Source organism: Achromobacter mucicolens, assembly GCF_029866465.1.
Classification (GTDB): Bacteria; Pseudomonadota; Gammaproteobacteria; order Burkholderiales; family Burkholderiaceae_B; genus Achromobacter; species Achromobacter mucicolens.
The window spans coordinates 4132639-4245626 of record NZ_CP123364.1 but is presented as its reverse complement, the minus strand read 5'-3'; the positions used below and the strand labels follow the sequence as shown (position 1 = coordinate 4245626).

General features: G+C 67.0%; 103 protein-coding genes, 1 tRNA gene, 1 other RNA gene and 2 pseudogenes (2 of these 107 only partly in view). 60 read left to right on the top strand and 47 right to left on the bottom strand.

The features are described 5' to 3' along the window. The 6 genes and pseudogenes from QEP15_RS19460 to QEP15_RS19435 all read left to right on the top strand — a co-directional run. Positions 1-1201 (top strand): annotated as a pseudogene (locus tag QEP15_RS19460) (NAD(P)/FAD-dependent oxidoreductase); its annotated part reaches 2 nt to the left of the window's first position; the annotation flags it as partial. A 21-nt stretch (positions 1202-1222) separates the two neighbouring features. Next, positions 1223-3940, top strand: coding sequence for a nitrate reductase (locus QEP15_RS19455; RefSeq protein ID WP_425285963.1), 2718 nt, complete (start codon positions 1223-1225; stop codon positions 3938-3940). A 108-nt stretch (positions 3941-4048) separates the two neighbouring features. Continuing rightward, on the top strand, positions 4049-4774 hold the full coding sequence (locus QEP15_RS19450; protein ID WP_226849506.1) for a hypothetical protein: 726 nt from the start codon (positions 4049-4051) through the stop codon (positions 4772-4774). An 83-nt stretch (positions 4775-4857) separates the two neighbouring features. Beyond that, complete coding sequence (locus tag QEP15_RS19445; protein WP_056326638.1) at positions 4858-5175, top strand: ElaB/YgaM/YqjD family protein; 318 nt, start codon at positions 4858-4860, stop codon at positions 5173-5175. A 68-nt stretch (positions 5176-5243) separates the two neighbouring features. Next, a complete protein-coding gene (locus QEP15_RS19440) occupies positions 5244-5660 on the top strand; it encodes a phage holin family protein (protein ID WP_056326639.1) in 417 nt (138 codons plus the stop codon). A gap of 3 nt (positions 5661-5663) precedes the next feature. Next, positions 5664-6026 carry a hypothetical protein gene (locus QEP15_RS19435; RefSeq protein WP_056326640.1) on the top strand — a complete coding sequence of 121 codons (363 nt, stop codon included), beginning with the start codon at positions 5664-5666 and terminating at the stop codon, positions 6024-6026. A gap of 67 nt (positions 6027-6093) precedes the next feature. On the opposite strand, the gene ubiD is transcribed toward QEP15_RS19435, so the two are convergent. Beyond that, on the bottom strand, positions 6094-7638 hold the full coding sequence (gene ubiD / locus QEP15_RS19430) for a 4-hydroxy-3-polyprenylbenzoate decarboxylase (RefSeq protein ID WP_056326642.1): 1545 nt from the start codon (positions 7636-7638) through the stop codon (positions 6094-6096). A gap of 81 nt (positions 7639-7719) precedes the next feature. Between ubiD and QEP15_RS19425 the strand changes: the two genes are divergently transcribed. Further along, complete coding sequence (locus QEP15_RS19425; protein ID WP_152382299.1) at positions 7720-8538, top strand: lytic transglycosylase domain-containing protein; 819 nt, start codon at positions 7720-7722, stop codon at positions 8536-8538. Positions 8539-8597: 59 nt separating this feature from the next. Here QEP15_RS19425 and QEP15_RS19420 read toward each other — a convergent pair whose 3' ends face one another. Continuing rightward, positions 8598-9758: a pyridoxal phosphate-dependent aminotransferase gene (locus QEP15_RS19420; RefSeq protein WP_279991194.1), complete on the bottom strand. Its 1161-nt coding sequence runs from the start codon at positions 9756-9758 to the stop codon at positions 8598-8600. A gap of 43 nt (positions 9759-9801) precedes the next feature. Here QEP15_RS19420 and QEP15_RS19415 point away from each other — a divergent pair, with 43 nt between their 5' ends. From QEP15_RS19415 to QEP15_RS19400, 4 genes are all read left to right on the top strand, one after another. Then, entirely contained in the window at positions 9802-10713 is a 912-nt protein-coding gene (locus QEP15_RS19415; protein ID WP_217618324.1) for an FAD-binding protein, read from the top strand. 132 nt (positions 10714-10845) lie between these two features. Next, complete coding sequence (locus QEP15_RS19410; protein WP_280147885.1) at positions 10846-13134, top strand: NADP-dependent malic enzyme; 2289 nt, start codon at positions 10846-10848, stop codon at positions 13132-13134. Then, entirely contained in the window at positions 13115-14344 is a 1230-nt protein-coding gene (locus QEP15_RS19405; protein WP_425285962.1) for a patatin-like phospholipase family protein, read from the top strand. The genes QEP15_RS19410 and QEP15_RS19405 overlap by 20 nt, the downstream gene beginning before the upstream one ends. After that, a complete protein-coding gene (locus QEP15_RS19400; RefSeq protein ID WP_056326651.1) occupies positions 14341-14808 on the top strand; it encodes a barstar family protein in 468 nt (155 codons plus the stop codon). The genes QEP15_RS19405 and QEP15_RS19400 overlap by 4 nt, the downstream gene beginning before the upstream one ends. Before the next feature lies 1 nt (position 14809). Here the strand turns inward: QEP15_RS19400 and QEP15_RS19395 are convergent, their stop codons facing one another. Next, the gene (locus tag QEP15_RS19395; RefSeq protein ID WP_152382295.1) at positions 14810-15541 is read right to left on the bottom strand and encodes a 16S rRNA (uracil(1498)-N(3))-methyltransferase; all 732 of its coding nucleotides are present in this window, start codon (positions 15539-15541) and stop codon (positions 14810-14812) included. A gap of 205 nt (positions 15542-15746) precedes the next feature. On the opposite strand from QEP15_RS19395, the gene tkt reads away from it, so the two are divergent. From tkt to QEP15_RS19375, 4 genes are all read left to right on the top strand, one after another. Next, positions 15747-17783 (top strand): transketolase, encoded by a 2037-nt coding sequence (gene tkt, locus QEP15_RS19390; RefSeq protein WP_280147884.1) that lies wholly within the window; start codon positions 15747-15749, stop codon positions 17781-17783. A gap of 15 nt (positions 17784-17798) precedes the next feature. Beyond that, on the top strand, positions 17799-18809 hold the full coding sequence (gene gap, locus QEP15_RS19385; protein WP_056326654.1) for a type I glyceraldehyde-3-phosphate dehydrogenase: 1011 nt from the start codon (positions 17799-17801) through the stop codon (positions 18807-18809). 93 nt (positions 18810-18902) lie between these two features. Further along, the gene (locus QEP15_RS19380; RefSeq protein WP_280147883.1) at positions 18903-20099 is read left to right on the top strand and encodes a phosphoglycerate kinase; all 1197 of its coding nucleotides are present in this window, start codon (positions 18903-18905) and stop codon (positions 20097-20099) included. A gap of 147 nt (positions 20100-20246) precedes the next feature. Then, a complete protein-coding gene (locus QEP15_RS19375) occupies positions 20247-21935 on the top strand; it encodes a SulP family inorganic anion transporter (RefSeq protein ID WP_280147882.1) in 1689 nt (562 codons plus the stop codon). Positions 21936-22034: 99 nt separating this feature from the next. Here QEP15_RS19375 and fabI read toward each other — a convergent pair whose 3' ends face one another. From fabI to QEP15_RS19340, 7 genes are all read right to left on the bottom strand, one after another. Next, on the bottom strand, positions 22035-22808 hold the full coding sequence (gene fabI, locus QEP15_RS19370) for an enoyl-ACP reductase FabI (RefSeq protein WP_056326656.1): 774 nt from the start codon (positions 22806-22808) through the stop codon (positions 22035-22037). After that, on the bottom strand, positions 22805-23989 hold the full coding sequence (locus QEP15_RS19365) for an acetate/propionate family kinase (protein ID WP_180098087.1): 1185 nt from the start codon (positions 23987-23989) through the stop codon (positions 22805-22807). Before QEP15_RS19365 ends, fabI begins: the two co-directional genes overlap by 4 nt. A gap of 72 nt (positions 23990-24061) precedes the next feature. Further along, the gene (locus QEP15_RS19360; protein WP_142053806.1) at positions 24062-25006 is read right to left on the bottom strand and encodes a phosphate acetyltransferase; all 945 of its coding nucleotides are present in this window, start codon (positions 25004-25006) and stop codon (positions 24062-24064) included. A 5-nt stretch (positions 25007-25011) separates the two neighbouring features. After that, the gene (locus QEP15_RS19355; protein ID WP_280147881.1) at positions 25012-27555 is read right to left on the bottom strand and encodes a DUF3141 domain-containing protein; all 2544 of its coding nucleotides are present in this window, start codon (positions 27553-27555) and stop codon (positions 25012-25014) included. A gap of 177 nt (positions 27556-27732) precedes the next feature. After that, complete coding sequence (gene yfcF / locus QEP15_RS19350; protein ID WP_062838772.1) at positions 27733-28365, bottom strand: glutathione transferase; 633 nt, start codon at positions 28363-28365, stop codon at positions 27733-27735. A gap of 103 nt (positions 28366-28468) precedes the next feature. Then, positions 28469-28798, bottom strand: coding sequence for a DHCW motif cupin fold protein (locus tag QEP15_RS19345; RefSeq protein ID WP_056326667.1), 330 nt, complete (start codon positions 28796-28798; stop codon positions 28469-28471). A gap of 61 nt (positions 28799-28859) precedes the next feature. Next, positions 28860-29345, bottom strand: a complete 486-nt coding sequence (locus QEP15_RS19340; protein ID WP_062838773.1) for a GNAT family N-acetyltransferase — start codon at positions 29343-29345, stop codon at positions 28860-28862. Between the two features lie 162 nt (positions 29346-29507). On the opposite strand from QEP15_RS19340, the gene QEP15_RS19335 reads away from it, so the two are divergent. From QEP15_RS19335 to QEP15_RS19320, 4 genes are all read left to right on the top strand, one after another. Beyond that, complete coding sequence (locus QEP15_RS19335; RefSeq protein ID WP_056326672.1) at positions 29508-30449, top strand: DnaJ C-terminal domain-containing protein; 942 nt, start codon at positions 29508-29510, stop codon at positions 30447-30449. Positions 30450-30451: 2 nt separating this feature from the next. After that, the gene (locus tag QEP15_RS19330; RefSeq protein ID WP_056326673.1) at positions 30452-30766 is read left to right on the top strand and encodes a chaperone modulator CbpM; all 315 of its coding nucleotides are present in this window, start codon (positions 30452-30454) and stop codon (positions 30764-30766) included. A gap of 80 nt (positions 30767-30846) precedes the next feature. Further along, positions 30847-31569, top strand: coding sequence for an AzlC family ABC transporter permease (locus tag QEP15_RS19325; RefSeq protein WP_425285961.1), 723 nt, complete (start codon positions 30847-30849; stop codon positions 31567-31569). After that, a complete protein-coding gene (locus QEP15_RS19320; protein ID WP_280147880.1) occupies positions 31566-31913 on the top strand; it encodes an AzlD domain-containing protein in 348 nt (115 codons plus the stop codon). The genes QEP15_RS19325 and QEP15_RS19320 overlap by 4 nt, the downstream gene beginning before the upstream one ends. Positions 31914-31928: 15 nt before the next feature. Here the strand turns inward: QEP15_RS19320 and QEP15_RS19315 are convergent, their stop codons facing one another. From QEP15_RS19315 to QEP15_RS19300, 4 genes are all read right to left on the bottom strand, one after another. Continuing rightward, the gene (locus tag QEP15_RS19315; protein WP_280147879.1) at positions 31929-32585 is read right to left on the bottom strand and encodes a DsbA family protein; all 657 of its coding nucleotides are present in this window, start codon (positions 32583-32585) and stop codon (positions 31929-31931) included. A gap of 98 nt (positions 32586-32683) precedes the next feature. Then, a complete protein-coding gene (locus QEP15_RS19310) occupies positions 32684-34159 on the bottom strand; it encodes an inorganic phosphate transporter (RefSeq protein ID WP_056326677.1) in 1476 nt (491 codons plus the stop codon). Positions 34160-34242: 83 nt separating this feature from the next. Continuing rightward, a complete protein-coding gene (locus QEP15_RS19305; protein ID WP_255357224.1) occupies positions 34243-34368 on the bottom strand; it encodes a hypothetical protein in 126 nt (41 codons plus the stop codon). Then, on the bottom strand, positions 34365-35489 hold the full coding sequence (locus QEP15_RS19300) for a D-alanyl-lipoteichoic acid biosynthesis protein DltD (RefSeq protein ID WP_280147878.1): 1125 nt from the start codon (positions 35487-35489) through the stop codon (positions 34365-34367). The genes QEP15_RS19305 and QEP15_RS19300 overlap by 4 nt, the downstream gene beginning before the upstream one ends. A 263-nt stretch (positions 35490-35752) precedes the next feature. Between QEP15_RS19300 and mog the strand changes: the two genes are divergently transcribed. The 3 genes from mog to QEP15_RS19285 all read left to right on the top strand — a co-directional run bounded on the left by mog (position 35753) and on the right by QEP15_RS19285 (position 37696). After that, positions 35753-36385 (top strand): molybdopterin adenylyltransferase, encoded by a 633-nt coding sequence (gene mog, locus QEP15_RS19295; RefSeq protein WP_280147877.1) that lies wholly within the window; start codon positions 35753-35755, stop codon positions 36383-36385. Positions 36386-36485: 100 nt separating this feature from the next. Continuing rightward, positions 36486-36824 (top strand): hypothetical protein, encoded by a 339-nt coding sequence (locus QEP15_RS19290; RefSeq protein ID WP_062838779.1) that lies wholly within the window; start codon positions 36486-36488, stop codon positions 36822-36824. Between the two features lie 5 nt (positions 36825-36829). Next, a complete protein-coding gene (locus QEP15_RS19285) occupies positions 36830-37696 on the top strand; it encodes a peptidoglycan DD-metalloendopeptidase family protein (protein ID WP_142053819.1) in 867 nt (288 codons plus the stop codon). A gap of 30 nt (positions 37697-37726) precedes the next feature. Here QEP15_RS19285 and QEP15_RS19280 read toward each other — a convergent pair whose 3' ends face one another. The 7 genes from QEP15_RS19280 to QEP15_RS19250 form a co-directional block, all read right to left on the bottom strand. Beyond that, the gene (locus QEP15_RS19280) at positions 37727-38014 is read right to left on the bottom strand and encodes a hypothetical protein (protein WP_056326690.1); all 288 of its coding nucleotides are present in this window, start codon (positions 38012-38014) and stop codon (positions 37727-37729) included. A gap of 160 nt (positions 38015-38174) precedes the next feature. Continuing rightward, positions 38175-38438, bottom strand: coding sequence for a translation initiation factor IF-1 (gene infA, locus QEP15_RS19275; RefSeq protein ID WP_006221179.1), 264 nt, complete (start codon positions 38436-38438; stop codon positions 38175-38177). A 519-nt stretch (positions 38439-38957) separates the two neighbouring features. After that, positions 38958-39497, bottom strand: coding sequence for an SRPBCC family protein (locus QEP15_RS19270; RefSeq protein ID WP_056326692.1), 540 nt, complete (start codon positions 39495-39497; stop codon positions 38958-38960). 36 nt (positions 39498-39533) lie between these two features. Next, a complete protein-coding gene (locus tag QEP15_RS19265) occupies positions 39534-39986 on the bottom strand; it encodes a GFA family protein (protein ID WP_056326694.1) in 453 nt (150 codons plus the stop codon). Positions 39987-40139: 153 nt separating this feature from the next. Then, complete coding sequence (locus tag QEP15_RS19260; protein WP_152382281.1) at positions 40140-40655, bottom strand: GAF domain-containing protein; 516 nt, start codon at positions 40653-40655, stop codon at positions 40140-40142. Continuing rightward, positions 40652-41626, bottom strand: coding sequence for a Bug family tripartite tricarboxylate transporter substrate binding protein (locus tag QEP15_RS19255; RefSeq protein WP_152382280.1), 975 nt, complete (start codon positions 41624-41626; stop codon positions 40652-40654). The genes QEP15_RS19260 and QEP15_RS19255 overlap by 4 nt, the downstream gene beginning before the upstream one ends. Positions 41627-41684: 58 nt before the next feature. Continuing rightward, on the bottom strand, positions 41685-43520 hold the full coding sequence (locus tag QEP15_RS19250; RefSeq protein ID WP_280147876.1) for a gamma-glutamyltransferase family protein: 1836 nt from the start codon (positions 43518-43520) through the stop codon (positions 41685-41687). Between the two features lie 111 nt (positions 43521-43631). Here QEP15_RS19250 and QEP15_RS19245 point away from each other — a divergent pair, with 111 nt between their 5' ends. Both QEP15_RS19245 and QEP15_RS19240 read left to right on the top strand, forming a co-directional pair. Then, the gene (locus tag QEP15_RS19245) at positions 43632-44591 is read left to right on the top strand and encodes a LysR family transcriptional regulator (protein ID WP_175155103.1); all 960 of its coding nucleotides are present in this window, start codon (positions 43632-43634) and stop codon (positions 44589-44591) included. 175 nt (positions 44592-44766) lie between these two features. Further along, positions 44767-45201, top strand: a complete 435-nt coding sequence (locus QEP15_RS19240) for a hypothetical protein (RefSeq protein ID WP_056326704.1) — start codon at positions 44767-44769, stop codon at positions 45199-45201. Between the two features lie 37 nt (positions 45202-45238). On the opposite strand, the gene QEP15_RS19235 is transcribed toward QEP15_RS19240, so the two are convergent. Beyond that, entirely contained in the window at positions 45239-45622 is a 384-nt protein-coding gene (locus QEP15_RS19235) for a hypothetical protein (RefSeq protein WP_056326706.1), read from the bottom strand. A 135-nt stretch (positions 45623-45757) separates the two neighbouring features. After that, a complete protein-coding gene (locus QEP15_RS19230; RefSeq protein WP_180098098.1) occupies positions 45758-47086 on the bottom strand; it encodes a dicarboxylate/amino acid:cation symporter in 1329 nt (442 codons plus the stop codon). 274 nt (positions 47087-47360) lie between these two features. Here QEP15_RS19230 and QEP15_RS19225 point away from each other — a divergent pair, with 274 nt between their 5' ends. Then, positions 47361-48260, top strand: a complete 900-nt coding sequence (locus QEP15_RS19225; RefSeq protein ID WP_280147875.1) for an SMP-30/gluconolactonase/LRE family protein — start codon at positions 47361-47363, stop codon at positions 48258-48260. Between the two features lie 230 nt (positions 48261-48490). Next, a complete protein-coding gene (gene fba, locus QEP15_RS19220; RefSeq protein WP_056326713.1) occupies positions 48491-49555 on the top strand; it encodes a class II fructose-bisphosphate aldolase in 1065 nt (354 codons plus the stop codon). A gap of 101 nt (positions 49556-49656) precedes the next feature. On the opposite strand, the gene QEP15_RS19215 is transcribed toward fba, so the two are convergent. Next, positions 49657-50109 carry a GFA family protein gene (locus QEP15_RS19215; protein ID WP_062841696.1) on the bottom strand — a complete coding sequence of 151 codons (453 nt, stop codon included), beginning with the start codon at positions 50107-50109 and terminating at the stop codon, positions 49657-49659. Between the two features lie 243 nt (positions 50110-50352). Between QEP15_RS19215 and QEP15_RS19210 the strand changes: the two genes are divergently transcribed. The 6 genes from QEP15_RS19210 (at position 50353) to QEP15_RS19185 (ending at position 55048) form a co-directional block, all read left to right on the top strand. Beyond that, positions 50353-51234 carry a phosphoribosylaminoimidazolesuccinocarboxamide synthase gene (locus tag QEP15_RS19210; RefSeq protein WP_175155100.1) on the top strand — a complete coding sequence of 294 codons (882 nt, stop codon included), beginning with the start codon at positions 50353-50355 and terminating at the stop codon, positions 51232-51234. A 188-nt stretch (positions 51235-51422) separates the two neighbouring features. Continuing rightward, positions 51423-51581, top strand: a complete 159-nt coding sequence (locus tag QEP15_RS19205) for a DUF5993 family protein (RefSeq protein ID WP_167427990.1) — start codon at positions 51423-51425, stop codon at positions 51579-51581. A gap of 10 nt (positions 51582-51591) precedes the next feature. Then, complete coding sequence (locus tag QEP15_RS19200) at positions 51592-52164, top strand: disulfide bond formation protein B (RefSeq protein WP_128827329.1); 573 nt, start codon at positions 51592-51594, stop codon at positions 52162-52164. Positions 52165-52268: 104 nt separating this feature from the next. Then, complete coding sequence (gene purE / locus QEP15_RS19195; RefSeq protein ID WP_062841698.1) at positions 52269-52790, top strand: 5-(carboxyamino)imidazole ribonucleotide mutase; 522 nt, start codon at positions 52269-52271, stop codon at positions 52788-52790. 5 nt (positions 52791-52795) lie between these two features. Next, positions 52796-53986, top strand: a complete 1191-nt coding sequence (locus QEP15_RS19190) for a 5-(carboxyamino)imidazole ribonucleotide synthase (RefSeq protein ID WP_280147874.1) — start codon at positions 52796-52798, stop codon at positions 53984-53986. A 12-nt stretch (positions 53987-53998) separates the two neighbouring features. Continuing rightward, complete coding sequence (locus QEP15_RS19185; RefSeq protein WP_152385314.1) at positions 53999-55048, top strand: L-threonylcarbamoyladenylate synthase; 1050 nt, start codon at positions 53999-54001, stop codon at positions 55046-55048. A gap of 9 nt (positions 55049-55057) precedes the next feature. On the opposite strand, the pseudogene QEP15_RS19180 reads toward QEP15_RS19185, so the two are convergent. The 4 genes and pseudogenes from QEP15_RS19180 to QEP15_RS19160 form a co-directional block, all read right to left on the bottom strand. Further along, positions 55058-55884: pseudogene (locus tag QEP15_RS19180) on the bottom strand (IclR family transcriptional regulator domain-containing protein). Further along, positions 55884-56525, bottom strand: coding sequence for a 3-oxoacid CoA-transferase subunit B (locus QEP15_RS19170; RefSeq protein ID WP_152385313.1), 642 nt, complete (start codon positions 56523-56525; stop codon positions 55884-55886). The pseudogene QEP15_RS19180 and the gene QEP15_RS19170 overlap by 1 nt, the downstream one beginning before the upstream one ends. A gap of 25 nt (positions 56526-56550) precedes the next feature. Continuing rightward, entirely contained in the window at positions 56551-57231 is a 681-nt protein-coding gene (locus tag QEP15_RS19165; RefSeq protein ID WP_062841702.1) for a 3-oxoacid CoA-transferase subunit A, read from the bottom strand. 41 nt (positions 57232-57272) lie between these two features. Beyond that, positions 57273-58292: a Bug family tripartite tricarboxylate transporter substrate binding protein gene (locus QEP15_RS19160; RefSeq protein WP_152385312.1), complete on the bottom strand. Its 1020-nt coding sequence runs from the start codon at positions 58290-58292 to the stop codon at positions 57273-57275. 355 nt (positions 58293-58647) lie between these two features. Here QEP15_RS19160 and QEP15_RS19155 point away from each other — a divergent pair, with 355 nt between their 5' ends. The 5 genes from QEP15_RS19155 (at position 58648) to QEP15_RS19135 (ending at position 65598) form a co-directional block, all read left to right on the top strand. Then, positions 58648-59670 carry an amino acid ABC transporter substrate-binding protein gene (locus QEP15_RS19155; protein WP_056326734.1) on the top strand — a complete coding sequence of 341 codons (1023 nt, stop codon included), beginning with the start codon at positions 58648-58650 and terminating at the stop codon, positions 59668-59670. Positions 59671-59856: 186 nt separating this feature from the next. Then, complete coding sequence (locus QEP15_RS19150; protein ID WP_175155097.1) at positions 59857-60375, top strand: sigma-70 family RNA polymerase sigma factor; 519 nt, start codon at positions 59857-59859, stop codon at positions 60373-60375. Then, on the top strand, positions 60372-61334 hold the full coding sequence (locus QEP15_RS19145; protein ID WP_280147871.1) for a FecR domain-containing protein: 963 nt from the start codon (positions 60372-60374) through the stop codon (positions 61332-61334). The genes QEP15_RS19150 and QEP15_RS19145 overlap by 4 nt, the downstream gene beginning before the upstream one ends. Positions 61335-61430: 96 nt before the next feature. Then, positions 61431-63839 carry a TonB-dependent siderophore receptor gene (locus tag QEP15_RS19140; protein WP_280147870.1) on the top strand — a complete coding sequence of 803 codons (2409 nt, stop codon included), beginning with the start codon at positions 61431-61433 and terminating at the stop codon, positions 63837-63839. Positions 63840-64038: 199 nt separating this feature from the next. After that, a complete protein-coding gene (locus QEP15_RS19135) occupies positions 64039-65598 on the top strand; it encodes an acetolactate synthase large subunit (RefSeq protein WP_062841703.1) in 1560 nt (519 codons plus the stop codon). A 44-nt stretch (positions 65599-65642) separates the two neighbouring features. Here the strand turns inward: QEP15_RS19135 and QEP15_RS19130 are convergent, their stop codons facing one another. The 8 genes from QEP15_RS19130 to QEP15_RS19095 form a co-directional block, all read right to left on the bottom strand. Further along, on the bottom strand, positions 65643-66353 hold the full coding sequence (locus tag QEP15_RS19130) for an ABC transporter ATP-binding protein (RefSeq protein ID WP_152385311.1): 711 nt from the start codon (positions 66351-66353) through the stop codon (positions 65643-65645). After that, a complete protein-coding gene (locus QEP15_RS19125) occupies positions 66353-67114 on the bottom strand; it encodes an ABC transporter ATP-binding protein (RefSeq protein ID WP_152385310.1) in 762 nt (253 codons plus the stop codon). Before QEP15_RS19125 ends, QEP15_RS19130 begins: the two co-directional genes overlap by 1 nt. After that, complete coding sequence (locus QEP15_RS19120; RefSeq protein ID WP_280147869.1) at positions 67107-68177, bottom strand: branched-chain amino acid ABC transporter permease; 1071 nt, start codon at positions 68175-68177, stop codon at positions 67107-67109. Before QEP15_RS19120 ends, QEP15_RS19125 begins: the two co-directional genes overlap by 8 nt. Positions 68178-68205: 28 nt before the next feature. Continuing rightward, positions 68206-69087 (bottom strand): branched-chain amino acid ABC transporter permease, encoded by an 882-nt coding sequence (locus QEP15_RS19115; RefSeq protein ID WP_180098108.1) that lies wholly within the window; start codon positions 69085-69087, stop codon positions 68206-68208. Between the two features lie 31 nt (positions 69088-69118). Continuing rightward, positions 69119-70279, bottom strand: coding sequence for an ABC transporter substrate-binding protein (locus tag QEP15_RS19110; RefSeq protein ID WP_152385307.1), 1161 nt, complete (start codon positions 70277-70279; stop codon positions 69119-69121). Between the two features lie 55 nt (positions 70280-70334). Next, entirely contained in the window at positions 70335-71159 is an 825-nt protein-coding gene (locus QEP15_RS19105) for an alpha/beta fold hydrolase (protein ID WP_280147868.1), read from the bottom strand. Then, entirely contained in the window at positions 71156-72715 is a 1560-nt protein-coding gene (locus tag QEP15_RS19100; RefSeq protein ID WP_279991221.1) for a benzoate-CoA ligase family protein, read from the bottom strand. Before QEP15_RS19100 ends, QEP15_RS19105 begins: the two co-directional genes overlap by 4 nt. An 82-nt stretch (positions 72716-72797) precedes the next feature. Next, positions 72798-73271 (bottom strand): DUF4863 family protein, encoded by a 474-nt coding sequence (locus tag QEP15_RS19095; RefSeq protein WP_280147867.1) that lies wholly within the window; start codon positions 73269-73271, stop codon positions 72798-72800. 176 nt (positions 73272-73447) lie between these two features. Between QEP15_RS19095 and QEP15_RS19090 the strand changes: the two genes are divergently transcribed. The 5 genes from QEP15_RS19090 to QEP15_RS19070 all read left to right on the top strand — a co-directional run bounded on the left by QEP15_RS19090 (position 73448) and on the right by QEP15_RS19070 (position 79516). Next, positions 73448-74356 (top strand): helix-turn-helix transcriptional regulator, encoded by a 909-nt coding sequence (locus tag QEP15_RS19090; RefSeq protein WP_062841711.1) that lies wholly within the window; start codon positions 73448-73450, stop codon positions 74354-74356. A 199-nt stretch (positions 74357-74555) separates the two neighbouring features. Then, positions 74556-76226 carry a 2,3-epoxybenzoyl-CoA dihydrolase gene (boxC, locus tag QEP15_RS19085; protein ID WP_280147866.1) on the top strand — a complete coding sequence of 557 codons (1671 nt, stop codon included), beginning with the start codon at positions 74556-74558 and terminating at the stop codon, positions 76224-76226. 46 nt (positions 76227-76272) lie between these two features. After that, positions 76273-77700, top strand: coding sequence for a benzoyl-CoA 2,3-epoxidase subunit BoxB (gene boxB / locus QEP15_RS19080; protein WP_280147865.1), 1428 nt, complete (start codon positions 76273-76275; stop codon positions 77698-77700). Positions 77701-77741: 41 nt separating this feature from the next. Beyond that, positions 77742-79001 carry a benzoyl-CoA 2,3-epoxidase subunit BoxA gene (gene boxA, locus QEP15_RS19075; protein ID WP_280147864.1) on the top strand — a complete coding sequence of 420 codons (1260 nt, stop codon included), beginning with the start codon at positions 77742-77744 and terminating at the stop codon, positions 78999-79001. A gap of 71 nt (positions 79002-79072) precedes the next feature. Then, positions 79073-79516, top strand: coding sequence for a MaoC family dehydratase (locus tag QEP15_RS19070; protein ID WP_056326762.1), 444 nt, complete (start codon positions 79073-79075; stop codon positions 79514-79516). Between the two features lie 9 nt (positions 79517-79525). On the opposite strand, the gene QEP15_RS19065 is transcribed toward QEP15_RS19070, so the two are convergent. Then, positions 79526-80512 carry a TRAP transporter substrate-binding protein gene (locus QEP15_RS19065; RefSeq protein WP_217618301.1) on the bottom strand — a complete coding sequence of 329 codons (987 nt, stop codon included), beginning with the start codon at positions 80510-80512 and terminating at the stop codon, positions 79526-79528. A 403-nt stretch (positions 80513-80915) separates the two neighbouring features. Between QEP15_RS19065 and QEP15_RS19060 the strand changes: the two genes are divergently transcribed. Further along, positions 80916-81890: an IS110 family RNA-guided transposase gene (locus tag QEP15_RS19060; RefSeq protein ID WP_142051405.1), complete on the top strand. Its 975-nt coding sequence runs from the start codon at positions 80916-80918 to the stop codon at positions 81888-81890. 95 nt (positions 81891-81985) lie between these two features. On the opposite strand, the gene QEP15_RS19055 is transcribed toward QEP15_RS19060, so the two are convergent. Continuing rightward, positions 81986-83179, bottom strand: a complete 1194-nt coding sequence (locus QEP15_RS19055; RefSeq protein ID WP_056326766.1) for an acyl-CoA dehydrogenase — start codon at positions 83177-83179, stop codon at positions 81986-81988. Between the two features lie 131 nt (positions 83180-83310). Then, positions 83311-84993: a thiamine pyrophosphate-binding protein gene (locus tag QEP15_RS19050; RefSeq protein WP_152385302.1), complete on the bottom strand. Its 1683-nt coding sequence runs from the start codon at positions 84991-84993 to the stop codon at positions 83311-83313. Between the two features lie 168 nt (positions 84994-85161). Here QEP15_RS19050 and QEP15_RS19045 point away from each other — a divergent pair, with 168 nt between their 5' ends. The 4 genes from QEP15_RS19045 to QEP15_RS19030 all read left to right on the top strand — a co-directional run bounded on the left by QEP15_RS19045 (position 85162) and on the right by QEP15_RS19030 (position 88310). Then, positions 85162-86088, top strand: a complete 927-nt coding sequence (locus QEP15_RS19045) for a LysR substrate-binding domain-containing protein (RefSeq protein WP_152385301.1) — start codon at positions 85162-85164, stop codon at positions 86086-86088. A 9-nt stretch (positions 86089-86097) separates the two neighbouring features. Then, a complete protein-coding gene (gene xerD, locus QEP15_RS19040) occupies positions 86098-87081 on the top strand; it encodes a site-specific tyrosine recombinase XerD (RefSeq protein ID WP_056326771.1) in 984 nt (327 codons plus the stop codon). 36 nt (positions 87082-87117) lie between these two features. Continuing rightward, positions 87118-87606, top strand: coding sequence for a Cys-tRNA(Pro) deacylase (gene ybaK, locus QEP15_RS19035; RefSeq protein WP_056326773.1), 489 nt, complete (start codon positions 87118-87120; stop codon positions 87604-87606). Positions 87607-87731: 125 nt separating this feature from the next. Beyond that, the gene (locus QEP15_RS19030) at positions 87732-88310 is read left to right on the top strand and encodes a DJ-1/PfpI family protein (RefSeq protein WP_056326776.1); all 579 of its coding nucleotides are present in this window, start codon (positions 87732-87734) and stop codon (positions 88308-88310) included. A gap of 28 nt (positions 88311-88338) precedes the next feature. On the opposite strand, the gene QEP15_RS19025 is transcribed toward QEP15_RS19030, so the two are convergent. The 5 genes from QEP15_RS19025 to adhP all read right to left on the bottom strand — a co-directional run bounded on the left by QEP15_RS19025 (position 88339) and on the right by adhP (position 94116). Beyond that, positions 88339-89766, bottom strand: coding sequence for an FAD-binding oxidoreductase (locus QEP15_RS19025; protein WP_280147863.1), 1428 nt, complete (start codon positions 89764-89766; stop codon positions 88339-88341). A 30-nt stretch (positions 89767-89796) separates the two neighbouring features. Beyond that, positions 89797-90780 (bottom strand): Bug family tripartite tricarboxylate transporter substrate binding protein, encoded by a 984-nt coding sequence (locus QEP15_RS19020; protein WP_175155088.1) that lies wholly within the window; start codon positions 90778-90780, stop codon positions 89797-89799. Positions 90781-90869: 89 nt separating this feature from the next. Further along, the gene (locus QEP15_RS19015) at positions 90870-91775 is read right to left on the bottom strand and encodes a dihydrodipicolinate synthase family protein (RefSeq protein WP_180098117.1); all 906 of its coding nucleotides are present in this window, start codon (positions 91773-91775) and stop codon (positions 90870-90872) included. A 138-nt stretch (positions 91776-91913) separates the two neighbouring features. Beyond that, on the bottom strand, positions 91914-92978 hold the full coding sequence (locus tag QEP15_RS19010; RefSeq protein WP_180098118.1) for a LacI family DNA-binding transcriptional regulator: 1065 nt from the start codon (positions 92976-92978) through the stop codon (positions 91914-91916). 112 nt (positions 92979-93090) lie between these two features. Further along, positions 93091-94116, bottom strand: coding sequence for an alcohol dehydrogenase AdhP (gene adhP / locus QEP15_RS19005; RefSeq protein ID WP_063953185.1), 1026 nt, complete (start codon positions 94114-94116; stop codon positions 93091-93093). Positions 94117-94313: 197 nt separating this feature from the next. On the opposite strand from adhP, the gene QEP15_RS19000 reads away from it, so the two are divergent. Continuing rightward, on the top strand, positions 94314-94700 hold the full coding sequence (locus QEP15_RS19000) for a ribbon-helix-helix domain-containing protein (protein ID WP_128827346.1): 387 nt from the start codon (positions 94314-94316) through the stop codon (positions 94698-94700). Positions 94701-94778: 78 nt separating this feature from the next. Here QEP15_RS19000 and pbpG read toward each other — a convergent pair whose 3' ends face one another. Beyond that, the gene (pbpG, locus tag QEP15_RS18995) at positions 94779-95972 is read right to left on the bottom strand and encodes a D-alanyl-D-alanine endopeptidase (RefSeq protein WP_280147862.1); all 1194 of its coding nucleotides are present in this window, start codon (positions 95970-95972) and stop codon (positions 94779-94781) included. Between the two features lie 309 nt (positions 95973-96281). Further along, positions 96282-96356, bottom strand: a tRNA-Arg gene (locus QEP15_RS18990). A 349-nt stretch (positions 96357-96705) separates the two neighbouring features. On the opposite strand from QEP15_RS18990, the gene QEP15_RS18985 reads away from it, so the two are divergent. From QEP15_RS18985 to QEP15_RS18930, 12 genes are all read left to right on the top strand, one after another. Then, complete coding sequence (locus tag QEP15_RS18985; protein ID WP_056326784.1) at positions 96706-97911, top strand: MFS transporter; 1206 nt, start codon at positions 96706-96708, stop codon at positions 97909-97911. Positions 97912-97934: 23 nt separating this feature from the next. After that, the gene (locus QEP15_RS18980; protein WP_175155085.1) at positions 97935-98093 is read left to right on the top strand and encodes a hypothetical protein; all 159 of its coding nucleotides are present in this window, start codon (positions 97935-97937) and stop codon (positions 98091-98093) included. A 129-nt stretch (positions 98094-98222) separates the two neighbouring features. Further along, a complete protein-coding gene (locus QEP15_RS18975; RefSeq protein ID WP_175155084.1) occupies positions 98223-100886 on the top strand; it encodes a PD-(D/E)XK nuclease family protein in 2664 nt (887 codons plus the stop codon). A 2-nt stretch (positions 100887-100888) separates the two neighbouring features. Further along, a complete protein-coding gene (locus QEP15_RS18970; protein WP_175155083.1) occupies positions 100889-104344 on the top strand; it encodes a UvrD-helicase domain-containing protein in 3456 nt (1151 codons plus the stop codon). 382 nt (positions 104345-104726) lie between these two features. Then, an RNA gene (gene ffs / locus QEP15_RS18965) (signal recognition particle sRNA small type) lies at positions 104727-104824 on the top strand. A 151-nt stretch (positions 104825-104975) separates the two neighbouring features. Continuing rightward, positions 104976-107498, top strand: a complete 2523-nt coding sequence (gene dnaX / locus QEP15_RS18960) for a DNA polymerase III subunit gamma/tau (protein WP_280147861.1) — start codon at positions 104976-104978, stop codon at positions 107496-107498. 42 nt (positions 107499-107540) lie between these two features. Further along, positions 107541-107867 (top strand): YbaB/EbfC family nucleoid-associated protein, encoded by a 327-nt coding sequence (locus tag QEP15_RS18955; RefSeq protein WP_056326789.1) that lies wholly within the window; start codon positions 107541-107543, stop codon positions 107865-107867. A gap of 21 nt (positions 107868-107888) precedes the next feature. After that, a complete protein-coding gene (gene recR, locus QEP15_RS18950) occupies positions 107889-108497 on the top strand; it encodes a recombination mediator RecR (protein WP_056326792.1) in 609 nt (202 codons plus the stop codon). Between the two features lie 67 nt (positions 108498-108564). Further along, positions 108565-109839 carry a CaiB/BaiF CoA transferase family protein gene (locus QEP15_RS18945; protein WP_180098123.1) on the top strand — a complete coding sequence of 425 codons (1275 nt, stop codon included), beginning with the start codon at positions 108565-108567 and terminating at the stop codon, positions 109837-109839. Then, positions 109836-110876, top strand: a complete 1041-nt coding sequence (locus QEP15_RS18940; RefSeq protein ID WP_280147860.1) for an ABC transporter substrate-binding protein — start codon at positions 109836-109838, stop codon at positions 110874-110876. Before QEP15_RS18945 ends, QEP15_RS18940 begins: the two co-directional genes overlap by 4 nt. Next, positions 110869-111678: an ABC transporter ATP-binding protein gene (locus QEP15_RS18935; protein ID WP_152385294.1), complete on the top strand. Its 810-nt coding sequence runs from the start codon at positions 110869-110871 to the stop codon at positions 111676-111678. Before QEP15_RS18940 ends, QEP15_RS18935 begins: the two co-directional genes overlap by 8 nt. 3 nt (positions 111679-111681) lie before the next feature. Next, complete coding sequence (locus QEP15_RS18930) at positions 111682-112476, top strand: ABC transporter permease (RefSeq protein ID WP_056326801.1); 795 nt, start codon at positions 111682-111684, stop codon at positions 112474-112476. Between the two features lie 25 nt (positions 112477-112501). Here QEP15_RS18930 and QEP15_RS18925 read toward each other — a convergent pair whose 3' ends face one another. Continuing rightward, positions 112502-112988 carry the 3' portion of a biliverdin-producing heme oxygenase gene (locus QEP15_RS18925; RefSeq protein ID WP_280147859.1) on the bottom strand. Its footprint extends 89 nt past the window's final position, so only the last 487 of its 576 coding nucleotides appear in the window; its start codon lies off the right edge, out of view; the stop codon is at positions 112502-112504.

Sequence of the window (112988 nt, the reverse complement as noted above, 5' to 3'; positions counted from 1 at the left end):
GCAAGCCAGGCAGAAGCTGGTCGTGGTCGGCAACGGCATGGCCGGCATCCGGACCGTGGAGGAGCTGCTCAAGCTCGCGCCCGATCTTTACGACATCACGGTGTTCGGCGCCGAGCCGCACACCAACTACAACCGCATCCTGCTGTCGCCGGTGCTGACCGGCGAGCGCACGCTGCAGGACATCGTGCTGAACGACGAGGCTTGGTATGCCAGCCACGGCATCCGCCTGCGGCGCCAGTGCACGGTGACCGGCATCGACCGCGCGCGGCGGATGGTCGTGGCCGACGACGGCACCCGCACGCCGTACGATCGGCTGTTGCTGGCCACCGGGTCCAAGCCTTTCATCCTGCCGGTGCCGGGTCACGACCTGGAGGGCGTGGTGGCGTTTCGCGACATTGGCGACGTCAACCTGATGATCGACGCCGCCTCGCGATACCGCCACGCCGTGGTGATCGGGGGCGGCTTGCTGGGGCTTGAGGCCGCCAACGGCCTGGCGGCGCGTGGGATGGCCGTGTCGGTGGTGCATCTGGGCGCGGCGTTGCTGGACCGCCAACTGGACGGCGAAGCCGCCGCGCTGCTGCGCGAAAGCCTGGAGGCCCGCGGCCTGACGTTCCTGCTTCAGCACCAGACCGAGGCGATCCTCGGCGGGCCGGACGGGCGCGTGCGCGCGGTGCGCTTCGCGGATGGCTCCGAAGTCCCCGCCGACCTGGTGGTGATGGCCGCGGGCGTGCGGCCCAACACCGAGCTGGCGCAACGCTGCGGCCTGCATGTGGATCGCGGCGTCGTGGTCAGCGACACCTTGCAGACGTTTGACCCTCGCATCTATGCGGTGGGCGAATGCGTCAGCCATCGCGGCACGGCATACGGCCTGGTGGCGCCGCTTTTCGAGCAGGCCAAGGTCGCGGCCAATCACCTTGCGCAACATGGCATCGGCCGATACGAAGGCAGCGTCACGTCGACCAAGCTCAAGGTCACCGGCATCGACCTGTTTTCCGCGGGCGATTTCGCGGGCGGCGCGCAGACCGAGACCATCACGCTGGCCGACATGCCGGGCGGCGTCTACAAGAAGCTGGTGATACAGAACGACCGGCTGGTGGGCGCCTGCCTGTACGGCGATACGGCGGACAGCGCGTGGTACATGCGGCTCATCCGTGAAGGAGCCGGCATCGGCGTGCTGCGCGAGCAGCTCATGCTTGGCGAAGGCGCGGCAAGGGAGTAGGACATGGACATGCCGATGGCGCGACGGATTGAAATCGTCAGTGAGGCGGCGCATGAGGTCGCGTCCATCTGCTGCTATTGCGGCACGGGCTGCGGGGTGCGCGTGCAGGTGCGCGGCGGCGCGGTGGCGGGCGTGCGCGGCGACGACTCGCATCCGGCGAATCGCGGGCGCCTGTGCAGCAAGGGCCTGGCGCTTGGCGACACCGTGCGGCTTGATGGCGCGCGCGTGCTGTCGGCACAGTGGCGCGAGGCCCGTGGCGAGCCGCTGCGGGAAATCGGGCTGACGCACGCGCTGGACATGGCCGCGGACCGGCTGGCCGAAGCGATCGCCAAGCATGGGCCCGATTCGGTGGGTTTTTATCTGTCGGGCCAATTGCTGACGGAAGACTACGCGGTCTTCAACAAGGTGGCGCGCGCGCTGGCGGGCACCAACAACATCGACACCAATTCCCGGCTCTGCATGTCGAGCGCGGTGTCGGGCTACAAGCGCACGCTGGGCGCGGATGCGCCGCCCGCCTGCTATGAAGACCTGGAGCTGGCCGACACGGTGCTGATCGCCGGGTCCAACATGGCCTACGCGCATCCGGTGCTGTTCCGGCGGCTGGAAGCCGCACGCGCGCAGCGTCCGGACATGAAGGTGATCGTGGCCGATCCGCGCCGCACGGACACAGCCGCGTTTGCCGACCTGCATCTGCCGATTGCGCCGGGGTCGGACGTGGCGCTCTTCAATGCCATGCTGCACGTGATGCTGCGCGAAGGCTTGGCCGACGAGGACTACATCGCGCGCCATACCGAGGGCTTCGAGGCGCTGCGGGCGCGCGTGCAGACCGTCACGCCCGAGGCGGCGCAACGCCTCTGCGGCGTGCCGGCAGACGACATCGTCCAGGCGGCGCGCTGGTTCGGCCAGGCGGGCGCGGCGTTGTCGCTGTACACGATGGGCTTGAACCAGTCGGTCGCGGGCACCGACAAGAACGCGGCGCTGATTCACCTGCATCTGGCCACGGGGCAGATCGGGCGTCCCGGCGCGGGGCCGTTTTCGCTGACCGGACAGCCCAATGCCATGGGCGGCCGAGAGGCCGGCGGCATGGCGACGCTGCTGCCGGGCCATCGCGATCCGGCGTCCGCCGCGCACCGCGCCGAGGTCGCGCGGCTGTGGGGGGTGGACAGCCTGCCCGACGTGCCGGGCGCCACGGCGCTCGATATGTTCGACGCGGTGGCGGACGGGCGCATCAAGGTCCTGTGGATCGCCGCCACCAACCCGGCGCAGTCGCTGCCCGACCAAGCGCGCGTGCGGGCCGCGTTGGCGCGCGCCGAGTTCGTGATCGTGCAGGAGGCGTACGCCGGCACCGAGACGCTGGCCCATGCCGATCTGGTGTTGCCGGCGGCGACCTGGCCCGAGAAATCCGGCACCGTGACCAATTCCGAGCGGCGCATCAGCCGCGTCCGCGCCGCGGTCGCGCCGCCCGGCGACGCGCAACCGGATTGGCGGCTGGCGCAGGCGGTCGCCCTACGGCTGGCCGCGCGCATCGCGCCGCACAAGACGGTCCTCTTCGATTATCGCGATGAAAGCGAGGTCTTTGCCGAGCACGCGCGCATGACGGCCGGCCGGGACTTGGACTACAGCGCGCTGGACTACGCCGCGCTGGAAGCGGGCGGACCGCAGCAGTGGCCGTATCGCGCCGGGCAGGGCACGCCGCGGCTCTATGCCGACGGCGTCTTTCCCACGGCGAGCGGCCGGGCCCGATTCTGCGACGTGTCGTGGCGGCCGACGGCCGAAACGGTCTCGGAAGACTATCCGCTGCAGCTTACCACCGGCCGGTTGCGCGATCACTGGCATACCATGGCGCGCACCTCGCTTGCCCGGGCGCTGATCCAGCACGTCGAGGAGCCCTGGGTGTCGCTGCATCCGGACGACATGCGCCGCCTTGGCCTTGCGGCCGGCGACCTGGCCCGGCTGGACTCGCGGCGCGGCGGTCTGGTGCTGCCGGTGCAGGCGGACGACACGCTGCGGCCGGGGCACGCTTTTGTGCCGATGCACTGGGGCAGCGCCTTCATGGCCGGGTTGGGCGTGAACGCCCTGACCAACCCGGCGTCCGATCCCGTCTCGCGCCAGCCTGAGCTCAAGTTCACCGCATTGCGCGCGGCGCCGGCCGGGCTTGCGTGGCAGGCCGCGGCCTGGCGGCAGGGCGACGCCGTGGCGTTGCGGGCCCGGCTTGCGCCCTGGCTGCGCCGTTTCGACTACGCCGTCGTGCTGCCGGCGGGCGCCGGGGGCGTGCGGCTGCGGCTGGCGAGCCACGTCGCGCCGGATGCCGCCGTGCTGCACGAACTGGCCGACGCGCTTGACCTGCGGCGCCCGGAGGTCGCGTACGACGATCCCGCGCGCGGCTGCCTGCGCCGGGTCGCGGCCGGGCAGGGCGTGTTGCGCGCCTTTTTGCTGACGGGCGACCTGCGCGCGCAGGAGGCGTTGCTGGCCTGGGCGGCAGGCGGTGAGGCGCCGGCAAGCGCCGCGGCGCTGCTGATGGGACGCGTCGCGGGCGCGGCGCGCTCCCGGACGGTTTGCGTCTGCAACGGCGTGAGCGAAACGGCCATCTTGAAGGGCATCGAGCAGGGTTGCGATCTGGCGGCGCTGAAGGACACGCTGGGCTGCGGCACCGGTTGCGGCTCGTGTGTGCCGGAGATCAGGTCGCTGATGACGCGCGCCCCGGCGGCGGCGCTTGCGTGACGACACGTTCGGACATACGCCGCGCGCGGCAACCGGTGTAGTATCAAGCCAGCCGTCCCTCAAGGCGGGGACGGCATTTTCCGTTTTCTGGAGTGGCTTGTGACGACGATGCGAAAAATGGCATCCCTGGTTCTAGCGGCCGGCGCGTTGGGCGCGGCCGCCTCGGTGCAGGCCGGCGTGTGCGACGCGCAATTCATGCACGACGGCGGCGCGGTCCAACTGACCGGCACGGGCAATCTGGCGCTGGGCGCCGACCTGACTTTTGCCGAGGTTACAAAAAGCAATGGCGACAACTGCCGCGCGCGCGTGCAGGGCCTGGCCACGTTCAGCTACGCAGGCCTGCCGCCCGGCAAATCCAAGCTCGATTACCTGATGACGGTCAAGGGCGGCCAGGCCACCTTCCTGCGCTACGCCACCGCCGGCGAAGCGCCCAAACCCTCGGAAGGCCAGTTCGACCTGCGCATGCTCGGCCTCTTTGCCTACGACGGCAAACTGGCTTCGGGTCAGAAGCTGCCCGGCTCGTCGTTTCGCCTGAAGATCGGCAAGGAAGCGCCCGTTGGCGGCCAGCCCAGCACCACGGTGCGCATCGGCGAAAAAACCGTCGGCCAAAAGACTGCGCTGACCACGGCGCTGGGCAAGCAGTCCTGCCACCCGATCACCTATACCCGCAATTCGGATCCCACGATGGCCACGTTCCAGGGCCTGACCATTCCCATTCCCGGCATGAACACGACGGTCACGGACTGGTATTGCCCGGCCGTGAATCTGGTGATGAAGCAGGACATCGACCAGGGCGGCGTGAAGTCCGCCGTTGAGATTACGCAGATCAAGTAGCACCCGGTAGCAAGCGGGCGTTTGCGCCCGCTTGGCCGCTGGTATCATCGTCTCGTCATGGACACACAACAGGAGCTCAGAAAATGGCAACGAGAAAATCCGAAGACGTCGCAAAAGAAAAACTGATCGACAGTGTCAAGACCAGCCTGAACGACGCCGAAAGCCTGCTGCGCGAAGCCGCCAGCAGCACCGGCGACAAGGCCAACGAACTGCGCGACCGCGCCCTGACGTCGCTGCGGCGCACGCGTGAGGCGCTGTACGAAGCGCAGGATGCCGTTCTCGAACGCGGCCGCAAGGCTGCCCGCGCGACGGATGACTACGTGCACGACAATCCCTGGCAAGCCATCGGGGTGGCAGGCGTGACCGGCCTGCTGCTCGGCTTGCTGATCAGCCGCCGCTGACAGGGCAGGATGTCCGGGCGGCAGGCACGGCGACATGCCGCTGCCTGCCGCCCGGCGTTCTTTCAGCCATGGGTCTAAGAAAAACTGTATTCGGTGTTGCCTCCAGCCTGGTCGGGCTGATGCGCACGCGGTTGGAGCTGCTGGCTCTTGAAGCCGCGGACGAAAAGGCGCGCCTGCTCAAGCTGCTGGGCCTGGCGTTTGCGGCCCTGCTATTTCTGACGCTGGCGGTGCTGGTGGCCACCATCACCATCGCCGTGGCGTTCTGGCCCACGGAAGACCGCTATCTGGCCCTTGGCCTGCTGGCGGGGTTCTATGGTGTTGCTGGCGTGGTGCTGCTGCTGGTGGTGCGCCACGGACTCGTCTACGGACCGGCGCCGTTCTCGGCCACGCTCGAAGAGCTGGGCCGCGATGCGGAGTTGCTGGACAGGGTGCGCGAAGCCCAAGCCGACGACGAGACGGCGGTGCGCCGTCGCGAGGGGTTCTGAGTCATGCACAAACGATCTCCCACCGTCGACCGCGCCGTGCGCATCGAACTCTTGCGCGCCCGCGCGGCAATCGAGCGCGAGTCGCTGGCGCAGAACATCGTGTCGGCCGGGCGCAGGCTGGAACCCAGCGCGCTCATCCGCGGCATGCTGCCGGGCCTGGCATCGGGCGGCGCGTCCCGCTGGGCCTTGCAGGCCATCACGCTGGCGCGGCGCTATCCCATCATCAGTTCGTCGCTGTCCGCCATGTTCATGCGTGGCGGCAAGCGCGGCAAACTGCTCAAACTTGCCGGCGGCGCGTTCGTGGGCTGGCAGATCCTGAAGGCCGTGCGCGGCATGCGCCAGGATGATGATCCGGAACGCGATTGAACTGACGCCAGCTGAAAAGACAAAGCCCCGTTGACGGGGCTTTGTTATTTGCGCGCGGTGCAGTTGGCTACAGCCCCAACTGCCCCCACATGTCGTCCACGCGTTTCTTGACGTCGGCGTCCATCGTGATGGGCGTGCCCCATTCCCGGTTGGTTTCGCCCGGCCACTTGTTGGTGGCGTCCAGACCCATCTTGCCGCCCAGGCCGGACACCGGCGAGGCGAAATCCAGATAGTCGATCGGCGTGTTCTCCACCAGCAGCGTGTCGCGCACCGGGTCCATGCGGGTGGTCATCGCCCAGACCACTTCCTTCCAGTCGCGCGGGTTGATGTCTTCGTCCACGACCACGATGAACTTGGTGTACATGAACTGGCGCAGGATGCTCCACAGGCCGAACATGACGCGCTTGGCGTGGCCCGCGTATTGTTTACGGATCGACACCACGGCCAGGCGGTAGCTGCAGCCTTCGGGCGGCAGATAGAAGTCCACGATTTCCGGCAGCTGGCGGCGCAGCAGCGGCACGAAGACCTCGTTCAACGCCACGCCCAGCACGGCGGGCTCGTCGGGCGGCTTGCCGGTGTAGGTGGAGTGATAGATGGGATTGCGGCGCATCGTGATGCGCTCGACCGTGAAGACCGGGAACCAATCCTGCTCGTTGTAGTAACCGGTATGGTCACCGTACGGGCCTTCCAGCGCCATTTCGTAGCCGGTGTCGGGCGGCGGATTGACGCCTTCGGGGACGACGGGCTTGTTGGCGCGCGGGTCCGAGGAGGGCAGCAGATGGCCTTCCAGCACGATCTCGGCCCAGGCCGGCACGGACAGGTTGCTGCCCAGCGCCTGCGCGACTTCGGTGCGCGAGCCGCGCAGCAGGCCCGCGAACTGGTATTCGGACAGGCTGTCCGGCACCGGCGTGACGGCGCCCAGCGTGGTGGCCGGATCGGCGCCCAACGCCACGGCGATGGGAAAGGGCGTGCCGGGGTTGGCGATCGCGTGGTCGCGGAAATCCAGCGCGCCGCCGCGATGCGACAGCCAGCGCATGATGAGCTTGTTCGGCCCCAGCAGCTGCTGGCGGTAGATGCCCAGGTTCTGGCGCTTGGCGTTGGGGCCGCGCGTGATCACCAGGCCCCAGGTCAAGAGCGGCGCCACGTCGCCCGGCCAGCAGGTCTGGATGGGCAGGCGCGTCAAGTCCACGTCCTTGCCTTCCCAGACGATTTCCTGGCAGGCGGGGCTCTTGACGTTCTTGGGGCTCATGTCCCACAGCGCGGACTTCAGCATCGACACCTTGGCCAGCGCATCGCGCAGGCCCTTGGGCGCTTCGGGCTCGCGCAGCGAGGCCAGCAGCTCTCCGATGTCGCGCAGCGCGCTGACGTCGTCGGCGCCCATACCGCGCGCCACGCGCGCGGGGGTGCCGAACAGATTGGCCAGCACCGGCATCTGCGCGGGCTGGCCGTTGTGGCGGGCGTTTTCGAACAGCAGGGCGGGGCCTTCGGCCCGCAGCACGCGGTCGGAAATCTCCGTCATTTCAAGCTGCGTCGACACCGGCGCGGCAATGCGTTTGAGCTCGCCCATGCGTTCAAGTTGGGCGATGAAGTCTCTAAGGTCGCGGTATTTCACTACAGATCCCAGCGATTTGGTTACATTTCAGGTTCAAAGAGAGGTTAACATTGACTCCCTCTTTTTTACGCAGGAGGTTTTATGCCCGATGCGTCAGTGGCCAGCCTGTTCAGGAACATGGCCCAAGGAGTGCACCAATATCTTGCCGAATCCCTGCGCATTTGCTCTGTCTATCTGGGCATTGCGGTCATTGTGACGGTAAGCATGGGATTCGCCCTGCCTGGTTTGCGCGACCAGGCATTGCAAGTGCACAAAGCCTTGTTGACCGCCCTCGCGCCTTCATCCATGCAGGCCAGCTCCGAATCCGAAGCCGGCTCCGAACTGGGTGCCGACACGTCGTCGGCAATTGCCATGGCCGTACCCGCCGCCCCTATCAGCAACGCCACCGGCATGCTGGGGCCGGCCCGACTCGCGCCGCCCGCGCCCAAGAAGACCGCTTCGGCGGCCACGGGGCCACAGGCGGAAGCACTGCGCAACTATATCTCGCGCAAATACAAGGTCGCGTATGACGCGACCGGCCCGCTGTTGAACACCGTGTACAAGGTCAGCCGCGACAAGCAGCTTGACCCCTTGCTGGTCCTGGCCGTGATCGCCATCGAATCGCGCTACAACCCCCTGGCCGAAAGCCACGTGGGCGCGCAGGGCCTGATGCAGGTCATGACCAGCGTGCACCAGGACAAGTTTGACGCGGTCGGCAAGAACCCGCTGGACCCGGCCGCCAACATCGGCGTGGGCGCCACGATCCTGCGCGACTGCATCAACCGCCGCGGTTCCGTGGACGGCGGCTTGGCGTGTTACGTGGGGTCCACCGGTCCGGACGACAACGGCTACGGGGCAAAGGTGCAAGCGGAACGCCGCCGCCTGGCGCTCGCCTCGGGCATCGCGCTGGCGCGCGACTGATCCTGCGTCCTGCTCCGGCAACAGGCGCGCCCCATTGGGGCGCGCTTTTTTTCGTCAGGTCAGCGTTGCAGCAGCACGCCCATCCGGGCCACCGCCTCTTCCAGGCGATCCAGGCCGGTGGCGTAGGAAAAACGCATGGTGTGGGCGGCGTGCGCCGGTCCGAAGTCCAGGCCCGGCACCGCGGCCACGCCGGCTTCCAGCAACAGGCGTTGCGAGAACGCGGCGCTGTCCATGCCCAGGCTGCTGATATCCGCATAGATATAGAAGGCGCCGTCCGGCTTGACCGGCACGTTAATGCCCAGGCGTTCGAATTGCGGCAGCAGGTAGTCGCGGCGCTGCTTGAAGGCCTCGCGCCGGTGCTCGAAGATCTTTAGCGCGGCGGGGGTAAAGCAGGCGAGCGCGGCGTGCTGGGCCAACGTGGGCGCGCAGATCGCCAGGCTGGAGGCAATCTTTTCCACCGGCGCGACCATGTCGTCCGGCACGATCATCCAGCCCAGGCGCCAGCCCGTCATGTGGAAGTACTTGGAAAAGCTGTTGATGACGATGACGTCGTCGTCCAGCGTCAGGGCCGAGCGCGGCTGGCCGTCGTAGGACAGACCCAGATAGATTTCGTCGACGATGGCAAAGCCGTCTCGGGCGCGCACCTGCGCCAGCAGCTCGGCCAGTTCGCCGTGGGCGATCGAGGTGCCGGTGGGATTGCTGGGCGAGGCCACCATCACGCCCTGTGTGGCGGGCGTCCAGTGGCGCGCGACGTCGTCGGCGGACAACTGGAAGCGCTTGTCGGCCGTGCTGGGAATCAGGCGGGGCACGCCGCCCGCGGCCAGCACGAAATTGCTGTTGGCGGGATAGGACGGATCGGGCATCAGCACTTCGCCGCCCGTGTTGACCAGCGCCGCGCAAGCCAGCGTCAGGGCGCCGGAGGCGCCCGCGGTGACGATGACGCGGCGTGGATCGATGGCGGCGCCGAACTGGTCGCGGTAGAACTGCGCGATGGCTTCGCGCAGCGGGGCGATCCCCGCGCCCGGGCTGTAGCCGCTCAGGCCTGCGCGCGCGGCACGGTCCAGCGCTTCCACGACCTGAGGGGGCGCGGTAAAGTCCGGTTCGCCGATGCCCAGGCTGATAATGTCTCTTCCGGCCGCCTGCAGCGCCTGCGCCTGCTTGAACAGTTCCATCACCTGGAACGTCAGGAAATCGTGAGTGCGGGTGGCAAGGCGGGGCATCGGAATCTCGAAAGCGTCATCTAGCAAAAAAGGAATTGTAGTCATGCAGCCATCCCGGCGCGCCTTCCTCCTGGGACGTCGGCCCGTCCAGACGCCATGGGCGGCCTTCGTGCAACGCCTGGCGCTGGTGTGCCAGGGCAAGGTCCGCGACCTGGGCGAGGGCGGCGCAGACGGCACGTGCGCCGTCTTGACGCCCGTCCGCGGCGCCGACGTCGTGCAGGCCCGCAAATTGTGCGCCGAATACCGGGTGGTCCTGGAACTGGAGGGCGCGGCGGGACCGTTCGCGCCCTCGGCCCGGCCTCGCCTGCGGGTCGATCCCGTGCTGCTGACCGGGTTGACGCGGCTGGCGGGCGGCACGCCCCGCTGGCACGCGCAGCCGGGCGTGACCTTGGCCGAGCTGGCCAGCGCCGGCCTGCGGCAATTTGCCGGGTTGCCGGGCGACATGACGCTGGCTCAATGGGTGGCGGCGCCGGCTGCCTGGCCGGCGGGCCATTGCGCGGCCTCGGGCCTTGCGGCGGCGGACGTGCTGCTGGCCGATGGCGTCGAGGAAACGCTGGGGGCGTTTGGCGAGGCCGATGTCCAGCCCCTGCGCTCGGCCACCGTCCAGCGCCTGGTGCCCGCGCTGTTCCAGCTGGCCTCCGGCGGCGACGCGTTCGCCACCAACGACGGCTATCACTGGCTGGGCCGCTACCGGCTGGATGCGCTCAAGCCCGAGGCGCCGGCCACCGTCAACCTGGCGCAATTGCTGTTGGGCCACGGCGGCACGCTCGCCTGGTTGCAGGCTGCGGAGTTGACCGACGTGCCGCCTGGCAACGACGTTCAGGCCGTGGACGAGCCGGCTTCCCGCCCCGGGCCAGCGGCCCCCGGGCTGGCCACCGTGCGGCTGGACGGACGGGTCAAGACGTTGTTCGACCCGGACGGCTGCTTCCCGGAATTCCAGTGGCCGGAAGTCTGAAAAAAATTCAGCTTACTGTAAGATTTCGGCGCTCGACCTCAAGAAAGCGCGAGGCCCGCGTATCGCGCCGCCCGGCATGGGAATAGAATTCCTCCCTCTTTCGTGTCACACACTCTAGCCAGTAGCCGCCCTATGGATGCCAACCTTCGCAAAGCCGCCCTTGAATATCACGAGCACGGGCGCCCCGGCAAAATCTCGGTCACGCCGACCAAGCAACTGACGAACCAGCGCGATCTGGCGCTGGCGTATTCGCCCGGCGTCGCGGCGGCCTGTGAGGAAATCGTGGCCGACCCGGCCAACGTGTACCGCTACACCGCCCGCGGCAATCTGGTGGGCGTCATCACCAACGGCACCGCCGTGCTGGGCCTGGGCAACATCGGCGCGCTGGCGTCCAAGCCGGTCATGGAAGGCAAGGCCGTGCTGTTCAAGAAGTTCGCCGGCCTGGATGTCTTTGACATCGAAATCAACGAAACCGACCCGGACAAGCTGGTCGAGATCATCGCCGGCCTGGAAGCCACCTTTGGCGGCATCAACCTTGAAGACATCAAGGCGCCGGAATGTTTTACCGTCGAACGCAAGCTGCGCGAGCGCATGAACATTCCGGTCTTTCACGACGACCAGCACGGCACGGCGATCTGCGTGTCGGCGGCCTTCATCAACGGCCTGAAGGTCGTGGGCAAGGACATCAAGCAGGTCAAGGTGGTCACGTCCGGCGCGGGCGCCGCGGCGCTGGCGTGCCTGGACCTGATGGTGGACCTGGGCCTGCCCCTGGAAAACATCTGGGTCACCGACATCGAAGGCGTGGTCTATGAAGGCCGCACCACGCTGATGGACCCGGACAAGGCGCGTTTTGCGCAAAAGACCGACGCCCGCAAGCTGGCCGAAGTGATCCAGGACGCCGACGTGTTCCTGGGCCTGTCGGCCGGCGGCGTACTCAAGCCGGAAATGGTGGCCGCCATGGGCCCGCGTCCGCTGATCCTGGCGCTGGCCAACCCCACGCCGGAAATCCTGCCGGAAGTGGCGCACGGCGTGCGCGACGACGTGGTGATGGCCACGGGTCGGTCGGACTACCCGAACCAGGTCAACAACGTGCTGTGCTTTCCGTACATCTTCCGCGGCGCGCTGGACGTGGGCGCCACGACCATCACGCGTGAGATGGAAATGGCGGCGGTGCATGCCATTGCCGACCTGGCCGAAGAAGAGCAGAACGAAGTCGTGGCCGCGGCCTACGGCACGTTCGACATTTCGTTCGGCCCTGAATACCTGATCCCCAAGCCGTTCGATCCGCGTCTCATCGTGCGCATCGCGCCCGCCGTGGCCAAGGCCGCGATGGATGGCGGCGTGGCCACGCGTCCGCTGGCCGACCTGGAAGCCTACGAGGAACAGCTGCAGCAGTTCGTGTACCACTCGGGCGCGTTCATGAAGCCGCTGTTCTCGGCGGCCAAGCGCATCGTGCGCGAAGGCGGCCCCGCCCGCATCGTGTTCGCCGAAGGCGAAGACGAGCGCGTGCTGCGCGCCGTGCAGGTGGTGGTGGATGAGGGCCTGGCCCGTCCGATCCTGGTGGGCCGCCCTTCGGTGCTCTTGACCCGCATCGAAAAGCTGGGCCTTCGCCTGCGCCTGGGCGAGGACGTCGAAGTCACCAACCCCGAATACGACGAGCGCTTCCACCAATACTGGACGACGTATTGGGAACGCATGTGCCGCCGCGGCATCACCAAGGAAATGGCGCGCGTGGAAATGCGCCGCCGCATGACACTGATCGGCGCGATGATGGTGCACCTGGGCGATGCCGACGGCATGGTCTGCGGGTCCGTCGGCGCGTATCACGACCATCTGCGTTTCGTGGACGAAGTGATCGGCCGCCGTCCCGGCCACAACGTGTACGCCGCCATGAACATCCTGCTGCTCAACGAGCGCACGGTGGTGCTGGTGGACACGCACGTGAACGACGAACCGACGGCCGAGCAGATCGCCGAGTTCACCGTGGCGGCTGCGCGCGAGATGCGCCGCATGTACCTGGCGCCCAAGGCCGCGCTGCTGTCGCGCAGTAATTTCGGGTCGGGCAGTTCGGCATCGGGCGCCAAGATGCGCCGCGCACTGGAGCTGGTGCGCCAGATGGATCCCGACCTGGAAATCGACGGCGAAATGCACGGCGACTGCGCGCTGGACGAGGCGCTGCGCATGCGCATCCTGCCGTCCTCCACGCTCAAGGGCGAAGCCAACCTGCTGGTGTGCCCGAACGTGGACTCGGGCAACATCGCGTACAACCTGCTCAAGACGGCTGCGGGCGGCAACGTGGCGGTGGGGCCCTTCCTGCTGGGCGCCAACGCGCCCGTGCACATTCTGACCTCCAGCTCCACCGTGCGCCGCATCGTCAACATGACCGCGATGACGGTGGTCGATGTCAATACACCGCGTTGAAGTCAAGCCGGCCGGTCGGTCGTGCCCGCGCACGCCCACCGGCCTGGTCCTGACGGGCGGCGGCGCACGCGCCGCGTACCAGGTGGGGGTGCTCAGCGCCATCATGGAGCTGCTGGACCCCGACTGGCACTCCCGTTTTCAGAACCCCTTCGACATCATTTGCGGCACCTCGGCCGGCGCGATCAACGCCGCCGCGCTGGCCTGCCGCGCCGACCGGCCGCATCTGGGTGTTCGGCGCATTCGCCGCCTGTGGTCGTCGCTGAACACCGACATGATCTACCGGGCCGACGCGCCGGGCCTCATCCGCACCGGCGTGCGATGGCTGGGCCTCTTGTCGCTGGGCTGGATGTATTCGGGCCTGACGCGCAAGCGTCCGCATTCGCTGCTGGACAATGCCCCCATGCAAGGGCTGCTGGAGCGGGTGCTCGACTTTCACAACCTGCGCGCCAACCTGGAAGGCGGGTCGCTGTCCGCGCTGGCCATCACCGCGTCGGGCTACACCAGCGGCGAGCACCTGACGTTCTATCAGGCGCACACCCCCATCGACCCCTGGCACCGCTACCTGCGGCTGGCGATCCCCACGCCCATCGGCATCGAGCACCTGATGGCGTCGTCGGCCATTCCCTTCGTCTTTCCGGCGCGTCAGGTGCAGGTGCATGGCAAGGGCGAATGGTGCGGCGACGGCTCGATGCGCCAGTTGGCGCCGATCAGTCCGGCGATCCACCTGGGCGCGCACCGTGTGCTGGTGATCGGCACCGGCTACCGCGACGACACCCATCCCGAAAATCGCGAGGATTCGCCCCCGTATCCGTCGCTGGCGCAGGTGGGCGGACATGCGTTGTCCAGCATCTTCCTTGACGGCCTGTCGGCGGATGTCGAGCGCCTGGAACGCATCAACTACCTGATGGACCACGCGGACCCGAAGGGCGTGCCGCCCGCCGTGCGCCGCATCGAGGTGCTGACCATCACTCCCAGCCAGTCGCTGGATCTGATGGCGCTTGAGCATTTGCACGACATGCCGGCACAGGCGCGTGCGCTTTTCCGCGTACTCGGTGTATCGTCCGATCCACACCGTCCGGGGGGAGGGGCGCTGATGTCCTACCTGCTGTTCGAAGCCGGCTACACCAAGCGATTGATCGAACTGGGTTATGCCGATACGATGCGACGTAACGACGAAGTGATCGCCTTTTTCAGGGAGGCTCAGGCATGACGCGCAATGGCCAATCGAGTTTGCAGCGGCAGCTGATGCGCGGCGGAGCGCTGGCTCACGACGGGCTGGACAAGAAGGCCGTGGTGGACGCCGCGCATGAGCTTGGCCTGTCCTTGTTTGTTGCCAATTGCGACCCCTGCCGCAGCCGCTCGGCGGTCTTGCGCGCCATCGTCAAGGCGGTGGATTTCCCAGAGTACTTCGGCGGCAACCTGGACGCCCTGTACGACTGCCTGTGCGACACGGTGCTGGACCACAAATCCGGCGTGGTGCTGTGGCTGTATCGGCTGCATTCCGGCGACCCGGCGTTGGCGGAAGACGCCGGCCGCATCGAAACCGTCTGCTCCGACGCGGCGGATTTCGCGCACGAAAACGGCCGCGTGTTTGCGTATGTGATCGAGCACGCCGGCAAGCATCCCGATCCCGAGCCCGGCGTGGCCGCGGCGCCCTACGGCGAAAACGACTGATCTACCAACCGCGCAGGGCGCTGACCGCCGACAGCAGCGCCAGGCCGGCCGTCTCGGTGCGCAGCACCCGGGGGCCGAAGCGCACGGCGCGCACGCCGGCCTTGCGGGCCGCTTCCAGTTCCTTGTCCGACCAGCCGCCTTCCGGGCCGACCAGCAGGGTGATGGACGTCTGATCCGATACGCCTTGCAGCGCCGTGGCCAGGTCGTCGGTGGCTTCCGGGTGGCACAGCACGCGCAATCCGTCAGCGGGTTGGCCCAGCCAATCGTCCAGCGACTGCGGCGCATCCACGGCCATCAGGCGGTTGCGGCCGCATTGTTCGGCGGCCGATTGCGCGATGCGCTGCCAGTGCCCGACACGCTTTTCCAGCCTCGCGCCCGACAACTGCAGCACGCTGCGCTGCGCCGCGATCGGGCTGACCCGGGCCGCGCCCAGTTCCACGGCCTTTTCCACCACCCAATCCATCTTGTCGCCCGAGGGCAGGCCCTGGGCCAGCGTGATGCGTCCGCCCAGTTCGGCTTCGCGAGGGTTGAAGTCGCCCAGTTGGGCAAAGCCGGCCTTGCCCTCGACCTCCAGCACCGCGGGGTATTCGCCGCCCTGGCCATTGAACAGCGTGACGGTTTCGCCGGCGCGCAGGCGCAGCACGCGCAGCGCGTGATGGGCAAGCGCTTCCGGCAGGGCGATGCGGGCGCCGGCGGCCAGCGGGGCGTCGCAGTAGAAACGGGGGGCGGGCATGGGGAAGGGGACTCGAAATGACAGGGGACTGACGGAGTACGCGTAGCCTACCATTGCTTGCCGATCGCCCTGAAACCCGCGATTACATAGGGCATCCGGCCGATGGCCTCCGGGAAATCCCCTGATGCTAAAATCACCTGCTTCGCAACCTACTCAACTGGCCCTATTTCTTCCTTAGGCGCGCCAGTTTCAAAGAGCCTTCCGAATGAGCAATCCGACCGCCCCTAAACTTGCCTTGGCGGATGCCATCCGCGCCCTCGCGATGGATGCCGTGCAACAAGCGAACTCCGGGCATCCGGGTGCTCCCATGGGCATGGCGGAAATCGCCCAAGCCTTGTGGGCCGGCAACCTGCGCCACAATCCCAAGGATCCCGCCTGGGCCAACCGCGACCGCTTCGTGCTGTCCAACGGCCACGGTTCGATGCTGATCTACGCCCTGCTGCACCTGACGGGCTACGACCTGCCGATCGAAGAACTCAAGAATTTCCGCCAGTTGCATTCCAAGACGCCGGGTCACCCCGAAGTGGGCATCACCCCGGGCGTGGAAACGACCACCGGTCCGCTGGGCCAGGGTCTGGGCAACGCCGTGGGCATGGCGCTCGCCGAAGCGCTGCTCGCCGCCGAATTCAACAAGCCGGGCCACACGCTCGTCGATCACCACACCTACGCGTTCACCGGCGACGGCTGCCTGATGGAAGGCATCTCGCATGAAGTGTGCTCGCTGGCCGGCACGCTCAAGCTGGGCAAGCTGGTCGTGCTGTACGACGACAACGGCATTTCCATCGACGGCCACGTCGAACACTGGTTCGCCGACGACACCGCCAAGCGTTTCGAAGGCTACGGCTGGAACGTCATCCGCGGCGTGGACGGCCATGACGTCGCTGCCGTGGACGCCGCCATCAAGGCCGCACGTGCGCAGTCGGACAAGCCTACGCTGATCGTCTGCCGCACCGTGATCGGCAAGGGTTCGCCCAACATGGCCGGCACGCACAACGTGCACGGCGCGCCGCTCGGCAAGGACGAAATCGCCGCCACGCGCGCCGCGCTGGGCTGGTCGTCCGAACCCTTCCAGATTCCGCAAGACGTCTACGACGGCTGGGACGGCCGCAAGCAGGGCGCCGAAGCCCAGGGCGAATGGCAGAAGCGCTTTGATGCCTACGCCGCCGAATTCCCCGCCGAAGCCGCCGAATTCACGCGCCGCATGAAGGGCGAGATGCCCGAAGGCTACGCGGACCAGTTCAAGGCCTTCCTGTCGGCCACGCTGGAAAAGGGCGAGACCGTCGCCACCCGCAAGGCCTCGCAATTCGCCATCGCCGCGTTGGCGCCGATGCTGCCGGAAATGCTGGGCGGCTCGGCCGACCTGACCGGCTCGAACTTCACCGACTGGAAGGGCGTTGGCGCCGTCCGCGCTGGCGACAAGGGCATCCAGTTCGGCCGCCACATCAACTACGGCGTGCGCGAATTCGGCATGGCCGCCATCATGAACGGCATCGCGCTGCATGGCGGCTACCTGCCGTTCGGCGGCACGTTCCTCACGTTCTCGGACTACTCGCGCAACGCCATCCGCATGGCCGCGCTGATGAAGCAGCGCGTCGTCCACGTGTTCACGCACGACTCCATCGGCCTGGGCGAAGACGGCCCGACCCACCAGTCGATCGAGCACGCGGCCAGCCTGCGCCTCATCCCCAACCTGTCGCTGTGGCGTCCGTGCGATACGGCCGAGACCGCCGTGGCCTGGAACGCCGCCGTGACGCGTCCGGCCAGCATCGGCATGGACGTGCATGACGGCGGCCCGACGGCCCTCTTGCTGTCGCGCCAGAACCTGCCCTTCGTGCAGCGCGACGCGGCCACCGTCGACGCCATCGCCCGCGGCGGCTACGTGCTGCGGGACGCCGAAGGCGCCCGCGCCGTCATCATCGCCACCGGCTCTGAAGTCGCCATCGCGCTGGACGCGCAGGCGCAGCTGGCCAAGGAAGGCATCGCCGTGCGCGTGGTCTCCATGCCCAGCACCGACGTCTTCGACAAGCAGGACGCCGCCTGGAAGCAATCCGTGCTGCCCAAGGGCCTGCCGCGCGTGGCCGTCGAGGCCGGCGTCACCGCCTTCTGGCACAAGTACGTGGGCCTGGAAGGCGCCGTGGTCGGCATCGACCGCTACGGCGAGTCCGCGCCGGCCGGCGCCCTGTTCAACTTCTTCGGGCTGACCGCCGACAAGGTGGCCGAGACCGTCAAGCAAGTTTTGTAAAAAAGGAGCTTAGTCATGACCATTCGCGTCGCCATCAACGGTTACGGTCGCATCGGCCGCAACATCCTGCGTGCCCACTACGAAGGTGGCAAGAAGCACGATATCGAAATCGTCGCCATCAACGATCTGGGCGATCCCAAGACGAACGCGCACCTGACGCGCTACGACACCGCCCACGGCAAGTTCCCGGGCACCGTCGAAGTCGACGGCGAGTTCATGGTCGTCAACGGCGACAAGATCCGCGTGCTGGCCAACCGCAACCCGGCCGAACTGCCGTGGGGCGACCTGAAGGTCGACGTCGTCCTGGAATGCACGGGCTTTTTCACCACCAAGGAAAAGGCCGGCGCGCACATCAAGGGCGGCGCCAAGAAAGTCATCATCTCGGCCCCCGGCGGCAAGGATGTCGACGCCACCATCGTCTACGGCGTCAACCACGGCGTGCTGAAGTCGACCGACACCGTCATCTCCAACGCGTCGTGCACCACCAACTGCCTGGCCCCCCTGGTCAAGCCGCTGAACGACAAGCTGGGTCTGGAAAACGGCCTGATGACCACCGTTCACGCCTACACGAACGACCAGGTCCTGACCGACGTCTACCACGAAGACCTGCGCCGCGCCCGTTCGGCCACGATGAGCATGATCCCCACCAAGACCGGCGCCGCCGCCGCCGTGGGCCTGGTCCTGCCGGAACTGAACGGCAAGCTGGACGGCTACGCCATCCGCGTCCCGACCATCAACGTGTCGCTGGTCGACCTGTCGTTCGTGGCCAGCCGCGACACGACCGCCGAAGAAGTGAACGGCATCCTGAAGGCCGCCTCGGAAGGCGAGCTCAAGGGCATCCTGGACTACAACACCGAACCCCTGGTCTCGGTCGACTACAACCACAACCCGGCCTCCAGCACCGTTGATGCGTCGCTGACCAAGGTCTCGGGCCGTCTGGTCAAGGTGTCGTCCTGGTACGACAACGAGTGGGGCTTCTCGAACCGCATGCTCGACACCACCGTCGCGCTGATGTCGGCCAAGTAAGCACGCCGCCAGTCCAAAAGGGGACGGATTTGTTTTCCGCCATTGCGGAAAATGGGTTCGTCCCCTTTGTTCGCCTACCGAAGGAATCCAACTATGTCCAAGGTCCAAACCCTGTCCGCGCTGGCCAAGGCCGGCGCCCTGTCCGGCAAGCGTGTGTTCATCCGCGCCGACCTGAACGTCCCGTTCGATGACGCCGGCCGCATCAGCGAAGACACCCGCATCCGCGCCTCGGTGCCCGGCATCCGCCTGGCGCTGGACGCCGGCGCCGCCGTGATGGTCACGTCCCACCTGGGCCGCCCCAAAGAAGGCGTCTTGACCGACGCCGATTCGCTTGCCAAGGTCGGCCAGCGCCTGTCCGAACTGCTGGGCATGCCCGTGCCGCTGGTGCGCGACTGGGTCGACGGCGTGAAGGTCGATCACGGCCAGGTCGTGCTGCTGGAAAACTGCCGCGTGAACGTCGGCGAAAAGAAGGACGACGAGGCGCTTGCCAAGCAGATGGCCGCGCTGTGCGACGTGTACGTCAACGACGCCTTCGGCACGGCGCATCGCGCCGAAGCCACCACGCACGGCATCGCGCGCTTTGCCCCCGTGGCCTGCGCCGGCCCGCTGCTGGAAGCCGAACTGGATGCCCTGGGCCGTGCGCTGCACGAACCGAAGCGTCCGCTGGTCGCGATCGTGGGCGGCTCCAAGGTGTCGACCAAGTTGTCGATCCTGCAATCGCTGGCCGACAAGGTTGACCAGTTGGTCGTGGGCGGTGGCATCGCCAACACGTTCATGCTGGCCGCCGGCCTGTCCATCGGCAAGTCGCTGGCCGAGCCCGACCAGGTGGAGCAGGCCCGCGCCGTCATCGACATCATGAAAAAGCGCGGCGCGGCCGTGCCGATTCCCGTTGACGTGGTGTGCGCCAAGTCGTTCGGCGCCGACGCCGAGGCCACCGTGAAGGCGGCCACCGACGTGGCCGACGACGACATGATCCTGGACATCGGCCCGCAGACCGCGGCGCAACTGGCCGAGATCCTCAAGAAGGCCGGCACCATCGTCTGGAACGGCCCGGTGGGCGTGTTCGAATTCGACCAGTTCGCCCATGGCACGGAAATGGTCGCCCGCGCGATCGCCGACTCCGAAGGCTTCTCGATCGCTGGCGGCGGCGACACCCTGGCCGCCATCGCCAAGTACAAGATCGGCGAGCAGGTCGGCTACATCTCCACCGGCGGCGGCGCCTTCCTGGAATTCCTGGAAGGCAAGACCCTGCCCGCCGTGGCGGTGCTGCAAGCGCGCGCCGCGGGTTGATCCGGCGGTGTGACGGGTGTCTGACGGCAGGCAGGTGTCAGACACCCGGATTGATTTACCTTGCACCGCCCTGGAGTGAGTTGGTTTAGGCTTGGTGGTCGTCCCGCGTCGTGCGGGAGTCCTTTTTTCAGGTCGTCCTGCTGCACCATGAACCTTCGCGTCATTCCTGGCCTGGCCAACTTCCAGGGCATCACCCGCGACTCGGCCCGGCGCGACATCGCGGCGGGCTTTAGCGTGGCCGCGGTGGCGCTGCCGGTGGGGCTGGCCTATTCCGCCATGATGGGAGTGCCGCCCGTTGCCGGGCTGTGGGCCGCCATTGCGGGCATGCTTGCCTACGCGTTCTTCGGCTCGTCGCGCACCCTCATCGTCGGTCCCGACACCGCTACCTGCACCCTCATTGCCGCCACCTTGACCGGCATGGCGCTGACCACACCCGAGGCCCGGCTGCAGGCCGCCACCAGCATCGCGCTCACCGTTGGCGTGGGTTGCCTCATCGCCCGGGTCCTGCGGCTGGGCGTGCTTGCGAACCTGCTGTCGCGGCCGGTGCTGATCGGGTACATGGCCGGCGTGGCGGTCACGCTGGCGACGTCGCAACTGAGCGGCCTGACGGGCGTGGGCCTGCGCAACAGCGGCCTGATCCACCCGTTCATGGAACTGTCCCACCGGCTGTCCGAAATCCGGCTGCCGACGCTGTTCCTGGGGCTGGCCTCGTGCATCTTCCTGGTGGCGATCAAACGCTGGCGGCCTTCGTGGCCAGGCCCCATTTTGCTGGTGGTCGCGACCTGCCTGCTTTCCTGGCTCTTCAATTTCCCCGCGATGGGCATTGCGGTGGTGGGCGACGTGCCGGCCGGGCTGCCGGCCTTCCATCTGCCCGTCAGTCTGGAAGGCGTGGACGGCATCCTGCTGGGCGCGGCGGGGGTGCTGGTCGTCAGTTTTTCCAGTGGCATCGTGACGGCGCGCAGCTTTGCGGCGCGCACGGGCGACCACGTCGACCCGAACCGCGAACTGGTGGGGTTTGGCGCGGCCAATGTGGCCGCGGGCTTGTTCCAGGGCTACGTCGTGACGGGCGCCGATTCGCGCACGGCGGTCGGGCTGGTGGCTGGCGGGTCGTCGCCGCTCGTCAGCATCAGTGCAGCGGCCGCGCTGGCCGTCGTGGTGGGCCTGTTGAGCGAGCCGCTGTTTTGGCTGCCGCAGTTTGCGCTGTCGGCCATCCTGCTGCTCGCCGCGGCCAGCCTGTTCGACTGGCAGGCCTTCAAGCGGCTGGCGCGGATCTCCCGGATCGAACTCGCGTTCGGCATCCTGGCGGCCGTGGGCGTGGTGGGATTCGGCGTGCTGCAGGGCGTCGCGGTTTCCGTGGGCGCGACGCTGCTCTATGCCATGTACGTGTCCGGCAATCCCCGCGATGCGCTGCTGGGCCGCTTGCCGGGCGAAACCGTGCTGGGCAAGATGCACCTGAATCCGCAGGCCCAGCCCGTGCCGGGCGCCGTGATCTGGCTGTTCGAGTCCTCGGTCTGGTTCTTCAATGCGGACGCGTTCCGCCGCCGCGCGCGCGAAGTCATCGAACAGGCGGGCGACGTGCGCTGGTTCGTGCTGGACGCCGAAGCCATGACCCAGGCCGACGCCGACGCCGTCGAGGCGTTGTATGAACTCAAACGCATCCTGGACGAACGCGGCATCTTATTGCTGGTCGCGGGCGGCCACGGCAAGTTCCGCGAGGCGCTGCAGCGCTCGGGGCTGGTCAAGAAGATCGGGCCGGACAGGATCTTCGTCAGTCCTGAACAGGCGGTGGAAGCCATCGAGCGCTGGCGCCAGGGCGGGCCGGCGACGCTGGGCTGACCTGCGAATGGCCAGGGTGGCTGACACCCTGGAGAAATGACCTGCGCGCCTGAATGTCGCACGCAGGGTGTCTGACACCTTGCAAGCCAGCGACCCGCCTCAATCGATGATGTGATACCCGCCGTCGATGTACAGCGTCTGCCCCGTCATCAGCCGCGCCGCATCGGTGGCCAGCCAGGCCGTCGCTTCGCCAACGTCGTCAATCGACACCAGGCTGCGCGCGGGCGCCTTGGCCTGGGCACGGTCCAGCATGGTGTCGAATTCCGCAATGCCCGACGCGGCGCGCGTTTTCAGCGGTCCCGGCGAAATCGCGTGCACGCGGATGCCTTGCGGGCCCAGTTCGGCGGCTAGGTAGCGCGTGGCCGATTCCAGCGCGGCCTTGACCGGACCCATCATGTTGTAGTGTTCGACCACCATCTGCGAGCCGTAATAGCTCATGCAGAAGAGGGCGCCGCCATTGCGCATCAGCGGCTCGGCCAGCTTGGCCATGCGGATGAAGGACCAGCATGACACGTCCATCGCCTGCAGAAAGCCCGCCCGCGAGCAGTCCGTGACACGGCCGTGCAGGTCCTCGCGCGGCGCGTAGGCCACCGAGTGCAGCACGAAATCCAGCGCGCCCCATTCGTCCGTGATGCGGGCAAAGACGGCCTCCAGCTCGCCGTCGTTCAAGAGGTTCAGCGGCATCAGCAAGGGCGCGTCCACCTGTTGCGCCAGCGGCGCCACGTGCGGCAGGGCCTTGTCGTTCAGGTAGGTCACCGCCAGTTCGGCGCCCATCGCGCGAAACGCCTTGGCGCAGCCCCACGCGATGGAGTCGGCGTTCGCGATGCCGGTCACGAGCCCGCGCTTGCCGGCCAGCGGCAGGTGCGCGCTCATTGCTGCCTCACCAGGGCAAGCGTGTGTTGGGCAATGATGAGCTCTTCGTTCGTGCGCACCACGTAGACGCCGATGCGGCTGTCGTCAGTCGAGATGCGCGGCCCGTGGCGGGCGTTGCGCTCGGGGTCCAGCTTGATGCCCAGCCAGCCCCAGTGTTCGCTGATCGCCTGGCGGATTTCGGCGGAGTTTTCGCCCACGCCGGCGGTGAAGACGATGCCGTCGATGCCGTTCATCGCGCAGCCCAGGCCGATCATGCCTTCGGCCACGCGCCAGGCGAAGTACTTCAACGCCAGCTTGGCCGCCGGCGCATTGCTGGCCAGGAGTTCGCGCATGTCGTTGCTGATGCCCGACAGGCCCTTCATGCCGCAGTCGTGATACAGCATGTGCTCGATCTCGTCGTGGCTCATGCCCTGTTCCATCATCCACAGCACCACGCCGGGGTCCAGGCGGCCAGGACGTGTGCCCATCGGCAGGCCTTCCAGCGCCGTGAAACCCATGGTGCTGTCCACGCTCTTGCCCTGGTGGATCGCGCAGGCCGACACGCCGGACCCCAAGTGGGCGGCGACGATCTTGCCCATGGCGATGTCCGGCAGCGCCTGTTTCAGGCGCTGCGCGATGTATTCGTAGGACAGTCCATGAAAACCGTAACGGCGCACGCCCTCCAGGTACAGGCGCTCGGGCAGCGCGTAGCGGTCGGCCACGTCGCTATGGCTGCGATGAAACGCCGTATCGAAGCAGGCCACCTGCGGAATCCAGGGCCGGCGTTCGCGGATGACGCGGATCGGCGCCAGGTTGTTGGGCTGATGCAGCGGCGCAAGCGGCGTGAACGTGTCCAGCTTGGCCAGGATGTCGTCATCGATCAGCACCGGCTCGGACAGGTCCGGCCCGCCGTGCACCACGCGGTGGCCGACGGCCAGTGGCGCGCCGCCCAGGTGGCCGCTCAACCACGTGCCCACCACCTCCTGCGCGTTGGGCACGTCGGGCGCGTGGCTGGGCGCAATGTCGCGCTCGACCAGCGTCTCGCCCGCCGCGTCGCGCACCCGCAGGCGCGGATGCGTGGTGCCGATGCCTTCGAGCTGGCCGCCCAGCCGGGGCGCGAGCTGGTGGCTGGCATCGATGTCATACAGGTAGAACTTGATGCTGGAACTGCCGGCGTTGATGACGAGGATGGTGTCGCTCATGGCGGTGTGCTTCCATGTTGGGACAAATCGCGCGAAAGCCCGCGGCGGCGGGCCGGGGGCAGGGAGCTGGCGTCAGGCCAGCGGTTTGGCCTGCTGCTGGGCAAGATGGTGGGCGTAGATTGCCGCCACCGCGCACGAGGCAAGACGCGAGCGCGGGCTGTCGGCGCGGCTGGTCAGGATGATCGGCACGCGCGCCCCGAGCACGATGCCGGCGGCTTCGGCATTGGCGAGAAACGTCAGGTTCTTGGCCAGCATGTTGCCGGCTTCCAGGTCGGGCACCATCAGCACCTGCGCCACGCCCGCCACGGGCGAACGGATGCCCTTGATGCGTGCGGCTTCCGGGCTGATGGCGTTGTCCAGCGCCAGCGGGCCGTCCAGCACGCCGCCGGTGATCTGCCCGCGGTCGGCCATCTTGCACAGCGCGGCCGCCTCGATCGTGCTGGGGATGCTGGGCGTGACCTGTTCCACCGCCGACAGGATCGCCACGCGCGGTTCGCCCAGTCCCAATCCCAGATGCAGGTCGATCACGTTGCGGATGATGTCGGCCTTGGTTTCCAGGTCCGGAAAGATGTTGATGGCCGCGTCCGTGATGAAGAGCGGCTCGGGATAGGTCGGCACCTCCATGATGAACACATGGCTGATGCGCCGGCCGCTGCGCAGGCCCGTCGTGCGCGCCACGACCTCATGCATCAGTTCGTCGGTGTGCAGGCTGCCCTTCATCAGCAGCGACGCCTCGCCGCTGCGCACCAGCGCGACCGCCTTTTCCGCGGCGGCATGGCTGTGCGGCGCGTCCACGATGCGGGCATCGCCCAGGTGCAGGTTGAACTGTGCGGCCGTGTCGCGGATCTTGCCTTCCGGCCCGACCAGGATGGGCCGCAAGAGGCCCAGGTCGCGCGCTTCCAGCGCCGCGGACAACGAGGGCTCGTCGCACGGGTGGGCGATGGCGCACGCGGCCGGTTCAAGCGTCTGCGCGCGTGCGATGAGTTTGTCGTAGTGCGTGGACGTCGGGAGGCTCATGGTTGTCAGGCCTTGGCGGGTTGACGGGCGGCAGCCGCGCGCTTGGCGGGCGACTTGGCGGCGTTGGACGCGGCTTTCGTGGCGGGAGCGGCCGGCTTGGTAGCCTGCTTGGCGGGCGTCCTGGCGGTTTGAGTGGCGGCCTTAGGGGCGGTTTTAGGGGCGGCTTTTGCGGCGGTCTTTGCGACGGTCTTGCCCGCTGCCTTGGGCGCGGACGCCGCATTCACGGCCTTGCGCGCGGCGTCGGGATGCGGCCGGGCGGTCTTGCCGGGCACCTGCGCGGCCTTGTCGACCAGGTCGGTGACCGGATCATCCAGCTTCGCGTCTTCGGCGCCGCGCGAGGGCTCGGCCTTCTGGCCCTGTTCGCGGCGCTGTGCGCGGCGCTCGGCCGCTTCGAAGATGCGCTCCATTTCGTTCAGGCTTTCGCGCGCCGCGTCGCTCATCGGTTCGGCCGCTTCCAGCACGCCCTTCATGGCGTCCAGACCGGCGCGGATTTCGGCAGCCGACGAGCCGTCAAGCAAGTGCGGCATGGCCTGGATGGCAGCGGTCGAATCCAGCGTCATCATCAGCGCCTGCTCGCGGATGACGTCCTTGAATTCCTCCAGCGACAGGGCGTTGTCGGCCTCGGCGCGCATCTTGCGGATCAGCGCGAAGCTGCGCTCGTCCAGGCCGCCCTCGGCGCCCGACACGTACAGCAGCATCCGGATCGCCGCCACGCGCAGTCCGCCTTCCTGCAGCATCGAGCGCAGTTCCGCGGCGCGTTCTTCCATGAAGCGGCGATGCTCCGGCGAGACGCCCGGATGCCTGCGCGGCGGGCCGGACTTGGCGCCCAGGCCGGCCAGGTCCTGTACCACGGGCGAACCGTAGACGCTCATGAAGGTGCGTTCGTCGGCCGAATCGCGCAGCTCCTGCCAGATGTTCAGGCTGGTCTCGATCATGTTCGAGAACATCTCCTGCGCGACCAGGAACGGATTCGTGGGCGAGGCCTGCTTGCGGTTCTCGCGCACCTGTTCGGCTACCTTGGCGATGGGCGCGATGACCGGGTTGCGGTCGGAAATCAGTTCGTAGGGCAGGCGCAGCGGGTGCATGCGCTGCATCCATTCGGCAGACTGCGGCGTGACCAGGGCGCGCAGCCAGGGCTGCACGAAGCTGCGGTACATGCCCAGGTTGATGTCGGAGATTCGGGCCACCGCGGCAAAGCGCTGGTCGTCCTCTTCCTTGCGGTCGACGATGGCGCGCACGTCGTCCAGCTTGCGCTGTTCGAACGACAGCACGTAGTTGCCGTAAGCCAGGTCGGCGTTGGGCGTGTCCGGCGTCTTGTCGGCGATTTCGGCCTGGTAGATGCCGGGCGGCAGCACATCGATCATGTCGATGTTGGAGGTGAACTCCTGGTGCTCCTTGCGGGCCACGCTGCCGGACACGAAGATGCCCAGGTGGCCGATGCTTTCGTGGATGGCGTAGACGATGGTCTGGCCGTGGGCCAGGACTTCGGCCTCGTTCTGGTACAGGTCGGGAATCCAGCCCAGCGCCTGCGGCGGCGGGGTGATGTTGTCGCCCTTCGAGCAGAACACCACGATGGGCGAGCGGATGTTGCGCAGGTCGATGCGGATGCCGTCGGAGGTCACCAGACCCGCGGTCGCCAGGCGGTTGCCCACGAAGAGGTTGTCGACGATGTACTGGATCTCGGGGCCATTCAGGAACACGTGGCCGCCCCACCATTTTTCGAAGCTCAGGTAGCGGCTGGCCTCGGTGTCGACGTTGGCGTAGAGGTTGTACTGCTTGGACCACAGGGTGTTGGCCGGATTCAGGTTCTCGAAGTTCTGCACCAGCCAGGCGCCGTCGAACTTGCCGTTGCCCAGATCGCTGGTCATGGCCGTGAGCCAACTGCCGCCCAACAGGCCGCCGGCATAACGCATGGGATTCATGCCGCGCCAGCCCGCCCAGTACGACAGGGGCGCGCCCGCGACGATGATGGGGCCGAAGAGCTCAGGGCGCACCGCCGCGGTCATCATGATCTGCCAGCCCGCCTGGCAATTGGCCACGACGACGGGCTTGCCCTCGGCATCCGGGTGCAGCGCGATGATCTCTTCCAGGAAGCGGGCCTCGGCCATCATCACGTCTTCGACGGTCTGCGTGGGCATGGGTTGCGGCAGGAAGGTCGCGAAGTAGCACGGGTGCCCGGCACGCACGGCCACGCCGATCTCGCTTTCCGGCTTGAAACCGCCAATGCCCGGCCCGTGGCCGGCGCGCGGATCCACCACCAGGAAGGGGCGTTTGATCGGGTCCGTTTCGACGCCGGCCGGCGGCTTGATCCGCAAGAGGCCGTAATTGACCGGCCGGGGCAGCTCGCGGCCATCGAGCACCAGTTCGAATTCCATGCTGAGCACGTTGGGCGCGCGCTTGGCCATGTGATCGTGGTACTGGTTGCCGCGCTGGCGCATCACATCGGCGTAAAGCACGCCGCGCTGCCAGGCATCGACGGCGTATTCATAGGCGGCCGTCCAGGGGTTCAAGGACGGGGCAAGCGTGTGATCGGTGCCGGATCCGGCCATGGCGATCTCCTGTAAATAGCTGCCGGCGGCAAATGGCCGCCAAGCCGGTCCCCAGTGGAACCGGCGGCGTTGACCTCCTCATTACACCGCAATGGATGGTGCGGTGCAACATCGGAGCGTTTGCGGCAGGTCAACCGGGGCAGCAGGACGAAGCGCCGCCCTGGGGCAGGGATCAGTTCAACGCGCGGCGGCGTTGTGTTCCAGCCATTTCTGGACGGCGGGCCGCTGCCACTGCGCATCGGCGTAGGCGCGCAGCGTGTCGGGCAGATCGTCGTGCGCAAGGCGCTTGAGCATGACCGCCAGATCGGTATCGGCGATGCACCACGCATCGAACAGCGTCGTCTGGTCAACGCCGATCAGGTGATTGGCCACCTGGATCAGCTTGGCGGCGGCGGCATGGGCGGCGTCGGAAAGCGGCTGGCCCGTTTCGCCGTAGAACACGGTTTCGGTGGGGCGTTCCTGGCGCAGGGCGGCCAGGTCGCTGCGTAGCCAGGCCTGCAATTGGCGGGCGCGCGCGCGCTCATGGATGCCGGACGGAAACAGGGCTGCGTGGCCGGGCGCGGGGAAGGCTTCGTCCAGGTATTCGGCGATGACGCTGGATTCGGTCAGGTTGAAGTCCGCATGCGTCAAGGCCGGCACCCGGGCCGTGAGCGCGCGGCACTGGAAGGGCTGCATGCGCTGTTCGCCGGCGCTCAGGTCGATGGGGCGCACTTCGAAAGGCAACTGCTTTTCGGTCAGCGCCACGTAGACCGACATGGCGTACGGGCTGAGAAACAGGGAATCGACGTATAGCGTAATCGGGGCGCCCAAAGCTTGTCTCCGGTCAGGCGGGGTAACGAATGGTCAGGCTGCGCGCGGCTTCTGGTTTGCAAAGCGTAACGCAAGTGCAATACAGGCGTGTCGCGCGGGCGCGTCAGTCGACGATGAAGAGCTTGGCGCCGGTTGCGGTGGACGAGCGGTGCGGTTCGGCCTGATCGGCGACCTGATAGCTCATGCCGGGCGTCAGGACGAACTGGCGGCCGTCTTCCAGTTCGGTGTGCAGTTCGCCTTCCAGGCAGAACAGAATGTGGCCCTTGGTGCACCAGTGGTCAGCCAGGTATCCGGGGGTGTATTCCACCATGCGCACGCGCAGGTCGCCGAAATGGCGGGTCCGCCAGTAAGCCATGCCGGTATCGCCGGCGTGTTCGGTGCGTTCCACTTCGGACCAGTCGGTGGTACCGAAGGGGATGTTGCTCATCTTCATCGTGATTCCTGCAGGGTCGGTCCGCCCCCGAATCCGGGGCGAAAAACACATACTACGCCATTCAGGCGGCCAGCTTTTTCTGCCAGAACATGGCGCGGCCGGTCGCATCGTCCAGCGCATAGCCCTCGAAGCCCAGCTTGCGGTAAAGGCCCTGGGCGACGGTGTTGCCCTCCAGCACTTCCAGCGTGATCTTGCAGCAATCCATCTGGCGGGCGCGATCCTCCAGCGCCGCAAGCAGCGCCTTGCCCACGCCCTGGCCCTGAAACCGCGGCGACACCGCCAGGTCGTGCAGGTTCAGCAGCGGGCGGCAGGCAAAGGTGGAGAAGCCTTCCACGTAGATTGCGACGCCGGCGGCCTGGCCGTCGATGCGCGCCAGCAACGCGCGCACGGTCGGGCGGCGGGCAAGCTCGGGGATCAGGTTGGCCTGCGCATGGGCCGGCAAGGGCGTATTGCCGCCCATGGGGCCGCTGGCGTATTCGTTCAGCATGGCCAGCACCTGGCGGCCGTGGTCAGGGTCGTTGAAGTCGGCGTCGATGATTTCCAGCACGATCGGTCCTTTGGGGTAAGCCGCGCAAACCGACCATTATGCGCCTGGCCGCCAACTGCGCAATCGCATTGAAAAATCGGTCCATAACCCCTATCTTCTGGCTATTCAAGGCCGGATCCGGCTGTGCCGGACGCGGCCTCAACCCTCTACGTGAGCTGGACTATGGAGTTCAAGGACTACTACAGCATTCTCGGGGTGGAACAGGGCGCGTCCGACGACGACATCCGCAAGGCGTACCGCAAGCTCGCCCGCAAATATCACCCCGACGTCAGCAAGGAAAGCGACGCCGAAACCCGCATGCGCGACGTGAACGAAGCGTACGACGTGCTGCGCGACGCCGAAAAGCGCCAGGCCTACGACAATCTCGCGGCAGGCGTGTCGCCCGGCGGCGGCTTCCAGCCTCCGCCCGGCTGGGACGAAGGCTTCGAGTTCCACCGCGGCGCGGCGCCCGGCGACGAGGCGCAATTCAGCGAGTTCTTTTCGTCGCTCTTTGGCGGGCGGGGCGGCCGGCATGGCGCGCGGCAACAGGAATTCCGCGCGCGCGGCGAGGACCACCACGCCGCGATCGAGGTCGATCTGGAAGACGCGATCAAGGGCGCCACGCGCGACATCAGCCTGCGTTCCATGCAGATGGACGACCAGGGCCGCCCGCACATGCAAAGCCGCACGCTCAGCGTCAAGATTCCGGCAGGCGTGCGCGAAGGCCAGTACATCCGGCTGGCGGGGCAGGGCATGCCGGGCTACGGCGGCGGCGACAACGGCGACCTGTATCTGGAGGTGCGCTTCAAGCCGCATCCGCGCTACCGCGCCGAAGGACGCGATCTTTACATGACGCTGCCGGTTGCGCCCTGGGAAGCCGCCCTGGGCGCCAGTGTCAAGGCGCCCACGCCGGGCGGCACGGTCGAAGTGTCCGTGCCGCCCGGTTCCGGCAACGGCCGCAAGCTGCGGCTGCGCGGACGCGGCATCCCGGGCGACCCGCCGGGCGACCTGTACCTGGTCCTTGACCTGGTGCTGCCGCCCGCCGACAGCGACGCCGCCAAGGCCGCCTACCGCAAGCTGCAGCAGGACCTGCCCTTCAACCCGCGCCGCAACCTGGGGGTCTGAGCATGAAAAAGATAGTGATCACCAGCGCCACCGTCGTGGGCAAGTCGCAGCCGCTCAGCGCCGACGACCTGGCCCGCGCCTGCGGCGCCGAAGTGGAATGGGTGGCCCAGCTGGTCGAGGTCGGCATCGTCAACGCCAGCGGCAGCGGCCCCTCGGAATGGCGCTTCTACAGCGTGGACCTGCAGCGTGCTCTGCACGCGCGCCGGCTGGAGCACGACTTTGGCGCGGGCCTGGACGCCGTGGCCCTCATCCTGGACCTGAGCCAGGAGGTGCGCCGGCTGAAGTCGCAACTGCGGGCGTTGGGGGCGATGCCCTGAGCTCGCGGGCCACGCGGGCCACGCGATAGCGCGCGTGCGGCGATAGGTAAAATGGGCGCCCGCCGCACTACGTAGAAGCAATGAGCGCCTTGGAGACTCCCCCCAACGCCGCGCGCGCCCGGTCCGGCAGCGCGCGCATCGATGGACTGAAATCGTGTCTGCCGGTCATGATCGGCTACTTTCCGGTGGCCGTGACCTTCGGTATTGCCGGCGTCGCGGCCGGCCTGACGCCGCTGCAGGTCGTCCTGATTTCCGTGCTGGTCTACGCCGGCGCCAGCCAATTCCTGTTGCTGGCCTCCATCAAGGCGGGAACGCCCTGGCTCTGGGTGGTGGCGCTGTGCTCGCTGCTGAACGCGCGGCACCTGCTCTACGGCCCGCTGCTGTCCCGCTTCCTGCCCGCGGCGCTGCGCGATCGCCTGAAGGTCGCCTTCCTGCTGACCGACGAAGTCTTTGCCACCGCCTTCAACCGCCTGCAGGCCGTCGAACCCGGCCGCCGCCAGGGGTGGATGATTGCGCTGGGACTGGGCGCATGGCTGACCTGGATCGCCGGCACGGCCGTGGGTGTGTACGCCGGCGATGGCCTGGAGAAACACTATCCGATGCTGTCGCAGGTCATGCGTTTTGCGCTGCCGGCGCTGTTCATGGCGCTGGTGTGCCAGAGCGCGCGGCGCGGCATGGGATGGCCCATCCTGGCCGCCGTGGGCGGGGCCGGGCTGATTGCCGCGCTGGGATATACCAGCCTTGCCATCCTGGCCGGCGCGGTCATCGGCTGCGCCGCCTATCGCATGAAGAGGCCCGCATGAACACCCATGGCTTGGAATTCTGGGGCGCCGTCATCGCGATGGCGGTCATCACATACCTCACGCGCGCGCTGCCCTTCATGCTGTCCGAACGCAGCCGGCTGCTGCGGCGGCTGTCCCGCGAGGGCTCGGCTCTGTCTGCGCTGGGGCCGTCGCTGCTCGCGGGCATCGCGGCTGCCGTCATCGTGCCCGATCTGCTGGGCGCGGCGGACGACGCGGCCCGCATCGCGCCGTACGTGGGCGGGCTGGTCGTCACCGGCGTTGCCGCGCGCCTGGTCAGCAATACGGGGGTCGCGGTACTGCTTGGCATGGGCGGGTACGGGGTATTGCTGGCCTTGGCGGCCTAGCAAGCGCGCGAGGCGTCAGGCGGCGCCCTGGATGCGCGTTTGCAGATAATCGCGCCATGCGTCGGGGCGGCCCAGATAGCGGCTGGGTTCGAGCAACGTGAAAACGCCATCGCGCTCCAGCGCCAGCGTCGGAAAACCCGTGCCGCCCACCTGCGCCAGCAATCGGCGGCTGGCGGCAATATGTGCGGCCGTCTCGTCGCCCTCGGCCTTGCCGTAGGCGGCGTCGAAGGCGCCGGCGTCCAGTCCGATATCGGCAGCCAACTCGCGCAGCACGGCGGGGTCGGCGATGCGCAGGCCTTGAACGTAATGCGCGCGTTGGAGGCGGCGCAGCAGGTCCAGGCCGCGGCCCGCCAAGGTTTGCGCGGCCAGGATGGCGGTGGTGGGCGGTTCCGAATCGAACACGGCGCCGGTGTCGCGTAGCAGACCGTCGACGTAGTCCTTGCCGAACGGCTGGCCCGTCAGGCCGGCGATGCGTTCGTCGTGCGGCATGACATAGCGGCGCAAGGCGTCGGTGACCGGCTGGCGGTTGCTGCCCGTCATCATGCCGCCGCCATGGGGCTCGATGTGAAGGCCCGCAATGCCGCGGGCGGCCTCCACCAGCGGCGCGGCGCCATAGCACCAGCCACAAAGCGGATCGAAGATGTAATGCAGGGTGGGGGAAGCGGTAGTCATGGCGCCATCGTAGACGGCGCGGGGCGCGGGCGCATAGGCCTGCGCAGTACCCAGAGTGTTGCAGCGGCCGTGCAGATTGCCTGCACGGCCGGATTTCATCAGCCGGTGAACTGCACGCCGATCCAGAAAAGGCCGGCGGCCAGCAGCATCGAGGCGGGCAGGGTCAGCACCCACGCCAGCAGAATGTTGCGCACGGTGTTGCCCTGCAGTCCGGACTTGTTGGCGATCATGGTGCCCGCCACGCCGGAGGACAGCACGTGGGTCGTCGACACCGGCAGGCTGAAGACGTTGGCCAGCCCGATGGCGCCCACGGCGGTCAGCTGCGCCGACATGCCTTGCGCGTACGTCATGCCTTGCTTGCCGATCTTTTCTCCCACGGTCAGCACCACGCGGCGCCAGCCGACCATGGTGCCCGCGCCGAGCGCCAGCGCCACGGCCACGATTACCCACAGGGGCGCGTATTCGGTGGTGGCGGTCAGGTCCGCGCGCAGCCGTTGCAGGTCGGCGGCCTCGCGGGCGGGCAGCCCTTCCAGGCGGGCCACCTTCTTGGCGGTGTCGTCCAGGCACAGCAGGTAACGGCGCACGTCGATGCGCTTCTGCGCGGACAGGTCGGCGTAGTTGGACACGCCGTGCAGGTCTTTTTGCAGCGCCATGATGGTCGGCACCGTCAGCGTGGGATCGCAGCGGAAATTGGCCGGCAGTTGTTCCTGCATGTCGACGCGGCGCAGCGACAGGTAGTCGCCCAGCAGGGCCTCGTTGCGCTGGTAGAACACCAGCAGGTGGTTGGCCGCGTCGCGCGTGCGTTCGATCTGGTAGGTGGTGCTGTGGGTGTCCAGCACGAAATTGGCGGGCACGATGCCGATCAGCACCAGCATGATGAGGCCGATGCCCTTCTGCCCGTCGTTCGAGCCGTGCACGAAGCTCACGCCCATGGCCGACAGGACCAGCACCAGGCGGTTCCAGAATGGCGGGTGCTTCTTGTTGTCGATGGCGCGGCGCTGTTCGGGCGTCTTGTGCATCTTGGACAGCGGCAGCCAGCGCTTGAGCGCCAGCAGCAGCAACCCGGCCACGGCAAAGCCGGCGATGGGCGAGGCGACCAGCGACATGCCGATGTCGATGGCCTTGCCCCAGTTCACCCCTTCGCCCAGCGGCAGGTCGGTGATGAGCGCATTGGCCAGGCCCACGCCCAGGATCGAGCCGATCAGCGTATGCGAACTGGAGGCGGGAATGCCGAAGTACCAGGTGCCCAGGTTCCAGGCGATGGCCGCCGCCAGCATGGCGAACACCATCGCAAGCCCGCGGCCGGTATCGACATTGATCAGCAGTTCGACGGGCAGCAGATGGACGATGGCGTAGGCGACACCCACGCCGCCCAGCAACACGCCCAGAAAGTTGAAGATGCCGGACAGGACCACCGCCAGGTGGGGCGGCATGGCCTTGGTGTAGATGACGGTTGCCACGGCGTTCGCCGTGTCATGAAAGCCGTTGATGAATTCGAAGGCCAGGACGAATGTCAGGGCCAGCACAAGACTGAGGCCAACCCAAAGGTCTAGGCCGTGGAAGAGGTCGAACATGGGGGAGGGGGCGAGGTTCCGGCGAGAATGCCCCGATTATTGCAGATTTATGACCTGTCCCTGAATGAAGCGGCCCCCAAATCTTAGAACTTCGAATATTGGAATTCGATCTCCATGGGTTTGCCCAGATTGGCGGAGGTATCCGCCTGGATGACCATCACGGCCAGGATCCCGAGATACAGCAGGCAGAGCCAGAGTGTCCGTTTCATGGGCGGAATACCTCGGCGATCTTCTGATTGACGCGCAGCCACCCCAGCTCGCCCAGATGCTGCACGTCGCGCAGCGTGCCCACCTCGAAGGGCGCGTCATACATATCCATGCAGGTCATCGCGTAAGTCTGGCACAGGCCCGCGACCTGACGCTGGATCGGGTCGAACCGGTCCAGGTCCTTGAAGACCATGGGGTGCAGGGGCTGCATGACGAACAGCGCATTGACCTCGTGCTGGCGCAGCAGCGCCATCAGGGCGGCCAGTTCGCGCAGTTCGTCGCGCCCGGTCAGGGCTTGCGGCTGGTAGGCGGTCTTGCCGCCGGCGGGGATGGTGCGCAAATATTTGTTGAAAAATTCGTCGCGCACGGCATAGCGGTTGTCCGTCATCAGCGCCTGTTCGGCGGCCTGGGCTTCGGCGGCCAGCGCGTCCCAATCCACGACGCGGGCCGCCATCGCCGGGCCCTCGCGCTCCGGTTCGGGGGCGGGCGCGGCGTACGCCGGCGCCCACAGGCCCGCCAGGCGTTGGCGGAACACATACGCCTGTTCGGCCGCCATCGACCAGTACACGCCCGCGTCCGCCTTGGCGTCCAGCCAGCGCATGACCTCGGTCCGGCCATCGGGCTGGCGCAGCAGGCGCGGCAACAACGGGTTGGCGTGTTCCTTGAATTCGTCCGGTCCCAGTCCGCCGTCGCCATCAAACCAGCCGGGCGACAACATCACCACCACGCGCGAGGCCGGCGACAGGTCGTCGGCCAGCGCCGCCAGCACGAACTGCATGCCCAGCGACTGAAAACCCGAATGACCGTATGCCAGTACGGGCATCTGCAGTTCATCGGCCAGGAAGCGGTATGGCACGAAGCGCAGGTCGTTGCTGGTGAGCTCCGACGAGCCCAGGATCACCAGCCGGTCGCCCGTGCGCAGTGCCTGGCTGAGCCGCGACAGGTTGCGCGTCTGCTCGTCCAGCGTATTGCCCAGGTTGGGAATGTAGAGGCCCGGCGCGGCGGCGGGCACCGGTTCGGTCTTCAAGGCCAGCGTGTGCAGGGCCGCCCAGCCGGCCACGGCCGCGGCGGACAGGGCCAGCGCCGCGGCAAGCGCGTGCTGCCGGAGAGTGCGTTTAAACATGGAAAACCTGAAAATGCGCCGCGCCGCGATATTGGGCCGGGATTGTTAGCGGATGTTATCCAGCGTCCATGACGCGAACAAGCGCGGGAAACCCTGGGCGTCGGGCGGTTTCCCCTTTTTGCGACACTTGGAGCCGCCGCCCTCGCCGCATGCCGCCCTACAGAATGCGATAGCATCGTTGTCGCGCGGCCGTCCGGCAAGCCACGGCGGCCGCGCTGCCTGCCGCCGCCGCGGCGCTTCATTGCCGGATTCCCCGCTACGCCATGACCCACATTGCCCGCATCGCCCGCAGCCACCCCGACGAACTCATCGTGGGCCTGGTGTCCATTTCCGACCGCGCCTCCACCGGCGCCTACCAGGACCAAGGACTGCCCGCGCTGCGCGAGTGGCTGGGCGGGGCGCTGGCCTCGCCGTGGCAGGCGGTCGACCGGCTGATTCCCGACGAGCCGGCCCGCATCTCCGAGACCCTGATCGAGCTGGTCGACGGCTGCGGCTGCGATCTCGTCCTGACGACCGGCGGCACCGGCCCGGCGCGGCGCGACGTCACGCCCGAGGCCACGCTGGCCGTCGGCACCAAGGAAATGCCCGGTTTTGGCGAACAGATGCGCCAGATCAGCCTGCGCTTCGTGCCCACGGCCATCCTGTCGCGTCAGGTGGCCGTCATCCGCGAAACGGAAGGCCATGCCGCCCTGATCGTGAACCTTCCCGGCCAGCCCAAGTCCATCCGCGAGACACTGGAAGGCTTGAAGGGCGATGACGGCGCCGTGCTGGTGCCCGGCATCTTCGCCGCCATCCCGTACTGCATCGACCTCATCGGCGGTCCCTACGCCGAGACGCGTCCCGAGGTCATCGCGGCGTTCCGCCCCAAGTCCGCCCGCCGCCCGCAGAAGGCGTGACGCCGCCTCGGCCGGGCGTTGCCGGGCCAAGGCGTCAAAAGACCGTGCGGTATAGTTGGCCGCCCCGATCAATCCCTACCGACCGAGAGTTTCCATCGTCATGAAGGCTCGTATCATCCTGTCCCTTACCGTCCTGGCTGCCCTGTCCGCCTGCGCGAACGTCAAAGACGTCCGCGACCGCGAGCCCGTCTTTTACGGCTCGACCGCGCGCACCGCCCAGGACTACACGCAATGCGTGGCGGACGCCTGGAAGGGGCTGGGCGTCAACTTCGAACAGAAGCCGGTGCGCAATGGTTACGAGCTCATCCTGCACGGCAGCCTGGGCGTCGAGGCCGTCATGACGACGACCCACTGGCAGGGCAAGACCGAGACCCGCCTGTCCACGCGCATCGCCCGCCGCGACCAGACCATCATCGAACCGGCCAACCTGTGCCTGTAAGCCCCATGTTCGAACGCCGCGACGTCCTGCGCGCCGGGCTGGCCGCGGCCAGCCTGTGCCTGGCCTGGCCCGCGAGGGCGCAGCAGGGCAGCTACATCAGCCGCAAGCTCGACGCCCGAGTGCCGGGCGGGGTGGCCGTCCTGACGCTGGGCGACGCGGCTAGCGCGCCCGAGGTCACCTACCAGGACCGGCGCGTGCTGGTCGTGCGGGAACAGGGCAAGCAGTGGATCGCCGTGGTCGGCATTCCGCTCAGCGTGAAGCCGGGCCAGGAACATGTCCAGGTCAAGGACGCCGCCGGCACGCGCCAGGTGGCCTTCTCGGTGGGCGCCAAGGATTACGTCGCCCAGCACATCACGCTCAAGAACCGGCGCCAGGTGGATCCGAACCCGGACGATCTCAAGCGCATCGAACGCGAGCTGGCCGAGCAGATCGAGGCCTACCGCGGCTTTCGTGCCGGCGTCACGCCCAGCAACCTGATCCTGGACCGGCCCGTCAACGGCGGACGCCTGTCCAGCCCGTTCGGCCTGCGCCGCTTCTTCAACGGCCAGGAACGCAATCCCCATTCAGGCCTGGATTTCGCCGTGCCGGCCGGAACGCCCATCAAGGCGCCGGCTGCCGGGGTGGTGGTGCTGGTGGGGGATTACTTCTTCAATGGCAAGACGGTGTTCCTGGATCATGGCCAGGGATTGATCAGCATGTTCTGCCACATGTCGGCCGTCGACGTGAAAGTCGGCGACGAGGTGCCGCGCGGCGGCGTGGTGGGCAAGGTGGGCGCGACCGGGCGGGCGACAGGCCCGCACCTGCACTGGAACGTCAGCCTGAACGATGCGCGCATCGATCCGGCGATCTTCATTGGGGCGTTCAAGCCCTGACCAACGATGGGATTGGGGGGCAGGCCGGGTTCAGGCCTGCTCTGCCGCCAGCGCGATGCGCTTGAGCACGTATTGGTGCATGCGCTCGGCGTATTCCATCTGCTGCTGCACGCTGCGTTGGCCGGCTTCCTGGTCGTCCAGGCAGTTGTCGTATTTGGTCTTGGCTTCGGCGTAGGTCAGGCCGGTGTTGCGCAGGCTGTTGATGAAGGCCTCGCGCGACTGGCGCAGCAGGCGCAGGCCTTCCTCGCCCTTCGCGAATCTTCTTCGCGCAAGGGCAAGCTGGTCTGCGGCGGCTTGCAATTCTTCTTTCAGGTCCATCGTGCTTCGTGCGTATCCGGCCTGGCGTTGCGCCAGGCGAGGGAGCGCCATTCTTTCATGAACGGGCGTTCCACGCATTACGGCAGAACGCGAATCGGGCTTTAGGATTCGCGAAAAGTAGGTGCCGGGCGCCGGCATGAAGCCGGCCCGGGCGGCCGGCTTAGCGGCGGTACTGCTGAGGACGATGCGGGGCGGGAGCGCGTTCGTCCTTGTGGCGGAAGTTGATCCGGCCCTTGGTCAGGTCATACGGCGACATTTCCAGGGTGACGCGATCGCCCGCGAGGATGCGGATGCGGTGCTTGCGGATACGGCCGGATGCGTAGGCGCCGACTTCGATGCCGTTGTCCAGTTTGACGCGGTAGCGGCTATCGGGCAGCACTTCGTCAACGATGCCATCCAATTCGATGAGTTCTTCTTTAGCCATGCTCTACTCCTTGATCAAAACGCGCAGCCATGCCGGCGGCATGAGGCGCCGCGCAAGGCGGCAAGCGCGTCGGACTCGGATAAACCGGTCCAGCGGTTTGAACGCAAAAAAACGTTCGGGCAAGCGTGGGTATGGGCCACGGCATCCGAAGGGATGTCTGAAATGGCGGATACTCGCGCCCTGAGGTAAGTGCGCGCGGTGCGCGCCGGGGTCGCGGCGTGGGTGCTGCGGGCACCTGGCCGGAAGAAGCGGGGTTGCAGCGGTTGCGGCAACGCCTGGCGCCACGAGGACTGCAGCGGCGTGCTGGGCAGTGACGGGGGGCGCCCAATAAAAAACCGGATCTCGTTCGCGTCGCTGACGTTCATTCAGTAGCGCCCTTTGGTGGGCGCTACAGGTTGGCACGCAGGATGACCGAAGTCCGGTTTTTGCGGAAAAATCACGCTCTTATGTTACTGCAAAGCGGGCGGTTTAGCCAGCTTTTATGCTAGATCGGCCCGTGATAGTTGCGCTTGAACGACTCTAGCGCCGGGGGATGCGGCGCTGGTATTCGGCCTCCCAGGCGGCATTGGCCGACCAGAACGGGCCCGGATCGCGGCCGGCCAGCCGGGCCGCGAGCACGTTCAGATGCGTGTGCCAGCCGCCCGCCACGTCGACCATGTCGTCCCGGGTGGCAAGTTTGCGGTGGGTGAGGACGAGCAGGGCGGAATCCGCTTTTGGGGACAGTTCGAACATCACCTCGGATGGCGCGCCCGCGGATCCGCCCCAGGTGTAACTCAAGAGGTGCGGCGGTTCGCACCGGGTGATGAGGCCTTGCGTGGTGAGGCCTTCTTCGTAGGGCTTGTAGGCCTCGGGCGTCGGTTCGCGCACGGAGGACAGGTCGGCATGCAGGAACCGCAGCGTGACGCCGCCCCCTTCCATCAGGTCCATGTCGCCTGAAGCCAGCCACTGGCCGCGCTTGTCGGATTCGGTCAGCCAGGCCCACACCTCGTCCACGCTGGCCGGCAGCGTGCGCGTGAAACGCAGGGTGGTGGGGTCCAGTACGACGCCAAAGTCGCTCATATCAGTCTCCTGTGAAGTCCGGAGCCGGACGTGGGTTCATCTTCCGTGTGAAAAGGTCAGTGGCGGCACCTGCGGATCGTGCTCGGGCGCTTCGTCCATGGCGCCGGGATGCTGGGGCAGCGCATCCGTGATGTCGTACCACGGCGCCTTGCTGGCGACGTGGTAATGCGCCTCGGGCTTGACGCCCGGATCGTCGTCCAGCGGGCCCAGCGGCAGGCCGTAGACGTCGGGCGTCTGGTCAAAGCGGCTGAGCAGGGGCGTGCCGCAGGCCTCGCAGAAGCCCCGGTAGTTGCCGGGCGACGAGGCGTACCAGGTCACGTGGTCTTCCCCCTGGGTCCACGCAAAATCCTTGGACTGGACCGTTGCACGGCTGCGGAAGGCCGCGCCATGCGTCTTGCGGCACATCACGCAATGGCAGTTCAGGGCATCGGTGAGCGGACCGTTGATCTCGTAGGCGACACGGCCGCAGAGGCAGGAACCTTTGATCATGATGAGCGCCAGGCAGGTTGGGGGAATAACCCCAATATACCCGCGGCGCCGGGCGTCGGCTCCCGCTTTTGCGCCGGATGTCTTTCAGATCGTTGCTGCGTCGGGGTTCCCGCCGGATGCCGGGCAACGCGCGGCATCTGGGCCGGGCAGCGGTCAGGCGGCGCGCTGTGCCGCCTGCAGCGCCTGGAACGCGGGCAGGGCCAGGAGGGCCGCCAGCCGTGCCGCGTCAATGTCCGCCTGCGTCACCGCGGCGCGCGGCATCAGGAAGTTGACGGTGCCCAGGCACGCGCCGCCATAGACGACGGGCACGTTGATGACGGATTTCAAGCCCAGTTCGCGGATGGCGTCGTGGTCGTTGAAGAACTCGCGGATGGCGTCCTCGCCCTGGCCGACGAACACCTGCTGCTCCAGCAGGACGTGCCGGCCCCAGGCCGTGCCGGTCTTGTCCTTGCTCCCGCCCGGCGGGTAGGCCTGCGGGTTCGAGCTATACAGCCGCACCACGCGCATGGCGCTGGCGTCGTAACGATTCACGGTGCACAGCGTGTGCGCGAGGGCGAGGCCGGCGTAGGCATCGATGGCCTGAAAGGCCGCCTGCGCATTGCCCTGCGCGTACGCCTGGCCGATGGCTTGCACGCCCGTGGCGGCCGGGCTGAGGGCGCTGTCCGTCATTCCGCGGTGATGCCCAGTTCTTTGATCAACTTGCCGTACTTGTCGGCGTCGCGCGCCAGGATCTGGCCGAACTGCTCGGGCGTGGTGTCGGTCAGCAGCACGCCCATGTCGCCCATCTTCTTGATGACATCGGGCCGCTTCAGAATCACGTTGATCTCGCGGTTCAGCCGGGCCGTCAGTTCGGGCGGCATGCCGGCCGGGCCAAACGCGCCATACCAGACCGCCAATTCATAGCCCGGCAGCGTTTCGGCCACGGTGGGCACATCGGGCAGCAGCGGCGAGCGCTGTTCTTCCGTGACGGCCAGCAGCTTGAGCTTGCCCGACTGCACGTGCGGCAGCGTCTGCGTGCCGGCGCTGAAGAGCACCTGCGTGCGCCCGGCCACGGTGTCCAGCACCGCAGGCGCGCCGCCGCGGTAGGGGATGTGCATCATCTTCACGCCGGCGGCCTTCTCGAACAGGACGGCGCTCAGGTGGTTGGTGGAGCCCTGGCCCGCCGAGGCGTAGGCCACGTTGTCGGGATTGGCCTTCGCGTAGGCGATGAATTCCTTCAGGTTCGAGGCCGGCACCGACGGATGCACCACCATCGTGTTGGTCACGAGGGCCAGCTCGGCGATCGGCGTGAAGTCCTTCACGCCGTCGAACGGCATGTTGGAATAGAGCGCCTGGTTCATCGTGTGGGTGCTCATCGAGCCCACCAGGAGCGTGTAGCCGTCCGGCTTGGCGCGGGCGACGAACGCCGTGCCGATGTTGCCGGACGCGCCCGAACGGTTTTCGACGATCACGGGCTGGCCCAGCGACTGCGTCAGTCCTTCGGACAACACGCGCGCCAGGATGTCCGTGGAGCCGCCGGCAGCCCACGGCACGACCAGCGTGATGGGCTTTTCGGGCCACGCGGCCTGCGAAAGCGCGGGCGCGGCGATCGCCAGTCCCAGCGCGAACGTGCGCAGCAGTCGTTTGAGTTGCAGTGTCATGGTGTTTACCCCTTGCGTAGTGTCCGGCTTCTGAGAGCCGGTCGAAAGAAAAAGTGATTTAGCGGCCGACGGCGTATCCCTGCATGCCACGGGGATTGGCGGCGGCGCGCAGCAGCAGGCGTCCGCCCGCGGCGGGTTCGCGCGTGCAGGCGCTGATGCGGCCTTCGGACCAGTCCGGTCCTACCTTGACGTCGTGACCGGCCTCGCGCAGCGCATCCAGCGTGGCCGCGGGCATGCGCGACTCCACCGTCAGCCGGTTCAGCGTCAGCGCGCGCGGCCAGAACGAGCCTGGAAAGTGATCGATATGCCAGGACGGCGCCTCGATCGCCGCCTGCAGGTTCATGCCCATGGCGTGCCGCAGGAAGAACGCGACGGTCCATTGGTCCTGCTGGTCGCCGCCCGGCGTGCCGAACGCCATGTAAGGCTGGCCGTCGCGCAGCGCAAGGCCGGGCGACAGCGTGGTGCAGGGGCGCTTGCCCGGCTGCAACTGGCCCGGCACGCCATCGTCCAGCCAGGTCATCTGCAGGCGCGTCGTGAGCGAAAAGCCCAGCGCGGGCACCACGGGACTTGACGACAGCCAGCCGCCCGACGGCGTGGCGGCCACCATGTTGCCGTCGCGGTCGATGACGTCGATCTGGCAGGTGTCGCCCACGAACAATTCGCGCGAGGCCCATTCGTCGACGGGCGGCAACGCCGCGAAGGTCGGTTCGCCCACGCCGTAGCGCGTGTCCGAGGCGGCCAGTGTGCGGATGGCGGCGTCCAGGTCGGGCAGGCGCGGCGGCAGGCCGCCCGGACTGCCGGGTTGCAGGGTGTGGCAGGCGCGGTCGCCGATGGTGGCGGCGCGCGCCCGCGCGTAGTCGTCGCTCAGCAGCGCCGCCAGCGGCACCTGCGCGTGATCGGGATCGCCATACCAGGCGGTGCGGTCGGCAAACGCCAGCTTGGCGGCTTCGGCCACGCGGTGCACGAACTGCGGGGACAGCGGGTCCAGCTTGTCCACGTCCAGGTGGCGCAGCATCGCCAGCTGTTGCAGATGCACCGGGCCTTGCGACCAGACGCCGCATTTGGCGACCGTGTAGCGGCCATATTGCGTGGTCAGCGGTTCGTCGTAGGTGGCGCGCCAATCGGCCAGGTCGGCCGTGCGCAGCAGCCCGCGGTTGCGCTGGCCGGTGGTGTCCAGCGCGGCCTCGTTGGTGTAGAAACTGTCGATCGCATCGGCGACGAACCCCCGGTACCACACGTCCAGCGCCGCATCGATGCGGCCGCGCCGGTCGGTGCTGGCGGCGTGCGCTTCGTCCAGGATGCGGGTGTAGGTGGCCGCGATGGCCGGCGTGCGGAACAGCGCGTCGGGGGCGGGCACGCGGCCGCCGGGCAGCCAGACCTCGCCCGAGCTTTTCCATTCGTCGCGAAACAGCGCCTGCACGGCCAGGATCGCCTGCGAGATCCGCGGGACCAGCGGAAAGCCGTCGCGCGCATAGTCGATGGCTGGCCGCAGCACGTCCGCCAGCTCCCATGTGCCGTAATCGCGCAGCAGCGTCAGCCAGGCGCCGAACGCGCCCGGCACCGTGGCGGGCAGCAGGCCGATTCCGGGTACGAGGTCCACACCCAGCTCGCGGAAGTAGGCGGGGGTCGCCAGCGCGGGCGCCGGGCCTTGGCCGCACAGCGCGCGCATGCGCTGCTCGCGTTCGCTCCAGATCAGGATGGGGACTTCACCGCCCGGCCCGTTCAGGTGCGGCTCCACGATCTGCAGCATGAATCCGCCGGCCACGGCCGCGTCGTACGCGTTGCCCCCGCGCTCCAGCACGCTCATGGCCACTTGCGAGGCCAGCCAGTGCGTGGACGAAACCACGCCGTACGTGCCGCGTATTTCAGGTCGGGTGGTGAAGGACGGATTCATCGCGGGATACCGGGAGGGCAGGAAATGATGCGTGCAGTATAGGACCCAGAAATAACTGGTTTTATCTTTGTGGGCATAATTGCATAACCAAATGGTTATCTGGGAAACGCCATGAGCCGCGACGCCGTCCGACTTGCCAACCGCCTGAAGCACCGGCACCTGATGCTGCTGGTCAATATCGACCGCCATAAATCGCTGACGCGGGTCGCCGCGCAGACGGGCATCAGCCAGCCCGCGGTCACCAAGTCCCTGGCCGAGCTGGAGGACATCTTCGGCGCGCCCCTGTTCCTGCGCACGGGCAGCGGCCTGCAGCCCACCCAGCTGGGCAATCTGGCGCTGGTGCGGGCGCGTCACATGCTCAGCGATCTGGATCTGTGGGAGCGCGAAGTCGAGGCCTTGCAGGCCGGGCGCTCCGCGCACCTGCACGTGGGCGTGGTGCCGTACGTGTCCAGCGCCTTGCTCACCGCCGCCATCAGCCAATTGCACCAGCGCCACGGCGTAACCCTTAGCCTGCACCGCGCCACGACCGATCATCTGGTGCCGATGCTGCGCCAGCACGAGCTGGACTGCATCATCAGCCGCGCCACGTCCACGGTGATGCACGAAGACCTGATTCATCGCGTGCTGTACCGCCAACGGCCCCGCCTGGTCGCGCACGGGCGGCTGGCCCAGCGGCTGGCGCGGCGCAAGCCCGACTGGGCCGCGGTGGCGGCGCTGGATTGGGTGCTGCCGGCGGCCAATACGCCCACGCGGCAACTGATCGTCGAACACTTCATCCGTGCCGGGCTGCAGCCGCCGTCGCCCGTGCTGGAGGCCTATTCGACGGATGTGATCGAGGGCATCCTGTCGCAGAACGAATCGTCGATTTCGGTGGTGCCCGAAGACATCGCGCGCGAACTTTGCCAGCGGGGCAGGCTGGGCATGGTGCCGTGGGAGTTTGGCTGGGAGCTGCCGCCGATCAACCTGATCCGGAGGAAGCGCGAACAGGCGTTGACGGCCGAGTCGCAGTTTTCCGACATCCTGCTGGACCTCTGCGCAAACGCGGCAGCACCCGTGCCTGCGCAGGCCTGACCTGCATGGGCGGCGCAAGCCTGTCTGGCAAGACATGCACATGTCCTAGGCGCAAAAACGTCGCTTCCCGCCACAGACGAAGTAGCCGGCATCTGGTTAAATGGCTGAAAGGCCACACGGCCCCGGGCAAGCCGCTGCCTTTTGCCGCTTGCCCTTCCAATTCACGGAGCCCCAGATGGCACGATTCAATTTCACCCAGGACCTCGAAGAACCCGATCTGTGGGCGGCGGAAAACGTCCCCGCCGGCGAGGGCCGGCCCCCCATCCACGTCATGATCCAGACTGACGGTGAAGAGCCCGATGCGGGCGCATCCAAGGTGGTCAAGGGCATCCTGGACAACCTGGACGACCAGATTCTGGCCGCGGCCGACTTCCTGCTCGACAACTATTCGTACGAGCACTGCAAAAAGCTGGGCATCGAAGACGACCAGCTCCTGGCCGAAGAAACGGCCGAAGCCATGGCGGAAAAAGCCGTGCTGCGCGCGCTGTGGCTGTTCGACGAAGACGGCGACGGCTACGAACTCTGGTTCACGCTGCCCTGGGACCCGGTGCACACCTACGACGTCGAGTTCGAGGACGGCGCGCCCGTGTCCTGCTCGGTAAACGACTGACTAAACGACTGACGCCACCCGGCCAGCCGGGGCAAGGTCAGCGCGGCAGTTCGTACCGCGTCGCCAGGCTTTGCCCCAGCGATTCGTCGTACTTGTAGCGCACCTTCAACGGCTTGCCCCGCAAGATGGTTCGCGCTGGCACGTTCTCCAGCGCCACCTCCACCTCCTTGTCCACGAACTCGCCGCAGTCCGTGTCGGCCCTTTCGCCGTCGGGAATGTCGGCGGCTTTGACTTTCAGCTTGAACAGCACCTGCGTCAGCGCCGTGCCGTCGGTCCGGAACTGCCGGTAGGTGGTGGGAAAGGTGGAGACCGTGCCCGTCAGGTCGCAGGAAATGCGGGTCCAGGCATGCGCAGGGGGGATGCAGGCGAACAGGCCGGCGGCAAGCGCCGCTGCCGCGCGGGGCGAGAACAGAAGATTCATGGCGTGCGGGGCCGGGCGAGGCGCCCATGCGCGCCTCGCCGGTGCGTGACGAAAAGGGCTTTTATGTTGCGCCCGGCACTCGCGCCGGTCAAGCGGGCGCGCACCATTGAAAACGGGCCGTTACGGCCCGTTTTTTCATGCGTTCTGGCTGGCGGTCCGCGCCGGTTGCGGGGTCGCGTCCACGGTTCCGGAAACCGTCTCGCCGGCAATCTCGGCGTCCGTATCCGCGGGCAGATCCTCCTCGTTGCCTTCCAGCTTGGCGATCACGGCCGTGGCCAAACTGTTGCCTACCACGTTCGTGGCGGTGCGGCCCATGTCGAAGAACTGGTCGATGCCCATGATGAGCAGCAGGCCGGCTTCGGGCAGGTGGAACATCGGCAGCGTCGCGGCCACCACCACCAGCGAGGCGCGCGCCACGCCGGCCATGCCCTTGCTCGTCACCATCAGCACCAGCAGCAGGGTGAGCTGCTGCGTGAAACTCATCTCGATGTTGTAGGCCTGGGCGATGAACAGCACCGCGAACGACTGGTACATCATCGAGCCGTCAAGGTTGAACGAGTAACCCAGCGGCAGCACGAATCCGGAAATGCGCTTGGACACGCCGAACCGCGCCAGCGCCTCGATCGTCTTGGGGTAGGCCGATTCGCTGCTCGCGGTCGAGAACGCCAGCAGGGTCGGCTCCTTGATGAGGCCGCCCAGACGGAACGTGGACTTGCCCAGGAACAGGTAACCGACGCCGAACAGAATCGCCCACAAAAGGGCCAGGCCCAGATAGAACTCACCGATCAGCTTGCCGTAGCTGATCAGTACGCCCAGGCCTTCGGTCGTGATGGCGGCGGCCATCGCGGCGAACACGCCCAGCGGCGCAAAACGCATCACGTAGTCGGTGACGCGGAACATGATCTTGGCCAGCTCGTCGATCATGTTGTAGATCGTGTTGTGGCCCTTGCCGCGGATGAACGACAGTGCGGCGCCGAAGAACAGCGAGAACACCAGGATCTGCAGGATCTCGTTGTTGGCCATCGCTTCGGCGATGCTCTTGGGAAAGACGTGCGCAATGAACGCCTTGAGCGTGAAATCGCCCGTCTTCAGGCCCGATGTCAGCCCCGCGTCTGGAATCGCCAGGTTCATGTGCGCGCCGGGCTGGAAGATGTTGACCAGCGCGAGGCCCAGCAACAGCGAGATCGCCGAGGCGGCGATGAACCAGATCATGGCGCGCATGCCGATGCGGCCCACCGCACTGGCGTCGCTCATGCTGGCCAGGCCGGTCACCAGGGTGGCGAACACGAGCGGCGCGATGATCATCTTGATCATGCGCAGGAAGATGTCGGTGACAAGGCTGAAGTACGAGGCGATGTGCGCCGCCTCTTGCTGGTTCTGCGCGAACTTGTTGCAGAAGTAGCCCACCACGATGCCCAGCACCATGGCGATGCCGATATAACGCGTCAGCTTCTTAGTGTTCATGTTGAATACGGGAAAACGGGAGCCGCCGCTTGGGCCGTGGGGCCAGGTCCGCCGGCATGAAGGCGGGGGCAGGCGGTCCGGTAACGGACATGCCAGGGCTCCGGGTGCTGCTCGGGTTAACCCTGGGGCGCGATGTTAACGCCGCCAACCTGACAGTCAGTTGTCAGTTTAGGGACGGATCAGCCATGCCAGAATGCCCCTTCCGGTCTCATCAAGACAGGCCGGGCGCCACCTGGGAACCCGCCCCGAGCGGGGCGACATGGGAGACAAAGCAATGCCGAATCGCGAATTGTCCGTACTGGCTTCCGGCTACACCTATCTGGAAGGACTGCGCTGGCACGAAAACCGGCTGTGGGCCTCGGACTTCTATACCGGGCAGGTCATCACGGTGACGCTGCAAGGCGCCGTGGACCGTGTCTGCCTGGTGCCCCAGCAGCCCTCCGGCCTGGGCTGGCTGCCCGATGGCCGCCTGCTGATCGCCTCCATGAAAGACCGCAAGCTGCTACGCCGCGAGGCGGACGGCACGCTATCGGTCCACGCGGACCTCTCCGCGTTGACCGGCGGCCCCATCAACGACATGGTGGTGGACGCGCAGGGCAGGGCGTATGTGGGCAACTTCGGGTTCGACATCATGGCGGGCGAACCGGTCCGCACGACCACGCTGGTGCGCGTGGACCCGGACGGCGTGGCGCAGGTGGTGGCGGACGGGCTGTGCTTTCCCAACGGGTCGTTCATTACGCCCGACGGCAAGACGCTGATCGTCAACGAGACCTTCGCAAACCGCATTTCCGAATTCGACATCGAGCCCAATGGCGTGCTGGGCCCGCGCCGCGACTGGGCCAACTTCGGCGAGCTGCCGGCGAGCGACGACCTGGCCACGCTGATCGCCGCGTCAAAGATCGCCCCGGACGGCGGCGCACTGGACGAAGAAGGCGCGCTGTGGGTGGGCGATGCCATCGGCAAGCGCATCGTGCGGGTCGAACGGGGCGGCAGGATCCTGGAACAGATCGACACCGGCGAGTTCGGCATCTTCGCGGCCGCGCTGGGTGGTCCCGACGGCAGGACGCTCTTCATGGCGGCAGCGCCGGATTTCGTCGAAGCCAATCGCCGGGCCAAACCCCAGGCCCGCATCCTGATGACCCAGGTGGATGTGCCGCACGCGGGCAGGCCGTAGGCCACAGCCCTAGGGCACAAGCGGGGCGGAAAAGGCCTGGCGTGCCGGACTTCTGGTCCGCATGGACGAGATCGCAAGGCGGGATATCAGCCGTCCCGCCCCTTGCGGTATCACCTGAATGGATAGGATACCGGCCGTTGCAAGACCTTTCTTCGATTCCCCCGTAAAATCACGCCATTCAGCAAGGCTTCAACCATCTCTCAATAGACAGTACCTAAGGAGGACCACTCATGGCCCTAGTCTCCATGCGCCAGTTGCTCGACCACGCCGCCGAGCACGGCTACGGCATTCCGGCTTTCAACGTCAACAACCTGGAACAGGTCCAGGCCATCATGGAAGCCGCGGCGGAGACCGACAGCCCGGTGATCATGCAGGCCTCGGCCGGCGCGCGCAAATATGCGGGCGAAGGCTTCCTCAAGTACCTGATCCAGGCCGCCGTTGAGTCCTACCCGCACATTCCCGTGGTCATGCACCAGGATCACGGCCAGTCGCCCAAGATCTGCCAGGGCGCGATCGACCTGGGCTTCTCCAGCGTCATGATGGACGGCTCGCTGAAGGAAGACGGCAAGACCATCGCCGACTACGACTACAACGTCGAAGTCACCAAGAAGGTGGTCGACATCGCGCACAAGCTGGGCGTGACCGTCGAAGGCGAACTGGGCTGCCTGGGCTCGCTGGAAACCATGGAAGGCGACAAGGAAGACGGCCACGGCGCCGACGGCAAGCTGACCATGGATCAGCTGCTGACCGACCCGGAACAAGCCGCCGACTTCGTGCGCCGCACGCAACTGGACGCCCTGGCGATTGCCATCGGCACCAGCCACGGCGCCTACAAGTTCACGCGCAAGCCCACTGGCGACATCCTGTCGATCTCCCGCATCAAGGAAATCCACGCCCGCCTGCCCAACACCCACCTGGTGATGCACGGCAGCTCCAGCGTGCCGCAGGAACTGCTGGCCGAAATCCGTGAATTCGGCGGCAACATGAAGGAAACCTACGGCGTGCCCGTCGAGGAAATCCAGGAAGCCATCAAGTACGGCGTGCGCAAGATCAATATCGACACCGATATCCGTCTGGCCATGACCGGCGCGATCCGCCGCTTCTTCGCCGAGAACCCCGAAAAATTCGACCCGCGCGAATACCTCAAGCCCGCCCGCGCCGCCGCCAAGGCAATCTGTGTCGCTCGCTACACGGAATTCGGCACCGCCGGCAACGCCAGCAAGATCAAGCCGCTGCCGCTGACCGAAATTGCCGCGCAATACGCGTCGGGCAAGCTGTCGCAAGTGGTGCAGTAAGGTCCCCGCCGGCGCCGCCTTCCCTGTGAAGGCGGCTCAGGCAAAAAAGGGCTGGTCCGCGAGGGCCAGCCCTTTTGTTTTGTGGACGTGTTGCGCGCCGCTTATGCCGGGGAATTGCGCCCAAAGCTCGGCACCGTCCGGTCCACGTGGTGCCACGATGGCGCCGAGTCCGTCCACAGGCTCACCTTGGAATGAAAGGCCTCGGGATCGTCCAGCGACCCCGCGCGGACCACCTCATAGCCCATGCCTTCCGAGCCGCCGAACAGCGGCGTCCCACAGGACGGGCAGAAGCTGCGCATGACGGTGTGGCCGGAGTCGCCCTGGTAGCGGTGCTCCTTGGGTTGGCCGCGCAGCAGCGTGACGGCGCCGGCGGGAAAGATCAGGGCGTGGGCTGGAGCGCCGCCGCTGGAATACTGGCAGTCCCGGCAATGGCAGGTCGCCGCGGTGATGGGCTCGTCCGTGAGGGCGTAGCGGATGGCGCCGCACTGGCAGCCGCCTGTCATGTGCACCTGCGCGTCGGCGTGGGGCATGCGCTTGGGGGAAGCATCCTGCATACGACTCTGTCTCCGGACGGGTTGCGCCGTGACGCCCGGGGGCGGCCGGCGCGAATTATGGATGGGGATCAAAGCCTAACCCGGGGTCTGGCCTGCGGCAAGGTGAACTTATTTGCAGTAATCTATGCGCTTTGCAGGAGCCGCCGCGCGGCGCCGCTCCTGCCCGGTATCCGATTTCGTTCCACTTCCCGCCCTGGCGCCCGCCCGTGGCGGGAATGTTCATTTTTGCCATAGGCCATTCCCGTGACTTCTGCTTTGCATGAATCCAGCATCAAGTCCCTGCCGCTGCTGGGACGCGGCAAGGTGCGCGATATGTACGCCGTCGGCGACGACAAGTTGCTGATCGTCGCGTCGGATCGCATTTCCGCCTTCGATGTGATCCTTGACGACCCCATTCCCGGCAAGGGACAGGTGCTGACCGAACTGACCGAATTCTGGTTGCAGAAGCTGGCGCACATCCTGCCCAACCACTCCACCGGCGTGAGACCCGAGGACGTGGTGGCGCCCGATGAGGTCGACCAGGTGCGTGGCCGCGCCGTGGTGGTCAAGCGTCTGAAGCCGATCCTGGTCGAAGCGGTGGCCCGCGGTTACCTGATCGGTTCCGGCTGGAAGGACTACCAGGCGACCGGCGCCGTGTGCGGCATCAAGCTGCCGGCGGGCTTGCAACAAGCGAGCAAGCTGCCCGAGCCCATCTTCACGCCCGCAGCCAAGGCCGAATTCGGCATGCACGACGAGAACGTGGACTTCGCGCACGTGGTCAAGGAAGTCGGCCAGGAAATGGCCGAGCGCATCCGCGACGTCACGCTCAAGCTGTACGCCGAGGCCGCCGCCTTTGCCGCGACCAAGGGCATCATCATCGCCGACACCAAGTTCGAATTCGGCCTGGACGACGATGGCACGCTGCACTTGATGGACGAAGTGCTGACGCCCGATTCGTCGCGCTTCTGGCCCGCCGACGGCTACCGCGTGGGCATCAGCCCGCCGTCCTTCGACAAGCAGTTCGTGCGCGACTGGCTTGAAACGCAAACGTGGGACAAGACGCCGCCCGCGCCGCGCCTGCCGCAGGACGTGCTGGAAAAGACCGCCGCCAAATACCGCGAAGCGCTTGACCGCCTGATCGCCTGATCGGCCTGCTTTCCAAAAAACCGCTCCTTGCCGAGCGGTTTTTTTTTGCCCGCAGCGGTGCAACCGGCGCCTTGATACACATGCCGGGCACCCGGGCAAACCCGCAGTCTTCGCATGAAATTATTTCGGATTGTTACGCTATACTCGTGCGCTGCTTGGTTCGGGAATTCCGAGAAAAGGAGCGCTGCATGGTGATGATGCTGCCCTTTGTGACGGGGACGCTGGCAGTATGGTTTGGGCTCGTGGGCCGGCGCCGCCCCTGCGTGACGTTCTGGCTGCTGACCCTGGTCATCTTTGCCGCCTGGTGCAATTACCACATGACCAGTCCGCTGGCGTTGTCCCTGTGAAGCGCCGGCAATGATCTTTTCACGCAACCCGGCGCGCGGTTCACGCATCCTCAACGGTCTGGCCCTGCTCGGGGTCACCGCCATCCTCTGCATGGCCTTTGTCTGGCAATTCGCCTACGACGAACTGCCATGTCCGCTATGCCTGCTGCAGCGCGTCGCGCTGATGCTTGCGGGCGTGGGATTCCTCTTGAACATGCGGCTCGGCCCGTCGCCGATGCACTACGCGATGAGCATTGCGGGCGCGCTGGCCGGGATGCTTGCGTCGGGGCGTCAGGTGCTGCTGCATATTGCGCCGGGCGATGCGGGCTACGGCACGCCCTTTCTTGGCCTGCATTTCTATACGTGGGCGTTCGTCGCCTTCACGGCGATCATCGTGTTCTGCGTCGTGATGCTGTGTGTGGACCGCAAATGGGGCGACAGCATGCTCAAGAAGCCCGTGTCGGCGCTGGGCATGGTGGTCATGGCCCTGTTTTTCATCGTCGCGCTGGCCAACGCCGGCAGCACCACGCTGCAGTGCGGCTTTGGCCCGTGCCCCGACGATCCGGTCAGCTACCTTTGGCTGCAAACGGCGGCCACGCCGTAGGGGCCGCCGCGCCGGGTAAAATAGCGGGCTTTCGCGGGCAGGTCCCGCGGTTTCCTGACATTTCGCGGCGCGTGCGCCGTGGTCTCAACTACTAGACACCGGTTATGACAGACCAGACTTCCGCAGCGGCGCAAGCCTCCCCCGTGGTGGGCGTGATTATGGGATCTTCCAGCGATTGGGAGGTCATGAAGCACGCGGTGACGATGCTGGAGGATTTTGGCGTTGCCTACGAGGCGCGCGTGATCTCCGCGCACCGCATGCCGCAGGATATGGCCGAATACGGCGCCGCCGCGCACCAGCGCGGTCTGCGCGGCATCATCGCCGGCGCTGGCGGCGCGGCGCACCTGCCGGGCATGATGGCCGCCCTGACCGAGGTGCCGGTGTTCGGTGTGCCGGTCCCGTCCAAGTACCTGCGCGGCGAAGACTCGCTGCTGTCCATCGTGCAGATGCCCAAGGGCGTGCCGGTCGCCACCTTTGCCATCGGCGAAGCCGGCGCCGCCAACGCCGCGCTGCACGTGATCGCCACGCTGGCGGGCACCGACGCCGGCCTGCACGCAAAGCTGCTGGCGTTCCGCGCCCGCCAGACGCAGGCCGCGCGCGACATGAAAGTTCCGCCCGAGGCCTGACGCGTATGACTCAATCGACTTCTTTCATGATTGCGCCCGGCGGTTGGCTGGGCATGCTGGGCGGCGGGCAGTTGGGCCGCATGTTCTGTCACGCCGCGCAAAGCCTCGGCTACAAGGTGGCGGTGCTGGATCCGGCCGCCGAGTGCCCGGCCGGCATGGTCGCCGACCTGCACATCCAGGCCGCCTATGACGACGAGGCCGGCCTGGCCCGCCTGGCGCAGACCTGCCAGGCCGTCACCACCGAATTCGAAAACGTGCCCGCCGACAGCCTGCGCGCGCTGGCGACCCGCTGCCGCGTCAGCCCGGCGGGCGACGCCGTGGCGATCGTGCAGGACCGTATCGCGGAAAAGACCTTCATCGCCGCGCAAGGCATCCCGGTTGCGCCGCACGCCGCCATCCGCAGCGAGGCGGACTTGCACGCCGCGTCCGACGCCCTGTTCCCCGGCATTCTCAAGGTTGCCCGCCTGGGTTACGACGGCAAGGGCCAGGCCCGCATCGACACCCGCGAAGAAGCCATCGCGGCCTTCGCCGAGTTCGGGGGCGTGGCCTGCGTGCTGGAAGCGCTGATGCCGCTGGATTACGAAATCTCGGTGGTGCTGGCGCGCGGCTTTGACGGCGCCAGCGTGGTGTTTCCCGTGGCGCGCAACGTGCACCGCGACGGCATCCTGGCGGTGTCCACCGCCGCGCCCGTGCAGCAGGACGCCGCCCACGCCGAACGCCAGGCGCGCGCCACCGAGGCCGCGCAAGCCATCGCGCAGGGCCTGGGCTACCACGGCGTGCTGTGCGTGGAATTTTTCGTGCTCAATGACGGCAGCCTCATCGTCAACGAGATCGCGCCGCGCCCGCACAACAGCGGCCACTACACGATCGATGCCTGCGTCACCAGCCAGTTCGAGCAGCAGGCGCGCGCCATGGCCGGCCTGCCGCTGGGCGGCACCGACCTCCTGGCCCCGGCCGTCATGCTGAACATCCTGGGCGACATCTGGTACGCCAACGACAGCGACACCGCGCAACGCGAGCCCGACTGGGCCGCGGCGCTGGCGGTGCCGTCCGCCAAGCTGCATCTGTACGGCAAGCACGAGGCGCGACGGGGCCGCAAGATGGGGCACGTCACCATCGTGGCGGCCACCCTGCAGCAGGCCCGTGACGATGCCGCCCGCGTGGCGGCCGCGCTGGGCATGCAGGCGCCCGAATAAAGCGGCGAACCGATGTCCTCCTCCACGCCCGCCACCGCCAGCGCCGCGCAAATCGCCCACGCCGCCCAGCGCATGCTGGACGGCGAACTGGCCGCCTTTCCGACCGAGACCGTCTACGGGCTGGGCGCGGATGCCGAAAATCCGCAGGCGGTTGCCAAGATCTACGCGGCCAAGGGCCGGCCGTCGAACCATCCCGTCATCGTGCATATCGCGCCCGACGGCGATGTGTCGTATTGGGCGGCGCACGTGCCGCCCGAGGCGCGTCTGCTGATCAACGCGTTCTGGCCGGGTCCGCTGACCCTGATCCTCAAGCGCGCGCCGCATATCGTGGACACGGTGAGCGGCGGCCAGGACAGCATCGGCATTCGCTGTCCCTCGCATCCGGTGGCGCAGGCGCTGCTGACGGCTTTTGCCGCCGGCAAGCCGAACGGGCAGGGCGGCGTCGCTGCCCCGTCCGCCAACAAGTTCGGGCAAGTGTCGCCCACGCGCGCCGAGCATGTGCGCAGCGAGTTCCCGGACGAAGTCGCGGCCGGCATGCCCGTGCTGGAAGGCGGCGCGTCGGAGGTGGGCATCGAGTCCACGATCCTGGATCTGTCGCGCCTGGACACGGGCGCGGGGCCCGTGCTGCTGCGGCCCGGCCACATCAGCGCCGCGCAGATCGAAGCCGTGCTGGGCGTGCAGGTCTTTGCGCCCGACGCCGCGGCGCCGCGCGCCTCGGGCACGCTGAAGGCGCATTACGCGCCGCGCACGCCGCTGGAACTGGCAAGCGACGCGCGCATGCAGGAAGTGGTGCTGGGACGCAACCTGCCAGAAGGGCGCGTCGTGCTGGTGGCCTACGGCCCGCAGCCCGCCGCCGTCGATGCGCGCGTGCAATGGCAAGCGGTGCCGGCGGACCCGGCCCGTTACGCGCAGGCGCTGTATGGCCTGCTGCGCGATCTGGACGGGCAGGGCTATGCGCGCATCATCGTGCAGGCGCCGCCCGCCACCGACGACTGGCACGCGGTCAACGACCGCATCGGCCGTGCCGCCGCCGCCTTCACGCTGGACACCACCGGCCTGTAGCCTGGCCGCTCAGGCGGCCAGGAATTCCCCGATCCGTTCAACAGCCTGCCGCAAGGGCGGCAGGAATTCTTCCTGCAAGCGCTCGAGCGGCACGCGCGCGGCCTTCACGCTGACGTTCACGGCGCCGCACGCCTTGCCGCTGGCCGAGCGCACGACCACCGAAATCGCGCGCACATTCAATTCCAGTTCCTGGTCGACCACCGCGTATCCCTGCTCGCGGATGCGCGCCAGTTCCGCACGCAGTTTTGCCTCGGTGGTCAACGTGAATTCGGTGTAGGGCTGCAGGTCGGTTGCCGCGAAATACCTTGCCAGCGCGGGCTCGGGCAACTCTGCCAGCAACACGCGCCCGATGGACGTGCAATACGCCGGCAAGCGGCTTCCCAGACCCATCGACGTGGCCAGCAGGCGGTTCACCTCCGAACGCGCCAGGTACAGCATCTCGTGGCCTTCCATGATGGCGAGCGCGCAGGTCTCGTTCACGGTGGCGCTCAGTTCCTCCAGCACGGGCTGCGCCAGCGAGACGAACGGCGTGGACGAAAAATACGCGTAGCCCAGCCCCAGGATGCGCGGCGTCAGCACGTACAGCCGGCCATGCTGTTCGGCCATGCCCAGCAGGATCAGCGTGTGCAGGCAGCGCTGCACCACCGCGCGCGGCAAGTTGGCGCGCCGGCTCAGTTCGGCGGCGGTCTGGGGATGGCGGGGGTGCCGAACGCGCGTATGACGTGCAGGCCGCGCGCCAGCGTCAGCATGTAGTCCGGATCGCCGCGCAGCTGGTCGGGATGGTCTTCGGCCGCGGGCGGCGCGGCGTAGCCCGGCGGAGGCAGGTTCGGCAGCATCAGCCGGCACGCAGCGGCGCGCCGGTGCGCGCCTGCAATTCGGTCAGGGTCATGCCGTCGATCATATCCCGGACGACAAGCCCGTCCGGCGTCACGTCGATGACCGCGAGGTCGGTGTAGATGCGGTCCACCACGCCGGCGCCGGTAAGCGGATAGGTGCAGCGCTCGACGATCTTGGGATCGCCGTTCCTGCTGTTGTGCTCCATCATGATGAACACGCTGCGTGCGCCGACGGCCAGGTCCATCGCGCCGCCCACGGCCGGCGCTTCGTCCGGCTTGTTGAGCGACCAGTTGGCCAGGTCGCCGTTGGCGGCGACCTGCATGCCGCCCATGACACAGATGTCCAGGTGGCCGCCGCGCATCATCGCGAACGAGTCCGCATGATGGAAATACGACCCGCCCGTCAACAGCGTCACGGGCTGCTTGCCCGCGTTGATGAGGTCCAGGTTGATGTCGGCCTCGGCCGGGGGCGGGCCCATGCCAAGAATGCCGTTCTCGCTGTGCAGCACGATCTCGCGGCCTTCGGGCAGGTGGGCGGCCACCAGCACGGGCATGCCGATGCCCAGGTTCACGTAGCTGCCGTCGGGGATGTCCAGGGCCAGGCGGCGCGCCATGGCTTCGCGGGTCAGGGGACGAAACATGCGGACTCCTGCTTGAAGGATTGCGTCAGCTGGAAAAGGCGGCGTTGGGCACTTCGGTGACGCGCTTGACGAAGATGCCCGGCGTCACCACCGCCTCGGGCGGCAGTTCGCCCAGTTCGGCCTTGGCGCGCACCTGCACGATGGTCGTCCGGGCGGCCATGCACATGATGGGACCGAAGTTGCGCGCGCTCATGTTGTAGGTGAGGTTGCCCCAGCGGTCGCCACGGTCGGCCTTGACCAGCGCGAAGTCGCCGTGCAAGGGTTCTTCGAACACATGGCCGCGGCCGTTGATGATGCGGGTCTCCTTGCCGCGCGCAAGCTCGGTGCCGTACGCGGTGGGCGTGAAAAAGCCGCCCAGCCCGGCGCCGGCCGCGCGCAGGCGTTCGGCGATGGTGCCTTGCGGCACGCATTCCAGTTCGATGCGGCCTTCGCGGTAGAGCGCGTCGAAGACCCAGGAGTGAGACGCCTTCGGAAACGAGCAGATGACCTTGCGCACGCGCCCGGCCTTGACCAGCGCGGCCAGGCCCGTTTCGTGGTTGCCCGCATTGTTGCTGACCACGGTCAGGTCGCGCGCGCCCTGGTCGATGAGCGCATGGATCAGTTCGGTGGGCATGCCGGCGCCGCCGAACCCGCTGATCAGCACGGTGGCGCCATCGTGGATGTCCGCCACGGCGGCCGCGGGGGTGTCGATGAACTTGTCGATCATGGAGGGCTCCGATGGGGCGGGCGCCGCGGCGCCCGCCCCGCTCAGTTCACGGTGATGTTGGCCTGCTTGATGATCTCGGCGTAGCGCGCCGAGTCCTTCTTCATCAATTCGGCAAACTGCGCCGGCGTGCCGCCCACCGGCAAGAAGCCCGCATCCACGAACTTCTGCCGCACGTCGGGTTCCTTGACGATTTCGCTGATCTCACGCGCCATGCGTTCGATGATCGGCTTGGGCGTATTGGCGGGCGCCATCAGTCCGGCCCACGAGCCGGTGACGAAACCCGGCATGCCGGCTTCTTCCATCGTGGGAATGTCAGGTTCCGTGGGCCAACGTTCCTTGCCCGTGAACGCCAGCGCCTTCAGGCGGTTCTGCTTGACGTACTGCATCGGCACCAGCACGGGATCGAACACCATGGACACGCGATTGCCCAGCAGGTCCGTCAGGATCGGCGCGCTGCCCTTGTAGGCCACGTGGGTCATCGTGATCTTGTTCTGCAGCGCGAAGTCGGCGCCGGTCAGATGCGCGCTGGAACCGTTGCCGCTGGACGCGTAGGTGAGCTTGTCGGGATTCTTGCGCGCATAGGCGACCAGTTCGGCCACGTTCTTGACCGGCAGCTCGTTCGCCACGAACAGAAACAGCGGCAGGTCCGCCATCTGCACGACCGGCGTCAGGTCCGCGGGCGTGTAACCCAGCTTGTAGAGGTGGAAGTTGATGATGTAGGCCGGCAGCATCGACAGGAACGTGTAGCCGTCGGGCTCGGCCTTGGCGGCAAGCGCCGATCCCAGGCTGCTGTTGGCGCCGGGACGGTTCTCGACGACGATGGTCTGGTTCAGCCGCGGCCCCAGTTTTTCCATCACGATGCGCGTCACGATGTCGGTGGATCCGCCCGGCGTGTACGGCACGATGATCTTGATGGGCTTGCTGGGCCAGTTGTCGGCCGCGAGGGCGGGGCCGGCGGCCAGACCGCTCGCGGCCAGCGCGGCGACGAGCAGGTTTCTGAGAGCCTGGCGGCGGTCAGTGGCCGCCGGGCGAAGGGGCTGCGACTTGCTTGCTTTTGCCATGGACTTGTCTCCTCCATGAATCGGCCGATTAGCGGTGCGCGTCCGGGTTTTTGTGTGACGCGACCGGCTTTTTTAAAGGGCTGCGGCTTTGCTGACTATCGGACAAAGACGCAAAAAAAGTATGGCACGCGGGGATGTGCGGGGCGGCGGGGCGCCGTGGCAATAAAGTTCGATCACCGGACAGAGCGGGGTCGTTCGCGGACGACGCGTCTTACGGGTTTTCACTAGGGATTCGTGCGTTGTTCACGGTGTGGACATGCCTTAATCTGGCGGCCGGTCCAGTAAGGCGGGACCCGGTTTCAGCCGCTCCCGGTTACGAGCCCAGAGCGGCCATCTATCTCAGGAGAAGCAGAACATGAAGCGGAAATTGATGGTTGCGGCCGGCGCGATTGCCCTGGCCTGCGCGTCCCAGGCGGCGATGGCCGGTCCCACGCTGGACGCGGTGAAAAAGAAGGGATTCGTGCAGTGCGGCCTGACGGACGGCGTCTCCGGATTCTCCGCGACGAACAGCAAGGGCGAATGGGAAGGCATGGACGTGGACATCTGCCGTGCCGTGGCGGCGGCGGTGTTTGGCGATGCCTCCAAGTTCAAGGGCACCGCGCTCTCCACCCAGCAGCGCTTCACGGCGCTGCAGTCGGGCGAAGTCGACGTGCTGCTGCGCACCGTGACGCTGACGCAGACGCGCGACACGTCGCTCGGCCTGTCCGCCGTGGCCGCCAGCTTCTATGACGGCCAGGGCATCCTGGTCAGCAAGAAACTGGGCGTCAAGAGCGCCAAGGAACTGAACGGCGCCACCGTCTGCGTGCAGCCCGGGACAACCACCGAACTGAACCTGGCCGACTGGTTCCGCGCCAACAACATCGAGTTCAAGCCGGTCGTGATCGACAAGGTGACCGAAGTCGTGCGCGCCTTTGAATCCGGCCGCTGCGACGCCTTCACGGACGACGCCTCGCAACTGGCCGCCGTGCGCGCCACGCAGGTCGCCAACCCCAACGACTACGAAATCCTGCCCGAGCGCTTTTCCAAGGAGCCGCTGGGTCCCATGGTCCGCCAGGGCGACGAAAACTGGCTGGGCATCGTGCGCTGGACGCTGTTCGCGCTGCTGGAAGCCGAGGAATACGGCATCACGCAAAAGAACGTGGATGAAATGCTCAAGAGCAAGAATCCCAACGTCCTGCGCATCCTGGGCGTGACGCCGGGCGCCGGCAAGAACATGGGCCTGGATGAAAAATGGGCCTACAACGCCATCAAGGCGGTGGGCAACTACAGCGAAATCTTCGAGCGCAACGTGGGCAAGGACAGCAAGCTGGGCCTGCAGCGCGGCACGAACGCGCTGTGGAACCAGGGCGGCGCGATGTATCCGTGGCCGATCCGTTGAAGCGTGAACACGCATAGCGGACGGATTTACCGGTCCATTTGATCCGCGCAAGGCCTCCCTCGGGAGGCCTTGCCGTTTTTGGGCGCGCCCCGCGGGTGGATATTGCTCCTGCCGGAAAGGGGACGCCTCGGCACGTCTGCGATAGAATGCGAGCGATTCCCATTTGCAGATACCGCCCGCCGCGCCATGCTTCCGCCTTCCACGATTACCTCGGACCATCCTCTGCTGGCCCGGATCTACACCGAAGACAGGCCATGGCTGCTGGGCAGGCTCTACACCCGGCTGCGCAACCTCGAAGACGCCGAAGACGTCGCCGGCGACACGTTCGTCCAGCTCATCCAGACGCCGCGGCTCGACTCCGTGCGCGAGCCGCGCGCCCTCATCATCACCATCGCCAAACGCCTCGTCTGGAAACTGTGGCGCCGCCGCGAGCTGGAAGCCGCGTGGCTGGAAAGCCTGTTCCTCCAGGGCGAGCAGTTTGCCCCGTCGCCGCAGGAGCAGCTTGCGATCCTGCAGACCCTGCAGCAGGTGGACCAGATGCTCGACGGCCTGTCGGCGAAGGCGCGCGCCGCGTTTCTATACAGCCAACTCGATGGCCTGACCCACAAGGAGATCGCCGCCGCGCTGGGCGTGTCGGTCAGCATGGTGCGCCAGTACATCGCGCAGGCGCTGCAGCGCTGCTACGCGCTGGCGGACGCGCCATGAGTCGCGAGCAAACCGTGGCCGAGGCCGGGGACCGGGCGATCGGCTTCTGGGTCAAGCTGACCTCGGGCGAGGCGACGGATGCCGATCACGCCGCCTGTGCCGCCTGGCGCGCGGCCGATCCGGCCCATGAACATGCCTGGGCGCGGCTGCAGCAGGGCCTTAGCCAGTCCGTGGGGCGGCTGGAATCGGTCATGAAGAACGAGCGCCACGCGCTGCGTCGCACGCTGGTGCGCCCGGCGCGGCGTCGCGTGCTGCTTAACGCGGCCGCCTTGGCCGGCGCCGCGGCGGCGGGCGGCTGGGTGGCCAATCGCATCACGCCGCTGGGCAATCTTACGGCCGATCTCGGCACGGCCACGGGCGAACGTCGGACCTACACGCTGCCGGACGGCAGCCTGCTGACCCTGGACGCGCGCAGCCGCGTGGATCTGGATTTCACGGCGGACGCGCGCAACGTGCGGTTGCTGGAAGGGGCGTTGGTGGTGCAGCCGCGCACCGGTCTTTCCGCGATGTTTGCGGTGCATACGGCGCACGGGCAGGTCCGCAGCGCGGGCGCGGGCTGCATGGTGCGGCTGGAAGAGGAAGCCAGCCTGGCCGTGGCGTTGCAGAGCAGCGTCGAAGTCCTTCCGCGCGATGCGTCCCCGCTGATGCTGGCGATGGGGCAGGGCGCGCGTTTTGGCGCCGCCTGGGCGGAACGCCCGCAAGCGATGGAAGACGCCGCGTCGTGGCGCGAGGGATGGCTGAAGGTGCGCGACCAGCCGCTCGGCGAGATTGCCGCGGCGCTGGCCAGCTACCGCACAGGCGTGCTGCGCGTCAGCCCGCAGGCCGCCCGCCTGGCGGTGTCCGGTCTCTATCCGCTGGACGACACCGACCGCGCGCTGAGCGCGCTGGAACACACGCTGCCGATCACGGTCAGCCGCTATACGCGCTGGCTCACTTTGATCGACGCCCGGCCGGCCTGACCCGTTTCTTTCACTTTTTTCGCACGAGCACTGTCACTTTTCCGATCTCGCGGCACATACCCACATATCACTGTGCGCAACGTATCGGAGACCCTCATGCGCGTTTTGCCTGTTCCCCGCGTCCTTAGCCTTGCCGTGGTCCTGGCGGCATCCAGCCTGGGCCAGCCGGCCCACGCCCAGCCCCGGGCGCCCATCGCATTCGACCTGCCCGCCGGCAGCCTGGACGCCACGCTGACCGAGATTGCGCGGCTGACCCGGACCGTGGTGTCCTACGACCCGCACCTCGTGCGCGGCCTGAATGCCCCGGCCGTGCAGGGCGTCTACACGATGGATGCGGCGCTGCGTGTGGCACTGGCCGGCAGCGGCCTGGAATCCGCGCGCGCGGCAGATGGCACGCTGACCTTGCGGCGCGCGCCGGCTGCACAGACCACGACCCTCGCGCCGGTCACTGTATCCGGCATGCTGCCGCCGGTGGACACCAGCGGCACGTACGTGGTGCTGGTCACCAACAGCGCCACGCGCCTGAACCTGTCGCCGCGCGAAACGCCGCAATCCGTGACAGTGGTGACGCGCCAGCGCATGGACGACCAGTCCATGCAGAATCTGGACGACGTGCTGCAGGCGACCACCGGCATTTCAGTGGTGCAGAACGGCTCGGAGCGTTCGGTGTATCAGGCGCGCGGCCAGCTCATCGACAACCTGCAGATCGACGGCGTGCCGGCCAACATCAGCAACGCGTACTCGTTCGACGCCATCAACAAGCCCACCACCGAGATCTATGACCGCGTGGAAGTCGTGCGCGGCGCCACGGGCTTGCTGGAGGGCGCAGGCAATCCGGCGGCCGCCATCAACCTGGTGCGCAAGCGGCCCGGCTACGAGACCACAGGCGTCATGACGCTGTCGGCGGGGTCGTGGGACGACTACCGCACGATGCTGGACGTGTCCTCGCCCTTGAATGAGGCCAAGACGCTGCGCGGCCGCGCCGTGATGGCCTACACCAACGCGGGCGACTTCCAGCAACGGGCGGGCAAGGAAAACTCGCTCTTCTACGGCATCCTGGAGGCCGACATCACGCCCGCCACCACGGTGACGGCCGGCCTGACGTACCAGAAGGACCGCAACCAGGGTTATGACTGGTCCGGATTGCCGACGCGGGCTGACGGCTCGTTCTACCCGATGTCGCGCAAGACCGCCCTGGTCGGCGACTGGAATTACCTGAACAAGCGCAACACCAACCTGTTCGCCGACATCAAGCACGAATTCGGCAATGGCTGGAAACTGACCGTGGCCGGGAACTGGCTGTCCGCCAAGTCGGACTTCCTGGGCAACTACACACAACGCACGACGGGCGACACCTTCACGCTGAACCCGCGCCTGTTCCAGTACGACGACACGCAATGGGGCGTGGACGCCTACGCGTCCGGCCCGTTCCAGCTGCTGGGCCGCCAGCATGAGCTGGTGGTGGGCGCCACCACCCGCCAGGACGACTTCGACTATCACGGCGGGCGCGACGCCAGCTATCGCTACCTCGTCGACATGAACGACCTGGGAGCCTTCAATCCGCCCGCGCCGACCGGGCTGGACGCGCACATGTGGCAGTACAACATCACGCAGAAGCAACAAGGCATCTACACCGCCGGCCGCTTCAGCCTGACCGACAGCACGACCTTCATCCTGGGCGCGCGCAGGAGCTGGTTCGAATTCGACCGCTTTGCGCAGACCACCGTGCGCACCGAAAGCCGCTATGAGCAGCGCGGCAAGGTCACGCCGTATGCGGGCGTGGTGCAGGACCTGAACGAAAACCTGTCGGCCTACGCCAGCTATACCGAAATCTTCAAGCCGCAGGAAAACATCGGCGTCGACGGCGGCGTGCTGCCGCCGATGACGGGGCAGAACTACGAGATCGGCCTGAAGGGCGAGTTCATGGACCGCCGGGTGAACGCCGCGTTGGCGCTGTTCCAGACGGACCAGAAGGGCCTGGCCGACCTGATCGACCACAGCGACCTGTGCCCGCCAGGCATCTTTTCCTGCTACCGCCCCGCCGAGAAGGTGCGCAACCGCGGGGTGGACTTCGAGATCAATGGCGCGATCACGCCGGCCTGGAACGTCAGCCTGGGCTATACCTACACGCAGTCGAAGTACGCGCAGGGACCGCAGTCGGGCCAGACGTTCGCCAGCACCTACCCGCGCCATCTGCTGAAGGTGTCCACCGACTACCGTCTGCCCGACCAATGGAACAAGCTGCGCGTGGGCGGCTCGGTCTACGCGCAAAGCGGCATCTTCAACGCCAGCGGTCCGGATGAGGACGAATACCGAATCTCGCAGGGCGCGTACACGCTGGTCGGCCTGCATGCGGTCTACGACGTCAACAAGAACCTGGCGGTGCAGTTCAACGTGGACAACCTCTTTGACCGGAATTATTACCAGTCCGTGGGCAACACCAACTACTGGAATTACTTCGGTCAGCCGCGCACCTTCCGCCTCGCGCTGCGCGCCACGTTCTGACGGCGCCCGAACCCGGCGCGGCCGTCCGCTCCCCGGACGCCGCCCTGGTCTGTTCCGCCAAACGGAACCCCGTCCGGAATGGTTCCATGCGCCCGATCGTAAATGGCTCTATCGCGAATCCGCCAGGCTCCCTATGATGTCCGTTGCGCGGGTGGCCATGCCACCCGCACTGCCATTGATAACTACCAGGGAAACAACGATGAACGGCGCCGACAGCCTCTGCGACACCTTGCTTGCCAATGATGTGGACGTTTGCTTTGCAAATCCGGGCACATCCGAGATGCACTTTGTGGCGGCCCTGGATCGCAAGCCCAAGATGCGCTGCGTGCTGGGCCTGTTTGAAGGCGTGGTGACTGGCGCCGCCGACGGCTACGCCCGCATGGCCGACAAGCCGGCGGCGACGTTGCTGCATCTGGGCCCGGGCTTGGGCAATGGCCTTGCCAACCTGCACAACGCCAAGCGCGCGCGCACACCCATGGTCAACATCGTGGGCGACCACGCCACGTATCACGTCCAGTACGACGCGCCGCTGACCAGCGACGTGGAGGGCGTGGCCCGGCCGATGTCGCACTGGGTCAAGCGCACCATGACGGCCTCGGCCCTGTCCGCGGATGCCGCCGAGGCCGTCGCCGTGGCGCGCCGCGCGCCGGGCAACATCGCCACCCTGATCCTGCCGGCCGACACGGCCTGGACCGAACTGCCCGATAACGCGCCCGCGCCCATCGTGGCCAAGGACGACGCGCTGGCGCAGACCACCGCCGATGCCGTGCGCGCCGCCGCGGCGGCCATCCGCTCGGGCGAAGTCACCGTGCTGATGCTGGGCGGCGCCGCGTTGCGCGAGCGCGCATTGAACGCGGCGGGGCGCATTGCACGCGCGACCGGCGTGCGTCTGGTATCGGAGACGTCGAACCGCCGCATCGAGCGCGGCGGCTCGCGCACCCCGGTGGACCGTCTGCCGTATCCGATCGATCTGGCCGTCGCCAAGCTCAAGGACGTCAAGCACCTGGTGCTGGCGGGCGCCAAGTCGCCGGTCGGCTTCTTTGCCTATCCCGGCAAGCCCAGCCTGCTGGCGCCGCAGGACAGCAACCAGGTGGTGCTGGCCACGGCCGACCAGGACCTGCCGCACGCGCTGGAGTGGCTGGCCGACGAACTGGGCATCGCCGCCGATGCGCCGCGTTTGACGGCGCCCGCCGCCAGTTATGAAGTGCCCGCGTCCGGCAAGCTGACCGGCGCCGCCGTCAACATCCTGGTCGCGCATCATCTGCCCGAGCAGGCCATCGTCTGCGACGAGTCCATCACGCAAGGCCGCGAGTTTCCGCTGTACAGCGTCAGCAGCGCGCCGCACGACTGGCTGATGCTGACGGGCGGCGCGATCGGCATCGGCCTGCCGCTGGCGACGGGCGCGGCAGTGGCGTGCCCCGACCGCAAGGTGGTGACCTTGCAGGCGGACGGCAGCGGCATGTACACGCTGCAAGCCTTGTGGACGCAGGCGCGCGAAAATCTGGATTGCCTCACCATCATCCTGGCCAACCGTTCGTACGCCACGCTGCATGGCGAGATGAAGAACGTGGGCGTGCAGGAACCCGGCCGCAATGCGCGCCGCATGCTGGACCTGCAGGACCCGCATCTTGAATGGACCCATCTGGCCCGCGGCATGGGCGTGGAAGCGGTCAGCGTGGATACGGTTGAAGGCTTCGCGCGCGCGCTGGCCGAGGGCCTGAAGCGGCGCGGTCCTTTCCTGATCGAAGCCGTGATCTGACGGTTGCCCCGGCGGCGCGGGCGTTCTCCCCACGCGCCGCGCCGCTACACCCCCAGATAGCGCGTCAACTGCTCGGGCTGCCGGGCCAGCGACGCGCTGTCGCCATCCTGCACGATCAATCCCTTTTCCATCACCAGGCACCGGTCGGTGTGTTCCAGCACCGCGCGGTAGTTGCGGTCCACGATCAGCGTGGACATGCCGGTGGCGCGGATCTCGCGGATGATGCGCCAGATCTCCGCCACGATCAGCGGCGCCAGGCCCTCGGTGGCTTCGTCCAGAATCAGGAGGTCGGGGTTGGTCATCAGCGCGCGGCCGATGGCCAGCATCTGCTGTTCGCCGCCCGACAACTGCTGGCCGCCGTGGGCGAGGCGTTCGCGCAGCCGGGGAAACGTGTCCAGCACACGCGCATAGGTCCAGTCCTGGCCCGCGCGCTTGCCCGGGCGCGCCGCCACCTGCAGGTTCTCGCGCACGTTCAGGTTGGGAAAGATGCCGCGGCCCTCGGGCACATAGGCCACCCCCATCCGCGCGATCGCATAGGGCTGCGCGTGGGTACAGTCGCTGCCGCGCACGCGCACGTTGCCTTGGGCGCTTTTCACGTGGCCCATCAGGCTGCGGATGAGCGTGGTTTTGCCCATGCCATTGCGGCCCACCAGTCCCACGGATTCGCCCGGCGCGATGTGCATGTCCACGCCCCGCAGCACATGGCTGGCGCCGTAGTACACGTGCAGGCCGTCTGCTTCGATCAGGGCGTGCATCAATGTGCTCCTTGTCCGTCTTCGCCCAGGTAGGCGGTGCGCACCTCCGGATTGGCGCGAATCTGCGCGGGGGCGCCGCTGGCGATGGCGCTGCCGTTGACCATGACGGTGATGGTTTCGGCGATGCGGAACACGGCGTCCATGTCGTGCTCGACCAGCAGGATGGCGTGGCCGGCCTTCAGTGTCTGCAGCAGAGCCAGGATGCGGTCGGTTTCCTCCGGGCCCATGCCCGCCAGCGGTTCGTCCAGCAGCAGCACCTGCGGCTCGCCCGCCAGGCACATGGCGATCTCAAGTTGGCGCTTGCGGCCGTGCGGCAGCAGGCCGGCCGGTTGCCGCGCGTCGCCGGTCAGGCCCGTGCGGTGCAGCGCCGCGCCCGCCAATTCGGCGCTGCGCCGGCAGCTGGCGGCATCGCGCCACCAGTGCCAGAAGCGCTGCCGGCTGGCCTGCGCGGCCAGCCGGCAGTTTTCAAACACACTCAGTTCAGGAAAGATCGTGGATCGCTGGTAGCTGCGGCCCAGCCCTGCGCGCGCCCGTTCGGGCTGAGGCCAGGCGGTGATGTCGCGGCTGCCCAGCGTGACCTGGCCGCTGCTGGCCGCCAGTTCACCCGACAGGATGTTGATGAGCGTGGACTTGCCCGCGCCGTTGGTGCCGATCACGGCATGCACCTGGCCGCGCAGCAGATCGAGCGACACGCCGTTGACCGCGGTAAGACCGCCGAAGCGGCGCGTGACCGCGGCGGCCGAGAGCAGGACATCAGACATGGCGTTCTCCCTGGATGGGCAGGCGCGCGGCCGCCGGTTTGCTTTCCGCGCGGGCCGGGGGCGCCGCGTCTTTGCGAACGTCCGCGGCGCGCGCCTGGCGGCGTTCGCGCCATTGGGCCGGCAAACCTGCCAGCCCGTTCGGCAACAGCGCCACCAGCGCGATGATCGTCAGGCCCAGCGGCAGGTGCCAATGGCGCGCGTAATCGCCAAACAGGTCCTGCGACTGGAACAGCTCTTGCAGCATCACCATCGTCACCGTGCCCAGCACCGCGCCGCCCAGGCTGCCCATGCCGCCCAGGATGACCATCAGGAGCACCAGCCCCGACTGTTCCCAGGCCAACAGCTCCGGCGTGACGAAGCCATCTTTCAGCGCGAACAGAAAGCCCGCCAGGCCGGCCAGCGTGGCACCGACGACATAGGCGGCGAGCTTGTACGGATAGGTCGAATAGCCTGCCGCGCGCATGCGCTGTTCGTTGATGCGGATGCCGGCAAGCGCCGCGCCGAATGGCGAGCGGCGCAGCAACGCCAGAAAGCCCCACGTCAGCGCCAGGCAGGCAAGGACAAAGAAATAGAACGTGCCGGCGTTGCCCAGATCGAACGGCATCCAGCCGCCCAATGAGAGTTCCGGCCGGAAATACAGGTAGATGCCGTCGCTGCCGCCGCCGATCTTGGTGTCGTGGAACACGTAATACGCCATCTGCGAAAACGCCAGCGTGACCATGATGAAGTACACGCCGCGCGTGCGCAGGGCCAGTGCCCCGGTCACCAGGGCATACGCGGCGGCTGCCAGAAGGGCGGCGGGCAGCAGCCACCACAGGCTGGCCGCTTCCGATTCGGGCGACAACAGCGCCGCCACGTAGGCGCCGATGCCGAAGAACGCCGCGTGTCCCAGGCTCACCAACCCCGCGCCGCCCACCAGCAGTTGCAGGCTGAGCGCGAAGATCGCGTAGATCATGATCTTCACCGCCAGGCCGGTGTAATAATCGCTGGCGCTGAAGGAAAAGGCCGCCAGCGCCAGTAGCGTGGCGATGGGCAAAAGTCGGTTGAGCAGAGGCGCGCGCATGCGTGGGTCCTTTTGAGGTCGACAGGACCTAGCCCTGTTTGAACAGCCCTTCGGGCTTGCAAAGCAGAATGAAGGCCATCAGCAGATAGACCAGCACACCCGCGGCAGATGGGAACAGCACCTGGCCGAAGGTTTCGGCAAAGCCGACCAGCATCGCGGCCAGGAAGGCGCCGCGAATCGACCCGATGCCGCCGATCACCACCACCACGAAACAGATGATGAGCACGCCGTTGCCCATGCCGGGATACACGGACGACACGGGCGCGGCGATGCTGCCGGCCAGCGCCGCCAGCGCCACGCCCGCGGCGAACACGACGCGGTAGAGCTTGTTGATGTCGATGCCCAGCGAGCTGATCATTTCGCGGTTGCTGGCGCCGGCGCGCAGCATCATGCCCAGCCGTGTGCGCGAGATCATCCAGTACAGCAGCAGCGCGACGACAATGCCCACGGCGGAAATGAAAAGGCGGTAGACGGGATAGGTCATCACGTCGCCCAGCGCAATGCTGCCGCGCAGCCATTCGGGCAGCGGCACGCCATGCACGTCGTTGCCCACCAGAATGCTGCGCAGTTCCTCGAACACCAGGATCAGGCCGTACGTCATCAGCACCTGCTGCAGGTGATTGCGCTTGTACAGGTAGCTGAAGAACGCGGCTTCCAGCAGGTATCCCATCACGCCGGCCGCCAGCACGCAGACGGCCAGCGTGGTGAGAAACCCGCCGCCCAGCCAGCGGTCGACCAGCGGGCCCAGCGCGAACGCCATGTACGCGCCGATCATGTAGAAGCTGCCGTGCGCCAGGTTGATGATGCCCATGATCCCGAAGATCAGCGTCAAGCCGCTGGCCACCAGGAACAGCAGCAAGCCGTACTGGAATGCGTTCAGGCTCTGGATGAGCAGGATGCTGATGTCCATGGGGCCTCCCGTGGCGGACGCGTTCGGCGGGCTACAGCTTGCAGCCGCGGGCGGGGTCGGCCAGCTTCTGCACCGCGACCTCGACGACCTTGTTTTCCAGACCGTCGACGCGGCGCAGGTAGATGTCCTGCACCGGGTTGCCGGCCTTGGACAACGTGAATGTGCCGCGCGGGCTGTCCACGGTGGCCGTGCGCATCGCGCTGCGGAAGTCGTCCTTCTTCGTGAAGTCGCCCTTCACGGCGGCAAGGCCCGACTGCATGAGCTGCGCGGCGTCATAGCCTTGCACCGCGTAGACGTCCGGCTGCATCTTGTACGCCTTGGAATAATCGGCGCGGAACGCGTTGTCGCGCGGCGTGTTCAGGCCGTCGGCGTAATGCAGCGTGGTCAAGAGCCCCTGCGCCGATGCGCCCTGCGCCTGCAGCGTGCCGTCCGTCAAAAAGCCCGAGCCGTACAGCGGGATCGTCTTGTCCAGGCCGGCCGCGTGGTAGTCCTGCACGAACTTCACGGCGCCGCCGCCGGCAAAAAAGGTGAACACCATGTCGGGCTTGAGCGCGGCGATCTCTGTCAGGAGCGACTGGAATTCCACGTTGGGAAACGGCAGGCTCAGTTCGCGCACGACCTTGCCGCCGGCCTTCTCGAAACCTTCCTTGAAGCCGCCGATGGCCTCGTCGCCCGCGGCGTACTTCCAGGTGATGGTCACGGCGGTCTTGTGGCCCTTGGCGTACGCCACCGGGCCCATGGCGTAGGCCGGCTGCCAGTTGGTGAACGAGGTGCGGAAGATGCCCGGGCCGCACAGCGGACCGGTGATCGCGTTGGCGCCCGCGTTGGTGACGATCAGCGTGGTGTCGGCGTCCTTGGCCGCCTTGGCCAGCGCCATCGCCACGCCCGAATGCACGGTGCCGATCAGCACGTCGACCTGATCGCGCTTGATGAGGCGGTTGGCGTTCTCGGCGGCCTTGGCCGGATTGGATTCGTCGTCCACCTTGAAGTATTCGATCTCGCGTCCGCCCAGCTTGCCGCCTTGCTCGGCAACGTAGAGCTTGAAGCCGTTCTCGATGGCGTTGCCCAGCGCGGCAAACGTGCCGCTGTAGGGCAGCATGAAGCCGACCTTGAGCTTGTCGTCGGCATGCGCGCCGCTTGCGGCGATCGTCAGGGCGGCGGCTAGCGCGGCCCGGGTCAGGACGTGGTTCATGGTTTGTCTCCGTGCTTGTTATGGGCGGACGCCTGGGCCGGCAGCAGGGCCTGGGTCAACCGGGTTTTTCCAGCGCGCCGACAAAGCGTGCGACGGCCTGGATAACGGTGGCGGGCTGATCCCGGTGCGGCGAATGGCCGCAATCCGGAATCTCCAGCAGTTCGGTTTGCGGCGCGCGCCGGCGGATGCCGTGCACCTGCGCCAGCGTGCCGTATTCGTCGCCGGTGCCCTGAATGGCCAGCACGGGACAGGTGATGCGGCTCAGATCGTCCTCGATGTTCCAGGCGCGAAATTCCGGGTTCAGCCAGATGTCGTTCCAGCCCCAGAACGCGGAGTCGACATCCTGGTGATGGCGGCCCAGCCGCGCGCGCAGATCCGATTCCAGATAGGCGCGGCGCGCGGCCGCGATGCTGGTGACGGACACCTCTTCGACAAGGATGTGGGGGGCTGCCGCGATCACACCGGCGACCGCGTCCGGATACCGGGCGGCGTAAAGCAACGCGATCGAGCCGCCGTCGCTGTGGCCGAACAGCACCGGCTTGTCGCGGCGCGCGTTCACGCCCAGGACCTCCAGCAAGGCCGGCAGGACGTCGTGCGCCTCACGGTGCATGAAGTCCACGGGCCACGCATCCTCCTGCGGGCGAGCGGTGGACCGGCCGTATCCGTAGCGCGAATACACCAGCCCGCGGCAGCCGGCCGCCTCGCACACCTGCGTGGGCCAGTCCTTCCACATCGATATCGATCCCAACCCTTCATGCAGAAAGACGATGAGCGGGGCATCGGTGCGCTGCGGCGCGATCCAGCGGCATTCCAGCCGCAGGTCGCGGCCGCGCGCGTGGACGCCGGCAAAGACCGTATCCGAGTCGGCGGCCGCCGTCATAGCGATGCCTCTTCCAGCGCCCGCAGGCGAAAGCGCTGGATCTTGCCGGTGGCGGTCTTGGGCAGTTCCTCCAGGAAATCGATCTGGCGCGGATACTTGAAGGGCGCCAGGTGTTGCTTCACGTAATGCTGCAAGGCGGCGCCCGTCTGCGCGTCCGGTTCGAAGCCGTCGCGCAGCACCACATAGGCCTTGGTCTTGACCAGCCCGTCGTGGTCCGGGACCCCGATCACGGCCGCTTCCAGCACCGCCTCGTGCTGGATCAGGATGTTCTCGACCTCTACCGGCGACACGTACTGGCCGCTGACCTTGATCATGTCGTCGCTGCGACCGGCATAGGTGTAGTAGCCATCCGGATCGCAAACGTATTTGTCGCCGCTCTTTAACCAGTCGCCGAGAAAGCACTGGCGCGTCTTGTCGCGGTTGTTCCAGTACATCAGCGCGGCGCTGGGCCCCTTGATGTATAGATCGCCGATGGCCCCGGGCGCGACGGGCGCGCCGTTGTCGTCGCGCAGCTGCACCTCATAGCCCGGCACGGGCTTGCCCGTGGTGCCGTAGCGCAATTGCCCCGAGCGGTTGGAAATGAAGATGTGCAGCATCTCGGTCGAGCCGATGCCGTCCAGGATTTCACAGCCGAAATGGCGCGTGAAGCGCTCGCCGATATCGCGCGGCAAGGCTTCGCCGGCGGATGTGCAGACGCGCATCGCCACCTGCTCGCGGGGCGGCAGGTCGGGCGAGGCCAGCATGCTGGCATACAGGGTCGGCACACCGTAGAACACGGTGGGGCGATGCCGCACCAGCCGCTGGAACACGGCCTGCGGGGTGGGGCGCTCGGCCATCAGCACGACCGTGGCGCCCACCGACAGCGGAAAGGTCAGGCCGTTGCCCAGGCCGTATGCGAAGAACAGCTTCGCGGCGGAGAACACCACGTCGCTTTCGCGGATGCCGAGCACGGGCTTGGCATACAGTTCCGCCGTGTGCCAGAGGTTGCCGTGGGTGTGGACCACGCCTTTGGGCTTGCCCGTCGAGCCGGACGAATACAGCCAGAATGCGATTTCGTCCGACAGCGTGCGTGCGGCGGGAGACAGCGGGGCGGCGGCCAGCAGCGTGTCGAACGCGTGGGCGCCCTCGGGCAAGGCCGCGCCGGGCTGCGACACCACCAGATGTTCGACATCCGCCGGCGCCTGAGCCAGCGCCGCTTGCAGCACCGGCAGCAGGGCGCCGGACACGAACACGGCCCGCACGCGGCTGTGCGCAATGATGTAGGCGTAATCGTCCGCGGTGAGCAGGGTATTGACGGCCACGGGCACCACGCCGGCGTGCAGGGCGCCCAGAAACGCCACCGGCCAGTCGGCCGTGTCCTGCATCAGCACCAGGATGCGTTCCTCGCGGCGCAGGCCCAGGTTGCGCAGTGCGCCCGCCATGCGGGCTACCCGCTCGGCCAGCTCGCCATACGTGAGCTGGCGCGTGTCGTCGATGTAGGCCGGCTTGGCGGCGCGCGGTGCGTTCAGCGCGGCAAGATGGCTGGCGAAATTCAGTTCGGCGGGGCAGGTATTCACGGTTGTCTCCTGGTGTCCTGGTGGATGGACGCCGTGCCTGTGGTTGTTGTTGGCGGCACGGTTGCGGCGTCCGGGCCGGTTTTCAGCCGGGGCGCGTGAATTCGATGGCCCCGCCGGGCAGCAGATACAGCACGAGGGCCCGGCCGCGCGTGACGGTGGGGCGGTGGGCCGAGCCCGGTCCGTAGACCAGCCAGCCCGCGCCGTGGCCGTCAAAGCGCGCGTCTTCGGTAAGCGGCATGATCATGTCGATCTCGCCGTTGGGATGGGCGTGGTGCGGGCCGGCCAGGTCATTCATGTCGACGACGTCCACCGAGCAGCCGCCCAGGTCGTCGGCGGGCTTGATGACCCGGCCGTACTTGATGCCGCCGCCTTCGCGGTTGCACATCCAGCCGTCGGCCACGCCCTGCCTACAGGTGGCAAAGATGTCCTGGAACAGGGCGCTCTCTGGGCCGGCCGCCTGGTTGAGCCGGGCCTGCAGCGCCGCGTCCAGCGGCTGGCCGGCCGTCAGGCGCGTCACATCGCGCATCAGGGCGTGGAATTGGTCGGGCGTACTCACCAAGCGGCTCCTTTACACTGTCGGCGCTCAGGCAGTCCGCATTTGGACTGCTGTTTTTTTACACCGGATCGGCTGTGGACTCGTTGGATGGAAAAATAGTGCTTCCGTTGATGTCGGTCAAGCACTATAGTGCATAAAAGAGCGGTAATCAGGGTTTTTGCGGAGTCAGTCGAACCATGAATCAAGCGCTAGACACGGCGCCCATCGAACCCCGGCGCGAGCCCTTCCTGATCGCCTTGGGCGAGCGCGTGCGCCGCCTGCGCGCCATCCGCGGCATGACGCGCAAGGGCTTGTCGCAGGCAACCGGCGTATCCGAACGCCATCTCGCCAACCTGGAGCACGGCGTCGGCAATGCGTCGATCCTGGTGCTGCTGCAGATTGCCCGGGCGTTCAATTGCGCGCTGGCCGAACTGGTCGGCGACGTGACCACGGAATCGCCCGACTGGCTGCTGATCCGGGAGTTGCTGAGCGGACGCACCGAGTCCGATCTGCAGCGCGCGCGCGAGGCGCTGACGCAGCTGTTCGGCGTGGGGGCGGGCGCGCAGCGGCCCAACCGCACCCAGCGCGTGGCGCTCATCGGCCTGCGCGGCGCGGGCAAGTCGACGCTGGGCCAGATGCTGGCCGACGACCTGGGCTATCCGTTCGTGGAACTGAACCGCGAGATCGAGCGGGTGGCCGGCTGCGGCATCCTGGAAATCCATAACCTGTATGGTCCAAACGCCTATCGACGCTACGAACGGCGCGCGCTCGAAGAGGCGGTGCAGATCTATCCGGAAATGGTGCTGGCCACGCCGGGCGGGCTGGTGTCCGAACCCGCCACGCTCAACCTTCTGCTGACCCATTGCTATACGGTCTGGCTGCGCGCCACGCCCGAAGAGCACATGGAACGCGTCATGGCGCAGGGCGACTTCCGCCCCATGTCCGGCAACAACGAAGCCATGTCCGACTTGAAGCGCATCCTGGCCGGGCGCGAAGCGTTCTACGCCAAAGCCGACCTGACCTGGGTGACCAGCAACCTGGAAGTGGCCGAAAGCTTCGCCGGCCTACGCACGCAGGTGCGCAAGGCTTGCGGGTTGCCGTTGTAGCGCCGCCGGCCTGCCGCCTTCGTCTCCGAGGCCGCCCCATTCGGTGCGGCCTTTTTGCTGCGCGCCTGACACGCATCGCGACATGCACTTTCCTGCATATTCCGCTTGACGCTCCAAAACGCCTGCACTAATCTGCATAATAATTCATGTAGTGCAGTATTTTTCCTGTCAACGAACAGGGCGTACGAGGAGACACACGATGAGCAGTCCCATCAACCGGGTCGATTTCCGGACCGATCCCGCCCAGTACCGGCACTGGCGCCTGACGTTCGACGGTGCCGTCGCGACCCTGGCCATGGACGTGGCCGAAGACGGCGGCCTGCGCCCCGGCTACAAGCTCAAGCTCAATTCGTACGACCTGGGCGTCGACATCGAACTGCACGACGCTCTGCAACGCATCCGCTTCGAACACCCCGAGGTGCGCAGCGTGGTCGTCACCAGCATGAAAGACCGCATCTTCTGCTCCGGCGCCAACATTTTCATGCTGGGGTTGTCCACCCACGCCTGGAAGGTCAACTTCTGCAAGTTCACCAATGAAACCCGTAACGGCATCGAAGACTCCAGCCGCCACGGCGGGCTGAAGTTCATTGCGGCGTTGAACGGCGCGTGCGCGGGGGGCGGCTATGAATTGGCCCTGGCCTGCGATGAGATCCTGCTGATCGACGACCGTTCGTCGTCCGTGGCCCTGCCCGAAGTGCCGCTGCTGGGCGTGCTGCCCGGCACGGGCGGCCTGACCCGCGTCACCGACAAGCGGCGCGTGCGGCACGATCATGCCGACATCTTCTGCACGCTGGTCGAGGGCGTGCGCGGGCAACGCGCCAAGGACTGGCGGCTGGTGGACGACGTGGTCAAGCCAGCCCGCTTCGAGGAAGAAGTCCGTGCCCGCGCCCTGGCGCTGGCGCAGGACAGCCACCGCCCGGCGGACGAGCAGGGCGTGTCGCTGACGCCGCTGCACCGCACCGAGACCGAGACCAGCCTGTCCTACCGCTACGTCGACGTGCAGCTCGACCGCGAAAAGCGTCAGGCGACATGGACGGTGCGTGCGCCGCAAGGCCGCGTCGAAACGGAATTGCCGGACATCGTTGCCGCGGGCGCCGCCTGGTGGCCGCTGCAGATGGCGCGCGAACTGGATGACGCCATCCTGTCGATGCGCACCAACGAGCTGGACATCGGCACCTGGATCCTGAAGACGGAGGGCGACGCCGAGGCGGTGCTTGCGGCCGACGCGGCGCTGGAACGGCACGCCGACCACTGGTTCGTGCGCGAGACCGCCGGCATGCTGCGCCGCACCCTGGCGCGGCTGGACGTGACGTCGCGCAGCCTGTTCGCGCTGATTGAACCGGGTTCATGCTTTGCCGGCACGCTGCTGGAACTGGCGCTGGCCGCGGACCGCAGCTACATGCTGGACGTTGAGGACGACGAAGCCATCGACGGCCCGCCGCCGCAGATCGTGGTGGGCGAGCGCAATTTCGGCGCGTACCCCATGGTGAACGGCCAGAGCCGCCTGCAACGGCGCTTTTACGGCGAGACGCAGCCGCTGGAGGCGGTGCGCGCGCAGGCCGGTCGCAGCCTGCCCGCATCCGCCGCGCTGGAACTGGGCCTCATTACCTATGCGCCCGACAGCATCGATTGGGACGACGAAGTGCGGCTGGCGCTGGAAGAGCGCCGCGCGCTGTCGCCCGATGCCTTGACCGGTCTGGAAGCCAACTTGCGCTTCGGCGGGCAGGAAACCATGGAAACCCGCATCTTCGGCCGGCTGACCGCCTGGCAGAACTGGATCTTCAACCGCCCCAATGCGGCGGGCGACAAGGGCGCGCTCAAGCTGTACGGCAAGGGCGAGCAGGCGGCATTCGACTGGAACCGCGTCTGAGCGCCGCGCGGCTGGCGGCCCATCTTAAAAAAATCAGGAGAGAGACATGTCCGGCATCAACTACAGCGACAAGATTCCCAACAACGTCAACCTGTCCGGCGACCGCGCGTTGCAGCGCGCGCTGGAACACTGGCAGCCCAACTACCTGCAATGGTGGCAGGACATGGGCCCCGACGGTTCGCACGGCTTTGACGTCTACCTGCGCACGGCGGTCAGCGTCGAGCCCGATGGCTGGGCCCACTTCAATCACGTGCGCATGCCCGACTACCGCTGGGGCATCTTCCTGGCGCCGCAGGACGGCCAGCGCAAGATCCATTTTGGCGAGAACATCGGCCGCGACGTGTGGCAGGACGTGCCGGGCGAGCACCGCGCCAACCTGCGCCGCATCATCGTCACGCAGGGCGACACGGAACCGGCGTCGATCGAGCAGCAGCGGCACCTGGGCCTGACCGCGCCATCGCAGTACGACCTGCGCAACCTGTTCCAGATCAACGTCGAAGAAGGGCGGCACCTGTGGGCAATGGTGTACCTGCTGCACCGCTATTTCGGCCGTGACGGGCGCGAGGAAGCCGATGCGCTGCTGCAACGCAGCTCGGGCGATTCGGACAATCCGCGCATCCTGGGCGCCTTCAACGAGAAGACGCCGGACTGGCTGGCGTTCTACATGTTCACCTACTTCACGGATCGCGACGGCAAGTTCCAGCTGTGCGCGCTGGCCGAATCCAGCTTCGACCCGCTGGCGCGCACCACCAAGTTCATGCTGACCGAGGAAGCGCATCACATGTTCGTGGGCGAGTCCGGCATTTCGCGCGTCATCCAGCGCACCTGCGAAGTGATGAAGGAACTGAAAACCGACGACCCGCAAGCCGTGCGCGCGGCGGGCGTGATCGACCTGCCTACCATCCAGCGCTACCTGAACTTTCACTACAGCGTGACCATTGATCTGTTCGGCGCGGACCAGTCGTCCAACGCCGCCATCTTCTATGGATCGGGCTTGAAGGGACGGTACGAAGAGAGCAAGCGCACCGACGACCATCAACTGAAGAACGACACCTACCGGGTGCTCAACGTCAGCAACGGCAAGCTGTCCGAGACCGAAGTGCCGATGCTCAATGCGCTGAACGAAGTGCTGCGCGACGACTTCATCCGCGATTCGGTGGCCGGCATCGGCCGCTGGAACAAGGTGATCGAAAAGAGCGGCCTGGCGTTTCGCCTGCAGGTGCCGCACAAGGCGTTCAACCGCCAGATCGGCACCCTGGCCGGCATCCGCATGTCGCCCGAAGGCGAGATCCTGTCCGAGTCGCAGTGGCAGGCCAACCAGCACAAGTGGCTGCCCACGCCGGAAGATCGCGCGTTCGTCGCGTCGCTGATGGGCCGCGTCACCGAGCCGGGCAAGTTTGCCCACTGGATCGCGCCGCCCGTCATGGGCATCAACCGCCAGCCGGTGAACTTCGAGTACGTGCGTTTCAACTAAAGGCCGCGCGGGCCGCGTGCCCGCGCGTAGGGAGGACGGCGATGAACGCCCCATTACCGGTGGAAGTCCTGAAGCAGCATCTGATCGATCCCGAGATCTGCATCCGCTGCAACACCTGCGAAGAGACCTGTCCGGTCGATGCGATCACCCACGATGCGAACAGCTACGTGGTGGATCCCGAAATCTGCAATGGCTGCATGGCCTGCGTGCCGCCGTGCCCGACGGGCTCGATCGACAACTGGCGGCTGGTCGTGCGGGCCGAGGCCTATTCGGTGCAGGACCAGTTAGGCTGGGAAGAGCTGCCGCAGGAAAAGCCGCTGCCGGTAGATGCGGCGGCGGCGGGCGAGGGCGGTCAGCCCATGCCGGCGCCGCAGGCCGAAGCGGGCCTCGCGCAGACGGCGGCGGCCGTGACGGCCGCCACGCCCGGCGCCGCGGTGCCGCCGTGGTCGGCCGCGCACCCTTACGTGAATCTCTACACGCACAAGACGCCGATCACCGCGACCGTGGTGGGCAACTATCGCGTCACCGGCGCCGACACGGAAAGCGACATTCACCACATCGTGCTGGACTTCGGCGAGCAGCCGTTCCCGGTGCTGGAGGGCCAGTCCATCGGCATCCTGCCGCCGGGCGTGGATGCGCTGGGCCGGCCGCATCATGCGCGCCAGTATTCGCTGGCCAGTCCGCGCGACGGTGAACGGGCGGGATACAACAACCTGTCGCTGACGGTCAAACGCGTCACCCAGGACCACGGCGGCGCGGCCGCGCATGGGGTGTGTTCCAACTACCTGTGCGACCTGGCCAAGAACGACACCGTGCAGGTGATCGGCCCCTTCGGCCACACCTTCCTGATGCCGAACCACCCGCAGGCCAATCTCATCATGATCTGCACGGGCACGGGTTCGGCCCCGATGCGCGCGATGACCGAGCGCAGCCGCCGCCTGATCGGCACGGCGGACATCGGCAAGCTCATGCTTTTCTTCGGTGCGCGCACCGAACGTGAGCTGCCGTACTTTGGCCCGTTGATGAAGCTGCCGCGCGATTTCATCGACATCAACCTGGCGCTGTCGCGCGAACCCGGCCAGCCCAAGCGCTACGTGCAGGACCTGATCCGCGAACGGGCCGCGCACGTGCGCGGGCTGCTGGCCGACCGCAATACCTGCATCTATGTCTGCGGGCTGAAGGGCATGGAAGTCGGCGTGCTGGACGCCCTGCGCGACGTGGTGGTGCAGTCGGGCGAGGATTGGTCTATCCTGCATGATGCGCTGCGCCGTGAAGGCCGGCTGCACTTCGAGACGTACTGATTCCAACAACAGTTGCGTGACGAACGGCGCGCCTGGGCGCGCCGTTTTCGTTGGCAGGGGGAAAACACAACATGAAGTTCGCCGAATTCAAGGACGGCATGGTGATCAAGGCGGGGCCGGTCACCGTGACGGAAGCGGAGATCCTGGAGTTCGCCCGCAAGTACGATCCCCAGTGGTTCCATACCGATCCGCAGCGCGCCGCGGAAGGCCGCTGGGGCGGGCTGATCGCCAGCGGCTGGCACACCTGCGCGATGGCCATGCGCATGGCGGTCGACGCCGCCCTGCATGATTCCGAATCCTTCGGTTCGCCCGGCCTGGGCGAAGTCCGCTGGCGCACGCCGGTACGCCCCGGCGACACCCTGCGCCTGCACGCGCGCGTGCAGGGCGCGCGGCACTCGTCCTCGCGCCCCGATTTGGGCATCATCAACTGGGCATGGACGGTCGTGAACCAGCACGACGAAAGCGTGCTGGAAATGGACGCGACCAGCCTGTTCGACCTGTCCGGCAACAACTAGGCGCAGCGGCTACCGCTTGCTTGCCTGCTTGAGAATGGCGGCCGCCTCCGGGCCGGCCGCCGCCTTCCACGCGTTGATCGATTCGGCGGAAGCGTCCTTCAACGCCTTCTTCACCGCCGGGGGCACGGCGGTGTTGATCGCGACGCCGTTCTTGCGCATGTTCGCGTAGTTCTGCTGCAGGCGGCCCTCGATGCGTTTCCACTGCTCGGCCTCGGTCTGCGCGGCTGCCTGGTCGATGGCCTTGCGCGAGCGCGCATCCAGCGCCTCGTAGGCCTTCAGATTCATCGTCGCCACCGAGACCGGCATGGCGTAGTTGATCTCGGCAAAATTCGGCAGGTGTTCCCACAGCTTGCGGCCCGCGCCGCCATCGCCGGAAGACAGCACCGCGTTCACCTCGCCCGATGCGATGCGCGCCATGGCGTCCGCGAACGAAATGTTCTGCGCCTTTGCGCCGGCCCGCTGCATGACGTCCTGCGAGGTCGCATCGTAGGTGCGGATGGAGAGCCGCTTGAGCGCCGCCACGCTGTCCAGCTTTTGCTTGGACCAGATGCCCGACGCGGGCCACGGCGTGGTGTAGAGCAGCTTCTGGCCATGCGCGGCCAGCAGCTTCTCGTACGCCGGGCGCGCCGCCTTGTTCAGATTGCGCGCCTTGGACAGCGAGTCGGCCAGAAAGGGCAGGGACGAGACGCCAAAGATCGGATACTTCGTGGCCAGCGCGCCGGCAAAGGCGTCGCCCGCATCCACCTTGCGCGTCTGCACGGCCTCGATCATGTCGCCTGACTTGATGCCCTTGGCGGCGTCGAAGCTCGCGTCGATGACGACATTGCCGGCCGACTTGGCCCGCACCAGTTCGGCGAACGTGGACACGCCTTGACCCGGCATGGAGGTGGCCGGGTACTCGGTGGTCATGGTGAGCGTCGTGGCGGCCTGAGCGCCTTGGGCGATGAACGCCATGGCGACGACTGCCGCCAGGCGCAGGGGGGTGATGCCGTGCATGCGCGACTCCTCGTGAAGGGACCCGTGAAGCGTAAGAGGTATACAGGCGTACGCCTAGTCGGGCTTTCGGCAATGCGCAGGCGGGGAGGGATCGGACGTATGGCGTAGTCCAATACGGTCGGTGTCTGACACCCTGGGGAGGTGGCCGTCAGCTTGTAGCGGCGGCGCAGAGGGTGTCAGACACCTTGTATCTTGGCCACTGTAGTGATTAGCTATCGCTACAAGCGGACCGATGAGCGTGTTCAGACACCTAGAGCCTGGACTTTGTGGTTCAGATTACGCCTCGGTTCCGCACCTCTGAGCCGGCTGGACACTGGACGGTAGCCTAGGGCATTGGACCCTGTATGTACAAGGCAAGTGGGCGCAGCGGGCTTCTTTGGTATTGGCAAGGGAGCTTAGGTTTATGTTTTTTCTCGGAATTGACGTTTCTAAGGCGAAGCTGGATTGCGCGCTGCTTGGCAGCGATGCCAACAAACGCAAGACCAAGGTCGTACCCAACTCGATAGCGGGCGTGCAGACGCTGCTGCAGTGGTGCGCCAAGCAGGGAGCCGAGCCGGCGCAGTTGCATGCCGTGCTCGAGCCCACAGGGCAATATCACGAGCAGGCTGCCACGGCCCTGCATGACGCTTCGGTCAGTGTCTCGTTGGTCAACCCTGCCCAGGTGCGCGACTTCGCCGGGGCGCTGGCGGTGCGCTCCAAAACCGATGGGATCGATAGCTACGTGCTGGCCCGCTACGGTCAGGCGCTCAAGCCTGGGCTGTGGCGCCCCGCACCGCTGCATGCCCGTCAACTACGGGCCTTGTTGGCTCGGCGCGACGCGCTGGCCAAGGATCTGCAGCGCGAACTCAATCGCCAGGAGAAGACGCAGTTCAGTGATCCACCCGTGCTGGTCGAGGGATCCATCGCCAAAACGATCGCGTTCCTGCGTGAAGAGATCAAACGCCTGGATCATGCGATCAATGACCACATCGACCGCCACCCGGACCTGAAGGAGGATCGGGAACTGCTGACCAGCATCCCCGGCATCGGGGATCGAGCGGGGAACTCGATCCTGTCGATCATGCATAACCGGCCCATCGAGTCAGCCGAGGGCTTGGCCTCCTACCTGGGGGTGGTGCCGGTGCAACGCCAGTCCGGCACCAGTCTGAACAGCCGGCCGCGGCTATCTAAAACGGGTCCCAGCACAGTACGTGCCACCCTCTACATGGCCGCTATCGTCAGCAAGCGCTTCAACCCACACGTTGGTGCGCTTTACGCGCGACTCTTAGCAGCTGGAAAGAGCAAAATGGCCGCGCTAGGCGCGGCCATGAGAAAGCTGGTACATCTATGCTTCGGCGTGCTTAAAACTCGGACACCGTATCGGCCCGACTACGCCTGAGCGCTTGACGGTCAAGACGGTATCTGGCGCTGCCGCAACGCGCCAAAAAAAAGGCCGCCCCATGGGCGGCCTCCTTTGCTACACCAGGCAGGCGATCAATAGAACGCCTGGATGCCGGTCTGGGCGCGGCCCAGGATCAGGGCGTGCACGTCGTGGGTGCCTTCGTAGGTGTTGACCACTTCCAGGTTCACCAGGTGGCGGGCCACGCCGAATTCGTCGGAGATGCCGTTGCCGCCCAGCATGTCGCGGGCCAGGCGGGCGATGTCCAGCGCCTTGCCGCACGAGTTGCGCTTCATGATCGAGGTGATTTCGACGGCGGCGGTGCCTTCGTCCTTCATGCGGCCCAAGCGCAGGCAGCCTTGCAGCGCCAGCGTGATTTCGGTCTGCATGTCGGCCAGCTTCTTCTGGATCAGCTGGTTGGCGGCGAGCGGGCGGCCGAACTGCTTGCGGTCCAGGGTGTATTGGCGGGCGGTGTGCCAGCAGGCTTCGGCGGCGCCGACAGCGCCCCAGGCGATGCCGTAACGGGCGGAGTTCAGGCAGGTGAACGGACCCTTCAGGCCGGACACGCCGGGCATCATCTGGTCGGCGGACACTTCCACCTCGTCCATGACGATTTCACCGGTGATCGACGCGCGCAGGCCAACCTTGCCGTGAATGGCGGGGGCGGACAGGCCCTTCATGCCCTTTTCCAGGATGAAGCCGCGGATCTTGCCGTCGAAGTCGCCGCCGACGCACTTGGCCCACACCACGAACACGTCCGCGATCGGCGAGTTGGTGATCCACATCTTGTTGCCGCTCAGCTTGTAGCCGTCGGCGGTCTTGACGGCGCGGGTTTCCATGCCGTTGGGGTCGGAGCCGTGATTGGGTTCGGTCAGGCCGAAGCAGCCGATCCATTCGCCGCGCGCCAGCTTGGGCAGGTACTTCTTCTTTTGTTCTTCGCTGCCGAATTCGTTGATCGGCACCATGACCAGCGAGGACTGCACGCTCATCATCGAGCGGTAGCCGGAGTCGACGCGTTCGACTTCACGGGCGATCAGGCCGTAGCTGACGTAGTTCAGGCCAGCGCCGCCGTATTCGACGGGGATGGTGGCGCCCAGCAGGCCGAGCTCGCCCATTTCGGAGAAGATCTCGGGATCGGTCTTCTCGTTGCGGAAAGCGTTGAGCACGCGCGGCGCCAGCTTGTCCTGCGAGTAGGCGTAGGCGGCGTCGCGCACCATACGCTCTTCTTCGGTCAGCTGCTGATCCAGCAACAGGGGGTCTTGCCAGTGGAAGGAGGGATTCGAGGACATGCTGGGTCTCCGCTATGGATTTCCGTGATCGGAATCTAGAAAGTTTAAACTTAAAATAATTCGGGCGGCAAGTTGGGGTTTGCACGGCGGTGCGCCTGGGCGCGCCGCCGGTCTTGACGCCCGTGCAGGGTTCAGTGCTGGGCCTTCAGCGCCGCCTCGCGGATCTTTTCGAGGGTCGTGGACGGGCTGATGGTTTCCGGATCGATGAAGCAGTGCAGGATCGCCGGCTTGCCGCTGGCCAATGCACGTTCAAATGCCGGACCGAACTGTTCGGTGGTCTCCACGCGTTCGCCGTGGCCGCCAAAGGCGCGCGCGTAGTCGGCGAAATCGGGGTTCTTCAACTGGGTCGCGGAAATGCGGCCCGGATAGTGCTTTTCCTGGTGCATGCGGATCGTGCCGTACATGCCGTTGTCCACCAGCACCACGATGATGGGCAGGTCGTATTGCACGGCCGTCGCAAATTCCTGGCCGTGCATCAGGAAGCAGCCGTCGCCCGCAAAGCAGACGACGGTCTTGTCCGGCCATACGCGCTTGGCGCCCACCGCTGCCGGCAGGCCGTAGCCCATCGAGCCGGAAGTCGGCGCAAGCTGCGTGCCAAAGCGGGTGAAGCGGTGAAAGCGGTGCAGCCAGGTGGCGTAGTTGCCCGCGCCATTGGTCATGATCGCGTCGGCGGGCAGGGTCTTTTCCAGATACGCCATGACCTGGCCCAGCTGCAGCGCGCCCGGTGTGGTGATGGCGTCGGGGTCGCTCCATTTCAGGTACGACTCGCGCATCGCCTTCGTGCCGTCGGCCCAAGCGGGGGCGGCAGGCGCCTTCAGGCCGGCCAGCGTCGCGGCGAAGGCGGACGGCGAGGTGTTGATGGCGAGGGTGGGGCGGTACACCCGACCCAGTTCGGCGGCGTCGGGATGCACGTGCACCAGCTTTTGCTTGGGCACGGGAATGTCCAGCAGCGTGTAGGCCTGGCTGGGGTTTTCCGACATGCGGCCGCCCACCAGCAGGATCAGGTCGGCATCGGCCACGCGCTTGAGCAGCGCCGGGTTGATGCCCAGGCCCACGTCGCCGATGAAGCAAGGATGGTCCGCGGGAAACAGCATCTGGCGGCGGAACGACACGGCGGTCGGCAGCGAATGCAGTTGCGCGAAATCGGCGAACTGCTGCACGGCGCGGGCGTCCCAACGCGTGCCGCCCAGAATGGCGACGGGGTTCTTCGCGTCAGCCAGCAGCTTTTCCAGATCGGCCAGCTGGCCAGCCGTGGGGGCCGCATCGATGACTTCGTAACGCGGGGCGTCGGCCACTTTGGCGGCCTCGACCAGCATGTCTTCCGGCAGCGCGATCACCACCGGACCGGGGCGGCCCGAGGTCGCGATGTGAAACGCGCGCGAGATCAGTTCGGGAATGCGTTCGACCTGATCGATCTCGGTCACCCACTTGGCCTGCGTGCCGAACACGGCGCGGTAGTCCATTTCCTGGAAGGCCTCGCGCTCGCGCATGCCGCGCTCGATCTGGCCGACAAACAGGATCATCGGCGTGGAGTCCTGCTTGGAGATGTGCACGCCGGCCAGCGCGTTGGCGGCGCCGGGGCCGCGCGTCACCATGCAGATGCCGGGTTCGCCCGTCAGCTTGCCGTGCGCGTCGGCCATCATGGCCGCGCCGCCTTCCTGGCGGCACACCGTGACCTTGATGTCGGCATCGTGCAGGCCGTCCAGCACCGCCAGATAGCTTTCGCCGGGGACACAAAATACATGTTTGACGCCCTGGGCGACCAGTTGGTCGACCAGAATGTGACCGCCAAGGCGGGAATCTTGCTGAGGCATGGTGGTGTCGTGGTTAGCCTAGGGTAGAACTGCCGAGCATATGTTCCCTGAGCGCACAACGCAATTGATAAAATTGCACATTCTGTTGATCCCCCGGCACGTCCCGCCTGGTGCGCCGCAACATGCGCGCGCGCCGCGACGGGCCGCATTTCAGGCGGCATTCCCTCCATGAGAAACGGCATTCCCAATCTGAGCGCCCTGCAGGCATTCGAGGCCTCGGCCCGGCTGGGCAGTTTTTCGCGCGCCGCCGAGGAGCTGTCGCTGACCCACAGCGCGGTCTACCGGCAGGTGGCCAGCCTGGAGGCGCGGCTGGGCGTGCAGCTTTTCACCCGGGTGCGCCGCCGCATCGTGCTGACCGACCACGGCGCCGAATACGCTGGCCGCATCCGTCACCATTTGGACCAGATCGAAAAAGACACCTTCGGGCTTGTCAGCCGGACCGGCATGGGGCGCAGCATCCACATTGCCGTCGTGCCCACCCTGGCCACCACCTGGCTGATCCCGCGCCTCGCGGATTTCCAGCGCGAGCACGGCGATATCACCGTCAGCCTGTCCGTGCGCACGCTGCCGTTCCAGTTCAAGGACCAGCCGTTCGACGGCGCGCTGTATCACGGGGACGGGCTCTGGCCGGGCACGCAGGGCGGGCTGCTGTTCCCTGAGCGCGAGCTGGTGCCGGTCTGCGCGCCCGAATTGGCCGATCGCGTGGCGCAAGCGGGGGGCGCCGCGCTGACCGGCATGACGCACCTGCATCTGGCCTCGCGGCCGGACGCCTGGCGCCAGTGGTACGCGGCCAATGGCCATCTGTACGGACCGCAGGCAGCCGGCGGTCCGCGCTACGAGCTTTTCACCATGGTGATGGCGGCGGTGCAGGCCGGGCTGGGCGTCGGGCTGATGCCGCGCTTTCTGGCGCAACCGGCGCTGGACCAGGGCGCCCTCGTCATGCCCGTGCCGCAGTCGCTGGCGGTCAGCCAGGGGTATTACTTCGGCTATCCGCAGCGCAGCGAGCGCTCCGAGGCGCTGAAGGTGTTCGAGTCCTGGCTCAAGTCCGCCGCCGCCGGCGTGGGCGAGCGCCTGCCCAACCGCGCCGCGCCGTAGAATCCCGCCATGTCCACCGCCCGCCAGCCGCTGGCCTCCCAGGCCGATATCGACGCCTTCATCGACGCCGTCTGGCTCGAGGACGGCCTTTCCGCCAATACCCTGGCCGCCTATCGCCGCGACCTGACCGGTTTTGCCCGCTGGCTCGAAGACCCCGAGGCCTACGCCCGGGAGCTGGCCGACCGGCACGGTGAACCCGAGCGTGCGCAGACCATGCCCGTCGGGCCGGCCAAGCCGATCCGCGACGCGCAGAAGGCGGATATCGAGGCCTGGTTCGCGTTCCGCCACGAAGAAACCCGTGCCACCACCGCCAACCGCCGGCTGGCGGCGCTGCGCCGCTTCTACGCCTGGGCGCTGCGCGAACACCGCGCCGAACGCGATCCGTGCCTGACGCTGGTGGCCGCCAAGCAACCGCCGCGCATGCCCAAGACGCTGTCCGAGCAGCAGGTGGACGCCCTGTTGCGGGCGCCCGACCTCGGCCAGCCGCGCGGCCTGCGCGACCGCGCCATGCTCGAGACCTTGTACGCCACCGGCCTGCGCGTGTCCGAGCTGGTGGGCGTGCGCTCGCTGGACGTCAGCCTGAACGAAGGCGTGGTGCGGGTGGTGCTGGGCAAGGGCGGCAAGGATCGTCTGGTGCCGCTGGGCGCCGAAGCCGCGCACTGGATTGCGCAGTATCTGAATACTGCCCGCCCGGAATTGGCGGCGGGCCGCGTCAGCGATGCGCTTTTCATCACCAGCCGCGCCGAGGCGATGTCGCGGCAGGCGTTCTGGCAACTGGTCAAGAAATACGCCGTGATCGCGGGCGTGCATGCGCCCCTGTCGCCGCACGTGCTGCGCCACGCCTTTGCCACGCACCTTCTGAATCACGGCGCGGACCTGCGCGTGGTGCAGATGCTGCTGGGCCACGCAGACATCTCCACCACGCAGATCTACACCCACGTGGCGCGCGAACGCCTGAAGGCATTGCACGCGGCCCATCACCCGCGCGGCTAGCCGCCGCCCACCATTCCCTTTTCAACCGGCACACCCATGAGCAAAGCCCGCCACGTTTCCGAAACACCCGCCACCCAGTTCCTCAAGCAGCACAAGGTGGCCTACACCGAGCACACCTACGACTACGTCGACCACGGCGGTGCAGGCGAAGCCGCGCGCCAGCTTGGCCTGGACCCGCACGCGGTGGTCAAGACGCTGGTGATGGAGGACGAATCAGCCAAGCCGCTGATCGTGGTCATGCACGGGGACCGCGAAGTCTCCACCAAGAACCTGGCGCGGCAGGCCGGCCTGAAGAAGGTCGAACCCTGCAAGCCCGAGGTCGCGCAGCGCCACTCCGGCTACCAGGTGGGCGGCACGTCGCCCTTCGGCACCCGCAAGAAGATGCCGGTGTGGGTGGAGGCCGAGGTGCTGACGTATCCGGCGGTCTACATCAACGGCGGGCGGCGCGGGTATCTGGTAGGCATCGATCCCAAGGTGCTGGTGGATTTGCTGGGCGCGCGGCCCGTGACGGTGGCGTTGGAGTAGGGGGCGTTCCGCGGTCGTATCCCGCGCCGGTGGTATCCCATTACCACCCGCCCCGCCGGCGCGGCGCGCACAATGGGACGAGAAGACCAGGAACTGGCCCCCACCCTCATCCCAAGGAGACAATCATGAGCAAACGACTGCTGATGCTGGTCGGCGACTACGCCGAAGACTACGAAACCATGGTGCCGTTCCAGACGCTGCTGACCGTGGGGCACACGGTGCACGCGGTCTGCCCGGACAAGAAGGCTGGCGACACGGTGGCCACGTCCATCCATGACTTCGAAGGCGCGCAGACCTACACGGAAAAGCGCGGCCACAACTTCACGCTGAATTACGACTTCGACCGCGTCGAGCCCTCGTCCTACGACGGGCTGGTGATCCCCGGCGGACGCGCGCCCGAATACCTGCGCCTGAATGAAAAGGTGCTGGATATCGTGCGTGAATTCGACAAGGCCAACAAGCCCATCGCCGCGGTGTGCCACGGCGCGCAGATCCTGGCCGCGGCCGGCGTGCTGAAGGGCCGCACCTGCTCGGCGTACCCGGCATGCGCGCCCGAGGTCCGGCTGGCCGGCGGCACCTATGCCGAGATCGCCGTCGACCAGGCCTACACCGACGGCAACCTGGTGTCGGCGCCCGCCTGGCCTGCCCATCCGGCGTGGATGGCGCAGTTTCTGGCGGTGTTGGGCACGAAGATCACGCCCTGACCGCTCGCGCGGGGCGGGGTTAGATCGGTCACTGCGCCGCGATCACCCGCCCCGGGTTGAACAGATTCAACGGATCGAACAGGTGCTTGATGCCCGCCATCATCGCCATCTCGGCGGCCGGTTTGTAGCGGGCGATCGAAGCCACCCGCAACTGCCCCACGCCATGCTCGGCTGAGATCGACCCGTTCATGCGCGCCACGACCTCGTACACCGCCGCCGACACGGCCTTCTCCGACGCGCGCATGGCCTGATAGGCCTGAGCATCCGCGCCGGGCGGCGTCGACACGTTGTAGTGCAGGTTGCCGTCGCCGACGTGGCCGAACACGAAAATGCGCGCGCCCGGCAGCACGCCATGCACGGCCACCTGGGCGGCGTCGATGAATTCCCCGATGCGCGAGATCGGCAGCGAGATGTCGTGCTTGATGTTCTCGCCGTCGATGGCCTGCGCTTCGGGCAGGTGATGCCGAATCTGCCAGAACGAGGCCGATTGCGCCAAGGTGGACGCAATGGCCGCATCGGTGACGATGCCGGCCTCAAAGGCGGCCTCCATCAGCGCCTGGAAGCGCTCCGTGGCATGCGCCTCGCTTTCGGCATCGCTGGATTCCAGCAGCACGTAATACGGCGCCTTCGCGGGCAGGGGAATGCGCATGCCCGGCGTGTGTTGCAGCACCAGCTCCACCGCCGGGCCGCTGATCAATTCAAAGGCCGTCAGGCTGGCCGGCAGATACGACTGCGCCAGGGACAGCAGGCGCACCGCGCTCTGCGGGTCCGGCACGGCGGCAAAGGCGGTCATCTGCGCGGCGGGACGCGGGTACAGCTTGACGGTGGCCGCCGTGATGATGCCCAGCGTTCCTTCCGCGCCGATGAACAGCTGCTTGAGGTCGTACCCGGTATTGTCCTTGCGCAGGCCGCGCAATCCGTTCCAGATCTGCCCGTCGGGGGTCACCACTTCCAGGCCCAGGCACAGATCGCGTGCGTTGCCATAGCGCAGCACCTGTATGCCCCCGGCATTGGTGGCAAGATTGCCGCCCAGCGTGCAGCTGCCTTCCGCGCCCAGGCTCAGCGGAAACAACCGGTCCGCCTGGGCGGCGGCCTCCTGCACCGTGGCCAGCACGGCGCCCGCCTGCGCCGTCAGCGTGTTGTTGTAGCGGTCTACCTCCAGGATGGCGTTCATGCGGGCCAGCGACAGCACGATGCTGCGCCCGCCGCCGTCCGGCACGCTGCCGCCGACCAGACCCGTATTGCCCCCTTGCGGATAGATGGCGACGCGCCGCTCGCGGCACCAGCGCACCAGCTTGGCGACGTCCTCGGTGCTGTCGGGCTGCGCAAGGGCCAGGGTGCGGCCCGTCCACCGCTTGCGGTAGTCGGTCAGGTGCGGCGCCAGCGCGTCGGCGTCGTCCAGCACGCGCCCCTGGAAGGCGGCGCGCAAAGAGGCTTTGAGGTCATCGTCGGACATGGCCGGCTCGCTAGGCGTCAATGTAGGGTGTCAGTTGGCGGAAGCGCCGGCGGCTTTCACCACGGCTTTCCATTTTTCGATTTCGGTGCCGATGAAGGCGTTGAATTCCGCGGGCCCCTTGACCGTGGGCACGGCGCCCAGTTCCACGACGCGCTTTTGCATCTCGGGGTCGGCCATGGCCTTCTCGATGGCTTGATCGATCTTGTTCACGATGGGCGCCGGTGTTCCGGCCGGGGCCAGTACGCCAAACCATGAGCCCGCCTCGAAATCGGGCACACCCGCCTCGGCCATGGTGGGCACGTCGGGCAGGTTGGTGCTGCGTTCGGCGCTGGTCACCGCCAGCGCGCGCAGCGTGCCGTTCTTGATGAAGGGCAGGGAGGTCGGCAGGTTGTCGAACATCAGATGCACCTGGCCGCCAACGAGGTCCGTCACCGCGGCGGCGCTGCCCTTGTACGGCACATGCACCATGTCCACGCCGGTGCGCGACTTGAACATTTCTCCCGACAGATGAATCGAGCTGCCCGCGCCGCTGGAGGCAAAGCTCAGCTTGCCCGGGTTCTTCTTGCCGTACGCGATCAGTTCCTGCACCGACTTGACCGGCAGGCTGGCCGTCACCGCCAGCACGTTCGGCACGGAAGCCACCAGGGTGATCGGCGCAAAATCCGCCGGCTTGAACCGGATGTCCTTGTAGATGCTGTAGTTGATGGCCTGCGTGCCCACCGTGCCCATCAACAGCGTGTAGCCGTCGGCATCGGCGCGCGCCACGAAGTCCGCGGCAATGTTGCCCGCCGCGCCCGGCCGGTTTTCCACCACCACGGGCTGGCCCACCGCCTTCTCGATGTGCGGGGCAATCAGCCGGGCCACGACGTCGGTGTTGCCGCCCGCCGAAAACGGAATGACCATGCGGATGGGTTTGGTCGGCCAGTTTTCAGCCGCGCCCGCGCCCGCCGATGCCGCCATCGCGACCAGACCCGCACATGCATATGCAATGCCCTGCTTGGTGCTCTTGAACATGTTGTCTCCTTGCTTATGGTTTTTTGATGTTCGGTACTGCGGTGGATAACCGAATCGCCGCGCGGGGCGCGGCGATTCGGGAATGACGGTTATTGCGCGTCTGCCAGGCTGCGCTTGAGGCGATCGAGCAGCAGATCGATCTCGGCATGGTCGGTGGCGTCCAGCTTGGGACCCGGCCGGCGCATGCCCGCATGCTTGATGGCGCCTCGGCGCTTCATGATCTCCTTGCGCACGGCCACGCCCCACTGGCTCTGGTTCTCGTAGCTGAGCAAAGGCAGGTAACGGTCGAACACCGCATGGGCCTCGTCGACACGGCCCGCCGTGTAGAGCGTGTAGACCTGGCTCAGCATCTCGGGATGCGAGAACCCGGCCATCGGCCCGTCGATGCCGCGGCCCATCTCCAGCGGCAGGAACATCGCGTTGTTGCCGGTCAGGATGGCGACCCGGCGGCCGGGCAGGGCGCGCAGCTTGGTGATCTTGGTGATGCTGGGCAGGTCCTCTTCCTTGACCGCCTGGATCTGCGGATGCCGCTCGATTAATTGGCCCATCACCGGCACCGACATCCAGGTGCCCGTGGAAAACGGAAAATCCTGCAGGACCGTCGGCACGTTGCCAATCCGGTCAAAGACGGCCTCGAAGTACCCCAGCACTTCCTGCTCTGTCCGCAGACCGCCCGGCGGCGCGATCATCACGCCCGCTGCCCCCGCGTCCATTACCTGGCTGGTCAGTTCGGCCATCTGGGCCACGCTGCTGTTGCTGACGCCCACCACCACCGGCTTGCCCTTGGCGCGCGTGATGTAGCGGGAGGCCACTGCCAGCGATTCCTCGGGCGTGAGCTTGTTGGCTTCGCCAGCCACGCCCAGCACGGTCAAGCCGTTGGCGCCATGCGAAAAATAGAAGTCGCTCAGCGTATCGACGCTGTCCAGGTCAATCGCGCCGTTTTCCTGAAACGGCGTCTGCGCAACGATGTACACGCCGCGGGCTTGGTCAAGCATGTTGTCTCCTGATCTTGGTCTGGGTATGCGCCAAATATTAGCGCTAATATTTTATTAGCGCTAATATTTGGCGTAAGGACATACCCCAAGGTCAAGCGATTTCAAACCGCTTCTGATTGCGCGGGAGAACGGGCGGCCTCAGGCGCTCTGGCGCCGCATCAAGGTAAAGCCCACATCGACCCGCATTCCCTCGTTGGCCAGTCCGTCCAGCCGGTCGATGATGGCGCGCGCGGCCTGTCCGCCGATCAGCGAGCCGTCGATGCGCACGGTCGTCAAGGGCGGGGTGGTGGCGGCGGCGTAGGCCTGGTCGCCAAATCCCACGACGGCCAGGTCGCCCGGCACCTGTCTGCCCAGTGCGGCGGCTTCGAGCAGGACCCCCATCGCAATCATGTCGGTGCTGCACACGACGGCGTCGGCATCGGGCACGCGTGCCAAGAGTTCCGCCAGGCCGCTGCGGCCGGCGCCCATCGTGGCTGGCGCGGGAATCAGCACGTGCGGTGTATCCGAATCCGGGGCGATCAAGCGCAATTCGCGCGCCGCCGCCGTGAAACCTTGCAAGCGGCGTCCGGCGCGCGGATCGTCGCCGATGACGGCGACAGGCCGGCGCCGTCCCGTCTCGGCCAAGAACTGCGCCACGCAGCCGCCCGCCGCCTCGTGCGAAAAACCGATCAGCATGTCCACCGGGTCGTCCGTCCAATCCCAGGCTTCCACGACGGGAATACGGGCGGCGCGCAATTGGGTGCGCCCCGTCGGGGTGAGCACGGTGCGCATCATGACCACGCCGTCGGGCCGCCGGCCCAGGATCGCTTGCAGGGCCGCGACTTCCTGCTCGGGGTCGTATCCGCTTTCGGTCAGCATCATCTGATAGCCATGCCGGGACAAATGCAGGCTGAGCGTCTGCAGCGCTTCCAGAAACACGGGGCTGCCCAGCGTTGGCACCGTCACCGCCACCAGACGGCTGCGGCCGCTTGCCAGGCCGCCCGCCACCAGATCCTGGACATAACCCGTCTGGGCGATGGCCTCGTGGATCAGTTTGACGGTGCGCTCGGGCACGTTCTCGGGGGCGTTCAACACCCGCGATACCGTGTGCATCGACATCCCCGCCACGCGCGCGACGTCGGCAATGGTCACCCGGCCCGACCCGCGCCGTGGCGCGCGGGGGGTGGCAGGCTTGCGGCGACGCTCAGTCGGTTGCGTGGGCATGCGGCTTCTCTGGGAATCGGGACAGGCCGGAATTGTACCGAGCCGCCACCCTGCAAAACGCCACGGGGTGCGGCAAATGCCGCACCCCGTGGCGAGTATGGGCGCAAAGCGATCAGGCGAAGTCGAGCACGATGCGGCCTTCGATCTGGCCCTTCTTCATGCGGTCGAACACGCTGTTGATGTTGTCCAGGCTTTCGGTGGCGACGGTGGCGTGGACCTTGCCTTCTTCGGCAAACTGCAGCGATTCCTGCAGATCCAGCCGGGAGCCCACGATGGAACCGCGCACCGTCACGCCATTGAGCACCATGTCGAAGATCGACAGCGGGAAGTCTCCTGGCGGCAGGCCGTTCAGCGAAATCGTGCCGCCCCGGCGCACCATCCCCAGCGCCTGTTCGAAGGCCTTGGGCGATACCGCCGTGATCAGCGCGCCATGCGCGCCGCCGATTTCCCGCTTCAGGTAGGCGGCCGGATCGGTGTTCATCGCGTTGACGGTGACTTCCGCGCCCAACCGGCGCGCGAAGTCCAGCTTGGCGTCATCGATGTCCACGGCCGCCACGTTCAGGCCCATCGCCTTGGCGTACTGGACCGCCATGTGACCCAGGCCGCCAATGCCCGAAATGACCACCCAGTTGCCCGGCCGGGTGTCCGTCATCTTCAGGCCCTTATAAACCGTGACGCCGGCGCACAGCACCGGCGCCACGTCGACAAAGCCGACGTTCTTGGGCAGCAGGCCCACGTAGTCGGCTGCCGCCAGCGCGTATTCGGCAAAGCCGCCGTTGACGGAGTAACCCGTGTTCTGCTGCTGCTCGCAAAGGGTTTCCCAGCCGCCCAGGCAGTGTTCGCAATGTCCGCAGGCGGAATACAGCCAGGGGATCCCGACCCGGTCGCCTTCCTTGACGTGGGTGACGCCGGCGCCCACGGCCACGACGTGGCCAACGCCCTCGTGGCCGGGAATGAAAGGGGGATTGGGTTTGACGGGCCAGTCGCCTTCCACGGCGTGCAGGTCCGTGTGGCAGACGCCGCAGGCTTCGATCTTCACCAGGAGCTCGCCCGGGCCCGGGCGCGGCACGGCGACTTCCTCGATCACCAGGGGTTTGCCAAATGCGCGTGCAACTGCGGCCTTCATGGTTTTTTCCATCGCTACCTCCGAAGTCTGATCAGTTTCACTATGCTCGAACGCTTGCGCGCTCAAATCCATGATGTACATCAATCGGCGCGGGAAGGTCGAGATCGTTACAGGTTCGGGGCCGTATTGCCCCTGGAGAGGGAGTCGTCGTACAGTCGATCGCAGGCGCGCCGGTCCCGGCAGCGTGTCGCCGATGCCCAGGAGCTCCCATGTGTGAAATCTTCATCCGCGCCACCGAGCATTCGTATGCGTGCGAAACCCGGTCCTTGCGCCTGCACGGCGTGGCGACCAGCCTGCGGCTCGAGCACCTGTTCTGGCAGGTCCTCGAAGAAATCGCCGGCCGTGACGGCCTGCGGGTCACCCAACTGATCGAACGCCTGTACGACGAACTGGTCGAGTACCGCGGCGAGGCCGCCAACTTCACCTCGTTCCTGCGCGTGTGCTGCCTGCGGTATCAGCTGTTGCAGGCCGAGGGCCGGATCCCGCGCGATGCCAGCGTGCCGATCCGTTCGCTCAACGCGCAAGCCGTCCTGGAAGGGCTGCCGCCTTCGCTCTGCGACGCCCAGCCCGTCCCCGCGAAGCGCCGCGCGGCGTGACCCGCTTTGCCGCACCATGCAAAAGGGCCCGATTAGATCGGGCCCTTCGTTTTGCCGTGTGAAGCGGTCAGGCTGGCATCAGCCGCCCGAGGCAATCGACGCCATGGCCACTTCGCTTTGCACGATGCGGCGGATGCGCACGGCATCGCCGATGCGCGAAAGCTTGCCCTGCGAATCCAGCAGCACGATGGCCAGATCGCGGCCGTTGATGCGCGCCAGCATCACCAGGCATTCGCCCGCTTCATTGATGTAACCCGTCTTGGACACCTTGATGTCCCAGTCAGGCTTGCGCACCAGCAGGTTGGTGTTGCGGAAGGTCTGCGTGCGGTTGTTGATCTCGACCTCGTACTCGGTATCGGTGGAGTAGCGATGGATCAGCGGGCGCTGCGACGCGGCGCGCAAGAGGCGGGCCAGGTCATGCGGCGACGACACGTTGTTGCTGGACAGGCCCGTCGGCTCGATGAACCGCGTGCTGGTCATGCCCAGCGACTGCGCCTTGGCGTTCATGGCGGCCACGAAGGCGCGCAGCCCGCCCGGATAGTGGCGGCCCAGCGCGTTGGCGGCGCGGTTCTCGGAAGACATCAGCGCCAGATGCAGCATGTCGCCGCGCGACAGCTTGGTGCCCACCCGCAGCCGCGACGTCGTGTGCTTGAGCTCGTCGACGTCCTCGTCGGTGATCTCCAGCATTTCGTCCATCGGCAGGTTGGCGTCCACCACGACGACGGCCGTCATCAGCTTCGAGATGGAAGCGATGGGGCGCACGACGTTTTCATTCTTGGCGAAGATGACCGTGGAAGTTTCAAGGTCTTGCACGTAAGCGGTGCTGGACCGCAGCGCGGCGGCTTCAGCGCGCGCCGAGGCGGCGGGTGGCGGCATGGCTGCGCTGGCTGCACCGGCGGCGGCTACGCGCCGGCCGCGTGCGGCCTTGTCCGTCTTGCTGCCCTTGCCGGCAGCGCCCGATTTCTTGGGCGGCGTGCCTTTCGCGGCCACCTGCTTGCCGCTCTTGGGCGGCGCCTTCTTGGCCGACGAGGATTTGGGCGGCGCCTTCTTGGCGGACGGCGCCGCCTGCTTGGCGGCGGCGCTCTTGCCGGAGCCCGCCTTGGGCGCCGGCGCTTTTTTGGCTTGTTGCGCCTTGCAGGCCGCCGACTTGGCGTTGGTCTTGCAAGGGTCGGAATTTTTGGCTGCTTGCGCCGCTGGGGGCAGGAGCGCGCACACCGCCAGCGCGGCAGGCGCTATGGCGTTCGCAATTGCACGTTTCCAGGAAAAGGCCATGGTTGGGCAGGCTTGTGGTCTGTGAGCAAATATTTCTTAAGCCGGCGTTTCGTCGGATCAGAAAAAGTCCAGATGAATTATGGGCTTACGCGTCGAATTTAAACAGCAATTTCAAGTAGTGCGCAAGGCGATTTGCAGGTTTTTCAGAAAAAAACACCGTGACGGATTGTGGCCGCATCAATTAGTCACAAGTCGGAAGCCGCAAAGCTAACCGCGCGGCGCGCAAGAGCGTAGCCCGGATTAACCCTCATCTGGCTGAACAGGTGGACTTTTTTGAGAAGAATCTGCGCGCGCAGCCGAGGCCGAAGCTGGCCTCGCCGGGTGGAATCGAACCACCAATTGACCCTTAGGAGGGGCCGGTTATATCCATTTAACTACGGCGAGCGAGGAGGGGGGCGCAAGGCAGTGCCGTCGCCATCGACGGAAAAGGGCCGCCAGAACTGGGGGCACTTCGCACTAAGGCCTTGAAATTGCTGCGGAACTTGCGAGCCGAAGTTTAGCACTGCAGACGCGGGCTTCGAAGCAGGACGCAAGTCTATCAGCAGGCGCGGCAACGCCCAAATCACCGCGCCGGGCGCTCGCCCGGGATGGCCTCTCGGGGGAAGCTTGTTGCGGCAACGCGGGTATTCACGGACCCGCATGCCGACTTGTATATGATGTTCGCGTCCCACCGCTGCGTGGGGCCGCCCCGAGGAGGGGGCGCAAACCCAAAAAACAACCAGACACGGGTTTCATGTCTAGCCAAACCGATACGATTTCCGCACGCACCATTGTCTTGGGCACCCTGGTCGTGCTGCTTGCCATGGGGGTGCGCGCCACCTTCGGCCTGTTCATGCAGCCGATGGGCCTGACGCACGGCTGGAGCCGTGAAGTATTTTCGATGGCGTTTGCCCTGCAGAACCTCGTGTGGGGCGTCGCCTGTATCTTCATGGGCATGCTGGCCGACCGTTACGGCTCTGGCCGCACCATTGCGCTGGGCGCCGTGCTGTACATGCTGGGCCTGATCGGCACGCGCTTTGCCACCGACGAGGCCACGCTTTACCTGACCGCCGGCGTGCTGGTCGGACTGGGACAGGCGGGCACCACGTTCCCCGTCATCCTACCCGTCGTCGCGCGCGCCGTGCCGCCCGCCTACCGCAGCACGGCGATGGGCATCGCCAGCGCGGGCGGGTCGCTCGGCCAGTTTGCCGTGGTGCCGACCGGGCAGCTGCTCATCAGCGGGCTGGACTGGACGGGCGCGCTCTGGGTGCTGTCGCTGTTCGTGGCTTGCGGCGCGCCTTTGGCGTATTTCCTGCGCGGCCGCCCCCAAGCGCACGCAGGTCCGCATCAGTCGCTGGGCACCGCCATCAAGCAGGCCGTGCGCCATCCGTCGTTCCACTTCCTGTTCTGGAGCTACTTCGTCTGCGGCTTTCACACCGCGTTCATCACGCTGCACTTGCCGGCCTATGTGACCGACGGCGGGCTGACGGCCGGGCAGGGCGCCACCGCGATCGCGCTCATCGGCCTGTTCAACGTCCTGGGTTCGTTCTACGCCGGCAAGCTGGGCGGCAAATACAGCAAGAAGCGGCTGCTGGCGGTGGTGTACTTCATGCGCGCGTTCGGCATCCTGTTGCTGCTGTCGGTGCCGCTGACGCCGTGGGTGCTCTATGCCTTCGCGGCTTGGATGGGATTGTTCTGGCTGGGTACGGTGCCGTTGACGCAAGGGCTCATTGGCCAGATCTACGGCTTGCGTTATGCGGCCACGCTCTCGGGCATCGTGTTTCTCGGCCATCAGTTGGGCAGTTTCATTGGCGTGTGGCTGGGCGGATACGCGTATGCCAAGACCGGCAGCTACGATCTGGTCTGGTGGCTGGGCGTGGCGCTGGCCGTCATCGCGGCGCTGCTCTGCCTGCCCGTGCGCGAGCAGCCGGTCGCGCCGGCGCAGCCCGCCACGGCCTGACCGCGACCTGCCGGAGCCCCGCAATGACCCTCGGACCGCATTCCCAAACCCGTCGCCGCAAAGGCTGGCGAGCGGTGGGCGTGCTGGCGCTGGCCGCGGTGCTGGGGCTGGCGTTCTGGGGATACACCACGCCCGAGATGCAGATTCACTGGGAAAACCTGGCCGCACTCTGCGGGTTTTGACAGGGCTCGGCTTACCGCAACCGGCGCGTCGCGGCGGCCGCCTCGCGGTATCCTACGGCGGAGATTTTCTCCGCCTTTTTCATTGCTCTTCGTCGCGCGGCGGCCCGCCGCGCGCGCCCTTGGATGACCATGCAGGACGCAGCGCCTTCCTACTCCGATCTCTCGTTGCCGGACATCGCCAGTCTGCCCGCGGCAGACACACTCGTGCTCACGGTGAACAACCGCCTGTCGCGCCGCCTCACGCTAGAGCTCGCCGGATTGCTGCGCCAGGAACGCCAGGTCAGCGAGCTGCCGCGCATCCTGCCGCTGTCCGCGTGGCTCGCTGAGTCCGCCAACGAACTCGCATTCGAATCCGACGAAGACGTGCCCGCCTACCGGCTGGACAGTTTTGCCACGCAGCTCGTCTGGACCGAAGCCATCCGCCTCGAAGAAGCCGAGCGCGTCCTGCTGGATGCCAGTCAGGCGGCGCGGCTTTCCATGGATGCGGACCTGCTCATGGACGAATGGGCGCTGCAGGTGCCGTCCGGCGCGGACACCGACGAATACCGCGGCTTTGCGCGCTGGCGCGAGCGCTATCGCCACACGCTGGCCGGCATCGATGCCGAAGACGCCAACCAGGGTTACGCGCGCGTCGTGCGCGCCCTCGAAGCCGGACGCCTTGCCACGCCGCGGCAACTGGTGCTTGCCGGGTTTACCGACATCTCGCCCCGCTTTCAGCGCCTGCTGCACGCATTCGAGGCCCAGGGCACGTGCGTGGCGCAATGGCGCGATACCCAGCGTGTGGCGGTAGTGGCGCAGCGCTTCGAGGCCGCGGATCAGGGCGCCGAATGGCGCGCCGCCGCCGACTGGGCGGCCAGCCGTTTGAAGGCCGATCCCGCCGGGCGTTATGCCATCGTGTCGCCGCAACTGGAAGCCGAGTCCCCCTTCGCGCGCCGCGTCCTCAGCCAGGCGCTGGCCGGGCGCGACGGCGCGCCAGCGTTTGCGTTCAACGTTGCCGTGGGCCGGCCGCTCGACGAATGGCCCATGGCCCGCGCCGCGCTGGCCTGGCTGCGGGCGCTGGCCGAATGCGCGCAGGGCAAGGGCTGCGGCGTGGGCGTCCTGGGCGCCGCGTTGCTTGCAGGCCATTGCGCCGGCGACGTGCGCGACCGCGCGCGGCTTGCCGCCATCGACGCGCGCTGGCGGCGCCAGGGGCAATTACATGTCGCCCCGCAAGCATGGCGCAAGTTGCTTGCCGATCTGCCGGCGTTGGCGCAGGCCTGGAACCACGCCACCGAAATCTGGACGCAAGGCGGCCGCCAGGCCACGTGCGACGTCTGGATGCTGCGCATGAAGGCCGCCTTGACGGCACTGGGCTTTCCCGGCGATGCCCCGCTCGACAGCGTGGGTTATCAGGTCATGGGCGCGCTGGGCGATGCGCTCGGCAGCTTTTCGGCGCTGGCGCCGGCCGCGGGCCGCCTTGGTGGCGTGGCCGCCGTGAACCTGCTGGAAAGCGTGGCGCGGTCCTCCTCGTTCCAGCCGCAGCGCGATCCGCTCGCGCGGCTGGACGTCCTTGGGTTGCTGGAAGCCGAAGGCGGTTACTGGGATGGCGTCTGGCTGCTGGGCCTGACAGACGACGTGTTGCCCGCTTCGCCCAAACCGAACCCGCTGCTGCCGCTTGCCGTGCTGCGCCAGGCCCGGGCGCCGCGCGCCACGCCCGAGCGCGAACGCGAATGGGCCGAAGGCATGTTTGCCGCGCTGTGCCGCTGCGCGCCCGACATCATCGTCAGCCACGCCCACATGGACGGCGAGCGCGAGCTGCGTCCTTCGCCACTGATCGCGGCGCTCTCCCTTACCGAGTGGACTCCTGCGCGCACCGAGGCGCAGGCCGTCTTGCCGCAGGAATCGCTCGACGATTCGCAGGGGCCTCCATTGGCGGCCGGCAATCGCGGCGGGGGCGGGCTGGATGTGCTGGACACGCAGGCGCGCAATCCGCTTTGGGCGTTCGTGCGCCATCGCCTCGGCGGCCGGGAGCTCGCGCCCTATGCCGACGCCGCCACCGTCAACGTGCGTGGCCAGTTCCTGCACAAGGCGCTTGAAGTGGTGTGGGGCATGATGCCCGACCAGGACGCGCTGCACGAGCAGCTTTCGGCTGGCCGTCTGCCGGCGTTACTGGAGCAGGCCGTGGCGCAGGCCGCCGACGAAGAACTCAAGGAATACGCGCCAGCCTTGCGCGCGCTGGAATGCCAGCGCGCCCAGGCCGTGCTGGCCTCATGGCTCGACCTCGAAGCGCAGCGCCTGCCGTTCGCGGTGGCGCAGGTCGAAAAAAATCATCAGTGGCAGCGTGGTGCGCTGAACCTGAAGCTGCGGTTGGACCGCATCGATCGCCTTCCCGACGGCCGTAACGTCATCGTCGACTACAAAACCGGCGTGGCGGCGGCCAAGCCCGAGCCCGACTGGTCCCGCAGCCGTCCCGTGAACGTTCAGTTGCCGTTCTATGCATCGGTGCTGGCCGACGCGGCCGGCGGCGAAGCCGCGGGTCTGGTGCTGGCGCAGATCCACGCGCGGCAGGTCGCCGCGCAAGGATTGGCCGACGAAGACCTGGGCATGCCCGGCGTCACGCTTGCCAGCGAAAGCAAATACTTCGACGGCCTGTCCTGGCCCGAGATCCGCCAACGCTGGCGTGTGGCGATCGAATCCCTGGCCGACGAATACGTGGCGGGGTACGCGGCCAACGTCGCCTACCGGCGCGACGATCTGAAATACTGCGATGCCTTGCCGTTCCTGCGCTTGCATCTTGACGACGAGGACGCATGAACATGGCCGAACCCGATCGCCTTCCGCATGACCACGCCGCTCGCGCGGCGGCGCTTGACCCCGCGCGGTCCTTCCTCGTCCAGGCGCCCGCAGGCTCAGGCAAGACCGAACTCCTCACCGACCGCATCCTGGCCTTGCTGGCCACGGTGAACCGGCCCGAAGAAATCGTCGCCATCACCTTCACGCGCAAGGCCGCGTCCGAGATGCACGCCCGCGTGCTGAGCAAGCTGCGGCGCGGCCTGGATGCGCCCCCCGAGGCCGCGCACGAACGCCGCAGCTGGGACCTCGCCCGCGCGGCGCTGGCGCGCAATGCCGAACAGGGCTGGCATCTGCTCGAGCATCCCGCGCGTCTCGCCATCCGCACCATCGACTCGTTCTGCGCGGGGCTGGTGCGCAGCATGCCGTGGCTGTCGGAGCTGGGCGGCATGCCGGACATCACGGACGATGCGCGCTCGCACTACGAGGCCGCCGCGCGCGCCACGCTGGATCTCGCGGACGACTACGAGGCCGTGCGCATTTTGCTGCGCCACCTGGACGTCGACGTCCAGGCCGCCAAGGACGCCATCGCCGACATGCTGGGCCAGCGCGATCAATGGCTGCCGCTGCTGCGCCACGGCTCCGACCGCGAGGCCATGGAGGCCATGTTGGCCGAGGCCATCGGCGAAGACCTCGATGCCTTGTGCGCCGCCATGCCCTACGGCTGGTCCGAATCGCTTTGCGGCCCGGCGCGCCTGGCCGCCGCGCACCTGCAGGATGGCGAAGACGACAACAAGCTGGCTGCGTTGCTGGACTGGACCGAAGCACTGCAACCCGACGCCGAACTGCTGGATGCCTGGCGCGCCGTCGCGCACCTGCTGCTGACCAGCACCGGCTCCCTGCGCAAGACCGTCAACAAGAACCTGGGGTTCCCGGCCAAGTGCGCGCACAAGGAACCCTTCGTCGCCTGGCTGGAAGGCGCCGACGCGCAAGCCGCCTGGGTGCGCCGCTTGCACGCCGTGCGCGATATTCCGGCGCCGCATTTCACCGATGCCCAATGGGAAGTGCTGGGCGCGCAGCTCATGACGCTTGCCCTGGCCGTGGCGCAGTTGCGGCTGCGCTTTGCCGAAAAAGGCGAGGTCGACTTCATCGAGATCGCCCAGCGGGCCGCGGCCGCGCTGGGTAGTGCCGACGACCCGGGCGAACTGCTGCTCAAACTTGACGCCTCGATCCGGCATCTGCTCATCGACGAATTCCAGGACACCAGCCAGACGCAGCTCGACTTGCTGCGCACCCTCACGGCAGGCTGGCAGTCCGGCGATGGCCGCAGCCTGTTCCTCGTGGGCGATCCCATGCAGTCGATCTACCGCTTCCGCAAGGCAGAGGTCGGCCTGTTTCTCGAAGTCGCCGACATCGGCGTGGGCGAGGTCAAGCCCGACTTCCTGAACCTCACGGACAATTTCCGTTCGCAGGCCGGCATTGTCGACTGGGTGAACCAGTCGTTCGTCGACCTGCTGCCCCGGCGTAGCGACGCCGCCGCCGGCGCCATCGCGTACAGCCCGTCCACGGCCTTCCACCCGGCGCTGCCCGACCCCGCAGTGCGCTTTCATCCGGCGTGGTCGCGCGAGGGCGCGCCACCCGCCGAAGAACAGGCCGAAGACATTGCCGTGGGACTGGTGCGCCAGGCGCTGATCGATCACAAGGGCGCCAAGCACCCCGTCGCGATTCTCGTGCGCGCCCGCAGTCACCTGGGCAACCTCACGCGCCGGCTCGCACAGGAAGGCATACGCTCGCGCGCCGTCGACCTGGTGCCGCTGGCGCTGCGGCCGGTGGTGGCCGACCTGGTGCAACTCGTGCGCGCCGTGTCGCATCCGGCCGACCGCCTCGCTTGGCTGTCCGTGCTGCGCGCGCCCTACTGCGGCTTGACGCTCACCTCGTTGCAGCGGCTCTTTGGCGACGACCACATCACGCCGGTGCCCGTGCTGCTGGAACGCGCCTTGCGCATCGCCCCGCAGCCCATTGCAACGGCAGCGCCCGAGGCATCCGGCCCGCAAGGCTCGCTCTTTGACGCACCCGCCCCAGAACCGCAAGCCCCCTCGGCGCAAGCAATACTCAGCCCCGACGAATTCGCGCGCCTGCGCCAAGTCGCGTCGGTCCTCCTGGACAAACGCAACGCATCGGGCGCCATCCCGTTCGCCGCGTGGGTGGAATCGCTGTGGCGCCGCCTGGGCGGCCCCGGCTTGTACGCCGGCCTGTCGGTCGCCAACGACGCCGAAAGCCTGTTCCAACTGGTCGAACGCCTTGCCCCGCACGGCAACATCGACGTGGCCGCCTTGGACGCCGGCATCTCCCGACTCTTCGCCGCGCCCGACGCCGCGGATGAAGACGAAGGCGCGGTCGAGATCATGACCATGCACAAGTCCAAGGGCCTGCAGTTCGAAACCGTGATCCTGTACGCCCTGCACCGCGCGCCGCGCGGCGATCAGGCTCCCCTGGTGCGCTTCGAACAAAGCGGCGGCCGCGTCCTCTTCGGCCCGGTCAAGCCTCGCGCCGAAACAGAAGCAGACCCGGTCTCGCGCTACCTGGGCGCCCGCGAAGCCCGCCGCGCCTCCTACGAAATAGACCGTCTCCTCTACGTCGCCGCCACCCGCGCCCGCAAACGTCTGCATCTGGTCGGACACGTATCGATCGACGAAGCCTCTGGCCAAATCAAGACCCCGCCCGCAGCCAGCCTGCTGGGCCGCCTGTGGCCGTGCCTGACCCCGCCCATTCCACCTTCGCTGAATGGCGAAACGGTGCAAGAAGAAACCGACGCCCCCGAATGGCAAGGCGAACCCCTGCGACGCATCGACAACGCTGGCCTCGCGCAACTGCAACGCCAATCCAGCATCACCATGAGCGCCGGCTTCGCCACGGCCACCCGAGGCGCCTGGGGCGAAGCCGCCGAACATCCCGCCTGGCAACTCGAAGCCGGCTACGACGCCGCCATCGGCACCTTGGCCCACGCCTGGCTGGCCCGCATCGGCCAGGACGGCATACAAGCCTGGCCCCCCGAGGCCCTCACGCCCCGCCTGCCCGCCATGCGCCGCCAACTCACCCGAGCCGGCATCCCCGCCAGCCAGGCAGACGCCGCCGCCGAGGCCGTCCTGGAAACGCTGCAAGCCACCCTGGCAGACGAACGCGGCCTCTGGCTCCTATCCCAATCCGGCGCCCGCCGCGAATGGCCCCTCATCGACGCGGCCGGAAAAGTCTCGGTCATCGACCTGGCGCTCAGCACCGAAGACGGCTGGCTGATCGTCGACTACAAAACCGGCCGCCCCCACCCCGGAGAATCCCCCGCCGCCTTCGCAATCCGCATGCGCCAACGCCACGGCGAACAATTGCAGCGCTACTGCACGCAAGTCACCGCCCTGGACGGCCGCAGCGCCCGAGCCGCGTTGTACTTCCCACGCGCAAAGGCGTGGATAGATCTGCTGGAGTAACGCGCAACAGGGCAAGCACAACGGCGAGCGAAGTAACGCGCCAAGCAAAAAGGAACTGCGGCAGTCGAGGCAACCACGCGAAGCGAGTAAAAGGGGCAAGCGAAGCAACGCCTCCGTCAAAAGCAGCCCCGCATAGAAAGCAAGACAAAGCGAAGCGAGCCAAAAGGGCAAGCGAAGCAACGCCCCCGCGCCAAGAAAGTGCCCCATGCAAAGCAGCCAAGCAAGGCAAAGCGAAGCGAGCCGAAGGGGCAAGCGAAGCAAAGCCCCCACCCCCTCCCCCTCGGGGGGAGGGCCGGGGAGGGGGCCCACATATTGCCCCTCGGGGCCCGCCAGCCGAGATTCGAGCGAGCGCGCGAAGCGCAGCTCTGCTAGAATCTCGGCTGGCGGGCCCCTTCGCATGGTTCGACGGTGAACCTGGTCAGGTCGGGAACGAAGCAGCCATAGTCGTTTAGGGTCAGTGCCGGAGTAAGGCTCGCCAACCGGATTCTTCAAGGCAGTAGCGTTTGCTACATCGCTTTCACAGGGGACGGGGTTATTTTCCAAGGATTCGTTCCACGGGAATAAGCCCGTCCCCTTTGCATTCCAGCCCGCTCGATCAACGGGTTCAACAATCAGGCTCTACAATCCAACCATGACTTATCTGGTATTGGCCCGCAAGTGGCGGCCGCGATCGTTCGATACCCTGGTGGGACAGGATCACGTGGTGCGCGCGCTCACCCATGCGCTCGACACGCAACGCCTGCATCACGCCTGGCTGTTCACCGGAACCCGGGGCGTTGGCAAGACCACGCTCTCGCGCATCCTGGCCAAATCGCTCAACTGCGAAACCGGCATCACCTCCAAGCCTTGTGGCGTCTGCCGCGCCTGCACCGAGATCGATGCCGGCCGCTTCGTCGACTACCTTGAGCTGGACGCCGCGTCCAACCGCGGTGTCGAGGAAATGACGCAGCTCCTGGAGCAGGCGGTCTATGCGCCCGGCGCGGGACGCTTCAAGGTCTACATGATCGACGAAGTCCACATGCTGACCGGGCACGCGTTCAACGCCATGCTCAAGACGCTGGAAGAGCCGCCCCCGCACGTCAAGTTCATCCTGGCCACCACCGATCCGCAGAAGATTCCGGTGACGGTTTTGTCGCGCTGCCTGCAATTCAATCTGAAGCAGATGCCGGCCGACTCCATCGTCGGCCATTTGCAGGCCGTGCTTGGCCAGGAAGACGTGGGCTTTGAGATCCCGGCCCTGCGGCTGATCGGGCAGGCCGCGTCGGGTTCGATGCGCGACGCCTTGTCGCTCACCGACCAGGCCATTGCCTACAGCGCGGGCAACCTGACCGAGGACGCCGTGCGCGGCATGCTCGGCACCATCGACCAGCGCCATCTCGTCCGCCTGCTCGACGCCTTGTCCTCGGGCGACGCCAAGGGCGTGCTGGCCGTGGCCGATGAACTCGCGATCCGCGGGCTGTCGTATGCCGGCGCGCTGGCCGACTTGGCCGTGCTGCTGTCGCGCGTCGCGATCGAGCAGCGTGTCACCGGCGTCACCGCCGCCGAAGATCCGCTGGCCGCCGACATCGCCCGTCTGGCGCAGGCGCTCCATCCGGACGCCGTGCAACTCTTCTATTCCGTCGCGGTGCACAGCCGCGGCGAATTGACGCTGGCGCCTGACGAATACGCAGGCTTCATCATGGCGTGCCTGCGCATGCTGGCGCTCAATGGCGATGCTGGCCCGCAGACGGCGCTGGAAGCGCCCGCCGCACCCGCCCGCCAGACGGCAGCGCCCGCCGCATCTGCGGCCATCGCCGCGCCCACGGGCGCCGAGGCCGGCGCTTCTCACCCAGCTGCTGCGTCAACGGCCGCTTCGTCGACGGCGGCTGTGTCGACTCCGGCGGTATCGACCGCCGCGGTGTCGACCGCCGCTGTGCCGGCATCCGCGCAGGCGGCAGACGCTCCTTCGGCAGACTCTCCTTCGGCAGCGGCTCAGCCTGCAGCCGCCGGGCAACCCATTGCCGCTAGACCCGACGCCGGCCCGTCCGGCCCCACGGCAGCTTCCGCGCCGGCTTACAATGCGGCAGCGGACGATGCTCCGGCTGGAAACGCGTCGGCCACTGCCAATGGGGCAGCCACTGACGCTGCCTTCACCTCAGTACCCAACGGCGCCGCCGCGCCGACAGCCGATCCGGTGACGACCGGCGCGAGCACAGCCCACACGGCAATGCCCGGCGCCCCGGCCGCCAACGCCAGCGCACCATTCGATGGCGCAGCCGCCGCCACGCCGGCAAACGGCTCCGCGTCCTCGCCCGACGCCGCCCATACCGCCTCGGCATCCTCGGCAAACGATGCGGCAGCCCCCGCGCAACCGGCCCCGCCGGCCGCAGCGGCGCCGGCGCAATCGTCCGCCGCGTCCGCCCCGCAATCCGCGGATCCCAACAGTGTCCCGCCTTGGGAAGACCTCCCCGCCGACGCCGCTTCGCCGAACCCGGCCTCCGCCAAAGCGCAAAATTCCGCCGCCCTGGCCGTGACGCCCGCTGCGGCGGCGATCGCCCCGGCCGTGGACGATGCCGACGGTCCTCCGGCGTGGGTCGATGAAGAAATTCCTTTCGAAGCCGAAGGCGGGTTCATGCCTGACAGCGGCTTCACGTCCGACCCCGACGACGATTTTGAAACGCTGGCCACGGCGCCGTCGCCCGCACCCGCACCGACCGCCGCCCGCCGCGATGGCCCCGCGCCCGCACGCAAGCGCCAATCGCGCGCGCCGCGCCTGGCAGACATGGACGCGGCGTCCTGGCCCGAACTGGCCGCACGGCTGCCGGTGACCGGCCTGGCCTCGGAACTGGCGCGCCAGAGCGAATGGGCCGGTGTGCAGGGCGATGCCATCATCCTGCGCGTGGCCGTCAAGACCCTGGCCGAAAGCGAAAGCCGCGTGCGGCTGCAGACCGTCCTGTGCGAACATTTCGGGCAGGGCATCCGGCTGGACGTGCGGGTCGGCGTCACCGGCGATGCCACGGCGTATGCCGTGGCGCAGGCCGAGAGCGCGGCGCGCCAGCTGGCGGCCGAAAACGCCGTGGCCGACGATCCCTTTGTGCAAGCGCTGTTGGCGGATTTCGGAGGCCATGTCGTGCCTGGCTCGATCCGCCACGTTGATTCATCGGCCGCCGCCTGACGGCGGCCAACCTCATTCCCCTCGTTCAAGGAAGCTCCCATCATGATGAAAGGACAACTCGCCGGCCTGATGCGCCAAGCGCAGCAGATGCAGGAAAACATGAAGAAGGCGCAGGACGCGCTGGCCGACATCCAGGTCGAAGGCGCCTCGGGCGGCGGCCTGGTGAAGGTCACGATGACCTGCCGTCACGACGTCAAGCGCGTCGAGATCGATCCGTCGCTGCTGGCCGACGACAAGGACATGCTGGAAGACCTGGTCGCCGCCGCGTTCAACGACGCGCTGCGCAAGGCCGAAGCCACCTCCCAGGAGAAGATGGCGTCGGTGACCGCCGGCATGCCGCTGCCCCCGGGCATGAAGCTGCCGTTCTGATAGCCGCTGCCATAGGCTGCAATGGATCCCTTACTGCCTGAACCCGAGCCGCTGGTCTCGCTGATTGAAGCGCTGCGTCGCCTGCCCGGCGTGGGCGTGCGATCGGCCAGACGCATGGCCTACCACCTGTTGCAGCATGATCCGCAAGGCGCGGATATGCTGGGGCGGGCGCTTGCCGGCGCGGTGCGGGATCTGAAGCACTGCGCGCGCTGCAATAGCTTTTCCGAAGACGAGGTCTGCGCGACCTGCTCCAACGCCAAGCGTGATCCCTCGCTGCTGTGCATCGTGGAAACGCCGGCCGACCAGAACATGATCGAGTCCAGTCACGGCTATCGCGGCCTGTACTACGTGCTCATGGGCCGCGTCGCGCCGCTGGAAGGCATCGGCCCGCGCGAGCTGGATTTCGACCGCGTGATCAAACGCGCCACCGACGGCGTGGTGCAGGAGGTCATCCTGGCCACCAACTTCACGGCCGAAGGCGAGACCACCGCGCACTTCCTGGGCGAGGCGCTTGGCGAGCGCGGCCTGCGGGTCACGCGCCTGGCGCGTGGTGTGCCGGCCGGCAGCGAGCTCGAATACGTCGACGCCGGCACCATCGCCTGGGCCCTGATGGAGCGCAAGACCACCTGACGCTCGCGGTACCAGAACGCCCGCCGGCAACGCATCGGCAGGGCAACCAATGTGAGGAAGACAAACCATGTCAGCGCTGACCGGACTCAAAGTCCTGGAACTCGGCACGCTTATCGCCGGCCCGTTCGCCGCGCGCATCTTCGGCGAATTCGGCGCCGACGTCATCAAGGTGGAAACCCCGCACGGGCCTGACGGCACGGGCGGCGGCGATCCCATCCGCAGCTGGCGCCATCTGCACGAGGGCAATTCCTTGTGGTGGACGGTGCAGGCCCGCAACAAGCAATCCATCGCGCTCAACCTGAAAGACCCCCGCGCCCAGGAGATCGCCCGCAAGCTGGCGCTGGACGCCGATGTGGTGGTCGAAAACTACCGCCCCGGCGTCCTGGAAAAGTGGGGGCTAGGCTACGAACAGCTACGAGCCATCAATCCCGCCCTCATCATGGTCCGCCTGTCCGGCTATGGGCAGACCGGTCCCATGAAGGATCAGCCCGGCTTTGGCGCCATCGGCGAATCGATGGGCGGCCTGCGCTACGTGTCCGGCCACCCGGACCGTCCGCCGCTGCGCGTGGGCATCTCCATCGGCGACTCCATCGCGGCGCTGCATGGCGTGATCGGCGCGATGATGGCGCTGCGCCATCGCGACGCCACCGGCGGCCGCTGGAACGGCAAGACGGGCGATGAATGCCAGGCAGGGCAGGGCCAGATGGTTGACGTGGCCCTGTACGAAGCCGTGTTCAACATGATGGAAAGCCTGGTCCCCGAATACGACGTGGCCGGCGTGGTGCGCGAGCGCACGGGCGGCGCGCTGCCCGGCATCGTGCCGTCCAACACCTATACCACCCGCGACGGCCAGAACATCGTCATCGCCGGCAATGGCGACGCGATCTTTCATCGCCTGATGCGGGCCATCGGCCGCGACGATCTGGCCGAGGATCCGGACCTGGTGCGCAACGATGGTCGCGCGCGGCGTGTCCAGGAGATCGACGGGGCCATCCAGCAATGGTGCGACGGACGCGGCATCGAATCGGCACTTGAGGCGCTCAAGCGCGCCGACGTGCCGGTCGGCAAGATCTACAGCGTGGCCGATATGTTCAGCGACCCGCAGTTCCTTGCGCGCCGCATGATCGAGCAGCATCGCCTTGCCGACGGCAGCCCCGTCAAGCTGCCCGGCGTGGTTCCCAAGCTCTCGGAAACGCCCGGCCAGACGCGCTGGGTAGGCCCGAAATTAGGGGAACATACCGAGGAAGTCCTGAAATCGCTGGGGTATGATTCAGCGGCTATCGACGAGCTGGCGAAGACCGGCGCTATCGGAAAATCCGACAACCAGGAGACAAACCAATGACAGTCACCCGCCGTGAACTGCTCAAGATGGCCGGCGCTGCCGGCGTCATGGGCATGGCCCCTGCCATCGTGCGCGCGCAGAAACTCGAAAAGACCAAGGTTCAGATCGCAGTCGGCGGCAAGCCGCTGATCTACTACCTCCCGCTGACGATTGCCGAGGTGCGCGGCTACTTCAAGGACGAAGGGCTGGACGTCAGCATCGCCGACTTCGCCGGCGGCTCCAAGGCCTTGCAGGCCGTGGTGGGCGGCAGCGCCGACGTGGTCTCGGGCGCCTTCGAGCACACGCTGTCCATGCATTCCAAGGGCCAGGCCTATCGCGCCTTCGTGCTGCAAGGCCGCGCGCCGATGATCGGCGTGGGCGTGTCCAAGAAGAACATCCCGGGCTACAAGGGCCCGGCCGACCTGAAGGGCAAGAAGATCGGCGTGACCGCGCCGGGTTCGTCCACCAACATGGTCGTCAGCTTCTTCCTGGCCAAACATGGACTGAAGGCCTCGGACGTTTCCTTCATCGGCGTGGGCGCCGGCGCGGGCGCCGTGACCGCCGTTCGCAGCGGCCAGATCGACGCCATCTCCAACACGGACCCGGTGGTCTCGATGCTGGAAATGCCCGGCGAGATCCAGATCATCGTCGACACGCGCACGCTCAAGGACACGCAGGAAATTTTCGGCGGCAACATGCCGGCCGGTTGCCTGTACGCGCCGCAGGCGTTCATCGACGCCAACCCCAACACTGTCCAGGCGCTGACCAACGCAATCGTGCGCGCCGACAAGTGGGTCCAGAAGGCCGGCCCCGACGAAATCGCCAAGGTCGTGCCGGAAACCTATCTGCTCGGCGATCCGGCCGTGTACAAGGCCGCGCTCGGCAAGAGCATGGAAGGCCTGTCGCCTGACGGCATGATTCCGGAAGATGGCGCGGCCACCGCGCTCAAGGCGCTGGCCGCCTATCAGACTGACTTCGACAGCGCGAAGGTCGATCCGTCGAAGGTATGGACCAACGATTTCGCGCGCCGCGCCAACGAGAAGTATGCCAATGGCTGAAGCTGCACTGTCGCTGGAAAACATAAGTTGCACCTTTGTCTCGCGTGACGACCGGTCGCAGCGTTACACCGCGGTCAGCGACACGACCCTGGCCATTGCGCCAGGTGAGTTCGTGTCCGTGGTGGGCCCGACCGGTTGCGGCAAGTCCACGCTGCTCAACGTCAGCGCCGGTTTATTGGCGCCGTCGTCGGGGCAGGTGAAGGTATTCGGCCAGCCCCTTGTCGGCATCAACGAACGCGCCGGCTACATGTTCCAGGGCGAGGCGCTGTTGCCCTGGCGCAGCGCGCTGGACAACGTCATCGCCGGCCTGGAGTTCGCCGGCGTGGCCCGATCCGAAGCGCTGGATCGCGGACGCGAATGGATGCGCCGCGTCGGCCTGGGCGGCTTCGAGGGCCGCTACCCGCACCAGATGTCGGGCGGCATGCGCAAGCGCGCCATGCTGGCGCAGACGCTGATCCGCGACCCGGACATCATCCTCATGGATGAACCGTTCTCCGCGCTGGACATCCAGACGCGCCAGCTCATGGAGAACGAGGTCCTGGATCTGTGGATGGCCAAGCGCAAGGCGGTGCTGTTCATCACCCATGACCTGGACGAAGCCATCGCCATGAGCGATCGCGTGATCGTGCTGTCGGCCGGTCCGGGCACCCATCCCATCGGAGAATTTGCCATCGATCTGCCGCGTCCTCGCGATGTGGCTGAAGTGCGCATCGACCCGCGTTTCGTCGAGCTGCATGCCGCCATCTGGGGTGTGCTGCGCGAGGAAGTGCTCAAGGGCTATGCCCAACAGAAGCGAGCCTGAACCATGCCCAAACTGAATAAATCCGGTTCCGGCAGCCTGCGCATCTGGCAATTGCTGCTTCTCGTCATCATCCTGGCCGTCTGGCATTTCGCGTCGCGCGATCCCAAGGTCGCCTTCTTCTTTGGCGAGCCGCTGAAGGTCTGGGGGCGGATCTGGGCGTGGTTCGTCACCAATGCCGACATCTACACCCACTTGGCCGTCACGCTGACCGAGACGGTGCTGGCGTTTTTCATCGGCACGATCGCGGGTCTGGGCTTTGGTCTGTGGCTGGGGCTGTCGCCGCGCGCCAGTGCCATCCTCGACCCGTACATCAAGGCGGCCAACTCGATGCCGCGCGTCATCCTGGCACCCATTTTCGGCATGTGGTTCGGCCTGGGCATCTGGTCCAAGGTGGCGTTGGCCGTGACGCTGGTGTTCTTCATCGTGTTCTTCAACGTCTACCAGGGCGTGCGCGAAGTCAGTCCCACCTTGCTGGACAACGCCCGCATGCTGGGGGCGCGCAAGCGCCAGTTGCTGCGCCATGTGTATCTGCCGTCGGCCACAAGCTGGGTGTTCTCCAGCCTGCATACGTCGGTGGGGCTTGCTTTCGTGGGCGCGGTCGTGGGCGAATACCTCGGGTCGGCAAGCGGCGTGGGCTACCTGATCCTGCAGGCCGAGGGCACGTTCGACGTGAACACCGTGTTTGCCGGCATCATCGTGCTGACGGCCTTTGCCCTGATCCTGGACACTATCGTCGGGGTCGGCGAAAAGCGCCTGATGAAGTGGCAGCCCAAGTCGGGCGAAACCGAAAAGCTATAGATGCCTTGCCGGTGCGCTGCCGGGCTCAGGCCCGCAGCGCACCCTGGCTGCGCAGCCAGCCGGTCAGGCTGTCAAACGCGTCACGGGCGCCTTGCAGCGCTTGCGCCTCGCGGTCCCGCGCGCCAGCCTCGCTGTCCAGATACAGCAAGAACGCCTTCCACAGTGGTCCCACCTCTTCTTCATAGCCGCGCAGGTACCGCCGGGGCAGGTCGGGCGCCGCCGCCTGCAGCCGCTTGGCCAGGAACCGGCCGCCCAACTGCGAACCTTCCACGACGTACGCGACGCCCAAAGCGTAGGCGTCGGGCGCCGCCACCTGCGGCGGATGCGCGCAATGAACGATGGGCGCGGTATCGCCGGCCGCCTGCAGGTCTTCGTACAGCCAGGTGGTCTTGCCGGCGCGTTCCGGCGCACGCAGTTCCCGCGGCCAATCCAGTTGCCAGAGCCGCTCTTCCAACGGTTCCAGCCATCCCAGAAGCGCACGCAGATAAGCCAGATAGTTGCCCCGGTCCACA

Coding starts and splice junctions, on each gene's coding strand:
- QEP15_RS19325 (WP_425285961.1), top strand. CDS start 30,847: ATGAGCGCCTTGGAGACTCCCCCCAACGCCGCGCGCGCCCGGTCCGGC.
- QEP15_RS19160 (WP_152385312.1), bottom strand. CDS start 58,292: ATGGCAAAAGCAAGCAAGTCGCAGCCCCTTCGCCCGGCGGCCACTGAC.
- QEP15_RS19030 (WP_056326776.1), top strand. CDS start 87,732: ATGAGCAAACGACTGCTGATGCTGGTCGGCGACTACGCCGAAGACTAC.
- QEP15_RS19245 (WP_175155103.1), top strand. CDS start 43,632: ATGAGCCGCGACGCCGTCCGACTTGCCAACCGCCTGAAGCACCGGCAC.
- QEP15_RS19360 (WP_142053806.1), bottom strand. CDS start 25,006: ATGAGCCTCCCGACGTCCACGCACTACGACAAACTCATCGCACGCGCG.
- QEP15_RS19255 (WP_152382280.1), bottom strand. CDS start 41,626: ATGACACTGCAACTCAAACGACTGCTGCGCACGTTCGCGCTGGGACTG.
- QEP15_RS19015 (WP_180098117.1), bottom strand. CDS start 91,775: ATGCTTGACCAAGCCCGCGGCGTGTACATCGTTGCGCAGACGCCGTTT.
- QEP15_RS18930 (WP_056326801.1), top strand. CDS start 111,682: ATGCCCAAACTGAATAAATCCGGTTCCGGCAGCCTGCGCATCTGGCAA.
- QEP15_RS19065 (WP_217618301.1), bottom strand. CDS start 80,512: ATGCACGGCATCACCCCCCTGCGCCTGGCGGCAGTCGTCGCCATGGCG.
- QEP15_RS18945 (WP_180098123.1), top strand. CDS start 108,565: ATGTCAGCGCTGACCGGACTCAAAGTCCTGGAACTCGGCACGCTTATC.
- QEP15_RS19215 (WP_062841696.1), bottom strand. CDS start 50,109: ATGCAGGATGCTTCCCCCAAGCGCATGCCCCACGCCGACGCGCAGGTG.
- QEP15_RS18985 (WP_056326784.1), top strand. CDS start 96,706: ATGTCTAGCCAAACCGATACGATTTCCGCACGCACCATTGTCTTGGGC.
- QEP15_RS19285 (WP_142053819.1), top strand. CDS start 36,830: ATGTTCGAACGCCGCGACGTCCTGCGCGCCGGGCTGGCCGCGGCCAGC.
- boxA (WP_280147864.1), top strand. CDS start 77,742: ATGAACGCCCCATTACCGGTGGAAGTCCTGAAGCAGCATCTGATCGAT.
- QEP15_RS19395 (WP_152382295.1), bottom strand. CDS start 15,541: ATGCCCGCCCCCCGTTTCTACTGCGACGCCCCGCTGGCCGCCGGCGCC.
- QEP15_RS19025 (WP_280147863.1), bottom strand. CDS start 89,766: ATGTCCGACGATGACCTCAAAGCCTCTTTGCGCGCCGCCTTCCAGGGG.
- boxB (WP_280147865.1), top strand. CDS start 76,273: ATGTCCGGCATCAACTACAGCGACAAGATTCCCAACAACGTCAACCTG.
- recR (WP_056326792.1), top strand. CDS start 107,889: ATGGATCCCTTACTGCCTGAACCCGAGCCGCTGGTCTCGCTGATTGAA.
- QEP15_RS18935 (WP_152385294.1), top strand. CDS start 110,869: ATGGCTGAAGCTGCACTGTCGCTGGAAAACATAAGTTGCACCTTTGTC.
- infA (WP_006221179.1), bottom strand. CDS start 38,438: ATGGCTAAAGAAGAACTCATCGAATTGGATGGCATCGTTGACGAAGTG.
- QEP15_RS19150 (WP_175155097.1), top strand. CDS start 59,857: ATGCTTCCGCCTTCCACGATTACCTCGGACCATCCTCTGCTGGCCCGG.
- QEP15_RS19020 (WP_175155088.1), bottom strand. CDS start 90,780: ATGTTCAAGAGCACCAAGCAGGGCATTGCATATGCATGTGCGGGTCTG.
- QEP15_RS19200 (WP_128827329.1), top strand. CDS start 51,592: ATGATCTTTTCACGCAACCCGGCGCGCGGTTCACGCATCCTCAACGGT.
- QEP15_RS19400 (WP_056326651.1), top strand. CDS start 14,341: ATGACGCGCAATGGCCAATCGAGTTTGCAGCGGCAGCTGATGCGCGGC.
- QEP15_RS19145 (WP_280147871.1), top strand. CDS start 60,372: ATGAGTCGCGAGCAAACCGTGGCCGAGGCCGGGGACCGGGCGATCGGC.
- QEP15_RS19405 (WP_425285962.1), top strand. CDS start 13,115: ATGTCAATACACCGCGTTGAAGTCAAGCCGGCCGGTCGGTCGTGCCCG.
- QEP15_RS19055 (WP_056326766.1), bottom strand. CDS start 83,179: ATGTCCTCGAATCCCTCCTTCCACTGGCAAGACCCCCTGTTGCTGGAT.
- QEP15_RS19365 (WP_180098087.1), bottom strand. CDS start 23,989: ATGAGCGACACCATCCTCGTCATCAACGCCGGCAGTTCCAGCATCAAG.
- QEP15_RS19190 (WP_280147874.1), top strand. CDS start 52,796: ATGACTCAATCGACTTCTTTCATGATTGCGCCCGGCGGTTGGCTGGGC.
- QEP15_RS18975 (WP_175155084.1), top strand. CDS start 98,223: ATGCAGGACGCAGCGCCTTCCTACTCCGATCTCTCGTTGCCGGACATC.
- QEP15_RS19315 (WP_280147879.1), bottom strand. CDS start 32,585: ATGACTACCGCTTCCCCCACCCTGCATTACATCTTCGATCCGCTTTGT.
- QEP15_RS19310 (WP_056326677.1), bottom strand. CDS start 34,159: ATGTTCGACCTCTTCCACGGCCTAGACCTTTGGGTTGGCCTCAGTCTT.
- QEP15_RS19445 (WP_056326638.1), top strand. CDS start 4,858: ATGGCAACGAGAAAATCCGAAGACGTCGCAAAAGAAAAACTGATCGAC.
- QEP15_RS19250 (WP_280147876.1), bottom strand. CDS start 43,520: ATGAATCCGTCCTTCACCACCCGACCTGAAATACGCGGCACGTACGGC.
- QEP15_RS19380 (WP_280147883.1), top strand. CDS start 18,903: ATGTCCAAGGTCCAAACCCTGTCCGCGCTGGCCAAGGCCGGCGCCCTG.
- QEP15_RS19435 (WP_056326640.1), top strand. CDS start 5,664: ATGCACAAACGATCTCCCACCGTCGACCGCGCCGTGCGCATCGAACTC.
- QEP15_RS18970 (WP_175155083.1), top strand. CDS start 100,889: ATGGCCGAACCCGATCGCCTTCCGCATGACCACGCCGCTCGCGCGGCG.
- gap (WP_056326654.1), top strand. CDS start 17,799: ATGACCATTCGCGTCGCCATCAACGGTTACGGTCGCATCGGCCGCAAC.
- QEP15_RS19425 (WP_152382299.1), top strand. CDS start 7,720: ATGCCCGATGCGTCAGTGGCCAGCCTGTTCAGGAACATGGCCCAAGGA.
- QEP15_RS18940 (WP_280147860.1), top strand. CDS start 109,836: ATGACAGTCACCCGCCGTGAACTGCTCAAGATGGCCGGCGCTGCCGGC.
- QEP15_RS19120 (WP_280147869.1), bottom strand. CDS start 68,177: ATGCGCGCGCCTCTGCTCAACCGACTTTTGCCCATCGCCACGCTACTG.
- QEP15_RS19235 (WP_056326706.1), bottom strand. CDS start 45,622: ATGAATCTTCTGTTCTCGCCCCGCGCGGCAGCGGCGCTTGCCGCCGGC.
- QEP15_RS19070 (WP_056326762.1), top strand. CDS start 79,073: ATGAAGTTCGCCGAATTCAAGGACGGCATGGTGATCAAGGCGGGGCCG.
- QEP15_RS19410 (WP_280147885.1), top strand. CDS start 10,846: ATGGATGCCAACCTTCGCAAAGCCGCCCTTGAATATCACGAGCACGGG.
- QEP15_RS19185 (WP_152385314.1), top strand. CDS start 53,999: ATGTCCTCCTCCACGCCCGCCACCGCCAGCGCCGCGCAAATCGCCCAC.
- QEP15_RS19230 (WP_180098098.1), bottom strand. CDS start 47,086: ATGAACACTAAGAAGCTGACGCGTTATATCGGCATCGCCATGGTGCTG.
- QEP15_RS19225 (WP_280147875.1), top strand. CDS start 47,361: ATGCCGAATCGCGAATTGTCCGTACTGGCTTCCGGCTACACCTATCTG.
- QEP15_RS19265 (WP_056326694.1), bottom strand. CDS start 39,986: ATGATCAAAGGTTCCTGCCTCTGCGGCCGTGTCGCCTACGAGATCAAC.
- QEP15_RS19135 (WP_062841703.1), top strand. CDS start 64,039: ATGAACGGCGCCGACAGCCTCTGCGACACCTTGCTTGCCAATGATGTG.
- dnaX (WP_280147861.1), top strand. CDS start 104,976: ATGACTTATCTGGTATTGGCCCGCAAGTGGCGGCCGCGATCGTTCGAT.
- adhP (WP_063953185.1), bottom strand. CDS start 94,116: ATGGAAAAAACCATGAAGGCCGCAGTTGCACGCGCATTTGGCAAACCC.
- QEP15_RS19060 (WP_142051405.1), top strand. CDS start 80,916: ATGTTTTTTCTCGGAATTGACGTTTCTAAGGCGAAGCTGGATTGCGCG.
- QEP15_RS19105 (WP_280147868.1), bottom strand. CDS start 71,159: ATGACGGCGGCCGCCGACTCGGATACGGTCTTTGCCGGCGTCCACGCG.
- QEP15_RS19125 (WP_152385310.1), bottom strand. CDS start 67,114: ATGTCTGATGTCCTGCTCTCGGCCGCCGCGGTCACGCGCCGCTTCGGC.
- QEP15_RS18955 (WP_056326789.1), top strand. CDS start 107,541: ATGATGAAAGGACAACTCGCCGGCCTGATGCGCCAAGCGCAGCAGATG.
- QEP15_RS19270 (WP_056326692.1), bottom strand. CDS start 39,497: ATGAGCGACTTTGGCGTCGTACTGGACCCCACCACCCTGCGTTTCACG.
- QEP15_RS19320 (WP_280147880.1), top strand. CDS start 31,566: ATGAACACCCATGGCTTGGAATTCTGGGGCGCCGTCATCGCGATGGCG.
- xerD (WP_056326771.1), top strand. CDS start 86,098: ATGTCCACCGCCCGCCAGCCGCTGGCCTCCCAGGCCGATATCGACGCC.
- QEP15_RS19455 (WP_425285963.1), top strand. CDS start 1,223: ATGGACATGCCGATGGCGCGACGGATTGAAATCGTCAGTGAGGCGGCG.
- QEP15_RS19090 (WP_062841711.1), top strand. CDS start 73,448: ATGAATCAAGCGCTAGACACGGCGCCCATCGAACCCCGGCGCGAGCCC.
- QEP15_RS19140 (WP_280147870.1), top strand. CDS start 61,431: ATGCGCGTTTTGCCTGTTCCCCGCGTCCTTAGCCTTGCCGTGGTCCTG.
- QEP15_RS19280 (WP_056326690.1), bottom strand. CDS start 38,014: ATGGACCTGAAAGAAGAATTGCAAGCCGCCGCAGACCAGCTTGCCCTT.
- tkt (WP_280147884.1), top strand. CDS start 15,747: ATGAGCAATCCGACCGCCCCTAAACTTGCCTTGGCGGATGCCATCCGC.
- QEP15_RS19335 (WP_056326672.1), top strand. CDS start 29,508: ATGGAGTTCAAGGACTACTACAGCATTCTCGGGGTGGAACAGGGCGCG.
- QEP15_RS19415 (WP_217618324.1), top strand. CDS start 9,802: ATGCAGCCATCCCGGCGCGCCTTCCTCCTGGGACGTCGGCCCGTCCAG.
- fba (WP_056326713.1), top strand. CDS start 48,491: ATGGCCCTAGTCTCCATGCGCCAGTTGCTCGACCACGCCGCCGAGCAC.
- QEP15_RS19440 (WP_056326639.1), top strand. CDS start 5,244: ATGGGTCTAAGAAAAACTGTATTCGGTGTTGCCTCCAGCCTGGTCGGG.
- mog (WP_280147877.1), top strand. CDS start 35,753: ATGACCCACATTGCCCGCATCGCCCGCAGCCACCCCGACGAACTCATC.
- QEP15_RS19050 (WP_152385302.1), bottom strand. CDS start 84,993: ATGCCTCAGCAAGATTCCCGCCTTGGCGGTCACATTCTGGTCGACCAA.
- QEP15_RS19420 (WP_279991194.1), bottom strand. CDS start 9,758: ATGCCCCGCCTTGCCACCCGCACTCACGATTTCCTGACGTTCCAGGTG.
- QEP15_RS19205 (WP_167427990.1), top strand. CDS start 51,423: ATGGTGATGATGCTGCCCTTTGTGACGGGGACGCTGGCAGTATGGTTT.
- boxC (WP_280147866.1), top strand. CDS start 74,556: ATGAGCAGTCCCATCAACCGGGTCGATTTCCGGACCGATCCCGCCCAG.
- fabI (WP_056326656.1), bottom strand. CDS start 22,808: ATGAGCGCGCACCTGCCGCTGGCCGGCAAGCGCGGGCTCGTGACCGGC.
- QEP15_RS19345 (WP_056326667.1), bottom strand. CDS start 28,798: ATGAAGATGAGCAACATCCCCTTCGGTACCACCGACTGGTCCGAAGTG.
- QEP15_RS19165 (WP_062841702.1), bottom strand. CDS start 57,231: ATGATCGACAAGTTCATCGACACCCCCGCGGCCGCCGTGGCGGACATC.
- QEP15_RS18980 (WP_175155085.1), top strand. CDS start 97,935: ATGACCCTCGGACCGCATTCCCAAACCCGTCGCCGCAAAGGCTGGCGA.
- pbpG (WP_280147862.1), bottom strand. CDS start 95,972: ATGGCCTTTTCCTGGAAACGTGCAATTGCGAACGCCATAGCGCCTGCC.
- QEP15_RS19000 (WP_128827346.1), top strand. CDS start 94,314: ATGTGTGAAATCTTCATCCGCGCCACCGAGCATTCGTATGCGTGCGAA.
- QEP15_RS19130 (WP_152385311.1), bottom strand. CDS start 66,353: ATGCACGCCCTGATCGAAGCAGACGGCCTGCACGTGTACTACGGCGCC.
- QEP15_RS19375 (WP_280147882.1), top strand. CDS start 20,247: ATGAACCTTCGCGTCATTCCTGGCCTGGCCAACTTCCAGGGCATCACC.
- QEP15_RS19305 (WP_255357224.1), bottom strand. CDS start 34,368: ATGAAACGGACACTCTGGCTCTGCCTGCTGTATCTCGGGATCCTGGCC.
- QEP15_RS19450 (WP_226849506.1), top strand. CDS start 4,049: ATGCGAAAAATGGCATCCCTGGTTCTAGCGGCCGGCGCGTTGGGCGCG.
- QEP15_RS19170 (WP_152385313.1), bottom strand. CDS start 56,525: ATGTTTCGTCCCCTGACCCGCGAAGCCATGGCGCGCCGCCTGGCCCTG.
- QEP15_RS19355 (WP_280147881.1), bottom strand. CDS start 27,555: ATGGCCGGATCCGGCACCGATCACACGCTTGCCCCGTCCTTGAACCCC.
- ybaK (WP_056326773.1), top strand. CDS start 87,118: ATGAGCAAAGCCCGCCACGTTTCCGAAACACCCGCCACCCAGTTCCTC.
- QEP15_RS19115 (WP_180098108.1), bottom strand. CDS start 69,087: ATGGACATCAGCATCCTGCTCATCCAGAGCCTGAACGCATTCCAGTAC.
- purE (WP_062841698.1), top strand. CDS start 52,269: ATGACAGACCAGACTTCCGCAGCGGCGCAAGCCTCCCCCGTGGTGGGC.
- QEP15_RS19045 (WP_152385301.1), top strand. CDS start 85,162: ATGAGAAACGGCATTCCCAATCTGAGCGCCCTGCAGGCATTCGAGGCC.
- QEP15_RS19330 (WP_056326673.1), top strand. CDS start 30,452: ATGAAAAAGATAGTGATCACCAGCGCCACCGTCGTGGGCAAGTCGCAG.
- QEP15_RS19010 (WP_180098118.1), bottom strand. CDS start 92,978: ATGCCCACGCAACCGACTGAGCGTCGCCGCAAGCCTGCCACCCCCCGC.
- QEP15_RS19300 (WP_280147878.1), bottom strand. CDS start 35,489: ATGTTTAAACGCACTCTCCGGCAGCACGCGCTTGCCGCGGCGCTGGCC.
- QEP15_RS19290 (WP_062838779.1), top strand. CDS start 36,486: ATGAAGGCTCGTATCATCCTGTCCCTTACCGTCCTGGCTGCCCTGTCC.
- QEP15_RS19155 (WP_056326734.1), top strand. CDS start 58,648: ATGAAGCGGAAATTGATGGTTGCGGCCGGCGCGATTGCCCTGGCCTGC.
- QEP15_RS19240 (WP_056326704.1), top strand. CDS start 44,767: ATGGCACGATTCAATTTCACCCAGGACCTCGAAGAACCCGATCTGTGG.
- QEP15_RS19260 (WP_152382281.1), bottom strand. CDS start 40,655: ATGACGGACAGCGCCCTCAGCCCGGCCGCCACGGGCGTGCAAGCCATC.
- QEP15_RS19110 (WP_152385307.1), bottom strand. CDS start 70,279: ATGAACCACGTCCTGACCCGGGCCGCGCTAGCCGCCGCCCTGACGATC.